The 113,294-nt window shown below is 64.9% G+C and carries 108 protein-coding genes and 1 pseudogene (2 of these 109 running past the window's edge); 47 read left to right on the top strand and 62 right to left on the bottom strand.

Annotated features, from left to right (window positions below; all coding sequences use genetic code 11):
* Positions 1–162, top strand: partial view of a flavin-dependent oxidoreductase gene (locus JQ635_RS09740; RefSeq protein ID WP_211409640.1) — the final stretch only. The gene continues 1,116 nt to the left of window position 1, outside the view; the window shows 162 of its 1,278 coding nt (coding positions 1,117–1,278); its start codon lies beyond the left edge, outside the window; the stop codon is at positions 160–162.
* 228 nt (positions 163–390) lie between these two features.
* Here the strand turns inward: JQ635_RS09740 and JQ635_RS09735 are convergent, their stop codons facing one another.
* Together JQ635_RS09735 and mutY are read right to left on the bottom strand one after the other, a co-directional pair.
* Positions 391–810, bottom strand: coding sequence for a PaaI family thioesterase (locus JQ635_RS09735; RefSeq protein ID WP_211409639.1), 420 nt, complete (start codon positions 808–810; stop codon positions 391–393).
* Between the two features lie 52 nt (positions 811–862).
* Positions 863–1,972 carry an A/G-specific adenine glycosylase gene (mutY, locus tag JQ635_RS09730; protein WP_211409638.1) on the bottom strand — a complete coding sequence of 370 codons (1,110 nt, stop codon included), beginning with the start codon at positions 1,970–1,972 and terminating at the stop codon, positions 863–865.
* Positions 1,973–2,081: 109 nt separating this feature from the next.
* Here mutY and JQ635_RS09725 point away from each other — a divergent pair, with 109 nt between their 5' ends.
* The 9 genes from JQ635_RS09725 to JQ635_RS09685 all read left to right on the top strand — a co-directional run bounded on the left by JQ635_RS09725 (position 2,082) and on the right by JQ635_RS09685 (position 12,336).
* Complete coding sequence (locus JQ635_RS09725) at positions 2,082–2,579, top strand: DUF721 domain-containing protein (protein WP_211409637.1); 498 nt, start codon at positions 2,082–2,084, stop codon at positions 2,577–2,579.
* Between the two features lie 140 nt (positions 2,580–2,719).
* Positions 2,720–3,376 (top strand): DsbA family protein, encoded by a 657-nt coding sequence (locus JQ635_RS09720; RefSeq protein ID WP_211409636.1) that lies wholly within the window; start codon positions 2,720–2,722, stop codon positions 3,374–3,376.
* 218 nt (positions 3,377–3,594) lie between these two features.
* The gene (gene smc, locus JQ635_RS09715) at positions 3,595–7,059 is read left to right on the top strand and encodes a chromosome segregation protein SMC (RefSeq protein WP_211409635.1); all 3,465 of its coding nucleotides are present in this window, start codon (positions 3,595–3,597) and stop codon (positions 7,057–7,059) included.
* Between the two features lie 134 nt (positions 7,060–7,193).
* Positions 7,194–8,171, top strand: a complete 978-nt coding sequence (locus JQ635_RS09710) for a small ribosomal subunit Rsm22 family protein (RefSeq protein ID WP_211409634.1) — start codon at positions 7,194–7,196, stop codon at positions 8,169–8,171.
* A 138-nt stretch (positions 8,172–8,309) separates the two neighbouring features.
* The gene (locus tag JQ635_RS09705; RefSeq protein WP_211409633.1) at positions 8,310–8,870 is read left to right on the top strand and encodes a LemA family protein; all 561 of its coding nucleotides are present in this window, start codon (positions 8,310–8,312) and stop codon (positions 8,868–8,870) included.
* 142 nt (positions 8,871–9,012) lie between these two features.
* A complete protein-coding gene (locus tag JQ635_RS09700; protein ID WP_211409632.1) occupies positions 9,013–10,221 on the top strand; it encodes a M48 family metallopeptidase in 1,209 nt (402 codons plus the stop codon).
* Positions 10,222–10,430: 209 nt separating this feature from the next.
* A complete protein-coding gene (locus JQ635_RS09695; protein WP_183244267.1) occupies positions 10,431–11,183 on the top strand; it encodes a hypothetical protein in 753 nt (250 codons plus the stop codon).
* A 60-nt stretch (positions 11,184–11,243) separates the two neighbouring features.
* Complete coding sequence (locus JQ635_RS09690; RefSeq protein ID WP_211409631.1) at positions 11,244–11,912, top strand: hypothetical protein; 669 nt, start codon at positions 11,244–11,246, stop codon at positions 11,910–11,912.
* 91 nt (positions 11,913–12,003) lie between these two features.
* Positions 12,004–12,336, top strand: coding sequence for a GIY-YIG nuclease family protein (locus tag JQ635_RS09685; RefSeq protein WP_211409630.1), 333 nt, complete (start codon positions 12,004–12,006; stop codon positions 12,334–12,336).
* A 6-nt stretch (positions 12,337–12,342) separates the two neighbouring features.
* Here JQ635_RS09685 and JQ635_RS09680 read toward each other — a convergent pair whose 3' ends face one another.
* The 6 genes from JQ635_RS09680 to petA form a co-directional block, all read right to left on the bottom strand.
* Entirely contained in the window at positions 12,343–13,146 is an 804-nt protein-coding gene (locus tag JQ635_RS09680; protein WP_211409629.1) for a hypothetical protein, read from the bottom strand.
* Positions 13,147–13,271: 125 nt separating this feature from the next.
* Positions 13,272–13,811 (bottom strand): adenine phosphoribosyltransferase, encoded by a 540-nt coding sequence (locus JQ635_RS09675; protein ID WP_018323310.1) that lies wholly within the window; start codon positions 13,809–13,811, stop codon positions 13,272–13,274.
* A 115-nt stretch (positions 13,812–13,926) separates the two neighbouring features.
* Positions 13,927–16,092, bottom strand: a complete 2,166-nt coding sequence (locus JQ635_RS09670; protein ID WP_211409628.1) for an anthranilate synthase component I — start codon at positions 16,090–16,092, stop codon at positions 13,927–13,929.
* A gap of 332 nt (positions 16,093–16,424) precedes the next feature.
* On the bottom strand, positions 16,425–17,099 hold the full coding sequence (locus JQ635_RS09665; protein WP_211409627.1) for a dienelactone hydrolase family protein: 675 nt from the start codon (positions 17,097–17,099) through the stop codon (positions 16,425–16,427).
* Between the two features lie 241 nt (positions 17,100–17,340).
* Positions 17,341–19,404, bottom strand: coding sequence for a cytochrome b/c1 (gene fbcH, locus JQ635_RS09660; RefSeq protein WP_211409626.1), 2,064 nt, complete (start codon positions 19,402–19,404; stop codon positions 17,341–17,343).
* A gap of 62 nt (positions 19,405–19,466) precedes the next feature.
* On the bottom strand, positions 19,467–19,997 hold the full coding sequence (gene petA, locus JQ635_RS09655; protein WP_011085272.1) for a ubiquinol-cytochrome c reductase iron-sulfur subunit: 531 nt from the start codon (positions 19,995–19,997) through the stop codon (positions 19,467–19,469).
* Positions 19,998–20,278: 281 nt separating this feature from the next.
* Here petA and JQ635_RS09650 point away from each other — a divergent pair, with 281 nt between their 5' ends.
* The 6 genes from JQ635_RS09650 to JQ635_RS09625 all read left to right on the top strand — a co-directional run bounded on the left by JQ635_RS09650 (position 20,279) and on the right by JQ635_RS09625 (position 23,929).
* Entirely contained in the window at positions 20,279–20,761 is a 483-nt protein-coding gene (locus tag JQ635_RS09650) for a tRNA (cytidine(34)-2'-O)-methyltransferase (protein ID WP_211409625.1), read from the top strand.
* 10 nt (positions 20,762–20,771) lie between these two features.
* Positions 20,772–21,404, top strand: coding sequence for a 7-carboxy-7-deazaguanine synthase (gene queE / locus JQ635_RS09645; protein ID WP_211409624.1), 633 nt, complete (start codon positions 20,772–20,774; stop codon positions 21,402–21,404).
* 17 nt (positions 21,405–21,421) lie between these two features.
* A complete protein-coding gene (locus JQ635_RS09640) occupies positions 21,422–21,787 on the top strand; it encodes a 6-pyruvoyl trahydropterin synthase family protein (RefSeq protein ID WP_211409864.1) in 366 nt (121 codons plus the stop codon).
* A 16-nt stretch (positions 21,788–21,803) separates the two neighbouring features.
* Positions 21,804–22,691 carry an oxygen-dependent coproporphyrinogen oxidase gene (hemF, locus tag JQ635_RS09635; RefSeq protein WP_246583409.1) on the top strand — a complete coding sequence of 296 codons (888 nt, stop codon included), beginning with the start codon at positions 21,804–21,806 and terminating at the stop codon, positions 22,689–22,691.
* Between the two features lie 8 nt (positions 22,692–22,699).
* Positions 22,700–23,431: an HAD family hydrolase gene (locus tag JQ635_RS09630; RefSeq protein ID WP_246583408.1), complete on the top strand. Its 732-nt coding sequence runs from the start codon at positions 22,700–22,702 to the stop codon at positions 23,429–23,431.
* 288 nt (positions 23,432–23,719) lie between these two features.
* Positions 23,720–23,929: a YodC family protein gene (locus JQ635_RS09625; RefSeq protein ID WP_211409621.1), complete on the top strand. Its 210-nt coding sequence runs from the start codon at positions 23,720–23,722 to the stop codon at positions 23,927–23,929.
* Between the two features lie 6 nt (positions 23,930–23,935).
* On the opposite strand, the gene JQ635_RS38940 is transcribed toward JQ635_RS09625, so the two are convergent.
* A complete protein-coding gene (locus JQ635_RS38940; protein WP_246583407.1) occupies positions 23,936–24,394 on the bottom strand; it encodes a hypothetical protein in 459 nt (152 codons plus the stop codon).
* A 97-nt stretch (positions 24,395–24,491) separates the two neighbouring features.
* On the opposite strand from JQ635_RS38940, the gene JQ635_RS38935 reads away from it, so the two are divergent.
* Positions 24,492–24,785, top strand: coding sequence for a hypothetical protein (locus JQ635_RS38935; RefSeq protein ID WP_246583406.1), 294 nt, complete (start codon positions 24,492–24,494; stop codon positions 24,783–24,785).
* Positions 24,786–24,859: 74 nt separating this feature from the next.
* The gene (locus JQ635_RS09615) at positions 24,860–25,831 is read left to right on the top strand and encodes an alpha/beta hydrolase family protein (RefSeq protein ID WP_211409619.1); all 972 of its coding nucleotides are present in this window, start codon (positions 24,860–24,862) and stop codon (positions 25,829–25,831) included.
* 117 nt (positions 25,832–25,948) lie between these two features.
* Here the strand turns inward: JQ635_RS09615 and JQ635_RS09610 are convergent, their stop codons facing one another.
* The 6 genes from JQ635_RS09610 to JQ635_RS09585 form a co-directional block, all read right to left on the bottom strand.
* Complete coding sequence (locus JQ635_RS09610) at positions 25,949–26,161, bottom strand: ClpX C4-type zinc finger protein (RefSeq protein ID WP_211409618.1); 213 nt, start codon at positions 26,159–26,161, stop codon at positions 25,949–25,951.
* A 185-nt stretch (positions 26,162–26,346) separates the two neighbouring features.
* Positions 26,347–27,267, bottom strand: a complete 921-nt coding sequence (locus tag JQ635_RS09605; protein WP_246583405.1) for a transglycosylase — start codon at positions 27,265–27,267, stop codon at positions 26,347–26,349.
* Between the two features lie 195 nt (positions 27,268–27,462).
* Entirely contained in the window at positions 27,463–29,172 is a 1,710-nt protein-coding gene (locus JQ635_RS09600; protein ID WP_349631855.1) for an adenylate/guanylate cyclase domain-containing protein, read from the bottom strand.
* 196 nt (positions 29,173–29,368) lie between these two features.
* The gene (locus JQ635_RS09595) at positions 29,369–29,635 is read right to left on the bottom strand and encodes a hypothetical protein (protein ID WP_211409617.1); all 267 of its coding nucleotides are present in this window, start codon (positions 29,633–29,635) and stop codon (positions 29,369–29,371) included.
* A gap of 162 nt (positions 29,636–29,797) precedes the next feature.
* On the bottom strand, positions 29,798–30,568 hold the full coding sequence (locus tag JQ635_RS09590) for a TSUP family transporter (RefSeq protein ID WP_211409616.1): 771 nt from the start codon (positions 30,566–30,568) through the stop codon (positions 29,798–29,800).
* A gap of 153 nt (positions 30,569–30,721) precedes the next feature.
* Positions 30,722–31,570: an outer membrane protein gene (locus JQ635_RS09585; RefSeq protein WP_211409615.1), complete on the bottom strand. Its 849-nt coding sequence runs from the start codon at positions 31,568–31,570 to the stop codon at positions 30,722–30,724.
* Between the two features lie 376 nt (positions 31,571–31,946).
* On the opposite strand from JQ635_RS09585, the gene JQ635_RS09580 reads away from it, so the two are divergent.
* Positions 31,947–32,846 carry an AraC family transcriptional regulator gene (locus JQ635_RS09580; protein WP_211409614.1) on the top strand — a complete coding sequence of 300 codons (900 nt, stop codon included), beginning with the start codon at positions 31,947–31,949 and terminating at the stop codon, positions 32,844–32,846.
* Between the two features lie 37 nt (positions 32,847–32,883).
* Here JQ635_RS09580 and JQ635_RS39385 read toward each other — a convergent pair.
* From JQ635_RS39385 to JQ635_RS09560, 5 genes and pseudogenes are all read right to left on the bottom strand, one after another.
* A pseudogene (locus JQ635_RS39385) lies at positions 32,884–32,964 on the bottom strand (sulfite exporter TauE/SafE family protein); the annotation flags it as partial.
* Complete coding sequence (locus tag JQ635_RS09575) at positions 32,961–34,217, bottom strand: CCA tRNA nucleotidyltransferase (protein ID WP_211409613.1); 1,257 nt, start codon at positions 34,215–34,217, stop codon at positions 32,961–32,963. The gene JQ635_RS09575 and the pseudogene JQ635_RS39385, both read right to left, overlap by 4 nt.
* Positions 34,218–34,227: 10 nt before the next feature.
* Entirely contained in the window at positions 34,228–34,491 is a 264-nt protein-coding gene (locus JQ635_RS09570) for a DUF6111 family protein (RefSeq protein ID WP_211409612.1), read from the bottom strand.
* Positions 34,488–35,171: a CoA pyrophosphatase gene (locus JQ635_RS09565; RefSeq protein ID WP_211409611.1), complete on the bottom strand. Its 684-nt coding sequence runs from the start codon at positions 35,169–35,171 to the stop codon at positions 34,488–34,490. Before JQ635_RS09565 ends, JQ635_RS09570 begins: the two co-directional genes overlap by 4 nt.
* Positions 35,168–35,779, bottom strand: a complete 612-nt coding sequence (locus tag JQ635_RS09560; protein ID WP_211409610.1) for a DUF1285 domain-containing protein — start codon at positions 35,777–35,779, stop codon at positions 35,168–35,170. Before JQ635_RS09560 ends, JQ635_RS09565 begins: the two co-directional genes overlap by 4 nt.
* Before the next feature lie 264 nt (positions 35,780–36,043).
* Here JQ635_RS09560 and JQ635_RS09555 point away from each other — a divergent pair, with 264 nt between their 5' ends.
* The 6 genes from JQ635_RS09555 (at position 36,044) to JQ635_RS09530 (ending at position 46,392) form a co-directional block, all read left to right on the top strand.
* Entirely contained in the window at positions 36,044–37,042 is a 999-nt protein-coding gene (locus JQ635_RS09555) for an AAA family ATPase (protein ID WP_211409609.1), read from the top strand.
* Positions 37,042–37,986, top strand: a complete 945-nt coding sequence (locus JQ635_RS09550; protein WP_211409608.1) for a DUF58 domain-containing protein — start codon at positions 37,042–37,044, stop codon at positions 37,984–37,986. The genes JQ635_RS09555 and JQ635_RS09550 overlap by 1 nt, the downstream gene beginning before the upstream one ends.
* Positions 37,983–40,796, top strand: coding sequence for a DUF4159 domain-containing protein (locus JQ635_RS09545; protein ID WP_211409607.1), 2,814 nt, complete (start codon positions 37,983–37,985; stop codon positions 40,794–40,796). Before JQ635_RS09550 ends, JQ635_RS09545 begins: the two co-directional genes overlap by 4 nt.
* Positions 40,797–40,944: 148 nt before the next feature.
* A complete protein-coding gene (locus JQ635_RS09540) occupies positions 40,945–43,008 on the top strand; it encodes a hypothetical protein (RefSeq protein WP_211409606.1) in 2,064 nt (687 codons plus the stop codon).
* 438 nt (positions 43,009–43,446) lie between these two features.
* Complete coding sequence (locus JQ635_RS09535; protein ID WP_211409605.1) at positions 43,447–43,851, top strand: DUF2946 domain-containing protein; 405 nt, start codon at positions 43,447–43,449, stop codon at positions 43,849–43,851.
* Positions 43,852–43,998: 147 nt separating this feature from the next.
* Positions 43,999–46,392 carry a TonB-dependent receptor gene (locus JQ635_RS09530; RefSeq protein WP_211409604.1) on the top strand — a complete coding sequence of 798 codons (2,394 nt, stop codon included), beginning with the start codon at positions 43,999–44,001 and terminating at the stop codon, positions 46,390–46,392.
* 266 nt (positions 46,393–46,658) lie between these two features.
* Here the strand turns inward: JQ635_RS09530 and JQ635_RS09525 are convergent, their stop codons facing one another.
* Together JQ635_RS09525 and JQ635_RS09520 are read right to left on the bottom strand one after the other, a co-directional pair.
* Complete coding sequence (locus JQ635_RS09525) at positions 46,659–47,174, bottom strand: GNAT family N-acetyltransferase (RefSeq protein ID WP_211409603.1); 516 nt, start codon at positions 47,172–47,174, stop codon at positions 46,659–46,661.
* Positions 47,175–47,227: 53 nt separating this feature from the next.
* Positions 47,228–48,397 carry a hypothetical protein gene (locus JQ635_RS09520; protein WP_246583404.1) on the bottom strand — a complete coding sequence of 390 codons (1,170 nt, stop codon included), beginning with the start codon at positions 48,395–48,397 and terminating at the stop codon, positions 47,228–47,230.
* 106 nt (positions 48,398–48,503) lie between these two features.
* On the opposite strand from JQ635_RS09520, the gene JQ635_RS09515 reads away from it, so the two are divergent.
* Together JQ635_RS09515 and JQ635_RS09510 are read left to right on the top strand one after the other, a co-directional pair.
* Positions 48,504–49,262: a glycosyltransferase family 2 protein gene (locus JQ635_RS09515; RefSeq protein WP_349631850.1), complete on the top strand. Its 759-nt coding sequence runs from the start codon at positions 48,504–48,506 to the stop codon at positions 49,260–49,262.
* Positions 49,263–49,324: 62 nt separating this feature from the next.
* Positions 49,325–49,702, top strand: a complete 378-nt coding sequence (locus JQ635_RS09510; RefSeq protein WP_211409602.1) for a DUF2304 domain-containing protein — start codon at positions 49,325–49,327, stop codon at positions 49,700–49,702.
* Between the two features lie 3 nt (positions 49,703–49,705).
* Here JQ635_RS09510 and JQ635_RS09505 read toward each other — a convergent pair whose 3' ends face one another.
* A complete protein-coding gene (locus JQ635_RS09505) occupies positions 49,706–50,197 on the bottom strand; it encodes an NUDIX domain-containing protein (protein ID WP_211409601.1) in 492 nt (163 codons plus the stop codon).
* Between the two features lie 128 nt (positions 50,198–50,325).
* On the opposite strand from JQ635_RS09505, the gene JQ635_RS09500 reads away from it, so the two are divergent.
* Positions 50,326–51,207, top strand: a complete 882-nt coding sequence (locus tag JQ635_RS09500) for a metallophosphoesterase family protein (protein ID WP_211409600.1) — start codon at positions 50,326–50,328, stop codon at positions 51,205–51,207.
* A gap of 122 nt (positions 51,208–51,329) precedes the next feature.
* Here JQ635_RS09500 and JQ635_RS09495 read toward each other — a convergent pair whose 3' ends face one another.
* The 3 genes from JQ635_RS09495 to JQ635_RS09485 all read right to left on the bottom strand — a co-directional run bounded on the left by JQ635_RS09495 (position 51,330) and on the right by JQ635_RS09485 (position 53,954).
* Positions 51,330–51,884 carry a hypothetical protein gene (locus JQ635_RS09495; protein WP_211409599.1) on the bottom strand — a complete coding sequence of 185 codons (555 nt, stop codon included), beginning with the start codon at positions 51,882–51,884 and terminating at the stop codon, positions 51,330–51,332.
* Between the two features lie 196 nt (positions 51,885–52,080).
* Positions 52,081–52,290, bottom strand: a complete 210-nt coding sequence (locus tag JQ635_RS09490) for a DUF4170 domain-containing protein (RefSeq protein WP_008560963.1) — start codon at positions 52,288–52,290, stop codon at positions 52,081–52,083.
* Between the two features lie 29 nt (positions 52,291–52,319).
* Positions 52,320–53,954 (bottom strand): isocitrate lyase, encoded by a 1,635-nt coding sequence (locus JQ635_RS09485; protein WP_211409598.1) that lies wholly within the window; start codon positions 53,952–53,954, stop codon positions 52,320–52,322.
* 241 nt (positions 53,955–54,195) lie between these two features.
* Between JQ635_RS09485 and JQ635_RS09480 the strand changes: the two genes are divergently transcribed.
* A complete protein-coding gene (locus JQ635_RS09480) occupies positions 54,196–55,641 on the top strand; it encodes a helix-turn-helix domain-containing protein (protein ID WP_211409597.1) in 1,446 nt (481 codons plus the stop codon).
* 181 nt (positions 55,642–55,822) lie between these two features.
* Here JQ635_RS09480 and JQ635_RS09475 read toward each other — a convergent pair whose 3' ends face one another.
* The gene (locus tag JQ635_RS09475; protein ID WP_018648871.1) at positions 55,823–56,116 is read right to left on the bottom strand and encodes an antibiotic biosynthesis monooxygenase; all 294 of its coding nucleotides are present in this window, start codon (positions 56,114–56,116) and stop codon (positions 55,823–55,825) included.
* Between the two features lie 231 nt (positions 56,117–56,347).
* On the opposite strand from JQ635_RS09475, the gene JQ635_RS09470 reads away from it, so the two are divergent.
* Positions 56,348–57,148, top strand: a complete 801-nt coding sequence (locus JQ635_RS09470; RefSeq protein ID WP_211409596.1) for a hypothetical protein — start codon at positions 56,348–56,350, stop codon at positions 57,146–57,148.
* A 163-nt stretch (positions 57,149–57,311) separates the two neighbouring features.
* Positions 57,312–57,668, top strand: coding sequence for a hypothetical protein (locus JQ635_RS09465; RefSeq protein ID WP_211409595.1), 357 nt, complete (start codon positions 57,312–57,314; stop codon positions 57,666–57,668).
* Between the two features lie 186 nt (positions 57,669–57,854).
* Here the strand turns inward: JQ635_RS09465 and JQ635_RS09460 are convergent, their stop codons facing one another.
* On the bottom strand, positions 57,855–58,490 hold the full coding sequence (locus JQ635_RS09460) for a tetratricopeptide repeat protein (protein WP_211409594.1): 636 nt from the start codon (positions 58,488–58,490) through the stop codon (positions 57,855–57,857).
* Positions 58,491–58,625: 135 nt separating this feature from the next.
* Positions 58,626–59,582 (bottom strand): zinc metalloprotease HtpX, encoded by a 957-nt coding sequence (gene htpX / locus JQ635_RS09455; RefSeq protein ID WP_211409593.1) that lies wholly within the window; start codon positions 59,580–59,582, stop codon positions 58,626–58,628.
* Positions 59,583–59,870: 288 nt separating this feature from the next.
* On the opposite strand from htpX, the gene JQ635_RS09450 reads away from it, so the two are divergent.
* The 5 genes from JQ635_RS09450 (at position 59,871) to JQ635_RS09430 (ending at position 66,593) form a co-directional block, all read left to right on the top strand.
* The gene (locus JQ635_RS09450; protein WP_211409592.1) at positions 59,871–61,226 is read left to right on the top strand and encodes an HlyD family secretion protein; all 1,356 of its coding nucleotides are present in this window, start codon (positions 59,871–59,873) and stop codon (positions 61,224–61,226) included.
* Complete coding sequence (locus tag JQ635_RS09445; protein ID WP_211409591.1) at positions 61,223–63,163, top strand: glycosyltransferase; 1,941 nt, start codon at positions 61,223–61,225, stop codon at positions 63,161–63,163. Before JQ635_RS09450 ends, JQ635_RS09445 begins: the two co-directional genes overlap by 4 nt.
* A 92-nt stretch (positions 63,164–63,255) precedes the next feature.
* Positions 63,256–64,560 carry a lytic murein transglycosylase gene (locus JQ635_RS09440; protein WP_211409590.1) on the top strand — a complete coding sequence of 435 codons (1,305 nt, stop codon included), beginning with the start codon at positions 63,256–63,258 and terminating at the stop codon, positions 64,558–64,560.
* A 250-nt stretch (positions 64,561–64,810) separates the two neighbouring features.
* The gene (locus tag JQ635_RS09435; protein WP_211409589.1) at positions 64,811–65,314 is read left to right on the top strand and encodes a DUF1993 domain-containing protein; all 504 of its coding nucleotides are present in this window, start codon (positions 64,811–64,813) and stop codon (positions 65,312–65,314) included.
* Positions 65,315–65,492: 178 nt separating this feature from the next.
* Positions 65,493–66,593: an alkene reductase gene (locus JQ635_RS09430; RefSeq protein ID WP_211409588.1), complete on the top strand. Its 1,101-nt coding sequence runs from the start codon at positions 65,493–65,495 to the stop codon at positions 66,591–66,593.
* 216 nt (positions 66,594–66,809) lie between these two features.
* On the opposite strand, the gene JQ635_RS09425 is transcribed toward JQ635_RS09430, so the two are convergent.
* From JQ635_RS09425 to glpD, 7 genes are all read right to left on the bottom strand, one after another.
* The gene (locus JQ635_RS09425) at positions 66,810–68,552 is read right to left on the bottom strand and encodes an ABC transporter substrate-binding protein (protein ID WP_211409859.1); all 1,743 of its coding nucleotides are present in this window, start codon (positions 68,550–68,552) and stop codon (positions 66,810–66,812) included.
* Positions 68,553–68,682: 130 nt separating this feature from the next.
* Positions 68,683–69,012 (bottom strand): DUF2160 domain-containing protein, encoded by a 330-nt coding sequence (locus JQ635_RS09420; protein ID WP_211409587.1) that lies wholly within the window; start codon positions 69,010–69,012, stop codon positions 68,683–68,685.
* Between the two features lie 9 nt (positions 69,013–69,021).
* Complete coding sequence (locus JQ635_RS09415) at positions 69,022–69,828, bottom strand: carbohydrate ABC transporter permease (protein WP_211409586.1); 807 nt, start codon at positions 69,826–69,828, stop codon at positions 69,022–69,024.
* Positions 69,828–70,802: a carbohydrate ABC transporter permease gene (locus tag JQ635_RS09410; protein WP_211409585.1), complete on the bottom strand. Its 975-nt coding sequence runs from the start codon at positions 70,800–70,802 to the stop codon at positions 69,828–69,830. The genes JQ635_RS09415 and JQ635_RS09410 overlap by 1 nt, the downstream gene beginning before the upstream one ends.
* Positions 70,802–71,887: an ABC transporter ATP-binding protein gene (locus JQ635_RS09405; protein ID WP_211409584.1), complete on the bottom strand. Its 1,086-nt coding sequence runs from the start codon at positions 71,885–71,887 to the stop codon at positions 70,802–70,804. Before JQ635_RS09405 ends, JQ635_RS09410 begins: the two co-directional genes overlap by 1 nt.
* A 14-nt stretch (positions 71,888–71,901) precedes the next feature.
* Complete coding sequence (locus JQ635_RS09400) at positions 71,902–72,978, bottom strand: ABC transporter ATP-binding protein (protein ID WP_211409583.1); 1,077 nt, start codon at positions 72,976–72,978, stop codon at positions 71,902–71,904.
* Positions 72,975–74,525, bottom strand: coding sequence for a glycerol-3-phosphate dehydrogenase (glpD, locus tag JQ635_RS09395; protein WP_211409582.1), 1,551 nt, complete (start codon positions 74,523–74,525; stop codon positions 72,975–72,977). Before glpD ends, JQ635_RS09400 begins: the two co-directional genes overlap by 4 nt.
* A gap of 290 nt (positions 74,526–74,815) precedes the next feature.
* Here glpD and JQ635_RS09390 point away from each other — a divergent pair, with 290 nt between their 5' ends.
* Together JQ635_RS09390 and JQ635_RS09385 are read left to right on the top strand one after the other, a co-directional pair.
* Positions 74,816–75,067, top strand: coding sequence for a type II toxin-antitoxin system prevent-host-death family antitoxin (locus JQ635_RS09390; RefSeq protein ID WP_211409581.1), 252 nt, complete (start codon positions 74,816–74,818; stop codon positions 75,065–75,067).
* A complete protein-coding gene (locus JQ635_RS09385; RefSeq protein WP_211409580.1) occupies positions 75,067–75,483 on the top strand; it encodes a type II toxin-antitoxin system VapC family toxin in 417 nt (138 codons plus the stop codon). Before JQ635_RS09390 ends, JQ635_RS09385 begins: the two co-directional genes overlap by 1 nt.
* Positions 75,484–75,486: 3 nt before the next feature.
* On the opposite strand, the gene JQ635_RS09380 is transcribed toward JQ635_RS09385, so the two are convergent.
* Both JQ635_RS09380 and JQ635_RS09375 read right to left on the bottom strand, forming a co-directional pair.
* Positions 75,487–76,332, bottom strand: coding sequence for a DeoR/GlpR family DNA-binding transcription regulator (locus JQ635_RS09380; RefSeq protein ID WP_211409579.1), 846 nt, complete (start codon positions 76,330–76,332; stop codon positions 75,487–75,489).
* A gap of 107 nt (positions 76,333–76,439) precedes the next feature.
* Positions 76,440–77,126 carry an HAD family hydrolase gene (locus JQ635_RS09375; protein WP_211409578.1) on the bottom strand — a complete coding sequence of 229 codons (687 nt, stop codon included), beginning with the start codon at positions 77,124–77,126 and terminating at the stop codon, positions 76,440–76,442.
* 154 nt (positions 77,127–77,280) lie between these two features.
* On the opposite strand from JQ635_RS09375, the gene JQ635_RS09370 reads away from it, so the two are divergent.
* The gene (locus JQ635_RS09370) at positions 77,281–77,733 is read left to right on the top strand and encodes a nuclear transport factor 2 family protein (RefSeq protein WP_211409858.1); all 453 of its coding nucleotides are present in this window, start codon (positions 77,281–77,283) and stop codon (positions 77,731–77,733) included.
* Between the two features lie 326 nt (positions 77,734–78,059).
* A complete protein-coding gene (locus JQ635_RS09365; protein ID WP_018645287.1) occupies positions 78,060–78,455 on the top strand; it encodes a DUF4440 domain-containing protein in 396 nt (131 codons plus the stop codon).
* 236 nt (positions 78,456–78,691) lie between these two features.
* On the opposite strand, the gene JQ635_RS09360 is transcribed toward JQ635_RS09365, so the two are convergent.
* The 10 genes from JQ635_RS09360 to JQ635_RS09315 form a co-directional block, all read right to left on the bottom strand.
* On the bottom strand, positions 78,692–78,883 hold the full coding sequence (locus tag JQ635_RS09360) for a hypothetical protein (RefSeq protein WP_211409577.1): 192 nt from the start codon (positions 78,881–78,883) through the stop codon (positions 78,692–78,694).
* 222 nt (positions 78,884–79,105) lie between these two features.
* A complete protein-coding gene (locus JQ635_RS09355) occupies positions 79,106–79,516 on the bottom strand; it encodes an acyl-CoA thioesterase (protein WP_211409576.1) in 411 nt (136 codons plus the stop codon).
* 21 nt (positions 79,517–79,537) lie between these two features.
* On the bottom strand, positions 79,538–81,634 hold the full coding sequence (locus JQ635_RS09350) for a 3-hydroxyacyl-CoA dehydrogenase NAD-binding domain-containing protein (protein WP_211409575.1): 2,097 nt from the start codon (positions 81,632–81,634) through the stop codon (positions 79,538–79,540).
* A 2-nt stretch (positions 81,635–81,636) separates the two neighbouring features.
* Positions 81,637–82,920: an acetyl-CoA C-acetyltransferase gene (locus JQ635_RS09345; RefSeq protein WP_211409574.1), complete on the bottom strand. Its 1,284-nt coding sequence runs from the start codon at positions 82,918–82,920 to the stop codon at positions 81,637–81,639.
* Positions 82,920–85,187 (bottom strand): acyl-CoA dehydrogenase, encoded by a 2,268-nt coding sequence (locus JQ635_RS09340; RefSeq protein ID WP_211409573.1) that lies wholly within the window; start codon positions 85,185–85,187, stop codon positions 82,920–82,922. Before JQ635_RS09340 ends, JQ635_RS09345 begins: the two co-directional genes overlap by 1 nt.
* Before the next feature lie 286 nt (positions 85,188–85,473).
* Entirely contained in the window at positions 85,474–86,097 is a 624-nt protein-coding gene (locus JQ635_RS09335; RefSeq protein WP_211409572.1) for a flavin reductase family protein, read from the bottom strand.
* A 153-nt stretch (positions 86,098–86,250) separates the two neighbouring features.
* Positions 86,251–86,850 (bottom strand): TetR/AcrR family transcriptional regulator, encoded by a 600-nt coding sequence (locus JQ635_RS09330; RefSeq protein WP_211409571.1) that lies wholly within the window; start codon positions 86,848–86,850, stop codon positions 86,251–86,253.
* Positions 86,851–86,883: 33 nt separating this feature from the next.
* Complete coding sequence (locus JQ635_RS09325; protein ID WP_211409570.1) at positions 86,884–90,021, bottom strand: efflux RND transporter permease subunit; 3,138 nt, start codon at positions 90,019–90,021, stop codon at positions 86,884–86,886.
* A gap of 262 nt (positions 90,022–90,283) precedes the next feature.
* Entirely contained in the window at positions 90,284–91,390 is a 1,107-nt protein-coding gene (locus tag JQ635_RS09320; protein ID WP_211409569.1) for an efflux RND transporter periplasmic adaptor subunit, read from the bottom strand.
* A 316-nt stretch (positions 91,391–91,706) separates the two neighbouring features.
* Entirely contained in the window at positions 91,707–93,038 is a 1,332-nt protein-coding gene (locus tag JQ635_RS09315; RefSeq protein WP_211409568.1) for an MFS transporter, read from the bottom strand.
* Positions 93,039–93,119: 81 nt separating this feature from the next.
* On the opposite strand from JQ635_RS09315, the gene JQ635_RS09310 reads away from it, so the two are divergent.
* On the top strand, positions 93,120–93,599 hold the full coding sequence (locus JQ635_RS09310) for a DUF2809 domain-containing protein (RefSeq protein WP_211409857.1): 480 nt from the start codon (positions 93,120–93,122) through the stop codon (positions 93,597–93,599).
* A gap of 37 nt (positions 93,600–93,636) precedes the next feature.
* Here the strand turns inward: JQ635_RS09310 and JQ635_RS09305 are convergent, their stop codons facing one another.
* The 3 genes from JQ635_RS09305 to JQ635_RS09295 form a co-directional block, all read right to left on the bottom strand.
* Entirely contained in the window at positions 93,637–94,803 is a 1,167-nt protein-coding gene (locus JQ635_RS09305; protein WP_211409567.1) for a winged helix-turn-helix domain-containing protein, read from the bottom strand.
* A 115-nt stretch (positions 94,804–94,918) separates the two neighbouring features.
* Positions 94,919–95,173 (bottom strand): hypothetical protein, encoded by a 255-nt coding sequence (locus JQ635_RS09300; RefSeq protein WP_211409566.1) that lies wholly within the window; start codon positions 95,171–95,173, stop codon positions 94,919–94,921.
* A gap of 120 nt (positions 95,174–95,293) precedes the next feature.
* The gene (locus JQ635_RS09295) at positions 95,294–95,539 is read right to left on the bottom strand and encodes a hypothetical protein (protein ID WP_211409856.1); all 246 of its coding nucleotides are present in this window, start codon (positions 95,537–95,539) and stop codon (positions 95,294–95,296) included.
* Between the two features lie 500 nt (positions 95,540–96,039).
* Here JQ635_RS09295 and JQ635_RS09290 point away from each other — a divergent pair, with 500 nt between their 5' ends.
* Complete coding sequence (locus JQ635_RS09290; protein ID WP_211409565.1) at positions 96,040–96,681, top strand: OmpA family protein; 642 nt, start codon at positions 96,040–96,042, stop codon at positions 96,679–96,681.
* A 127-nt stretch (positions 96,682–96,808) separates the two neighbouring features.
* Here the strand turns inward: JQ635_RS09290 and JQ635_RS09285 are convergent, their stop codons facing one another.
* Positions 96,809–98,758: a hybrid sensor histidine kinase/response regulator gene (locus JQ635_RS09285; protein ID WP_211409564.1), complete on the bottom strand. Its 1,950-nt coding sequence runs from the start codon at positions 98,756–98,758 to the stop codon at positions 96,809–96,811.
* A gap of 152 nt (positions 98,759–98,910) precedes the next feature.
* The gene (locus tag JQ635_RS09280; protein WP_211409563.1) at positions 98,911–100,191 is read right to left on the bottom strand and encodes a phospholipid carrier-dependent glycosyltransferase; all 1,281 of its coding nucleotides are present in this window, start codon (positions 100,189–100,191) and stop codon (positions 98,911–98,913) included.
* Positions 100,192–100,391: 200 nt separating this feature from the next.
* Here JQ635_RS09280 and JQ635_RS09275 point away from each other — a divergent pair, with 200 nt between their 5' ends.
* Both JQ635_RS09275 and JQ635_RS09270 read left to right on the top strand, forming a co-directional pair.
* Positions 100,392–101,093, top strand: a complete 702-nt coding sequence (locus JQ635_RS09275) for a FecR family protein (RefSeq protein WP_211409562.1) — start codon at positions 100,392–100,394, stop codon at positions 101,091–101,093.
* A 2-nt stretch (positions 101,094–101,095) separates the two neighbouring features.
* Entirely contained in the window at positions 101,096–102,208 is a 1,113-nt protein-coding gene (locus JQ635_RS09270; RefSeq protein ID WP_211409561.1) for a hypothetical protein, read from the top strand.
* 123 nt (positions 102,209–102,331) lie between these two features.
* Here JQ635_RS09270 and JQ635_RS09265 read toward each other — a convergent pair whose 3' ends face one another.
* The 5 genes from JQ635_RS09265 to ggt all read right to left on the bottom strand — a co-directional run bounded on the left by JQ635_RS09265 (position 102,332) and on the right by ggt (position 106,161).
* The gene (locus JQ635_RS09265) at positions 102,332–102,820 is read right to left on the bottom strand and encodes a VOC family protein (RefSeq protein ID WP_211409560.1); all 489 of its coding nucleotides are present in this window, start codon (positions 102,818–102,820) and stop codon (positions 102,332–102,334) included.
* Positions 102,821–102,856: 36 nt separating this feature from the next.
* Positions 102,857–103,285 carry a VOC family protein gene (locus JQ635_RS09260; protein WP_211409559.1) on the bottom strand — a complete coding sequence of 143 codons (429 nt, stop codon included), beginning with the start codon at positions 103,283–103,285 and terminating at the stop codon, positions 102,857–102,859.
* Between the two features lie 131 nt (positions 103,286–103,416).
* Positions 103,417–103,932 (bottom strand): cupin domain-containing protein, encoded by a 516-nt coding sequence (locus JQ635_RS09255; protein ID WP_211409558.1) that lies wholly within the window; start codon positions 103,930–103,932, stop codon positions 103,417–103,419.
* Positions 103,933–104,042: 110 nt separating this feature from the next.
* Positions 104,043–104,507, bottom strand: a complete 465-nt coding sequence (locus JQ635_RS09250) for an FKBP-type peptidyl-prolyl cis-trans isomerase (RefSeq protein ID WP_211409557.1) — start codon at positions 104,505–104,507, stop codon at positions 104,043–104,045.
* A gap of 67 nt (positions 104,508–104,574) precedes the next feature.
* Positions 104,575–106,161: a gamma-glutamyltransferase gene (gene ggt / locus JQ635_RS09245; RefSeq protein WP_211409556.1), complete on the bottom strand. Its 1,587-nt coding sequence runs from the start codon at positions 106,159–106,161 to the stop codon at positions 104,575–104,577.
* 205 nt (positions 106,162–106,366) lie between these two features.
* On the opposite strand from ggt, the gene JQ635_RS09240 reads away from it, so the two are divergent.
* On the top strand, positions 106,367–107,119 hold the full coding sequence (locus JQ635_RS09240; RefSeq protein WP_211409555.1) for a rhodanese-related sulfurtransferase: 753 nt from the start codon (positions 106,367–106,369) through the stop codon (positions 107,117–107,119).
* A complete protein-coding gene (locus JQ635_RS09235) occupies positions 107,109–107,327 on the top strand; it encodes a SlyX family protein (protein ID WP_211409554.1) in 219 nt (72 codons plus the stop codon). Before JQ635_RS09240 ends, JQ635_RS09235 begins: the two co-directional genes overlap by 11 nt.
* Positions 107,328–107,351: 24 nt before the next feature.
* On the opposite strand, the gene JQ635_RS09230 is transcribed toward JQ635_RS09235, so the two are convergent.
* Positions 107,352–109,256, bottom strand: coding sequence for a sensor domain-containing diguanylate cyclase (locus JQ635_RS09230; protein ID WP_211409553.1), 1,905 nt, complete (start codon positions 109,254–109,256; stop codon positions 107,352–107,354).
* Positions 109,257–109,430: 174 nt separating this feature from the next.
* Positions 109,431–109,646, bottom strand: a complete 216-nt coding sequence (locus tag JQ635_RS09225) for a hypothetical protein (protein ID WP_211409552.1) — start codon at positions 109,644–109,646, stop codon at positions 109,431–109,433.
* A 106-nt stretch (positions 109,647–109,752) separates the two neighbouring features.
* On the opposite strand from JQ635_RS09225, the gene hemE reads away from it, so the two are divergent.
* A complete protein-coding gene (hemE, locus tag JQ635_RS09220) occupies positions 109,753–110,787 on the top strand; it encodes a uroporphyrinogen decarboxylase (protein WP_211409551.1) in 1,035 nt (344 codons plus the stop codon).
* Between the two features lie 285 nt (positions 110,788–111,072).
* Here the strand turns inward: hemE and hemC are convergent, their stop codons facing one another.
* On the bottom strand, positions 111,073–112,053 hold the full coding sequence (gene hemC / locus JQ635_RS09215) for a hydroxymethylbilane synthase (protein ID WP_211409550.1): 981 nt from the start codon (positions 112,051–112,053) through the stop codon (positions 111,073–111,075).
* Positions 112,054–112,078: 25 nt separating this feature from the next.
* A protein-coding gene (locus JQ635_RS09210; protein WP_211409549.1) for a GMC family oxidoreductase crosses the window boundary here: on the bottom strand, positions 112,079–113,294 show its 3' portion. The gene runs 410 nt beyond the window's last position; 1,216 of the gene's 1,626 nt are visible here — the last part of the coding sequence; the start codon falls outside the window, past its right edge — the gene reads right to left on this strand; it ends in the stop codon at positions 112,079–112,081.

Here is a 113,294-nt window from a genome sequence, read left to right as displayed (position 1 = left end):
GAGGAGCGCGCGCCCGACGGCTACAAGGTCGTGACCGACGTGCTGTCGCAGCAGGAGCTGGAGGACATCGCCGCGAATTACAAGCGTGTTGCGGGATTCCAGGTGGAGGCGCTGAACGCGAAGCCGCCGATCGTGAGCAAGGACGCGCGCGCGGTCGGTTGAGTTCAGTGTCTCGAGTGCTCTCGCTCGGAGCGAGATGCGCGTTGATGTGCCCTCGCCCCTTGTGGGAGAGGGCAGCGACGCTGGCAGACCAAGACTCACTTGGGTGAGGGGTTCTCTCGGCGTGTCGAACTCGCAGTTTGAATCCGCGGAGAGATACCCCTCATCCGGCGCTTCGCGCCACCTTCTCCCGCAAGGGGAGAAGGAAGAAGGAGCGCGCGGCCAGACTATTTACCGCACCACCCTCGCCGCCTCCAGCAGCCGCTCGCTTGCGCTTGCCGTTGCCAAAACCGTTCCATCCTCCGCCATCAGCTTCGCCTCGACGAACGCGATCGTCTTGCCGAGTTGCGTCACCCTCGCCTCGCCGATGATCGGGCCAGGCTTTGCGGGGCTGAGGAAATTCACGGTCATGCTGATGGTGGTGGTGTAGAGCCGGCCCTCGCTCATCACCAGCACGGCGGGGCCCATGGTGTCGTCGAGCATGGCCGAAAGCATGCCGCCCTGGATGAAGCCCGCCGGATTGCAGAATTCGGGCTTGCCCTCGAAGCCCAGCCTGATCCATCCCTCCTCGGGGCGGGCGTCGAGCAGGCGCCATCCGAGCAACTCGGCGCAAGGCGGCCGTGGAAAATTGTCGAGCGCGGTTTTGACCATTGGCAGCCTCCGTGTCGCGCCCTGATAGCGTAACGCTGCTGCCAGCGTGCTGTCAGGAGGATGGGCCCGACGAAAGATCCAGCGCGTGCGCGATCACCTTGCGCATGACGTTGGGCAGCGCCTCGTCCGCAAGCGTCGCGATCGGCACCCAGCGCATGCCGGCGGGCGCGCGCGTGCGCGCTTCGGCCTTGGCGGTGTAGACCACCAGCTCCAGCGGGAAATGCGTGAAGACGTGGGTGACGACGCCCACCTTGCGCTGCCAGCGCGACAGCCCCTTCAGCTCCGGCGCCTGCTGCTTCGCCGTCGCATCCTCCTGGCCGGCGAGCCAATCCGAGCCCGGCACTTCCGTCATGCCGCCGAGCAAGCCCTTCTCGGGCCGCGAGCGAACCAACAGTTCGTCAACGCGCCTCACCACGAAAGCGGCGCCGCGCCGCAGCGTCCCGCTCTTCTTCGGCGCCTTGCGCGGGAACGTCTCCTGGGTGCCTTGCGCGCGCGCCGTGCAGTCCTCATTCAACGGGCACAGCGAGCAGGCTGGCTTCTTCGGCGTGCAGATCGAGGCGCCGAGATCCATCAAAGCCTGCGCGCTGTCGCCGGCACGCGAATTGGCGAGCAGCGTCGTAGCCAGTTGCCGGATCAAGGGCTTTGCCTGCGGGAGCTCGTCTTCAACGGCAAAGAGCCGCGACACCACCCGCTCGATATTGCCGTCAACAGGCATGGTGCGGCGATCGAACGCGATCGCCGCAATCGCCGCCGCCGTGTAGGGCCCGATCCCCGGCAGCGCGCGCAGCCCTTCCTCCGTATCGGGAAAGACGCCGCCATGCTCGCGCGTCACCGCGACGGCGCAGGCGTAGAGATTGCGTGCGCGCGAGTAATAGCCGAGCCCCGCCCACATCCGCAGCACGTCATCCTGCGAGGCGCTGCCGAGCGCCGTGACGTCAGGCCAGCGCGCGACGAATTTTTCGAAATAGGGCCCGACCGCCTTCACGGTGGTCTGCTGCAGCATGATCTCGGAGAGCCAGACGCGGTAGGGGTCCGACACTTCGCCCGGCGCCGCACGCCAGGGCAGCCGGCGGCGATGGCGGTCGTACCACTGGAGAAGCAGCGTCGGACGCGCCGGTAAAACTGGTTCCGATTTCACGTTCAGGGCGGATCTGCGGCTCATGCGTTCACTGTAACGGCCCCAAGCCAATCTCTCCACGTCATGCCCGCGCTGGCCGCGGGCATCCACGTCTTTCTTCATGGCGGCGCGCCGGCGGTGCTATAAGGCCCCCATGTCCAAATCCGGTCCCATCTTCAAGCCCGGTCCCATCAGCGCAAAACCGCTCGGGATCCTGCTCAACGACGTCTTTGCCGAGGCCTATGCCAAGCAGGGCTTTGCCGCGCGCGAGCTGGTGACGCGGTGGGCGCAGATCGCAGGGCCCGAGATCGCGGCCCATGCCGAGCCGCTCAAGATGCAATGGCCGCGGCCGGTCGAGGGCCAGCCGCAGGAGCCGGCGACGCTGGTGCTGCGGGTCGAGGGGCCGATGGCGCTGGAGATCCAGCACTCGGCAGACGTGATCCTGGAGCGGGTCAACCGCTTCTTCGGCTGGAGCGCGGTCGGCAAGCTCGCCTTCCGCCAGGCTCCCCTGTCACGCCCCCGGACCCGAAAGCGGCCCGGCCCGCCGGACCCCAAGGCGGTCGCCAAGGTGGCGGAGAGCCTGACCGACATCGAAGATGAACAATTGAAGACGGCGCTGGCGCGGCTCGGGGCCGCCATCAAGCGAAATTGAGCCTCATTTCGCGGTCAATCTGGACCTGTCCTTGCGGCCCGCCATTGCCTCAAGCGACGTTTCAAGCTAGCGACAGGCCGCCCGGGCGGGAACCTTGACCCGATCCCTTGGGCGACATCTTGCCAATTCGGGAGCCGACCTTGATCATCACCCGCCGCGCCTTCACCACGATGCTGTCGCTGACCGGGCTTGCCGCGGTCGCCGGGCTCTCGCCGCTGCGGTTCATCTCCGAGGCGATGGCACAGTCGGCCGCCGATGTGGCGAAGCCCGTATCGCTGCCCGACATGGCCCTCGGCCCGAAGGACGCCGCCGTCACCATCACCGAATACGCCTCGATGACCTGCCCGCACTGCGCCGCCTTCAACGAGCAGGTGTTCCCCAAGATCAAGTCGGAGTACATCGACACCGGCAAGGTGCGTTACATCTTCCGCGAGTTCCCGCTCGACATCAAAGCGGCCGCCGGCTCGATGCTCTCGCGCTGCATCGCCAAGGACGACGCGCCGAAATACTTCGCCGTCACCGACATGCTGTTCCGCCAGCAGAGCGACTGGGTGATGAAGAACACCACCGAGACCCTGACGCGGATCGGCAAGCAGGCCGGCCTCACCCAGCAGCAGGTCGAAGCCTGCCTGAAGGACCAGGCACTGCTCGACAAGATCGCCGCCGACCAGAAATATGCCAGCGACGTGTTGAAGGTGGATTCGACGCCGACCTTCTTCATCAACGGCGAAAAGATCAAGGGCGAGGCCTCGTTCGAGGAGTTCGCCAAGAAGATCAATCCGCTGCTGAAGAGCTGATTCGCTCGTCAAGATCCTGATTCGCATCTCGAAAGCCGTATCTTTCCCGGCATAAATCCCTTGGGAAAAGCGGCTTTCGCCGGTTGCCCTCGCGGCGCGCCGCGGCCATTGTCCAGCCGCATGAGGCGCCTCGCGCGACTCGCCCCGGATAGCGACACTGCCTTCCATGGTATTGTCCCGGCAGGGGGATTCGCGCCTGCCAACAGAGATGCGTGCTTATGAAAATCACCCGCCTGCGACTTCACGGCTTCAAGTCCTTCGTTGAGCCCACGGACTTCGTCATCGAGCCCGGCCTGACCGGCGTGGTCGGACCCAACGGCTGCGGCAAGTCGAATCTCGTCGAAGCGCTGCGCTGGGCGATGGGCGAAACGTCGTACAAGTCGCTGCGCGCCGCCGACATGGACGCGGTGATCTTCGCCGGCTCCGGCAACCGTCCCGCGCGCAACCACGCCGAAGTGACGATGACGATCGACAATGCCGATCGCACCGCGCCGGCGGCGATGAACGACAGCCAGTTGCTGGAAATCTCCCGCCGTATCGAGCGCGAGGCCGGCTCGGTCTATCGCATCAACGGCCGCGACGTGCGCGCCCGCGACGTGCAGATCCTGTTCGCCGATGCTGCCACCGGCGCGCGCTCGCCCGCCCTCGTCCACCAGGGCAAGATCGGCGAGATCATCCAGGCCAAGCCCGAGCAGCGCCGCCGCGTGCTGGAAGACGCCGCCGGCGTCGCCGGCCTGCATGCCCGCCGCCACGAGGCCGAGCTGCGGCTGAAGGCGGCCGAAACCAACCTCACCCGCGTCGAGGACGTGATCGGCCAGCTCTCCGGCCAGATGGAAGGCTTGAAGAAGCAGGCCCGCCAGGCCGTGCGCTACCGCGAGGTCGCGGCCAAGGTCCGCAAGGCCGAAGCCACCCTGTTCCATCTGCGCTGGATCGGCGCCCATGCCGACGTCAACGAATCCGGCCAGACCCACGATCTCGCCGTCCGCGAGATGGCCGAGCGCACCCAGCACCAGGCCGAGGCCGCGCGCATCCAGGCGATCCGCGCCGCCGAAATGCCGGCGCTGCGCGATGCCGAAGCGCGCGCCGCCGCCGGCCTCCAGCGCCTGACCAATGCCCGCGAGCTGCTCGACCGCGAGGAAGAGCGCGCCAAGGAGCGCGTCGCCGAGCTCGAGCGCCGCCTCGCCCAGTTCGAAGGCGACATTTCCCGTGCTCAGCAACAAACCATGGACGCCGACGTCGCGCTGCAGCGGCTCGACAGCGAAGACGCCGAGCTGAAGGAAGAGATCAAGTCGCGCGTCGAGAAGCGCTCCGGCGTCGACGAGCGCGTCGGCGAGGCCGAGGCGGTGCTGACCGAGACCGAGCAGCAATTCGCCGAGCTCACCACCGCGCTCGCCGACCTCACCGCCAAGCGCAACCAGCTCGAAGCCAATGTCCGCACCCATCGCGACAAGCTCGCCCGGCTCGACCAGGAGATCGCGAACGTCACCGCCGAGGAGCAGAAGCTCACTGAAGCGACCGGCGGCTTCGGCGATCTCGACGAGCTGACCGCGCTGGTCGAGACCGCGGAGCAGACGCTGGCGGCCTCGGAAGCCGCAGCTCAAGCGAGCGAAGCCGCGCATGTCGCGGCACGCCAGACGCTGGAATCCTCGCGCTCGCCGCTGAACGAGGCCGACAAGCGCGTGCAGCGCCTGGAGACCGAGGCGCGCACGATCTCCAAGATCGTCAACGGCGAGACCAAGAATCTGTGGCCGCCGATCATCGACGGCATCACCGTCGACAAGGGTTTTGAAAAAGCGATCGGCGCTGCGCTGGGCGACGACCTCGACGCGCCGATCGACCCGTCGGCGCCGATGCGCTGGACCAATGTCGGACATACCGAGGGCGATCCGGAGCTGCCCGAAGGCGCCGCTCCGCTCTCCAACCATGTGCAGGCGCCGGCCGAGCTGACCCGCCGCCTTGCGCAGATCGGCGTGGTGCCGCGCGAGCGCGGCGCCGAGCTGGTCTCTCAGCTCAAGACCGGCCAGCGGCTGGTCTCGCCCGAGGGCGACGTCTGGCGCTGGGACGGTTTTGTGGCCGCGGCGCACGCGCCAACCGGTGCGGCGCGCCGCCTCGCCGAGCGCGCCCGCCTCGTCGATATCGAGAACGAGCTGGAGCAGGCCCGCATCGACGCGCAGATCAAGCGCCAGGCGCTGGAGAATGCCGAGTCCGAGCTGCAGATGGCCGCGAGCACCGAAGGCGCGAGCCGCGAAGCCTGGCGTGCCGCGCAGCGCGAGCTGAACGTCGCGCGTGAGCGCCATGCCACTGCCGAGCGCGAGATCAGCCGCCACGCCGCCCGCAAGGCGACGCTGTCGGAAGCGCACAGCCGCCTCGCCGCCGACCGCGCCGAGGCTGAAGCCGCCTACGAATATGCCGAGGCCGGCATCAGCGAGCTGCCGTCGAGCGAGGACACAGAGACCCGCCTCGCCGCCGTCCGCAGCGACATCGAGGCTCATCGCCGCATGGCCGCCCAGGTCCGCGCCGAGGCACAGGCGCTGGCGCGCGAGGCCGAGCTCGCCGACCGCCGCGTGCAGGCGATCCTCGCCGAGCGCACCGAGTGGCAGAACCGCAAGGAGAGCGCGGCCTCTCACATCGACACCATCCAGGCCCGTATCGCCGAACTCACGATCGAGCGCAGCGATCTTGAAAACGCGCCGCAAGTGTTCGCCGAGAAGCGCAGCGCGCTGATCACCGAGATCGAATACGCGGAGAACGACCGCCGCATGGCCGCCGACGCACTCGCCACCGCGGAAAGCGCAATGGCCGAGACCGATCGCGTCGCCAAGCTGACGCTCGAAGCCCTCTCCAGCTCACGCGAGGCCACCGCCCGCGCCGAGGAGCGCATGGAAGGCGCCCGCCGCCGGCTCGAGGACATCGAGCGCGAGATCCGCGACATGCTCGAGGTCGAGCCGCAGGCGGTTGCCGGCCTCGCCGAGATCGAGCCCGGCACGGAGCTGCCGCCGCTGCATGACATCGAGGAAGATCTCGAAAAGATGCGCCGCGACCGCGAGCGCCTCGGCGCAGTCAATTTGCGCGCCGAGGAAGAGCTGCGCGAGGTCGAGACCCAGCACACCGGCCTCGTCACCGAGCGCGATGACCTGGTCGAGGCCATCAAGCGGCTGCGCCAGGGCATCCAGAGCCTCAACAAGGAAGCGCGCGAGCGGCTCTTGACCTCGTTCGAGGTCGTCAACAACCACTTCAAGCGCCTGTTCGTCGAGCTGTTCGGCGGCGGCGAGGCCGCGCTGCATTTGATCGAGAGCGACGACCCGCTCGAAGCCGGCCTCGAGATCATCGCAAAGCCCCCGGGCAAGAAGCCGCAGACGCTGTCGCTGCTCTCGGGCGGTGAGCAGGCGCTGACCGCGATGGCCCTGATCTTCGCGGTGTTCTTGACCAACCCCTCGCCGATCTGCGTGCTGGACGAAGTCGACGCACCGCTCGACGACCACAACGTCGAACGGTACTGCAACCTCTTGCACGAGATGACCGGCTCGACCGACACGCGCTTCATCATCATCACACACAACCCGATCACCATGGCGCGGATGAACCGTCTGTTCGGCGTCACCATGGCCGAGCGCGGCGTGTCGCAGCTGGTGTCGGTAAGCCTGGCCGAGGCGGTGGACATTCTCGACCAGAACGTGGCGTGAGAAGATTGACCGTCATTCCGGGGCGATGCGCAGCATCGAACCCGGAATCTCGCGCTACAATCTCCAGATTCTCTGATGCGCAATTGCGCATCAGAGTTCGCGCTACGCGCGCCGCGGAATGACGGTGGGCAAGCATGATCTCCCCCACCCTCCCCGCCGAATTGAAAGCAGCCCTCGACGGCAAGCTGCAAGGCTTCTCCCGTACCGACGCCGCACAGCGATCTCAGAAAATCTCGACCACCTATCGCTCAGGCGGCGGCTCCGGCACGATCAAGTCGGAAGCCGATGCCCTCGCCTATGCGCTGGCACGGATGCCTGCGACCTACGCGGCGGTGGCCGCAAGCCTGAATGCGCTGACCGAAAGCGCGCCGGACCTCGCGCCTGAAACGCTGCTCGACGTCGGCGCAGGCCCGGGCACTGCAAGCTGGGCCGCCGCAGAGGCCTTTCCATCGCTGCAGGATTTTACGCTGCTCGACGCCAACGCCACGCTCAGCAGACTAGCGCTCGAACTGGCGCGCGACAGCACGCGTCTGGCCGAGTGTCGCTATCTGCCGGGCGATGCCGGCGGCAACCTCGCCGAGGTCTCAGAGGCCGATCTCGTCGTTGCCAGCTACATCATCGGCGAGCTCAACGAAGGCGATCAGCGCAAGCTTGCGGAGGCCATGTGGGCGAAAGCGCGCCACGCGCTGGTCGTGATCGAGCCCGGCACGCCCGCCGGCTACGCCCGCATCCTCGCGCTGCGCCAGCAGCTGATCGCAGCTGGCGCGTTCGTCGCCGCCCCCTGCCCGCACGAAAGGCCCTGCCCGCTCGCCGCGCCCGACTGGTGCCATTTCTCCCAGCGCCTGCCCCGCTCGCAGGCGCATCGCCAGATCAAGGGCGCCGAGGTGCCGTTCGAGGACGAACGTTTCATCTACGTCGCCCTCACCCGCACGCCACCGGCGGCGCGCGCCGCGCGCGTGCTGGCGCCGCCGGATGTCGGCAAGGCCGAGATCACGGCCAAGCTTTGCACCGAGAGTGGCCTTGAGCTCACGAAGGTGCCCCGCCGCGACAAGGCAGCCTATGCAAACGCCCGGCGCTGGCGCTGGGGCGATGCCGTCATGTCCGAAAGTTAACCTCGTTCGGGGCTTTTGCCTTGAACTCGGACGGTTCCTCATCCGACCAAGTCTTGCCTCCCCTCTGCGCCGGGGCTCTCGCCCTGCGCCAATTTGGTCTACCCTAGCGCCCGCCTTCTTCCCCTTCAGGAGTTCTCCATGTCGACCGGCTGGATCGTTCTCGGCGTCATCGTCGTCCTCGTGTTCCTGGCGTTCACCGCCTACAACCGTCTGGTGGCGCTGAGCCAGCGCGTCGGCCAGGCCTTTGCCGATATCGACGTGCAGCTCAAGCAGCGCCACGACCTGGTCCCGAACCTGGTCGAGACGGTGAAGGGCTATGCCTCGCATGAGCGCGGCACGCTCGACGACGTCATCAAGGCGCGCAATTCGGCGATGTCGGCGCAGGGTCCGGCGCAGGTGTCCGCCGCCGAGAACCAGCTCTCCGGCGCGCTCGGCCGGCTGATCGCGCTGTCGGAGGCCTATCCGGACCTCAAGGCCAACGCCAATTTCCAGCAGCTCGCGAGCGAGCTGTCGGACCTCGAGAACAAGATCGCGGCCAGCCGCCGCTTCTTCAACAACGCAGTTCAGGAATACAACACCGGCATCCAGCAGATGCCCGCCGCTTTGTTCGCCGGCATGTTTGGCTTCACCAAGAAGGACTTCTTCGATCTCGGCGCCAGCCGCACCGAGGTCGAGGCGGCGCCTCAGGTGAAGTTCTGATTTGAGCGTGCGCAACAGATGCTGTCATTCCGGGGCGATGCGCAGCATCGAACCCGGAATCTCATTGAGATCACCAATCTCTGGATTCCGGGTTCAGGCCTCCGGCCTACCCCGGAATGACGGTGATTAAACGGAAGCAGCCATGGCCGCGTATGGTCTCTACACGCACATCGCCTCGAACAAGTTTCGTTCGATGCTGCTGCTCGCCGGCCTGTTCGCGCTGGTCTATGTGCTGGTCTATGCCGGCGCGCTAGTCGCCGAAGTCCTCATCGACAGCAACCGGACCGTCGCCTTCTACCTGAGCCACGCCTTCTATGACCTGAAAGTCGCCGCACCGGTGGCGACGATCGTGACGGCGCTCTGGGTCGTGATCGCCTATTTCTTCCACCAGTCGATGATCGACGCGGTGACCGGCGGCCATGACGTCACCCGGCAGGAGGAGCCGCGGCTCTACAACCTGCTGGAAAACCTCTGCATCTCGCGCGGCATCACCATGCCGAAGCTGAAGATCATGGAGAGCCCGGCGCTGAATGCGTTCGCGACCGGCCTCAACCCGCGGCAATATTCGGTCACCGTTACCACCGGTCTCCTCAATGCGCTGAACGACAAGGAGATCGAAGCGGTGCTGGGTCACGAGCTGACCCACATCAGGAACGGCGACGTGCAGCTGATGGTGGTCGCCGTCATCATCGCCGGCGTGGTCGGCTTCTTCGGCGAATTGTTCTTCCGCCTGTTCACGAATTTGAGCTGGAACTCCGGCGGCTCGTGGTCCTCGGGCTCCTCCTCGTCGTCGCGCTCGTCCTCCTCAAGCAGCGACAGCAAGAATTCCGGCGGCGGCGCGGTGATCGTCATCATCATCGCGGTCGTGCTGATTGTGGTGGCCTGGCTGATGTCGCAGGTGGTGAAGCTCGCATTGTCGCGCTCGCGCGAATATCTCGCCGACGCCGGCTCAGTCGAGCTGACCAAAGACCCTGATGCGATGATCTCGGCGCTGCGCAAGATCGAGAACCGCGGCGAGCTGCCGGGCGCGACCTCGGCGGTGATGGAGCTCTGCGTCGACAATCCGCGCGAGGGCTTTGCCGACCTGTTCGCGACCCACCCTTCCGTGCAGTCCCGGGTCGATGCCCTCGTCAAGTTCGCCGGCGGCCATGACCCGGGTCCGCTGCCGGACCCCGCTGAGGAGACGGATCAGGGCGAGACGGAACAACCTGGGGCAGAGGATACCCCGCCACCGCTGTCGCAGGGACCATGGGGCGATGCAGCCGGTCCGGCCAATCCGGCGCCCGTTCCCGCACCAAGCCCGTCAGGAGCCCCGGCAGCCAATCCGATGGGACCGTGGGGCCGCCACTGAGCGGCGCGATCGGCCGCGGTTCGTGGCGGGTTTCGCACCGATTGGGAAAAACCTCGGGAATTGCCGCAACCGGGGCCCGAGGATTTGAATTCTCCCTTGTTTCTGCCATGTTCGCGCCCAACAGCAGACTTGGGACGTCTTTTGGGACATCGATTTGGGGCCCGGCCGATTGCGACCTCGCGATCGGGGGCGCGCGTTAGGGGACAGCAATGGCAAAGCCGGCAGTGGTTGTGGTGGGCGCGGACAAGGGCGGGGTCGGCAAGACCACGGTATCGCGCACCCTGCTCGATTATTTCTCAGCCAACAACGTGCCGACGCGCGCCTTCGACACGGAGTCGCCGCGTGGAACCCTGAAGCGCTTCCATCCTGATATCACCGAGATCGTCGACATGACGACCACGGCTGACCAGATGAAGATCTTTGACACGCTCAACGCTGTCAGCCCTTCGGTCACCGTCATCGACGTCCGCGCCGGCCTGCTCTCGCCGGCGCTGGCTTCGCTCCGCGACATCGGCTTCCTCGATGCGGCCAAGGCCGGCCAGATCACCTTTGCCGTGTTCCATATCCTCGGACCCTCGATCGCCTCGCTGGAGGAGATCGCCGAGACCGCGGGCTTCATGACCGGCGCGAAATATTTCCTGGTCAAGAACTTCATCAACGACACCCAGTTCTTCCAGTGGGACCAGGCGACCTATAATTCCTACTTCCATCGCATCAAGGACGCGACCGAGCTGACCATCCCCAAGCTCAACGAAATGGCCTATGAGCAGGTCGAGGTGTCCTCCGTTCCGTTCCTGAAGTTCGTCGCCAACAAGGGCATCAGCGACGAGGCCGCGAACTATTCGTTCGTGCTGCGCGGCTATGTCCGGCACTGGCTGGCCAATGTCTGGAGCGAGTTCGACCGCATCCGGCTGACCGACATCGTCGGTTCGAAGCCCGCCACCCGCAACAGCGAAAAATAGTTGCGCAAGCAGGGCTGATACGGCTGGATTGGGCGGTGAGTTGGCCTGATATAGCTGTTGATGCCCGCGACGCCCGTCTACATCATCTGCTCGCCCCGCCCGCAGGTCGGCAAGACCCTGCTGGCGCGACTCTTGAGCGAATTCCTGCTGCTCAAGAACGGCAATGTCGCGGCCTTCGACGTCAACCTGAAGGAGCCGTCGCTGCTGGACTATTTGCCGAAGATCACGGAGACCGCCGACGTGATCGACACCTACGGCAAGATGCAGCTGATGGACCGCGTCATCCTCGATGACGGCCTTGCCAAGGTGATCGACCTCGGCTTCCACGCCTTCGACGAGTTCTTCAAGATGACCGAGGAGATCGGCCTGCTCAAGGAGGCGGCGCGCCGGCACGTCGCGCCCCAGATCCTGTTTGTCGCCGATACCGACCGCGTCTCGGCACGCGCCCATGAGATGCTGCGCGGGCAGATCCCGCGGATGAACCTGATCACGGTGGACAACGAATATGTCGTGCGCGGCGAGCTGCCGCCTGCGATGGCCGGCGGCCGGCTGTTCCGCCTGCCCGCGCTGCCCGGCTTCCTCAAGACCTATATCGACCGGCTGAGCTTCTCCTTCACCGGCTATCTGCGCCAGGAGAAGGACCACTCCACCGAGCTGCACCAGTGGATCCGGAGGAATTATCTCGCGTTCCGGGAGCTGGAGCTCAGCCTGATCCTGCAACGTTCCTGAGGCGATAATTATACCCGGATAATATTGACTGCGGGCCGGACCCCGATTATTGAGGGCGCCCATCGGCGTCCCCTCAGCATAGGTCCCACCCGTGAGCATCGACCGGAAAGCAGCCATCGCCGCCTACAAGGAGCGGAAGACCATTGCGGGCATCTATGTCATCCGCTGCCTGGCCTCAGGCGAGGCCTGGGTGGGTCAGGCGCCGAACCTCGCGACCATCCAGAACCGCATCTGGTTCTCGCTCCGCCAGGGCAACCACACCTGCAGCAGCCTCCAGGCCGCCTGGAACGCGCATGGCGAGGCAGGCGTGATGTTCGGCGAATGCGAGCGGCTGGAGGACGAGGAGAGCAGCTACGTCAGAAACGCGCTCCTGAAGGAACGCATGCTGCATTGGCGGTTGGAGCTGAAGGCGGAGGCGATCTGACGCGCTCTAAGCTTGCTGAGAAGCCGCAAGTGACATGGCGATTACGTCAAACAGCTCAATATTGGCCCGAATTCCCAGCACAAACTGGCTGGCATCCCCGCCTCCCCCGTATAATCGACTTCCGTAAACAAGCTGGTCAAACGGCTCGTTCCCTCCCAGTTCGAACGCAAATCCGGCATCGTCCGCGTGGAAAATCCGAAACATCAATGGCATCTGGGTACAATAAGCACTCCCTCCGAGGTCAGTGCCGATCTCGAAGACGAGGCCACCGCCTGGACTCTTGTGCCAGCGATTGCGGCGGCGCTTGAATGCGTGCACCGAGCTAAATTCATCGATGAAGGGAAGAACGTCTCGTTTCTTTCCTGTCCAACCTGCCGTTGGGATTGCCAGACGCTCGACCTCCTGCCTCTTCTGCATCCTGATGAAGGCTGACTCGCTATTTGCGAACTCCCTGTCAAACCAGGATTTCTTCATATGTTCATACAAGCCTCTGACGAGAGGAGGGGTTTGAAATGGAGGCTCGACAAAATCCCTGACGGCAAAGAGCTCATCCAAAAATGCAGAACGGTATTTCTGTTCAATGCCGAAATACCGCGTCTCGGAAAGCACCTTTCCCGCGCACCGCATTGTCTCCAACGCGACCTCATCCCAGTATCGATTGAGCAATTCCGCCTGGCTCTCGCCGCAGAACTCGATCATTCGATTCTGCCACGCCCTGTGGACCACAAAGCCGCGCGCCTCGAAGGCAAGCTGTGTCGAAACACGACCTGGCCAGTTTGCCAGCGCGGTCAGGAGAGGATGATCTTCCATGATGAGATCTCACCGCAACCGAGCTTCATCAGCGGATCCGACGGGATCACACGACATGCCGCGATCTTCGAGATCAGCGTGAAGCTGCAGAGGTCTTGACCGTCGTCCCCGCAAAGCGACGAAGGTCAGTGCCCCTCGAACGTCATGAGCGTGCGCACCGGCACGTCCATGGCGCGCAGCTTGGCTGCGCCGCCGAGCTCGGGCAGGTCGATGATGAAGCAGGCGGCGACGACGTTGGCGCCGATCTGGCGCAGCAGCTTCACCGCGCCCTCGGCGGTGCCGCCGGTGGCGATGAGGTCGTCGACCAGGATCACGCGCTCGCCGGGCTGGATGGCGTCGACATGCATCTCCATCTCGTCGATGCCGTATTCGAGCGAGTAGGCGATGCGCACGGTGGTGTGCGGCAGCTTGCCTTTCTTGCGGATCGGCACGAAGCCGGCCGAGAGCTGATGCGCCACCGCGCCGCCGATGATGAAGCCGCGCGCCTCCATGCCGGCGACCTTGTCGATCTTGTTGCCGGCCCAGGGATTGACGAGTTCGTCCACCGCGCGGCGGAAGGCGCGCGCGTCCGCGAGCAGGGTCGTGATGTCGCGGAACATGATCCCCGGCTTGGGATAGTCGGGGATGGTGCGGACGCTCGCCTTGATGTCGTGGTCAAAGGTCATTTGTATCCCATGTTAGCTGTCATTCCGGAGCGGCTCGAAGAGCCGAATCCGGAATCTCGAGATTCCGGGTTCGATGCTGCGCATCGCCCCGGAATGACGAGTATGAAACATGCACTCAATTCGCACCAGCATCCAGCCGGAACGCGTTTTCGACAATACGTAGTCCCACCTCGCCGCCGAGCGACATCAGCGATTCCGGATGGAATTGCACGCCGGCGACCGGCAGGGTCTTGTGCTCCAGCGCCATGGCGACGCCGTCCTCGGTGCTGGCGGTGACGTTCAGCACCTCCGGCATGCTGTCGCGCTCGACAAAGAGCGAGTGATAGCGGCCGATGACGATCTCGTTCGGCAGGTTGCGCATCAGCCGCCCGCCCCGCACCTGGACCCGCGAGGGCCGGCCGTGGGCGGGATGGGTGAGCTGGCTGAGCTCGCCGCCGAAATATTCGCCGATCGCCTGCACGCCGAGGCAGACGCCGAACACCGGCAGTTTCTTCTCCAGCGCCGCATCGATCGTTGTCTTGATCCCGAAATCCTCAGGTCTGCCTGGTCCGGGCGACAGCACGAGCAAATCCCATTTCTTCCGCTTGAGCATGTCGAGCGCATGCACATAGCGGACCACGGTGACGTCAGCGCCAACCTGGCGGAAATAATCGGCGAGCATGTGCACGAAACTGTCGTCGTGGTCGATCAGCAGCACCTGCTTGCCCGAACCGGTGGCATCGGGCGCAAAAGTCGAGAGCGGCTTTGGCGGATCGCCGCGCAGCGCCTGGAACAAGGCAGCCGCCTTGACCTGGCACTCGCGGTCTTCCGCGGCGGGATCGGAATCGAACAGGCAGGTGGCGCCGACGCGCACTTCGGCAAGGCCATCCTTCATGCGGATGGTGCGGATGGTGAGGCCGGTGTTGATGCTGCCGTCGAAATTCACCGCACCGATCGCACCCGCATACCAGCGCCGCGGCGAGCGCTCGTGATCCTCGACGAACTGCATCGCCCAGAGCTTTGGCGCACCGGTGACGGTCACGGCCCAGGCATGGGTGAGGAAGGCGTCGAGCGCATCGAAGCCGGGGCGCAGCATGCCCTCGACATGGTCGACAGTGTGGAACAGCTTTGAGTAGGTCTCGATCTGCCGCCGCGCCAGCACCTTGATGGTGCCGGGGACGCAGACGCGCGCCTTGTCGTTGCGGTCGACGTCGGTGCACATGTTGAGCTCGAACTCGTCCTTCTCCGAGTTCAGGAGCTGGCGGATCTGCTCGGCATCGCCGATCGCGTCGGTGCCGCGCGCGATCGTGCCCGAGATCGGGCAGGTCTCGACGCGGCGCCCGTCCGAGCGCACGAACATTTCCGGCGAGGCCGAGACCAGAAACTCGCCCTCGCCGAGATTCATCAGCGCGCCATAGGGCGACGGGTTGATGACGCAGAGACGCTGGAAAACTTCGGCCGGCGAGCGGTCGCAGGGCTCGGCGAACAGCTGGCCCGGCACCGCCTCGAACAGATCGCCACGGGCGAAGGCCGCGCGCGCGGTCTCGACGGTGGCCTGATATTCGCCGGGGGCGTGATCGGCAAAGCCCTGGCGCGGCGTCTTCAGATACGGACTGTCGGCGGTCTCGCGCGGCAGGCCTTCCGTCGATTTGCCCTTCCAGGCGAAGTCGTAGGAGAGCACGACGCCGCGGCCGGTGGCGCGGTCATAGGCCAGCAGGCGATCGGGCACGTACAGCACGATGTCGCGCTGGTCTTGCTCGCGCGGACGCTTCTGCACGAGGTCCTCGATCTGGAACACGAGGTCGTAGGCGAAGGCGCCGAACAGGCCGAGCAGGCCGTCGTCACTGGCGGAGAAGGCGGCAATGATGTCGCGCACCAGCGACATCACGCTGGCGCGGCGGGTGCGCTGGTCCTCCTCGACCGGCGCATCGCCGCGGATGATGTGGCCGGCAAGGCGCGTCGCGCTCTTCTCGGAGATGACGACACAGGGCTCGCGCAAGACGTCGGCGAGGAAGGCGATCAGCACCTGCCCACGCGCGTTCAGCGCTTCCAGCTTGAAGTTGACGCCTGATGTCTCGAGCTTGAGAGGCGGATCGGAGAAGCCAAGGTCAAAACTCTCGTAGCGGCCGGGCACGGTCGTGCCCGAGGACAGCACCACGCCGCGGCGGCGGTCGAGCAGGTTGACGAGATCGTCGAGCCTGTTGGCGCCGCCGGTAAACTGCTCCGCCACGCGCGTGATCGCGAGACCCGCGCGGGTCGCGTACTCACTTCTGGCCGGGAGGGCAAAGACTGTCCTGTTCATGTGATCCTCTTGGGGTCCTCTTACGAGACTTGCCGAGGGAACGCCACACAGGACAAACGATCAGGCCGCCGCGCTGTGCTGGCGACCTTCGACGATTTTGGGAAAAGAAATCGCACCGGCCACCTCGTCAGGAGGTGCGCCACCAAAGACGGACTGGGCGGACGGCGGTGCTCATGGGGCGATACTCACCATGGCCCGGGGGCGGCGTCAAGGGTGGGCCCCGTGCCGTAGCCCGGATGGAGCGACGTCAATCTCCGCCGTCGTCCCGGCCTAGCGCGCAATTGCGCGCTAGGCCGGGACGACACTGAGATTGTGGCGCTACCATGCGCCGGTTACCCCAGATGCTTCCGGAAAAACTCCGTCGCCCGGCCCCAGGCGAGCTCGGCGGCTTCGCGGTCGTGCACGGCCTGGCGCTGCTCGTTGACGAAGGCGTGCTCGGCGTCATAGCGGAACAGCTCCAGCGACTTGCCGGCAGCCTTCATGGCCTTTTCGAAGCCGCCCACCAGCTCCGGCGTGCACCAATCGTCCTTGTTGGCGAAATGGGCCTGGAGCGGGATCTTGACGTCGGCGGGCTTGGCGGCCTGCTCCGGCGGAATGCCGTAGAACACGACGCCGGCGGCGAGCTCCGGGATCTTGGTCGCGCCGATGATGGTCACGGCACCACCGAGGCAGAAGCCGGTCAGCCCGACCTTGGCGCCGTTGCGCGACAGGTACTGCGTGGCGCCGCGCACGGTCTGCGTGGTGGCGTCCATGAAGTCGAGCGAGTTCATCTCCTTGTTGGCGGAATCCGTGTCGTGATACGGCACCACCTTGCCCTTGTAGAGATCGGGCGCCAGCGCATCGAAGCCGGCGAGCGCAAAGCGGTCGCACAGGCCCTTGATCTGGTCCGACAGGCCCCACCATTCCTGGATCACGACCACCCCCGGCGCATTGCCGCGCGCGGCATTGGCGAGATAGCCCGAGGCGTCCTTGCCGTCCGGGCGCTTGAAGGTGATGGTGGTTCCCATGGTGTCCTCCGGTGAGTTTCTGGGGGAGCGGTTGAGGGTATTTTGGCGGGTACGAGCGAATGACGCAATCCACACTCCCGTCATTCCGGGGCGCGCGATAGCGCGAGCCCGGAATCCATTGGGCCGCGGAGTTGATGGATGCATGGATTCCGGGCTCGATGCTGACGCATCGCCCCGGAATGACAACCAACAAAAAAGCCCCCTTGCGGGGGCTTTTTCATTTCGTCCCGTCTCGCGCCGCTCAGTGCGAGTCGGCCCAGACCTTCTTCTTGGTGAAGTACATCATGAACGCGAAGATGATCAGGAACACGAACACCTGGAAGCCGAGCTGCTTGCGGGCCTCCATGTGCGGCTCGGCGGTCCACATCAGGAACGTGGTGACGTCCTTGGAGTACTGCGCAACCGTGGTCGGCGAGCCGTCGTCATAGGTCACTTGGCCGTCGCTGAGCGGCTTCGGCATCTTGATGGCGTGGCCCGGGAAGTACTTGTTGAAGTACGAGCCCTCCGGGATGGTCACACCCTCCGGCACGTGGTCGTCAAACCCCTGGAGCACCGCCGCGACGTAGTCCGGGCCCTGCTCCTGGTACTGGGTGAAGAAGTCGAAGATGAACCAGGGGAAGCCGCGGCCGTAGGAGCGCGCCTTGGTGATCAACGACAGGTCGGGCGGCGCCGCGCCGCCGTTCGCCACGCGGGCGGCCTGCTCGTTCGGGAACGGCGAGGGGAAATAGTCCGCCGGCCGGCCGGGACGCTCGAACATGTCGCCGGCATCGTTCGGACCGTCCTTGACCTTGTACTCGGAGGCGAAGGCCGCCGCCTGCGCCACGGAATAGCCGGGTCCGCCGGGCTCCGCGAGGTTGCGGAAGGCGACGTAGGACAGGCCGTGGCAGCTGGCGCAGACTTCCTTGTAGACCTTCAGGCCGCGCTGGAGCGCGCCGCGGTCGAACTTGCCGAAGGGGCCGGCGAACGACCATTTGTTGCCCGGCGGCTTGTCGCTGCCTTCGGAGGCACGGGCATCCTGCAAGCTGCCGAGGAACAGCGCGCCGGCGGCGACCAGCACGATCGCCACGGAGGCCGCGGCCTTGCCGCCCTTGGCGAGAATCGCCTCCGAGATCGAGTTCGGCACCGGCCGCGGCGTCTCGATGCGCGAGAGCAGCGGCAGCACGATCAGGAAGTAGGCGAAGTAGCACACCGTCAGCACCCGGCCGGCGATCACATAGATGCCTTCCGGCGGCTGCGCGCCGAGATAGCCGAGCAGGATGCAGACCACGACGAAGATCCAGAAGAACTGCTTGGCCAGCGGACGGTACTTCGACGACCTGGTCTTGGCGGCATCGAGCCAGGGCAGGAAGCACAGGATGATGATCGCCGAGAACATCGCGATGACGCCCGCGAGCTTGTTCGGGATCGAGCGCAGGATCGCGTAGAACGGCAGGTAGTACCATTCCGGCACGATGTGCGGCGGCGTCACGCCCGGGTTCGCCGGAATGTAGTTGTCGGCATCGCCCAGATAGTTCGGCATGTAGAAGATGAACCAGGCGTAGAGCAACAGGAAGCAGGCGACGCCGAACATGTCCTTGATGGTCGCGTGCGGCGTGAACGGCACCGTGTCCTTTTCCGTCTTCGGCTCGACGCCGTCAGGATTGTTCTGGCCGGCGACGTGCAGCGCCCAGACGTGGAGCACGACCACGCCCGCGATCAGGAACGGCAGCAAATAGTGCAGCGAGAAGAAGCGGTTCAGCGTCGGGTTGCCGACCGAATAGCCGCCCCACAGCAGCGTCACGATGCTCTCGCCGACATAGGGAATGGCGGAGAACAGGTTGGTGATGACGGTGGCGCCCCAGAAGCTCATCTGGCCCCAGGGAAGCACGTAGCCCATGAAGCCGGTCGCCATCATCAAGAGGTAGATGATGACGCCGAGGATCCACAGCACCTCGCGCGGCTCCTTGTACGACCCGTAGTAAAGGCCGCGGAACATGTGGACGTAGACCGCGACGAAGAACATCGAGGCACCGACCGCGTGCATGTTGCGCAGCAGCCAGCCGTAGTTCACGTCACGGACGATCAGCTCGACCGACTTGAAGGCGAGATCGGCATTTGGCGTGTAGTGCATCGCCAGGATCACGCCGGTCAGGATCTGCATCCCCAGCATGAAGGAGAGGATGGCGCCGAAGGTCCACCAATAGTTCAGGTTGCGCGGGGTGGGATAGGCGACAAAGGAAGAGTGCATGAGACCGAGGATCGGCAGGCGCCGCTCGATCCATTGCAGGGCCGGATTGCTCGGCTGGTAGTCGGATGGTCCGCTCATGATGCGATCCTGAGGAAATATAACGACGAGACGGCGCGAAGCTTCGGACGTGGCTCCGAAGCTCAGCCGATCTGGATTTTGGTGTCGGAAACGAACTGGTACGGCGGCACCGGCAGGTTCGCGGGCGCGGGCCCCTGGCGGATGCGGCCGGACGAATCGTACTGCGAACCATGGCAGGGGCAGAAGAACCCGTCGTAATTGCCTTCATGGGCGATCGGGATGCAACCGAGATGGGTGCAGATGCCGATCACGACCAGCCACTGCTCGTGGCCGGACTTGACCCGGGCCTCGTCGGACTGCGGATCGGGCAGGCTCGCCACGTTGACGGCGCGCGCCTCGTCGATCTGCTTCTTGGTGCGGTGGCTGATGTAGATCGGCTTGCCGCGCCAGAACACCTTGATGTCCTGGCCCTCGGCGATCGGGCTGAGATCGACCTCGATCGGCGCACCGGCGGCGATCGTGGACGCATCAGGATTCATTTGCGAGATGAAGGGCCAGAGCGCGGCCGCGCCCCCTACTGCTGCAGCTGCCCCCGTTGCAACGAATAAGAAATCACGGCGTGTCGGATGGTCCGCCGAAGACGCTGTCGTCACGATTCCAACCCTTTCTTCTTATGCTGCCGGTGGAACCGCTCCAGGAGCCCCCCAAAGGTCCCCAGAACAGTGCTGCCGGCGCCCGCGGCCCCCCGCGGCGGCAGAACTTGACTTGTCCCCGCCAAAACAGCGCGAAAACAGCAGTCCAGAATCGTTCTATTGGCACCCTTGCCGGGCGAGCGCAAGCCCGCTAACGGCGGGGAAGCGTGCAATGCACGAATTCCCGGGCAGGCGATGTTTTATTGAGACATTTCCGGCCCGCAACCAGCCCGCTAGCGCCCATGCAGATCGCACTTTTCCAGCCCGACATCCCCCAGAACACCGGCACGATTCTCAGGCTGTGCGCCTGTCTGGGCATCGCCGCCCATATCATCGAACCGGCTGGGTTCCCGGTCTCCGACCGGCATTTCCGCCGGGCGGGAATGGATTACCTCGACCATGTCAGCATTACCCGCCACGACTCCTGGGCGAGGTTCGAGGAGTGGCGCGCGGCACAAGGCTACCGCCTGCTGCTGTTCACCACCAAGGCCGCCACCGATTACCGCGATTTTCATTACCAGAGCTCGGACATCCTGCTATTCGGACGCGAGAGCGCCGGCGTCACCGACGCGGTAATCGAGGCCGCCGATGCGCGGCTGGTGATCCCGATCGCGGCAGGGCTGCGATCGCTCAATGTCGCCATGAGCGCGGCGATGGCCGCAGGCGAGGCGCTGCGGCAGGTCCGGAACCCGAGCGGTCTACAGGATTGCGGTCCACAGGATTGAGGAGAGACGAGTGAGTTACGCGGTCAAGGAGATCTTCCTGACCCTGCAAGGCGAAGGCGCCCATGCCGGGCGCGCGTCGGTGTTCTGCCGCTTTGCCGGCTGCAACCTCTGGAGCGGCCGCGAGGCCGACCGCTTGGATGCGACCTGCAAGTTCTGCGACACGGATTTCGTCGGCACCGACGGCACGCTGGGCGGCCGCTATGCCTCGGCCGCGGACCTCGCCGACACCATCGCCGCACAATGGACCGCGAGCGCCGAGAACCGCTACGTGGTGCTGACCGGCGGCGAGCCGCTGCTCCAGGTCGATACCGCCCTGATCGCGGCGCTCCATGCGCGCGGCTTCGAGATCGGCGTCGAGACCAACGGCACGATCGAGGCGCCCGAAGGACTCGACTGGATCTGCGTCAGCCCGAAGGGCGGCAGCGAGCTCGTGCTGCGCCGCGGCCACGAGTTGAAGCTGGTCTACCCCCAGGCCCTCGCCGCGCCCGAGACTTTCGAAGGCCTCGCCTTCGAGCGCTTCTCGCTGCAGCCGATGGACGGGCCTGACGTCGCTGAAAACACCGCACGGGCGATCGACTACTGCCTGCATCATCCGCAATGGCGGCTCAGCGTGCAGACGCATAAATCGCTCGGCATCAGGTAGGATTGGTTTTCGAACAGATGTGGGAATTGACGAAATCGTTCCGCTTCGAGGCGGCGCATTCGCTGTCGGGAACGACCTTTGGCGCGGCGAGCGAAGAGATCCACGGCCACTCCTTCCGCGCCGAGGTGACCGTGCGCGGCACGCCCGCCCCCGACACCGGCATGGTGATCGATCTCGGCCTGCTCCAGCGCGCCATCGAGGACGTGCGGCTCGCGCTCGACCACAAGTTCCTCAACAAGATCGAGGCGCTGGGCAAGCCGACGCTGGAGAACCTGTCACGCTTCGTCTGGGAGCGGCTGGCGCATATCGGCAAGCTCACCCGCGTCAGCATCCACCGTGACAGTTGCAACGAGAGCTGCACCTATTACGGTCCGCAAGGCTGACACGATGGCATCGACAATGGACCCGACTCTGATCGAAGACCGCAAGACGCGCGCCCGCGCCTGGTTCGAGACCTTGCGCGACGACATCTGCGCGAGCTTCGAGCGCCTCGAGGATGATGCGCCCCAAGCCCTTTATCCGGGCGAAGCCGGCCGCTTCACACGCACGCCCTGGCAGCGCACCGACCACACCGGTGCGGCCGGCGGTGGCGGCGTGATGTCGATGATGCATGGCCGGCTGTTCGAGAAGGTCGGCGTGCACTGCTCGACCGTGCACGGCGAATTCGCGCCCGAGTTTCGTGCACAGATCCCCGGCGCCGCCGAGGACCCGAAGTTCTGGGCGTCCGGCATCTCGCTGATCGCGCACATGCGTAATCCGAATGTCCCTGCCGTGCACATGAACACGCGCTTCGTCGTCACCACGAAAGCCTGGTTCGGCGGCGGCGCCGATCTCACGCCGGTGCTGGACCGCCGGCGCACGCAGGAGGATGCAGACAGCATCGCCTTCCACGCGGCGATGGAGGAGGCCTGCGCGCAGCCGAACGGCGTTGCCGATTACGACAAATACAAAAAGTGGTGCGACGAGTATTTCTACCTGCCGCACCGGAAAGAGGCGCGCGGCATCGGCGGCATCTTCTACGACTGGCACGACAGCGGCGACTGGGATGCCGACCTCGCCTTCACCCAGGACGTCGGCCGCGCCTTCCTGAAGATCTATCCTGACATCGTCCGGCGCAATTTCGCGAGCGCCTGGACGGCTGCGGACCGCGAGGAGCAACTGATCCGGCGCGGCCGCTATGTCGAGTTCAACCTGCTCTATGACCGCGGCACCATCTTCGGGCTGAAGACCGGCGGCAATGTGGATTCGATCCTGTCGTCGCTGCCGCCGGAGGTGAAGTGGCCATGAGCCCCCCGATGCCGCCGCTCCCCCGCGCCATGCTGATCGACATGGACGACACCATCCTGTCCGCCTATGGCCGGCCCGAGATCGCCTGGAATACGATCGCGAACGAGTTTGCCGAGGAGCTTGCGCCGCTGCCGCCGGAGCAGGTCGCGACCGCCGTGCTGGCCTTCGCGCGAAACTTCTGGGCCAACGCTGAAGCCGCCTGGCGGATGAAGCTCGCCGAGGCGCGGCACATCACGGTCAAGGGCGGCTTTGCCGCGCTCGCGGCGGCCGGCCATCGGGCGCTACCCGACGATCTCGCCATCCGCCTCGCCGACCGCTTCACCGCCTATCGCGAGGAGGAGATGTTCGTCTTCCCCGGCGCGCATGAGGCGATCGACAAGCTCAAGGCGCTCGGTATCAAGCTGGCGCTGGTCACCAATGGCGCCGCCGACATGCAGCGCGCCAAGGTCGAGCGCTTCGAGCTCGCGCACCGCTTCCACCACATCCAGATCGAGGGCGAGCACGGTTTCGGCAAGCCCGAGGAGCGCGCCTATCTGCACGCGATGGAGGCCCTCGGCGTCACCGCCAAAGACACCTGGATGATCGGCGACAATCTGGAATGGGAAGTCGTGACGCCGCAGCGTCTCGGCATCTATGCGATCTGGATGGACGTGCATGGCGACGGCCTGCCCGAAGGCTCGACCGTCAAGCCCGACCGCATCATCCGCTCGCTGACCGAACTGGTGCCGGACCAGCCGTAACCGGGGCGCAAAAACAAAACAGCGAAAACAACCCCATGCACAGTAGCCGGATGCTGCAAAATCAAAGGCTTACGGATTTTACGAAACGCCTTTGACCCGTCGGGCAAAACAGGGGCATAATGCCATCGTCGGGTACGTGCGATGAAGACACTTCCCGTGTGAGCCGCCTCCCCGCATTCGAGCAGCCCGCGCATGGATCGCGCGAGCCATCGTCCCGCCCGTCCGTTTTCCCCGTGTCATGACCGCCTGCTAGCCTCCTCCGGGTCGATCAACCCGAAAGGACAATCCATGGACTTGAAAGCCGGCGATGTCGTGATGCTGAAATCCGGCGGCCAGCCGCTGACAGTTGCGGAGGTGAAGGAGGACGAGGTGCTCTGCCTCTGGATGGGCATGGAAGGCGATCTCTTCCGCGAGACGCTGCCGCTGGCCGCGCTCGCCCGCGTCGAGGAAGAGGACGACGAGGACGAAGAAGAGGATGACGACGAAGACGAGGAGTAGGCGCGTCTAAGACCGCCTCCTCGTCGGGTCGGGGCGTTTCGCTCCCGCGCTTCTGATGTCCGCTTCTCCGCCGACGACGGCGCGATGGCGGACATCACTGAATGTCACGGAAGAGCCGGACGCCGACATCGCAACCGCTTTGGGCGCGCAGCCTGCATTCTCCTCCGTCATCATTTGCATGGCAGTCATCCGCAGAAACCTCTTCAACCACCGGTAGTCGCACTCGGGAGTTTCGGCTAGCATTTTGTGGCGTGCAAACATTGGGACGGAATTTCCGTCCTTGAAAGGACATGTCATGAGATTGTCGTCAGGATTTGTCGCGCCTTCAGCCTTCGCTTTCTTGTCAACGGTCTTGCTGTGCAGCCCGGCGGTGTCGCAACCCGCAACAAGCTCCCCCACCCAGGTTCCCTCCGTCACGGTCGATGCGCCAAGGCAGGCGGCAAGGCCGAAGCAGGTGGTCAACACCGGTGCATCTCGCCCGACATCGTCAACCCGCCACATACGATCGGCAACCGCTCAACCGTCATCCGGTCGAACGCCATCGCCAGCACCGGGTTCACCATTGGCGAGGATTGCCGCGCTGGAGAAGCGCGCCAGCAGTTGCAACGGTGGCTGTCAAACAAGCTTCAGACACGGCAAGGATCCCTGGGTCGGGTGCAGCGAGTCGGGCGGCGGACAAACCGATGCACCTTTCTCGCCGACCTGCACAGATACCATCACTCACAAAAACTACGTGGATTGCGTCGAGACCAAGGTGTTCCTGGGCGACTACCGGAACAGAGCCTACTGGATCTGCAGCAGCCTCTCCGCCGGCAACAAGTTTCAAGTTGCCGATCTCAAGCGAGCAAAGCGCTAGCGCTAAAGCGTTTCGAGCGAGCCGGATATTGGTTCGCTCGAAAGCGATCAGAGCGCTCCGCTCCGGCGCTCCTGATGTCCGCTTCTCCGGAGGACGATCTGCGCAATTCGGTTCATCTCTTTCTGCTGGCTGCGGCCTGGCTGCTGAGTTCGTTCGCATCTGCCGAGCCATTCCGAGCGGCGATTTCGCGACTAAGCGTACCGGGCGAGACCTCGTTCGACGTCCTGATTGCTTATCCGACGGCGGCATCCGAGACCGAGTTGGTAGAGGGCCCGTTCAAATTCCGGGCGAGCAAAGATGGTCCGATCGCGCCGGATAGCGTTTTTCCCATTGTTCTGTTCGCGAAGGGAAATGGAAGCGCTGCGGGGTCCCCGTTGGTGCATCATGATCTGATACTGCGTTTGGCGCGCGAAGGATTTGTCGTCGTCGCGCCGTACTACCCAAATACGCCTCGACCTTTCATCACTCGGCCGAGACAAACACGTAGCGCGCTCGAGGCCGCCGCCGCAGACGAGCGTCTTTCCGGACATGTCGATCCCAACCGGATCGGAATGACGGGCTATTCTTTCGGTGGTGCCGTGACACTCATCATGGCAGGAGCGAAACCAAATTTGGCGCTGTTGTCGGCATATTGTCGCGAACATGGAGACGATCTGAAAGCCTGCGAGGGCGTATCGACCGATGGTTCTTGGGCCAACATTCCAAGTCGGAGATCGGATTATGTCATTCCATTGAAAGCGCTCGTTCTCCTCGAACCGCTCGGAGCGCCTTTTGGAAGCGACGATCTGATTGCATTGAACATGCCGATCTTGATCTATCGCGCATTGCAATCGGATCTCAGGGCAGACGGTAATGCCTTGTCATTGGTCCGAAACTTACCTGGATCGCCGCGCCAAGCCTCAGTCCCCGGTGGTCACGGTATTTTTCTCGCTCCATGTCCACCGACACTTAACGTACTCTGCAGCGACCCTCCGGATGTCGATCGGATAGCAATTCACGACAGGGTCGGGGATGAGGTCGTCGATTTCTTTCGCTCAAATTTGTGACTCCCCAATTACGGTGATGGCACTGTCACTGCAATGCCAGTCCGCTCCGCCATGCCAAGCGGACCTCAATGACTTGTGCGGCGACGTCGCAGACGGGTCAAAAGGTGACGTCGCGCGTCACTTTCCTAGCGTGGCGACAAACTGGCGGTGTCGTTCAAGCCACTCCGGCTTTTGCAAACCGATGACCTGAACACAAAGTTCGACGCATTCATTGCAGATCGCGCCAGCGGTTTGCTGGCCTTTTGGGTTCACGGATACCGCGTTGACGACGGAAGCAACTTCTCTCGGCTCCTTTCCGCAAAAGGAGCAAATTAAGTCGGAGTTCGTCATCCTCTGATCCTTCCGCCAGCCGAATTCAGTCACCCGGTGGTTCGCAGATTGAGATGATCTTATACAACCTTGCCGATGTCGGCGATGGGCCGAAAGAGGACTCACGCGCCGCAACGAAGCGGTCTAGCCGATCACCTCGTCGGCGAGTGCGAGCAGCTTGTCTGCAGCCGACCTCTCAACGAAAGCTACTGCTTTGGCCCTTCGGCGGCGGCCGTGGCCATATATTTCGAATAGAGTTCAGCAATCCGCGCGCGCCACATTCCGACGAACGCTCCGGATGTCAGCTTGTCGACCGATTTCCACGCCTGCTTGACGGCCGGAAGAGTGTTCCGCCAGATCGCACGTTTGCACCATTTCTCGCCTTTTTCCTTACCCTCGCCGGTGGCACACATTGATTTCCAGGCGATGCGATCGGGTTGGCTGATGTGCTCGGCGGCGCCTTCCCAGCCCTGTTGATGGATCAAGTAAAGATCGCTCAAGGTCGGCTTCTGGTGCGTCACCCACTCGAACAGCACGCCTTCGGTAATGACCTTGTAGGCTGCCGCTACGGCGTTGTCGCGGGGACTGCGAATCTGCCCCGAGCCGAACTTGTTGAACTCATATTCACTCAGTTGGAACAGGCCGATATACGACCCGGTGCGTTGCTTGGGGTCGAACCCGGACTCGACCTTCGCGACCGCTTTCATGAAATTGAAATCGAGACCGAACGCATCGGACGCGCGCTTGATCTCCTCGATCGGCGTTCCGACCACGGTGTCCTTGAGCGACCTCAGCACGATATCCGCCGGCTTCTCGGCGGGCGGATATTCGGACCATATGTAATAGATCAGATACCGGAAATCCTGGCTCGCCGGCGCGGGGCTGGAAGCATCATCCAATGCATCGCGCATTGCCGGCACCGGCTGCGCAGCATCACGGTGGTCCAATGCGTTCGATTTCGTCGCGTTGGAATCGTCATCGATTTTGGCTTGGGCAACCAGTGACCGACCAGAAGCCGTCCCGGAGACCGACCCGAGCGTTGCTCCAGGCGTCTCCGCTACGGCCCGATGAATCATCCCCGTGGATGCAATGACACCCACGATGCAGGCGGCCTGCAAGGCTTTCATTGCCCCCCAACTCCGCGGCAGGGTTCCCAAGCGAAAGCTACACCCGTATTCCCCGCTGTCCAAGGCGCGGTGGCCACGCCGATGCTTAAGCGAAGCTGACTGTCACCAAAATGCGACATCCTTATCGCCGCTCGCGCCTGTTGGGCGAGGAACGCGTCGCCCGCCGCGATCGCACACGGTGATGATTGGATCGGATCAGTCGGGAAGACCTGAAGCGCGCATTGCTTCGATGAGAGGTGTTGCAAGCACCGGGACGCAACCGATGGCGGAGCACTGACCATTGCTGCTGAAGTTGGGTTGAAGCTGCAGGACGCGTTCGGCGGCCGCGTTCGCATCTTGCATTCGTCCGAGTTTGGCAAGCGACGCGGCCAGAAACATGTGCGAGACGCTGAAACCCGGCTTGCTTCGAATGGCCCGTTGCGCCGCCGCAGCAGCGTCCTCGTAGCGCCCGCGAAGAAAATGGCCCATGCAAATGCCGTGCAGCGCCGCCGTGATCCACGGATCGAGCGGACTGAGCCGGATACCCCGCTCGCCCCATTCGATGGCACGCTCGGCTTCGCCTCCCCAGCCCAAGATCAGCGCGCCCCAGGAATACGCCCACGCTGCCGACGGGGAGATTGCAAGCGCAGCCTCGAACGTTTCGAGAGCCAACGCACGGTCATGCTCGACGAGACCGATAGCGATCGCGGCGTAGACAAGTGCCGGGGCATCGTCGGGGCCAAGCGCCACTGCGGTGTGCGCGTGCCGTATCGCAGCTGCGCGATTTTCTTCACGCCTTCCCGCTCGCAGATACAGGATTTCATTGCAGAACGCCGTCTGCCCGTGGGCGAGCGCGTAGTCCGGCTCGAGCACAAGTGCGCGCTCGAGGAGTGGCACAGCCTGCGAGGCGCCCTCCGGCATCCCGGTATCCACCAGAGGCGTCGCACGGAGCACAAGGTCGTAGGCGTCGAGACTATCAGGGCGTTTGCGCTTCGCCCGTTCAATTTCGGCTTGACGCAGACTGGGCTCGATCGCGGCGACCGTGCTCAAGGTAATTTCATCCTGCAAGGCAAAGATGTCGTCGACGGCGCGGTCGTAACGATCCGCCCAGATATGGGCCCTGGTCTCGGCGTCAATGAGCTGCGCCGTGATCCGTACTCGATCGCTCGCCCGTCGGACGCTGCCTTCCAGCACGTAACGAACACCCAGTTCACGTCCAACCTGCCGGATGTCGACGGACCGCCCCTTGTAGGTGAAGGTCGAGTTGCGGGCGATCACGAACAGCCATTTGAAACGGGACAGCGCAGTGATGATGTCTTCCACCATGCCGTCAGCGAAGTACTCCTGCTCGGGGTCACCGGACATGTTCTGGAACGGCAGAACTGCGATCGAGGCTTTCTCCGGCAGCGGCAGCGGTCGATTGCTGTCCGCAATCGTTGCCTTCGCCGCGTTACCAAGTTTGACGCCATACAGCCGGACCGTCCGGTCGATGTTCTTCAGCGATCGTTCGCCGAGATCGTCGAACTCGAATTTCGTTTTTCCCCTGACTTGCTCGAACGCACTTCCGGACAAGCACACGCCGCCCGGCGAGCACTCGTTCTCGACGCGCGCGGCGACATTCACGCCATCGCCAAAAATATCGTTTTCGTCGCTGATGATGTCGCCGATGTTGATGCCGATGCGAAAGGCGATCTGTGCTTCGCGGGCAGCCATCCTCTCTTGAACAGCCACGGCGCAGGTCACGGCGTCGACAGCGCTGGCGAATTCGACCAGGAGGCCGTCGCCAGTCGTCTTGACGATCCTGCCCTTGTGCTCCGCAATGGCTGGATCGACGATTTCGCGGCGGATGGCCTTGAGAGCTTCGAGCGTGCCGACTTCGTCAGCGCCCATCAACAGCGAATAACCGGCAACGTCCGCTGCCAACACCGCCGCCAATCGCCTCTCAACGCGCGCCGTGACCACCGCTGCCCCTGCTGGTTTGGACTGCCTACGGCAGCGTAACCCTCAGGCGGGAGACTTGGAAGCCCAACAAAGGCATCGAGACCGTTCGGCTTAGGCCAACAGATGCCATTCAGACAAAAGAAGCCGCCAACGGGCCGGCCCGGCAATTCTTCATGCGAGGTCAGTTCTTCAAGCCGATACTTGAGCAATACCACCAAATATCATTGCCTCGCCAACCCATCTTTATCGCGTCCGTATGGCAGTCGCCATACGTCTTGTAATTGTACACGTTTTTACAAGCCGCAAAAGCTGGCCAAACTCCGACGGTGCAGCCGAGACCGGTGGTCGGACTTTCGGCGGGACCGGTGCGGGACGTTCGCCGATCGTCAGCATTGGCGGGCGCAATCGCAGCCGCAGCTAAGCTCACAACCAAGACCAAGACTTTCATGGCCATCTCCTTCTCGGTCATTGCAACCATCAGGAGCACTTTATCACAGCTTCTATCCGCAGAACCACAGCATTTCGAAATTTGAGGTGGGGCGTGCCGACGTCTATGCGTACAAGGTCGTTCCGGCGGTCCAGGCACGAATGCCAATTGCGTCGGGATCACCTACGCGACGAGCTGCCTCGCCGCGGCCGAGATCATCACCAGCCCGCCGGTGATCACCGCAACATCGAGGATCGCGGTATGGATATGCACCGGCATCCGTTCGACAAAGGCTTTGGCGAGAAACGCACCGGGGATCGCGATGCCGCCGATAAGAAGCGCGAAGGCGAGCACCTGCGCGTTCACCGCGCCGGCGAGGCCGAACACCGAGATCTTGATGAGGCCGGTGCCGAGCGAGATCATCGCGTCGGTCGCGATCACGGCGGCGCCCTCGAGGCCTGCGGCCATCAGCAGCGAGAGCAGGATCACGCCGGAGCCCGAGGTGCCGCCGACCAGCACGCCGTAGCCGACTGAGCCGGCGGCAAGGCCGGTGTCGCCGATCCTGACCTCGCGGCGGCGGAGCACGCGGCGCAGCGGCACGCTCAGCATCAGCATGGTGCCGATCACGAGCGCTGCGCCGGCATTGGTGAGGCGCGTATAGCCGTAGGCGCCGAGCGCTGTGGTCAGCGCCGCGCAGACGAGCACGATCAGGGCGCGGCGGCGGTCGGCATAGCGCAGATAAGCGACCGCGCGGCTGCAATTGGTGAAGATCGCGGAGATTGCGATGATCGGCACCACGGGCTCGGCGCCGACCAGCGGCACCAGCACCAAGGGCATCAAGACGCCGGTGCCGTAGCCGGCGAGACCACCGATGATCGAAGCAAACAACGCCATCAACGCGACCAGCAGGAGCTGAAGGATCGAGATGTCGGCGAAGCCTGAGACGATGGTCACGATGTCCCGTCGCGGCTGACGCGTGCCGCAGCTTGATCGGCGATGGAAGCGAGCGGCTTCCTCTAGGGGAAAATCCGCCGCAAGCCAAGCGTCTTCGGCCAGTGTCAACACATGTTGAGCGGTAGATGATCGCAGGCGGGTCTGCGCCCTGCTCTAGAAGCGATAGTTAAGACCGATGCGCGCGGTGTTGAAGGTGGCGCGACCGACATTGGCGCTAATCGAGGCCGGCGTATCGCCGGGAACGAAGACCGCCAGAGCCGTTTCGGTGATTTTCTTCCCAGCAAGGCTTACATATAGATATTCGGCCTTGAGGGTCGTGCGCTCTCCGAGAGCGTATTCAAATCCACCGCCCACTGTCCATCCCGCAGTTACGTCGCGCGAGACGCCGGAAAAGCAGGTGGTGCCGCTTGCGCATGTGAAGTCGCTGTTGTCGGGCCCTCCATTGGCTGTGAAAGCAAAGGTACTATTGTTGATGTACCTTCCGCTGCGCGTGACCTGACCAGACGCCAGACCACCGGTGACATAGGTCAACAGCGTGCTGGTCGGCAGGTAGCCGAGGCGGGCCCGCACCGTGCCGAACCAGTCGATCCGCTCGTCAAAGGGTGCCGAGTATGGACCTGGAATGGGCACTGGGGGCATGACACCGGAACTAATGCCTGAGCCTTTGATGCCGGACCAGTTGAAATCGGTCTCGAGGCCGACAAGCCAGCCCGTGCCGAGCTGTCGGTTGTAGCCGAACTGCAATCCGCCGAGCGCACCCGACGTCTTGAACGACGCTGGTGGCGGGATGCCGTCAAAAACAATCAAGTCACGGGTAGCGTCATCGTTCGGGGCATAACTCAGGTCGCGATCGCCCCAGCCATAGCCAACGTTCACACCGGCGTAAAATCCGGTCCAGTCATAGACCGGGACGGGCTTGGCCTTCACCGGCAGGTCGGCAGCCGATGCCGACGACAGCATCATGCCTGAAGCGACAATAGCGGCCGCGATCAATCTTCTCATGTTTGAAACACCCAATAAGTCCGTCGTTCGGAATGACTACCGAGTCGCGCTCAGGTCGTCTTGTCCGCGAAGGTGCTGGGCTTGATCGAAACGGTACGGCAATGGGATCGCTGATGAATGTGGTTTCGGCGCAACGGTCGGCAGCCGAAGACTTGACCTAACCGGCGCTGAACTTGACCTAGTAGGCACAGGGGCCTGCTTTTGCATCACCTCAGTGGAAAGGTGGGTGGATGCCTTTCGCGCGGCGGTCATGATACGAATGGGAACCGGCGCGCGAGGATCATGGACGGATATGCCAAAGGTAGAATTTTCATCGGACCAGCTTCCATCCCACTTGAATGATAGAGCCCGATTCCGCCTGTGGCACGACATATGGATGGAACAGCTCGGCAATGCGGAGATGAAGCACGCCGAGGACAAGCCATTCTATACCGCGTCGAAGAATGTCCCGCTTGGTGAGTTGAGCGTCAGCCGATTTGCCACGACGACGGGGCATTACGTGCGCACGCGCAAGCACGTGGCCAATGATCCCGACGATATTCTTGTCGGCTTTTATCGCAGCCCCCAGCCGCAGCTATGGACGGTGGGAAACCAGGAGGTTGAGCTGAAACCGGGAAGTGTCATCGCCTTCAACATCGCCCAACCGGTTGCGAGCTTTACGAATGGCCTCACGGCATGGAATTTGGCATCCATACCTCGTGCGCAAATTCTGAAACTTGTTCCGCATGCCGATGATCGTTCGGCAATGTTGCTCGACCCAGCCAATCCGGCGGTACGGCATCTCGAGCGCACCATCAATTTTCTCCTTGAAGCCGATGAAGTCCACGAAGACCCGGCGTTGACGCGGCACGCCAAGACCATGCTCCGAGATTTGATCGTGCTCGCGCTCGGCGCGCGCGGCGAAGTCGCGGAGATCGCGGCGGAACGCGGCTTGCGCGCCGCGCGACAGCGCGAGCTGATCGCGATCATCGAGAAGCGCTTCGCCGAGCCGTCTCTGTCGATCACGACCATCGCGGATGGTCTTAATCTGTCGCGCCGCTATGTGAGCGATTTGCTGCTCGAAAGCGGCGCCACATTCTCCGAGCGCGTACTTGAATTGCGCTTGCAGAAGGCGCGGGCAATGCTGTCGGACGTTCGCTACGACGGCACCAAGGTGAGTGACATCGCCTTTGCCTGCGGCTTCAATGAAGTGACCTACTTCAATCGCCGCTTCCGCGATCACTTCGGCTGCTCACCGACGCAATATCGAATGGGAACGAACCACAGCGATACATGATTGGCTTTACAGTCGGGCACCACTGCGCCGGTTTCGCCAAGCCGACAAACAACGCCATCAACGCGACCAGCAGAAGCTGAAGGATCGAGATGTCGGCGAAGCCTGTGACGATGGTCACGATGTCCCGTCGCGGCTGACGCGTGCCGCAGCTTGATCGGCGATGGAAGCGAGCGCGGCTTGCTCCAGGGGAAAATCCGCCGCAAGCCAAGCGTCCTCGGCGAGTGTCAACACATGTCCGAGCGCGGGCCCTTCGGCCAGCCCGCGCGCGATGAAGTCGGCGGCGCGCAGCGGGAATTTCGGCGCCGTCCAGCGCTGCGGCAGCTCGGCGAGCGCGCGCCAGCGCGGCGAATGCACCTCACCGGCAGCGCGCGCCCAGCCGAGCAACACACGATCGTGATAGCGCTCAGGGCCGAGCCGGTAGAGCAGCCGCCGCGCATGGGCCTCGTCCATGGCGGCGAAGCGCCACCAGCGATGGCCCATCGAATCCAGCGCCTTGGCCTCAGCATTGGAGAGCCGCAGGCGCGCGGCTACGCGCTTGGCGTCCTCGGTCACGGCGACCGTCAGCGCGGCGAGGCGTCGCGTGCTGCTGGCGGCAAGGCCGAGCTCGCGCTCGATCGCGATCATCGTTTCCAGCGCCCCGGTGTAGGCGACGCCGCCGATCAGCGCCTGCAGCAATCCGCTGTCGGCCATGGCCAGCACGGCCGCGGAGGCACCGCCGGCGACCAGCAGCTTCAGCATCTCCATGCGCACGCGCTCGGCCGACAGGCTGGCGAGGCCTGCGCGTCCCCGGATGCAGGCGAGATAGCCGTCGCGATCGGGCTCGCCGGCCCCGAAGGCGGCGTGGATGCGGAAGAAGCGCAGGATGCGCAAATAATCCTCGGCGATGCGCTGGTCGGGGTTGCCGATGAAGCGCACGCGGCGCGCCTTGGCATCCGCGATCCCGCCGACATGGTCGTAGACGACGCCCCTTGCGTCGACCGACAGGCCGTTCATGGTGAAGTCGCGCCGCTCGGCGTCCTTCACCCAGTCGCGGCCGAACGCGACCCTGGCCTTGCGGCCGAAGGTCTCGGTGTCCTCGCGCAGCGTCGTCACTTCGTAAGGATGGCCGTCGATGACGAGCGTGATGGTGCCGTGATCGATGCCGGTCGGCACGCTCTTGATGCCGGCGGCCTTGGCGCGGCGGATCACCTCCTCCGGCAACGCCGTGGTCGCGATGTCGATGTCACCGGGCACGAGGCCGAGCAGCGCGTTGCGCACGGCGCCGCCGACCACGCGCGCCTCCTCGCCATCAACGCCAAGCAATTGCAGGACGCGCGCGGTGCCACCGGCGGTCAGCCAGGGCGCATCGGCAAGGATCGGCTCCGCGCTCATCGTTCCGCCCCTATCTTTCCGTGCCCGGCACGAACTTGCCGTTCTCGATATGGGCGGGAACGTAGGTCGAATCCGGTCCGCCGCCGGAGAATTGTGCGAGGCCAACCAGGCCCGCGATCACCAGCGCGAGCGCGACCAGGGCGAGGCGGGAGACGATCGTGACCGGCCAGGACGTTTGCACGAACAGGCCGGAACGGGTAGCGGCCAGGAACAACGCATAGACGACAAAGGGGATGAGGAAGATTCCGATCTCGGTCAGAACCGTCCGGATCATGATGAATAGATCCGCTCATACAGCACACGCAGCATTCCGGCCGTCGCCCCCCAGATGTAGCGCTCCGCGAACGGCATCGCGTAGTAGAAGCGCTCCATGCCGCGGAATTCCTTGCTGTGCATCTGGTGGTTCGCCGGATTCATCAGGAAGGATAGCGGCACCTCGAACGCATCATCAACCTCGGAATGGTTGATGGTGAGCGCAAAGCCGGGGCGCACCTTGGCGACCGTCGGCAGGATGCGGAAGCCGAAGCCGGTGCCGTAGAGGTCAAGATAGCCGATCGGCTCGACGAAGTCTCTGGACAGGCCGACCTCCTCCTCGGCCTCGCGCAGGGCGGCATCGAGTGGGGACGCATCCATCGCGTCGATCTTGCCGCCGGGAAAGGCGATCTGTCCGGCGTGATCGTTGAGATGCGCCGAGCGCTGCGTCAAGAGGATGGTCGGCTCGGGATGGTCGACCACGGCGATCAGCACCGCTGCGGGGCGCACCGGCTGCTCGCGCGCGATGATCTCCAGCATCTTGTCGGTGCCGGGATCGCCCGAGGCCGGAATGATGTTGGGATCGTAGAGGCCGGGCGGCACGTCGAAGCCGAGCCGCGCCCGCGAACGGGCGAAGAAATCGGCAGCGCCAAGCGCGACGGGTTCGCGCTCAGGCTCACTATTGGGGATAGGCTTGTTCAAAGCGCGGCCCTCACCTGCTCCGCGTCGGCCATGGCGAAGAATTCGCCGGCCGACTCGACACCGAACATCGGCTCGCCATCGACCATCCGCTCCTCGCCCATGTCAACCAGATCGTAGTAGAGCGCACGGGTCACCTTGGCCCAGAGATCGGCACGGACGTGCAGATAGGGCGTCAGCCCGCCGTCCGCCGCCTGCTCGAAGCGCAGCCGGTGCGCGGCATCACATGTCACCCAGTCGTCGACATTGGTGCGGAAGCTCAGCACGCGATGGTTGTCCTCGCCGGCCTTAAGCATCTCGACCGCCATGAACGGCGCGTCGTCGACGCGGATGCCGACCTTCTCCACCGGCGTCACCAGGAAATGCTTGTCGCCCTCACGCTTCAAAATGGTCGAGAACAGGCGGACGAGGGCGTGACGGCCGATTGGCGTCCCCATGTAGAACCAAGTACCATCGGCAGCGATTCGGATGTCGAGATCGCCGCAGAACGGCGGATTCCACAGATGCACCGGAGGTAGTCCTTTTTTGGCGCCTTCGGCACCGGCAGCACTTTTGGCAGCGGCAGTCAGCCCCTCAAGACCGCGCTCGGCGCTCTGCCCTTGGTTCGCCATGGTTTGCCCTGACTTTGTCATCTGGCACGATTGGTGCAGGTCTACGTCGTAGATTGGTGCTCGGTTCCACCCCGGATTAGTCCGGTGTGCAGGTCGCCACTTCGTGATGCCCTACATACCCTTAAGCCGATAAGGTGGGGATAGGTTAATTCAACGAATACATGGCCTTCCTGCAAGTCTAGCATAGGGCCCATGTGATGGCGTGACGCCCCAGGAAAGTGACGGCGCAAGCAAGCCGCGTGGCAGGCTGAAGGAGCGAGCGAAATGGCGGAGAGTGTCGAGAAACTCGAGGACGGAATCGTCCGTTCGGCCGAGCAGGTGTCGGCCCAGGTTCGCGCGGCCAAGGACGCGATCGCATCCGTCATCTTCGGCCAGGACCGCGTCATCGAGAACACGCTGGTCACGATCCTCTCGGGCGGCCATGCGCTGCTGATCGGCGTGCCGGGCCTTGCCAAGACCAAGCTGGTCGAGACGCTTGGCGTCACGCTCGGCCTCGATGCCAAGCGCATCCAGTTCACGCCGGACCTGATGCCGTCCGACATCCTCGGCGCCGAGGTGCTGGACGAGAGCACTGCGGGCAGGCGCGCCTTCCGCTTCATTGCGGGCCCGGTGTTCGCGCAGCTCCTGATGGCCGACGAGATCAACCGCGCCAGCCCGCGCACGCAGTCGGCGCTGCTGCAGGCGATGCAGGAGCAGCACATCACCGTGGCCGGCGCGCGTCACGATCTGCCAAAACCCTTCCACGTGCTCGCGACGCAAAACCCGCTGGAGCAGGAAGGCACCTATCCGCTGCCTGAAGCGCAGCTCGACCGCTTCCTGATGGAGATCGACGTCGACTATCCCGACCGCGAGGCCGAGCGCCGCATCCTGTTCGAAACCACCGGCGCCGAGGAGACGCTGGCGAAGGGCTCGATGAGCGCGGATGCGCTGATCACCGCACAGCGGCTGGTCCGCCGCCTGCCGGTCGGCGATTCCGTGGTGGAGGCGATCCTGTCGCTGGTGCGCTCGGCCCGTCCGGGCGAGGAGAGCGGCGAAGCCGGCAAGTTCATCGCCTGGGGCCCCGGCCCGCGCGCCAGCCAATCCCTGATGCTCGCCGTGCGCGCCCGCGCGCTGATCGACGGACGCCTCGCGCCCTCGATCGACGACGTGCTCGACCTCGCCGAGCCCATCCTGAAGCACCGTATGGCGCTGACGTTCCAGGCGCGCGCCGAAGGACGCACGATTCCGGACGTGATCCGGCAATTGAAGACACGGATCGGTTGATGGCCGCAGAGACCGGGCACACAGCAAAGGAGATCATCGCGATCCGACGTGCCGATGGCGAAAGCCGTACGCTCGCCGCTTCGCTGCCGCGCCTTGTCCTCGAAGCCCGCCGCGTTGCCGCCAACGTCATCCACGGCCTGCACGGCCGTCGCCGCGCCGGCTCCGGCGAAAATTTCTGGCAATACCGCCGCTTCGTCTCCGGCGAGCCGGCGCAGAACGTCGACTGGCGCCGCTCGGCGCGCGACGACCATCTCTATGTCCGCGAGCTCGAATGGGAAGCCTCGCACACGGTCTGGATCTGGCCCGACCGCTCGCCCTCGATGGCGTTCGCCTCGAAGACCGCGCGCGAATCCAAGCTCGAGCGCACGCTGATCGTCGCCTTCGCGCTGGCCGAGCTGCTAGTGTCGGGCGGCGAACGCGTCGGCATTCCCGGGCTGATGGCGCCGACCGCGAGCCGCAGCGTCATCGACAAGATGGCGCAGGCGATGCTGCATGATGACGCCGACCGCCTCAGCCTGCCGCCCTCCTTCGTTCCGTCCGCGCTCGCCGAGATCATCGTGCTGTCGGATTTCTGGTCGCCGATCTCCGAGATCAGTGCGACGCTCGCCGGGCTCTCCGGCTCCGGCGCGCATGGCACGATGGTGCAGGTCGTCGATCCCGCCGAGGAGTCGTTCCCCTATTCCGGCCGCATCGAGTTCGTCGAGCCCGAAGGTTTCGGCGTGATCACCGCCGGCCGCGCCGAGAGCTGGGCGCAGGACTACACCGCGCGCCTTGCGCTGCACCGCGACCAGATCCGCGCCGAGACCTCGAGGCTGGACTGGCTGTTCACGACCCATGCGACCGACCGCTCCGCCGCCGAGCTGCTGCTGTATCTGCACGCCGGCATGCAGGTGAGCAAATCGGGCGCGCGCACGTCGACCATCAAGGCGGGGCCGGCGGCATGATGGGATTACCCCTCGCCTTCACCGAACCGCTGCTGCTGATCGGCCTCGTCAGCCTGCCGGTGTTGTGGTGGCTCCTGCGCGTGATGCCGCCGCGGCCGCGCCGCATCGAGTTTCCGCCGACCCGCCTGCTGTTCGACATCGCACCGCGCGAAGAGACGCCGTCGCGGACGCCGTGGTGGCTGACTGCGCTGCGCCTTTTGGCTGCGGCCCTCGTCATTTTCGCCGCCGCCGGCCCGATCTGGAATCCGCAGGTCGGCGCCGCCGGCAGCAAGGCGCCGCTGATGATCATGCTCGACGACGGCTGGAGCGCGGCCTCGAACTGGGACGTCAGGATCAGGGCCGCCGACGAGCTGATCGCGAATGCCGACAATGACCGCCGCGCCATCGCGCTGGTGCCGCTGTCGGAGCCGAACCGCGACATCACCCTGATGCCGGCGGGCGCGGCGCGTGTCGCGCTGCGCCAGCTCGCGCCAAAACCCTATTCGATCGATCGCGTCGAGACGCTCGCCGCGGTCGACCGTTTCCTCAAGGCGACCGGCGATTGCGAGATCGCCTGGCTGTCCGACGGCGTCGACACCGGCCGCGGCGAGGAATTCGTGGCTGGCCTCGGCAAGACCTTAGGGGATCGCAGCCTGACCATCTTCGAAGGCGGCACCTCCTCGCCGCTGGCGCTGGTGGCGGCCGAGAACGCTGCGGCGAAGATGACGGTGAAGGTGCTGCGCACCGACAGCGGCATTGCGGTCGGCACCGTTCGCGCGCTAGACCAGAAGGCCTCGCCGATCGGCGAAGCGCGCTTCTCGTTTGGCCCGCAGGACAAGGAGACCGACGCCGCGTTCGACCTGCCGGTCGAGCTGCGCAACGACATCACCCGGCTCGAGATCTCGGGCGAGCGCTCCGCCGGTGCGGTGCAGCTGCTCGACAAGCGCTGGCGCCGCCGCGCCATCGGCATCGTCTCGGGCTCGACCAGCGAGACCGCGCAGCCGCTGTTGGCGCCGACCTTCTACCTCACCCGCGCACTGGCGCCGTTCGCCGACGTGCGCCTCGCCGACAAGGGCTCGCCGCAGCAGGGCATCACACAGTTTTTGGACCAGAAGCTGCCGATGATCATCCTCGCCGATGTCGGCACCATCGCGCCTGAGATCCGCGAGCGCCTCAATGCCTGGATCGACGGGGGCGGCGTGCTGGTGCGGTTCGCCGGGCCGCGTCTCGCGCAGGCCGAAGACGACCTCGTGCCGGTCAAGCTGCGCAAGGGCGGTCGCACGCTCGGCGGCAGCCTGACCTGGGAGAAGCCGCAGCACCTCGCCTCCTTCACCGCCGACGGTCCGTTTGCCGGCGTCGTGGTGCCCAAGGATGTCACCGTGACCCGCCAGGTGCTGGCCGAGCCCGATGCCGTGCTCGCCACCAAGAGCTGGGCCTCGCTGGAAGACGGCACGCCGCTGGTCACCGGCGAGCATCGCGGCAAGGGCATCGTCAGCCTGTTCCATGTCAGCGCCGACATGCGCTGGTCGGATCTGCCGATGTCGGGCACCTTCGTCGAAATGCTGCGGCGGGTCGTCGACATGTCCGGCTACACCAGCAAGCCCGGCCCTGGCGTTGCCAGCGAGGCGACCACCGAGACGGTGGCGCCGCTGCACATCCTCGACGGCTTCGGTGCCTTCGGCCCGCCTCCGGCGACCGCAAAGCCGCTGCCCGCGGACTATCGCGACCGCGCCACCTCCGATCATCCGCCCGGCTTCTACGGTCCGGCAGAAGGACCGCTCGCCGTGAACACGCTTGCCAGCGCCGACCGCATCGCAGCCCTGAACACCGCGAGCCTGCGCGCCCGGCACGCCACCTACACCAATGCTGAGCCGCGCGACCTGCGCGGCTGGCTGCTGTCGACCGCGCTCGGGCTGTTCCTGATCGACGCCATCATCGTCGCGCTGCTCGGCGGCGGCCTTGCCGCGCTGCTGCGCCGCCGCGCCGCGCCCGCGGTGATCCTGCTCGGCCTCGTGCTTGCCGGCGTCTCGGTGCTGTCGCCGGCGCCGTCGCGCGCCGACAGCGCGTCCGACGAATTCGCGATGAAGGCGGTGTCGCAGACCCGCCTCGCCTATGTCGTCACCGGCAATGCCGACGTCGATTCCATCGTCAAGGCCGGCCTCACCGGCCTGACGCTGTTCCTGGCGCAACGCACCGCGCTGGAGGCCGGCGATCCCGTCGGCATCGATCCGGCGCGCGACGAGCTCGCCTTCTTCCCGCTGATCTACTGGCCGATCGTGCCGGGCGCGCCCAAGCCGCCGCAGGACGCCATCAACAAGATCGACGCCTATATGAAGCAGGGCGGCACCGTGCTGTTCGACACCCGCGACGCCTATGAGGCGCCGCCCGGCGAGAACGGCGCCTCGCAGACGCCGGGCATGCGGGCGTTGCGCGACATCCTGTCCTCGCTCGACGTGCCCGAGCTCGAGCCGGTGCCGCGCGAGCACGTGCTGACCAAGACCTTCTATTTGCTGCGCGACTTCCCCGGCCGCTTCAACACCGGCCAGACCTGGGTCGAGACCCTGCCGCGCGACGAGGACGAGGACAGCGCGCAGCGCCCGGCGCGCGGCGGCGACGGCGTCTCGCCGATCATCATCACCTCGAACGATCTTGCCGGCGCCTGGGCCGTGCGCCCCGACGGCCAGTATATGCTGCCGGTGACCAGCGGCGACACTCGCCAGCGCGAATTCGCCTACCGCGCCGGCGCCAACATCGTGATGTACACGCTGACCGGCAACTACAAGGCCGACCAGGTGCACGCACCGGCCCTGATCGAACGGCTGGGGCAATGATGCGGGTGACGAGCGTGAACCATACGCCTCGTCATTCCGGGATGGTCCGAAGGACCAGACCACAGGTGCGCATCGCGCACCGGGGAATCTCGAGATTCCGGGCTCGATGCTACGCATCGCCCCGGAATGACGTTGATAGGTCTATCTGATGAATTACGGCATCGCGTTCACGCCGCTTGTTCCTGCGATCGTCCTGTGGCTTGCGCTGGCCGCGATCGTCGTCATCGCCATCCTGCTGCTGGTGGCGCGTGCGCGCGGTGCGGCCGTGCGCGTGGCCGCGCTGGCACTGTTCCTGCTGGCGCTCGCCAATCCCTCCTTCACGCGCGAGGACCGCGATCCGCTCACCTCGGTGGCCGCGGTCGTCGTCGACAAGAGCCCGAGCCAGAATTTCGGCAACCGCAATCGCGAGGCTGCCCAGGCGCAAGAAGCGCTGGTCGACGGGCTGAAGAAGATCAAGGGCCTGGAAGTCCGCGTCGTCGAGGCAGGACAGGCCGACGGCGAGACCGATGGCACGAGGCTGTTCGGCGCCCTCGCCTCGGCGCTGTCGGACGTGCCGGTCGATCGCGTCGCCGGCGCGTTCCTGATCACCGACGGCCGCGTCCACGACATTCCCGCCAATGCCGCCGCGCTCGGCTTCCAGGCGCCGGTGCACGCGCTGATCACCGGACAGAAGGACGAGCGCGACCGCCGCATCGCGATCACGGCCGCGCCGCGCTTCGGCATCGTCGGCCAGACCCAGACCATTAGCTACCGCCTCGACGACCAGGGCGTTTCCGGCGAGCGCGCCAGGGTCACGGTGCGCCGCGACGGCGAGGTCATCAACGAGCGCACGCTCTCGAGCGGCCAGAGCGCAAGCGTCGACGTCGACATCAAGCATGCCGGCCCGAACATCGTCGAGATCGAGGCCTCGCCGCTCGAGCGAGAGCTGACGCCGGTGAACAACCGCGCCGTCGTCGCCATCGACGGCGTGCGCGACAAGCTGCGCGTGCTGCTGGTCTCGGGCGAGCCGCATTCCGGCGAGCGCACCTGGCGCAACCTCCTGAAGTCCGACGCCAGCGTCGACCTCGTGCACTTCACGATTCTAAGGCCGCCGGAGAAGCAGGACGGTACGCCGATCAACGAATTGTCGTTGATCGCGTTTCCGACCCGCGAGCTTTTCCAGCAGAAGATCAACGAATTCCAGCTGATCATCTTCGACCGCTACGCCCGCCAGGGCGTGCTGCCGATCGCCTATTTCGACAACATCGCGCGCTATGTGCGCGCGGGCGGCGCGGTGCTGGTCTCGGCCGGGCCCGACTATGCCTCCAACACCAGCATCTGGCGCACGCCGCTGGATTCGGTGCTGCCGGCCGAGCCGGTCGGCGTGACCGAGAAACCTTTCTATGCGCATCTGTCCGACATCGGCAAACGCCATCCGGTCACGCGCGGGCTGGAGGGATCGGGATCCGAGCCGCCGCGCTGGAGCCGCTTCTTCCGCACCGTCGAGACCCGCAATTCCGTCAACCCGCCGGTGATGACGGGCCTCGACGGCAAGCCGCTGCTGTTCCTGTCGCGCTTCGGCGAGGGACGCGTCGCGCTGCTGCTCTCCGACCACATCTGGCTGTGGGCGCGCGGCTATGAGGGCGGCGGGCCGCATCTCGATCTGCTCAGGCGGATGTCGCACTGGCTGATGAAGCAGCCCGACCTCGACGAGGAAGCGCTACGCCTCCAGGTGCAGGGCAAGAATCTCGTCGTGGTGCGCCAGACCATGGCGGACAGCGTCCAGCCTGTCAGCGTGACCTCGCCGTCGGGCGTGTCGCAGGACCTGACGCTGAGCGCCGGCGATCCCGGCGAGTGGCGCGCCAGCCTGCCGGCGAACGAGCTCGGCCTGTGGCAGGCGACCGACGGCACGCTGAAGGCGCTCATCAATGTCGGACCGACCAATCCGAAGGAATTTTCGGAGGTCACCTCGACAACCGAAACGTTGAAGCCGCTGACGCAGGCGACCGGCGGCAATGCCGTGCGCGTCGTCGATGGCTCCAGCGTCGAGCTGCCGCGCATCGTGCCGGTGCGCTCCGTGAGCGTCTTCGCCGGCGACGGCTGGATGGGCGTCAGGATGCGCGACGCCAGCGTGGTGAAGGGCGTCGGCGTGCTGCCGATCTTCGCCGGCCTGATCGGCCTCTTGCTGCTGCTCGGCGCATTCGCGGCGACCTGGGTCCGCGAGGGGCGGTGAACTCACGAAGCTTGGTGGGATGCGACAGCGGTGCGTTCTCCCCTTGTGGGGCAGGGCAATCGCATATGGATTTCACGAGGATTGTCCGCGGGCTTGCTCCGCCTCTCCCGCTTGCGGGAGAGGCCGACGCGCTCGCAGAGCGCGGCGGGTGAGGGCTGTCGCCACACAGGGACATCCTCCGCAATCCTCGACAATCCCGACGCGGAGACACCCCCACCCCAGCCCTCCCCCGCAAGCGGGAGAGGGAGCGCACCTCCATCTTTGCTCCATCAAACCTAATCGCATCGTTGCTTCAGTTGCCCGAACGACACATTGGACGGCCGCCTGCGTGCGCCGGTCCGCATACAGTTGACATCCACGGACCGATCGGGCGATGTTACATTATAACATCGCGACGCCCAGGGATTGGCGCCCTCGCGATGTGGGGTGGCTTTTCCGATGAAGTGGTTCCGGTCGAACGTCAGGCACGGTGCCCGGCTCGCGTTGTTCGCGATGCTGGTGCAATTCGCGCTGACCTTCGGCCATAGCCACTGGTTCGCGCAGGCCGCCCCCCTCGCCCAGTCCTCGCTCCAGCAGACGGACGACGCCAAGGCGACCGCTTCGATCGACCGTGCGGCGATCCAGAAGCAATCGCCCTCTGCCCCCGACCGCGAGCAGCCCGGCGACGACAATTGCGCGATCTGCGCATTGGTCGCGATGGCGGGCACGGTCCTGTTCGCGACGCCGCCGCTTCTGCAGCTGCCGCAGGCCATCGAGCTGCTCTACCGCACCACTGATGCCGAGTTCATCCATCTGAAATCGGCCGGCACAGCGTTCCAGCCGCGCGCCCCTCCCGCGTCCTGACTTCCAACATCGCATAATCACGCCCGCTTTCGCCGCATGTCGGCGATGGCCGGGAGACGTTGAAGTCGAATTCCGTCGCGCTGCGACGGCAGGCCGCCTCCGATCAACACACCAACATGCGGACGGCGCCTGAGTGGAATCAGGACCATGTCATTTGAATTGCGACGCGCGCAGCGCCTTAGCGGAGCGAGCCTGCTCCTGCTCGGCGCCGCCGCCACATCTGCGTTTGCCCAAGAGCTCGCACAGGCACCCGCACAAGCGCCTGCGCAAGACAAGTCGTCGACGGAGATCCCCGCCGTCACCGTGACGGCGCCGAGTCCCATCGTGCGCCGGGTGGTGCCGACCCGCAGCCCGGTCCGCGTCGCGCGCACCGGACGCTCGCGCAGCCAGCAGCGCACGGCGGAAGCAACGCCGGCAGCGCCGGCGACGGCCGCGCCTCAGCAGGGCGTGCTGCCGATCGTGACCAACCAATTCGCCACCGTCACCGTGGTGCCGAACGACGAGATCCGCCGCGAGGGCGGCGGCCAGCTCGGCGATTTGCTGTTCTCCAAGCCAGGCATCACCGGCTCGAGCTTCGCACCCGGCGCCTCCAGCCGGCCGATCATCAGGGGTCTCGACGTCAACCGCGTCGGCATCGTCGAGAACGGCACCAATGGCGGCGGCGCCTCCGACCTCGGCGAGGACCATTTCGTCCCGATCGATCCGCTCGCGACCAACCAGGTCGAGGTGGTGCGCGGGCCGGCTGCGCTGCGCTACGGCTCGACCTCGATCGGCGGCGTCGTCAGCGCCACCAACAACCGAATTCCGGATGCGCTGCCGTCCTGCGCGCCGTCGTTCCAGACCTATGGAATGCCGACCAAGGCGCCGCTGGCATCGGCTGCGACATCGCCTTGCGTCACCGCGGAGACGCGCACCGCGTTCAGCTCGGTCGATCGCGGCGTCGAGAGCGGCGTGCTGCTCGACACCGGCGGCGGCAATTTCGCCTTCCATGCCGATGCCTATGGCCGCACCACCACGGACTACGGCATTCCGAGCTATCCCTACCTGACCGACCAGACGCGCACCATTACCAACGGTCGCCAGCCCAACTCGGCGACGCGGTCGGACGGCGCCTCGGTCGGCGGCTCCTACTTCTTCCAGGGCGGCTATATCGGCGCGGCGATCACGCAGAACGACTCGCTCTACTACATCCCCGGCATTGACGGCGCCGACCACAACACGCGGATCGACGGTCACCAGACCAAGATCAACGTCAAGGGCGAGTACCGGCCCGATGCCGCCGCGATCGACACCATCCGCTTCTGGGCTGGCGCCACAGATTATCGACACAACGAGATCGGCCTTGCCGATCCCGCCGATCCCAACACCGACGGCGTGCGGCAGACCTTCACCAACAAGGAGCAGGAGATCCGCACCGAGGTGCAGTTGATGCCGTTCAACGCGCGCTTCGCCGAGGTAACGACGGCGCTTGGCTTCCAGGTCGGTCACCAGGAACTGACGGCACCGAGCCCCGACAATCCCGGCACGCTTTTCAACGGCCTGTGGGACCCCAACAACAACACCCGTGTCGCCGCTTACGCCTTCAACGAGTTCAAGTTCACCGAACAGACGCGGGCGCAGATCGCGGGGCGCATCGAGCATGTCGAGCTGCACGGCACGACGCCGAACTTCCCGGCGGATTATCTGCCCGACGGCACGCCGCAGGCGGCGATCTCGCGCAATCCCGCCTACACGCCAAAGAGCGGCAGCATCGGCCTGTTGCAGGACCTGCCGGGCGGCATGGTGGGCAGCATCACCGCGCAATATGTCGAGCGCGCGCCGAAGGCGGCCGAGCTGTTTTCCCGCGGCGCCCATGACGCGACGGCGACCTTCGACATCGGCAATCCCAACCTCACCATCGAGACCGCGAAGTCGGTCGAAGCAGGCGTGCGCAAGGCGACGGGACTGTTCCGCTTCGAGGCGACCGTCTACTACACGCATTTCGACAATTTCATCTATCGCCGTCTCACCGGCGTGATGTGCGACGACGACTTTGCCTCGTGCGGCACGCCGGGCGCCGAGCTGAACCAGGCGGTGTATTCGCAACGCAATGCCAATTTCCGCGGCGGCGAATTCCAGTCGCAGCTCGATATCGGCGCGTTCCAGGGCGGCATCTGGGGCATCGAGAACCAGCTCGATTTCGTCCGCGCCACATTCTCCGACGGCACCAACGTGCCGCGGATTCCGCCGGTGCGACTGGGCGGCGGCGTGTTCTGGCGCGACGACAACTGGCTGATGCGCGTCAACTTGTTGCACGCCTTCGCGCAGAACAACGTCGCCGTGATCGCGGAGACGCCGACGCCGGGCTACAATCTGCTGAAGGCCGAGGTCAGCTACAAGACCAAGCTCGACCGCAACTGGTTCGGCGCGCGCGAGATGATTGCCGGCATCGTCGGCAACAATCTCCTCAACGAAAGCATCCGTAACTCGGTGTCCTACACCAAGGACGAGGTGCTGATGCCCGGCATCGGCGTCAGGGCGTTCGCAAACTTCAAGTTCTAGGCTTGCTCGGGGTCGGGGCCCTGAAGGGGCCCCGACCAACGCCGTCATTGCGAGCGCAGCGAAGCAATCCAGACTGTGTCTGCGGAAAGATTCTGGATTGCTTCGCTGCGCTCGCAATGACGGGGTGTGAGGCAACGCTGTGCATCCAACTCACGGCGTCGTAGCCCGGATGAGCGAAGCGACATCCGGGACAGTGCATCTGCGCGACGGTTTCCCGGATATCGCTTCGCTCATCCGGGCTACGGACTACGAGCTACATGTTGCGGTTAGCTGCGCGCCTTGCTCCAGTCGGGCACGACCGCTCCCGACACGCCCTCGAACGCACCTTCGACCAGTTCGAACACCAGGACGCGGGCGGCATCGACCGGGCCGGGCATGGTGACGCGGCCCTTGGGCACCTGCTTGAAGCCGACGCGGCTGTAGTAGGGCTCGTCGCCGACCAGCAGCACGAGGCGGTGACCTCTCTCCTTGGCGTCCTTCAGCGCGCGCTCCATCAAAAGGCGGCCGATGCCGCGGTCGCGGAACGGCGGCTCGACGGTGAGAGGTCCGAGCAGCAGCGCGGGCGTGTCGCCGACCAGTACCGGCAATTGCCTGACCGAGCCGACCAGCAGTGTGCCGATGCGCGCGGTGAAGGAGACGTCGAGCAGATGGTCGACGTGCTCGCGGATGCGATAGGCGCTGAGCACGAAGCGGCCGGGGCCGAAGGTGCGCTCGTGCAGCCGTTCGATCGCCTGGGCGTCGCCGGCGGCTTCGGGAAGGATGGTGAGCGAGAGATCGTTCATGTCGGCATGCGTCTTCGAGCGAAATGGACCCGGGTTCGCGTCACGAAAACGCGTCAACGAGGGGAGCGGGATAACATCTCGGCGGGCTGCGGTCCATCGGGCTCATACCGGGCCGAACTGGCGGCCGGGCTGCGGCTGAGGATGGTCGCGAACAGCAGCGTCCAGAGCGAGAGCATCGCAATCGGGATGACGTAATACTGCGTGAAGACCGGGTGCGTGGCAAAGAACGCCAGATTCAGCGCCAGATTGCCGGCCACCAGCAGCGTGAGTTGCCTGACGCCGGCCTGGGTCGCGAAACGCCACAGCAGCGCGGTCCATGCACAGGCGATTACGACCAGCGGGAACTGCGTGTCGCTGAGATAGGCGCGCAGAACGGCGGGATCGAGGTGTGGTGCGGCCGTGTCCTGACCGCCATAGGCCGAGACCAACGGATTGCCCGAATTGACCAGGTTCGCCGCAAGCACCGGCAACAGTCCAACGAGGAATGCGAGGCCGAGCGCAAGGCCCGACACGAAGCTCTCGCGGTTGCGCCGGATCAGGAACGACAATCCGAAGAACAGGAAGTAGCCGGCCGTAAGCACGACGTTGGCGATCCTGAAGCTCGCGGACAGGCCGAGCAGAACGCCAATGACCGCGATCACCAGCAGGCGCCGGCTTTCGCCGACGAACAGCCTGGCAGTGAACAGAGCGATCAACGCACAGACGACCATGGTCGGCGCCATCGAGTAGCTCGCCTTGGTCGGGTTGATCATGAAATAGATCGAGAGCGCGCCGAACACTGCGGCGAGCGCCAGCGATGCGGACTCCCGCGCCCGCCACACGCCGTACAGTGCAAAGGCGGCGATGATCACGTTCGCCAGCGCATAGAGCGGAACGACCTGGAACCCTTCCGGGAACAGCGCTAGCACGAAACCCGTCCCTGGCGGCGGCGTCATCACCGATTTGCGGCCGTCTGCCGTCTCGGTGTGGCAGGGCGCGCGCGTTGTATCGCTCCAGTTCGGATAGCTGATACTGCGCAGCTTGCCCACGAGATAGCCGTCGGTTTCACGGGCGAGACTGGTGTCGAACCCCTGCCATCCGAAGCGCTGAAACAGATGGGCCTGGCGGAGATAGCAGATGTCGTCATAGACGCCACGGCTCTCGGTCCAGTGCGAGATCGAGCGAACATTGCTGGCCAGAATCGCCAGAAACAATATCGAAAAAAATACTTTAACAGCTCTCATGCGGGTCTGCCGGGCGAGCCGGGTGGCTTGAAAAGGGCTCCGCCGCCTGTACAGGAAAAGCATCGGCAAGTATAGCAAGGCTGGGATTTTGGGGGGCGAGGCGGCCGTGACCAATAGGGAATTGGGTTGGACCGACATGTGCGGTGCCGCAACACCGCCGGCTTCCGCGCCGCGGATCCTGCTCGTCATTCCCTGTTTCAACGAAGAGGCCTCGATCGGCAATCTGCTGAACGAGATCGCGGCGACCGGTTGTCACTACCACACGCTGGTCGTGGACGACGGCTCGTCGGACGCGACCTCCGCGGTGGCCAGCTGCCGCTCGCCGGTCGCCCGCCTCACGCAGAATCTCGGCATCGGCGGCGCGGTGCAGACCGGCATCAAATACGCGGCGCGCCAGGACTTCGATTTCTGCATCCAGATCGACGGCGACGGGCAGCACGATCCGCGCGCCATCGAGACGCTTCTCAACGCCCATCGCAAGGACCCGGCGAACATCACCATCGGAAGCCGTTTCATCGACAATGCCGGTTTCTGCTCGACGCGGATGCGTCGCGCCGGCATCAGGCTGATCGTGCTCGCGCTTAACGGCCTGTTCTCCGGCGGCCGCATCACCGATCCGACCAGCGGCATGCGGCTGCTCGACCGCTCCGCGATCGCCTTCTTCGCCAAGGCGTATCCGACGGATTTTCCGGAGCCGATCTCGCTGGCCTGGGCCATGCGCGCAGGGCTGACGGTGAACGAAGTCCCGGTCGAGATGCGCCCGCGCGAGTCCGGCGTCAGCTCGATCGACGGACTGAAATCGGCGAGCTACATGATCCGCGTCCTCGGCTACATCCTGCTCGCGCGCCTGGTGCGATCGCCATGACGCCGCGAACCCAGTTCCAATTTTCGTTTCCATCAACCATTCGAACAGCCTGAGGAGGCGCCATGACGAACATCCTTCCGAGCCTGGAGACCGTCGCCGCCATCTCCGCTTTCGCGTTGATCTATATGCTGGTGGTGCTGAGGAAGACTCTGCAGGGGAAGTTCGATCTCTACGACTTCCTGATGCTGTCCATGGTGGCGATCATCCCCGCGGGCTTCGCCCTGTTCCCGAGTCTCGCCTATTTCGTCAGCCATCTGACCGGCGTCGTGTTCCCGTTCGTCGTGATGTTCGGCGCGCTGTTCCTGGTGGTGTTCGCCTTCATGCACAAGATGACGGCGCGGCTGCACAAGCTGGAGCGGCAGAACTGCGCGCTGATCCAGGAGCAGAGCCTGCTGGCGCTGGAGCTGCAGGCGAAGGAACGCAACCAACGCGGCCGTTGAGCCTCACCGCCACGTCGCGATCAGCGGCCGGCCATCCAGCACCTCCGCGATTCTTTGCCGGGTGCCGAGCGTGGTCCCCTCGGGCAATGCGGAAATCGCGAAGAAGCCGCATTCGACGATCTCATGGTTGGGCTCGGGCAGCCGGTCCTGCCTGAACTGCCTGACGACATAGACCGCGACGTGGTCGCGGCGGGAGACGTGGCTGTTGAGGAAGATGCCGTGCAGCACGGGCTCGCCGGTAAGATCGATGTCGCCCTCCTCCTTGAGCTCGCGCCGCATCGCCTGCTCCATGGTCTCGCCGAGATCGACGCCGCCGCCGGGCAGATACCAGCCGCTGATGTAGCTGTGCCTGACCAGGAACACCCGGTTCTCGGCGTCCAGCACCACGGCGCGGACGCCGAGGGTCATGCCGCGCACCAGCAGGAAATAGGCGTGGAAGATCCGCCGCAGCAGCGGCTCGAATTTGCGTCGAACGCGGTTCAGACGATCCCCCATCAGGCTTCCAAGAAAACTCCCAAGAAAACTCCCAAGAAAACTCGCAAGAGGCCCCTGTCCGGGCCACGCTTGCACAGTCCTCGCGACCTTGCCATTACAGCGGACGAATAGCGAGGCAATCGCGCGCCATGGCCCCCTTCACGCTCGCCCATCTGTCCGACCCGCATCTGGCGCCGCTGCCGAAGCCGCGGCTGGTCGAGCTCGCCGGCAAGCGCGCGCTCGGCTACGTCAACTGGACGCGCAACCGCCACAAATACCAGCGCCGCGAGGTGCTCGACGCGCTCGTCGCCGACATGAAGGCGCAGGCGCCCGACCACATCGCAGTGACGGGCGATCTCGTCAACCTGGCGCTGGAGGCCGAGTTCGCCCCCGCACGCGCATGGCTCGACGAGGTCGGGCCGCCAGACCGCGTCACCACGATTCCCGGCAATCACGACGCCTATGTCCGCGCCACCTTCCATCGCTTCGGCGAGACCTTTGCGCCCTATCTCGCGGGCGACGACGGCCGCATCGGCTTTCCGAGCGTGCGCCGGCGCGGGCCGCTGGCGCTGATCAGCCTGTCGACGGCAGTACCGACCCTGCCGCTGATGGCGACGGGCACGCTTGGGCGCGATCAGCTCGCCGCGCTCGCCGAGGTCCTCGAACAGCTCGCCGCCGAGGACGTCTTCCGCGTGCTGCTGGTGCATCATCCCCTCAAGTCCGCTGCGCGCCAGAAGCGGATGACGGACTCGTCCGATCTGCTCGCGCTGTTGAAGCGCCATGGCGTCGAGCTGATCCTGCACGGACACGACCACATTCATTCGACGATGTGGTTCGAGGGTCCCAATGGCAACATTCCCGCGCTGGGCGTGCCCTCGGCCTCCGCGCTCGCGCACGGACGCTATCCGGCGGCGGCGTACAATCTTTTCACGATCGAGAAGGACAATGCCGGCTGGCGCTGCGAGCAGACGGTGCGGGCGCTGGGGGCGGGATTCCAGATCCAGCAGATCAAGCAGGCGAGGTTGATTTGAGGTGCTTGTCATTCCGGGGCATGCGAAGCATGAGCCCGGAATCCATCGGGCCGCAATACGCGCTGATGAATGGATTCCGGGCTCGCGCTTCGCGCGCCCCGGAATGACGACGACGGAGAAATTCACCAGCTACGGAGGACCGCGAGCACGGCAAGGCCAAACAGCGCGGCCGCACCGAGCACAAAGCCGAATAGAAACGGCCAGACCCGCGAGCGGCGCGGCGGCTCGGTGGCCGGGGCTTGCGGTTCGGGCGGGACCACCATCGCATGCTCGCGCTCGATCATGCGGCGGGCGACATAGTCGGTGACGGCCTCGACGATAACGGCGGTGTCGTGCGATTCGGCGAGCACGATGCGGCCGAAGCGGGTGTCCTGGACGAAGCGATACATCCGCTTGTCGCGCCCCATCATGATGTGGGCGACGACGTCGATCCAGAGTCTGGGCGTATCGCCCTGGCTGATCCCGCGATCGAACAGGTCGATCTTGTCAGGCACCTGGGCGAACAGCGGGTCGAGCGCGTCGTTGAGGATCTCCAGCCGCGCCACCTCGGCGTCCCTGAGGTCGACGACGACGCCAGTCCGGTCGGCGGCCTCGATCCGTGCGCGCAGCAGCGCGTCGCGCAGCCGCACCGGGCGCGGCTGGCTGGGATGGGTCCCGCTGGTCTCGGGCTCTGACATTGTCGGCCTCGTCCTCGACTTATCCCCGTTAACCTATCAGCAACCAAACCCTGCGCAAAGGGCCCATAATTCCAGACACTTACGGCGCCCACAGGCGCGTGACCTGTGCCAAAAACAGACGATCCCACCCAGGCAGAGCCTGGATGGGACCATCCGTCCTTGGACGTCTTCTTAATTCAGGTCGGCTAGTCGGCCCTCAGGCCGAGACGCGCGAGGGCTCTTCCACGATCGAGAAGCGGACGCCGGCCTTGTGGCGGCTCTCTTCCGAAACCTCGCGCCAGCAGTCCTCGGCTTCCTTGCGGGTCTTGAACGGACCTTTGACCTGGGCCGAGCCTTCCACGAGCTTGTGGAAGTTCATCGAACCGAACTCGCCGCCGATCACCCAGAAATTGCTGCCTTTGGTCATTGTCAGTCTCCTGTCGAAGTCGAGATTCGTTAGCCGAACTGGTTCATGGTGTTGTGGGCGCCGCCCGCCTTCAGGGCAGCCTCGCCGGCGAAGTACTCCTTGTGGTCGTCGCCGATGTCGGAGCCGGCCATGTTCTGGTGCTTCACGCAGGCGATGCCCTGACGGATCTCGGCGCGCTGGACGTTCTTGACGTAGCCCAGCATGCCCTGCTCGCCGAAATACTCCCTGGCGAGGTTGTCGGTGGACAGCGCGGCCGTGTGATAGGTCGGCAACGTGATCAGGTGGTGGAAGATGCCGGCACGCTTGGCCGAATCCGCCTGGAAGGTGCGGATGCGCTCGTCGGCTTCCTTCGCCAGCGGCGTATCGTCGTACTCCGCCTTCATCAGCTCAGCACGGTTGTACTTGCTGACGTCCTGGCCCGCTTCCTTCATCGCGTCGTAGACCTGCCAACGGAAGTTGAGGGTCCAGTTGAACGACGGCGAGTTGTTGTAGGCGAGCTTGGCGTTCGGCACGACCTTGCGGATGCGGTCGACCATGCTGGCGATCTGCTCGATATGCGGCTTCTCGGTCTCGATCCAGAGCAGGTCGGCGCCGTTCTGCAGCGAGGTGATGCAGTCGAGCACGCAGCGGTCTGCACCGGTGCCGGGACGGAACTGGTAGAGATTGGAGGGCAGCCGTTTCGGACGCATCATCTTGCCGTTGCGGTTGATGATGACGTCGCCGTTGCGGGCGTTCTCCGCAGTGATTTCCTCGCAGTCGAGGAAGCTGTTGTACTGGTCGCCGATGTCGCCGGGCTTGTGGCTGACGGCGATCTGCTGCGTGAGGCCAGCGCCGAGCGAGTCGGTGCGGGTCACGACGATGCCGTCTTCGATCCCGAGCTCGAGGAAGGCATGACGGCAGGCGCGGATCTTCGCAAGGAAGACGTCATGCGGCACGGTGACCTTGCCGTCCTGGTGGCCGCACTGCTTCTCGTCCGAGACCTGGTTCTCGATCTGGAGCGCACAGGCGCCCGCCTCGATCATCTTCTTGGCGAGCAGATAGGTGGCCTCGGCGTTGCCGAAGCCGGCGTCGATGTCGGCGATGACGGGGACGACGTGAGTCTGGAAGTTGTCGATCTTCTCGATCAGCTCCTTCTCGCGGGTCTTGTCGCCTTCCTTGCGCGCCTTGTCGAGGCTGCGGAAGATGTCGTTGAGCTCACGCGTGTCCGCCTGACGCAGGAAGGTGTAGAGCTCCTCGATCAGCGCCGGCACCGAGGTCTTCTCGTGCATCGACTGGTCGGGCAGCGGGCCGAACTCGGAGCGCAGCGCCGCGATCATCCAGCCCGAGAGATACAGGTAGGTGCGATCGGTCTTGCCACCGAAGTGCTTCTTGACGGAGATCAGCTTCTGCTGGGCGATGAAGCCGTGCCAGCAGCCCAGCGACTGGGTGTACTTGGTCGGGTCCTTGTCATAGGCCGCCATGTCGGCGCGCATCAGCGCCGCGGTGTAGCGGGCGACGTCGAGGCCGGTCTTGAAGCGGTTCTGCAGGCGCATGCGTGCGACGGCTTCGGCCGACACGCCGTTCCAGGTCGGCTGGGTCTTGAGGAGCGCCTGGGCTGCCTCGATCTCGCTCTGATACGAGGCCGGGCGCTGAAGCGCGTTGATGCCGCGGGGCTGGTAATTCATGTGCCTATCCTTTCGCTGACGATGGCCGATGGCTGGCCATCGACATTCTTGACAATGCATTGCGAGATGCGTGTCAGGAGCTAAACGCGAAAACAGAAACTTCGTATAGATGGCTTGTTTTTTATTGGTGATGTCATGTAACATCAGAACATGTAATAGATGTTATTTTGTAAATCTTGTAAAATATAGGTCAGCAAGACTGTCCTTGATGTGCCAGGATATCTGAGAGGAGATCTGAGACATGGCCGCCGAGTCCGGCAAGAAACTGTTCGTCGGCCCGCGCTTCCGGCGGATCCGGCAGCAATTGGGGCTGTCGCAGACCCAGATCGCCGAGGGGCTCGGGATCTCCCCCAGTTACGTCAACCTGATCGAGCGCAACCAACGCCCGGTGACGGCGCAGATCCTGCTGCGGCTGGCCGAGACCTACGATCTCGACCTGCGCGACCTCGCCACCGCTGACGAGGACCGTTTCTTCGCCGAGCTGAACGAGATCTTCTCCGATCCCCTGTTCCGCCAGATCGACGTTCCCAAGCAGGAACTGCGTGACCTCGCCGAGCTCTGTCCCGGCGTCACCCATGCGCTGCAGCGGCTCTACGCGGCCTATACCGAGGCGCGCCAGGGCGAGACGCTGGCGGCAGCCCAGATGGCCGACCGCGACGTCGGCACGCGCTACGAGGCCAATCCGGTCGAGCGCGTGCGCGAGCTGATCGAGGCCAACCGCAACTATTTTCCGGAGCTCGAGCAAGCCGCGGAGAACCTGCGCGACGAGCTGGACGTGCCCGCCGAAGGGCTTTACGCGGCGCTGGTCGCGCGCCTGCGCGAGAAGCACTCGATCCAGACCCGCATCATGCCGGTCGACGTGATGCGCGAGACATTGCGGCGCTTCGACCGCCACCGCCGGCAGCTGCTGATCTCGGAGCTGGTCGATCCACCCGGCCGCGCCTTCCAGCTCGCCTTCCAGCTCGGGCTTGGCGAATGCGCGCAAGCCCTGGAGACGATCATCGGCCGCGCCGGTCCGCTCGACGACGCACCGCGGCGGCTGTTCCGCATCACGCTCGGCAATTACTTCGCGGCCGCCGTGATGATGCCCTACCCCGCCTTCCTCGCCGCTGCCGAAGCGCTCAACTACGACATCCACGTGCTGGCGCAGCGCTTCAATTCCGGCTTCGAGCAGGTCTGCCATCGCCTCACCACCTTGCAACGGCCGAACGCGCGCGGCATTCCGTTCTTCCTCTTGCGCGTCGACAATGCCGGTAACGTCTCCAAGCGTTTCTCGTCCGGCACGTTCCCGTTCTCGAAGTTCGGCGGCACCTGTCCTTTGTGGAACGTGCACTCGACCTTCGACACGCCGGATCGCCTGCTGAAGCAGGTGATCGAGCTGTCCGACGGCACGCGCTATTTCTCGATCGCGCAGATGGTGCGCCGCCCGGTCGCGCCGCATCCGCTGCCGCAGCCGCGCTTCGCCATCGGCCTCGGCTGCGAGATCCGCCACGCCGCGCGCCTGACCTACGCAGCCGGCATGGACCTGGAGAAGACCGAAGGCACGCCGATCGGCGTCAACTGTCGCCTCTGCGAACGCGAAAACTGCGCCCAGCGCGCCGAGCCGCCGATCACCCGCACGCTGATTTTGGATGAGACGACGCGGCGGGTGTCGAGCTTCGCGTTCTCGAATGCACGGGAGTTGTGAGGGGCGCCTTTGAAGGAAGGCGCAAGACACAATCTCGATGTCGTCCCGGCGCAGGCCGGGACCCATAACCACAGGCCGCGATTTGGCGAAGACAGGTAACTCCGATCTCGCGCCATAACTCCTCCCTGGGGGTATGGGTCCCGGCCTTCGCCGGGACGACACGAGGAAAGAGCTAGCGCCCCTACGCCAGCGTATGCACGATCACCGGCCCCGCCACGGCGCGGGCGTCGCCGGCGAGCAGCGGGCCGAGATCCTTCTCGATCCAGGCGATGGCGCGCTTGTTCGCCTCCTCGGCCTGCTCGAACTTGTCGAAGATCGAGATCGCGGTGACCGTGTCGTCGCCGGCATAGACGACGTAATAGGCGCGGAAACCTTCGACATCGCTGATGATCGGAACGGCACCGTCCTTGATGCGGCGCGTCAGTTCTTCCGCACTCCCGCTTTTCGCCTTGGCCTGACGGATGGCGGCATACATGGCATCCTCCCCTTCCGGCTGTCTGGACTTTCGGGCCTGGTGCCCGGAGCAGATGTTACGCCGAAGTGCGCTGCCGATCCACGCTTGGTTAACCCGGCACTAATCCGACTCCGCGATCTGCAACCAACGGTTAAGCACGCCTCAACATCGCTGCCTTAGTCTCGCCCCACTCACTTTTCGCAAACAACGGCGGCCTATCCTGCCGGGCGAAGTGACATCAGGGGGTTCATCATGCGCATTGCGTTGCTGCTGGCCGCGACCGTCGTCGGCGCGCTCTTTGCCAATCCATCCAAGGCCGGCTCGCTCGATGCCGACGCGGCGCAGACGCTGCCGCCGGGCTTCCAGAGCTATCGCGGCTACATGTTCGACATCTCCGAGAACCGCGACCGCAAGGACGTCGACAAGCTCACCGAGAACCTGAAGAGCCAGATCGACGTCGTCGAAGGCGCCGGCCTCTCCCCGCGCGTGCTGCGCTTCTTCCACACTGTTCCGATCGTCGCGAGCGAGCTCGCCTGCCTCGACGAAGGCGCCGCCACCGCCTGCTACGGCCGGGTCACGCCGGACATGCAGCGCACCGCGCCCCGGACCCTGACGGTCTGGGACCCCGGCAAGCAGCGCTGGACCAATCCCAACGCCATCGACCTCGCGGTCGATTCGGGGCTCGGCGTGATCATGCTGCGGCCGGACATGATGCGCTACGAGAAGGAGGCCGTGCTGCTGCACGAGATGCTGCACGCCTTCCACGCGCGGCTGCTGCCGGACGGCTACGCCAACAAGGGCGTGATCGGCTATTATGCCCTGGCCAAGTCCAAGGACATGCTGCCCAAGGAATCCTACGCGCTGAAGAACCCGACGGAGTTCTTCGCGGTGACCGCCAGCATCTTCCTCTCCGGAAAGAGCGAATTCCACGACCCCAAGTCGCGTGAGGTGCTCAAGGAGAAGATGCCGGACTATTACAAATACCTGGTCGGCGTGTTCGGCTTCGACCCCGACCCGGCAGCGTCGAGCGGCCCGGTTGCCTCGCTGAAGTGAGGCGGAAACACCGCCGGACACACAAGAGCCGCGCAAAATGCGCGGCTTTCTTGTTTTGGGACCCGGAAGCTGCGGATGACGGGCGGCCACCAATTGCCAAGGTGGGGCCCGATCTGCATAGTCCCGCCCGCATCGATACCTGTTTTCAAGAGGATGAAAGAACATGGCGGACGCCGACCTGGATGTCGTGATCCGGCAACTGGCCAGACAGCTGCATACGGGCCTGATGACCCGCGCCAAGGAGCGGCGGGATCGCTTCACCGGCCTCGCGGCCAAGGCCAAGGGCAAGGAGACCGGCGACCGCTTCAAGATGATGGCCAAGGCCACCATGGAGCAGGCCACCGCCGCCGCCAAGCGCCTGCAGATGTCCGCCGACAACGTCGCCGACAGCTACGCCCGCGCGATGCGCCTTGCCGCCAGCACGCCGATCGCAGTGAAGGTGGAGAAGAAGGCGAAGGAAGAGAAGCCGGCGAAGAAGGCTGCGAAAGCGAAGAAGGCGAAAGCGAAGAAGGCGAAGTAACGGAAGCTTCTTCCTTCTCCCCTTGTGGGAGAAGGTGGCGCGAAGCGCCGGATGAGGGGTTGCTTCAGCGAACTCGAATAGAAGAGTTTTCGCGCGGATAGAGACCCCTCACCCGTCTCGCCGCTACGCGGCGAGCCACCCTCTCCCACAAGGGGAGAGGGGAAGAGCACGCAGCTCTGGATATTTCTACCGCCTTGGCACGGCGAGCGGCTCGGCGCTGGCGAGTTCGGCGAGCTTGGCGCGCGCGGCTTCGCGCGTGCGGACGTCTTTGCCGGCCGGCAGCGCCAGGGCGGCCTCGAAATCGGCGCGCGCGTCGTCGATCTGGCCGCGGGCAAGAAATGCCAGGCCCCGATCGAGGCGGGCCTGTGCATCGGAGGGATCGAGGCGGACAGCCGTGTTGTAGCTCAGGATGGCGCGATCGAGATCGCCGGTGGCCGCGAGCGCGAGGCCGCGCTGGTGATAGGGTGCGGCGCGCTTGGGATCATGCGCGATCGCCTCGTCATAGTCCTCGATGGCCAGCTCCAGATCACCGTTCTGCCGGCGTGCGAGCGCGCGGTCGCGATAGAGCGAGGCGCGGTTGGGATTGAGGTGGATGGCCTCGTCGAAATCGGCGATCGCCCGGCGGAAGTCGCCATGGCGCAGCGCGATCCGCCCGCGGCCCTCATAGGCAAAGGCGATCAGCGAGCCGCGCAGCGGCGAGAAGCCGATCACGGCCGCGCAGATATCGGGATCGTCCTCGTCCCCGCAATTGACCACCATATGCGTGGACAGGCCGATGAGCACAGCCAGGACGATCAGCAATGGTACGGCAATTCTGGTCATCTTCGACGCTGGCCGGCTGAGGGCCGGCCACGCATCCCCTTTCGAAGCAAATCTCACGGCGAGGTGTTAACACCCGCCGCGACGATCCTGTGTGCGCCAGGTCACAAAGCCCCGTGCAAATCCTGGCTGGTCTCGTCAGCCCCAAGGACCACGAGACGGACCGCGTGAAGGACCGCGCGAGGACGAGCGGCCCCACGGGCCCGACGGCGGATAGTTCTCGTTGGCGCCGACTGACGGCGCCGCATGCGCGCCGAGCTCGGCCGCGAGCCGCTGGAGAGCGGCGATGCGGTTCTGCGTCGAGGGATGGGTGGCGAACAGATTGTCCACCCCGTGGCCCGACAGCGGATTGATGATGAACATGTGCGCGGTCGCGGGATTGCGCTCGGCATCATAGTTCGGCACCTGGTGCGCGGCGCCTTCGATCTTCACCAGCGCCGAGGCCAGCCACATCGGCTGTCCGACGATGCGCGCGCCGAGATCGTCAGCGGCATATTCGCGGGTACGGCTGATCGCCATCTGCACCAGCATGGCACCGAGCGGCGCAAGGATCATCATCAGGATCGAGCCGACGATGCCCGGGCCGTTGTTATCGCGGTGGCCGCCGAAGAACATGCCGAACTGGGCGAGCATGGAGATGGCGCCCGCAATGGTCGCGGTGATCGTCATCAAGAGCGTGTCGTGATGCTTGATGTGCGCGAGCTCGTGCGCGATTACGCCGGCGAGCTCCTCGCGGCTGAGCTGGCGCATCAGGCCTGTGGTGACGGCGACGGCGGCATTCTCGGGATTGCGGCCAGTTGCAAAGGCATTGGGCTGGGCCTCGTCCATCAGGAACACGCGCGGCATCGGCAGCGAGGCGCGGCCGGCAAGCTCGGCGACAAGGCCGACCAGCTCCGGCGCGCTCGCACGGTCGACCTCATGCGCTCCGTACATTGAGAGCACCATGCGGTCGGAGTTCCAATAGGTGAAGAGATTGGTCGCAGCAGCGACGACGAGCGCGATCATGGCACCGGAGGCGCCGCCGATCAGATAGCCCACGCCCATGAACAGGGCGGTGAGGCCTGCAAGCAGCATTGCGGTACGAAGATAGTTCATGGCCGTCTCCTGGAGCGGCCGCGGGCACGCCTCCGGCCGGCCCCTTCGAAGTATGAATGCGGGCAGCCGCTGCAAGGTTCGTGCGTCGCCGGGCCGCAGATCCATGGATGCGCGGCCTAGCCTTTCCCGCCTTGCTAAAGCTTGACCGGGATTTGCACAAAAACACACGCACAGGCTTAGCAACCTGGAAAGTGCAGCTTGGGCTAAATTGGCGGTAACCGGGCACAGCGCACGGTTGTTGTGCATTGACCCGGTTCCCGTTGGCATTGCGTCAGCACGGTGACCGTCATGATCGATCGTTCTCGCGCCGCTTCCACCGATCCAGCATCCGCTGCCCCGCCTCACGACGCCAAGGACGCCAGAGGCGACGCCAAGGGATTGCAGGACGCGCTGCAGGAGCAGCTGTTCGCCAACGACGACCACGGTCATTCGCCGGAGGCGCAGACCGCGGCGGAACCGCAGCGGCGCTGGCCGCATCTGCGACGTGGCGCCAAGATCGCCATCGGCCTTGCCATCCTCGCCGTCTTCGGCTGGTTGCCGCTGCGCGCGATATGGGAATATTCGAGCGTCGAGGCGGTGTTGAATTCCCGCCTCGTCACCCTGCGCACGCCGATCGGCGGGCGCGTGGCGGCGGCCCAGCGCCTGACCGATCAGGCGAGGTTAGACGCCGGAACCGTGGTCCTGCGCGTGGTCAACTCGCGCGGCGATCGCACCCGGCTCGACGATCTCCGGCGGCAGAAATCGCGCCTGGAGAATGAGCGGCCGAGCCTTGCCGCCAAGCTCGCCTCGGCGCAGGCGGCACAGAAGGATTTGGCGCGGCAGGCCGCGCAATTCCGCGACGGGCGGGTGCTGCAGCTCGAAGCCCGCATCGCCGAGATCCAGACCTCGATCGAGGCAGCTGCGGCGCGGCGGGACGAGGCCAGCGCCGCCGTCGAGCGCGCCTCCTCGCTGGCGAAATCCGGCAATGTCTCGACCGTCGAGCTGGCGCGGCTGACGCGCGAGCTTTCGGTGTCGCAGCAGACCGAGCTCGGTGCGCGCAAGCGGCTGGATGCAGCCAAGGTCGAGCTCACCGCGGCACGGAGCGGCTCCTTCCTCGGCGACAGCTACAACGACCGTCCGAGCTCGGTGCAGCGCGAGGAGGAGATGCGCCAGCGCGCTGGCGACCTCGAGGCCGACCTCGCACGCATCGACACCGAGATCGCCTGGCTCGGCAACGAGATCATCATCGAGGAGGCCCGCTTCGCCGATCTCTCCGAAGCCGACATCACGACGCCTGTCTCGGGCCGCGTCTGGGAGATGATGACCTCGCCGGGCGAGGACGTGCAGGCCGGCCAGCCGCTGCTCAAGGTGCTCGATTGCAGCAGCGCCGTCATCACCGCGAACGTCACCGAGAATGTCTACAACCGTCTGCAGCTCGGCGACCACGCGACCTTCGAGCCGAATGACGGCGGGACGCCGATCTCCGGCACCGTGGTCAATCTGACCGGCGCCGCTGGCGCGCCCGCCAATCTCGCCATCAATCCCGACGCGCTGAGCAAGGAGCCGTATCGCGTGACCGTTGCGCTTGCCGATGCCGCCGCCCACGGCTGCACGGTGGGACGCACCGGCCGCGTCGTGTTTGCAAGGCAAGAGACCGCGCCGTGACGACGGCGCTGACGCCCGGCCTGATCGCGCTCGGCGCCTTCATGGCGATGGTGCCGCTGCTCCGGCGCGACAGCACGATGGCACGCTCGTTTCTGGCCGTGGTGTCGCTGGTTCTCCTGCTGCGTTATCTCCACTGGCGTGTGACCGCAACGCTTCCGCCGCCGCATCTGACCGCGGATGCCGTGATCGGCTATCCCTTCATGCTGCTGGAGGCGGCTTCGCTCGTTGCGGTCGCGCTGTCGCTGCTGTTCCTCAGTCGCACGCGCGACCGCACCAAGACGGCCAGGATCGATGGCCGCGCGAGCGATCCGCGCGCACCGCTGATCGACGTCTTCATCTGCACCTACAACGAGGAGCGATCGATCCTCGAGCGCACCATCATCGGTGCGACCGGCATGGAATACGGCAATTACCGAGTCTGGGTGCTCGACGACGGCCGTCGGCCCAGGCTGCGGCACCTTTCGGGTGAACTCGGCTGCCATTACCTGACGCGGCCCGACAACCGCCACGCCAAGGCCGGCAACATCAACCATGCGCTCCGGCATGTTGGCGCGCTGCCGGAGCCGCCGCACTTCGTGGCCATCCTCGACGCGGATTTCGTCCCCCGGCCCGATTTCCTTGCGCGAACCATATCGCTCATGGACGATCCCTCGATCGGGGTGGTGCAGACGCCGCAACACTTCATCAATCCCGACCCGATCCAGACCAACCTTGCGGCAACCGACGTCTGGCCGGACGAGCAACGCTTCTTCTTCGACATCCTGCTGCCGGCGAAAGACGCCTGGGGTGTCGCCTTCTGCTGCGGCACCTCGTCGCTCATTCGCTACGACGGGCTGGTGCGGATCGGCGGGTTTCCGACCGACTCGGTGACTGAAGATTATCTCGTCACGCTGCGCCTGAAGGAATGCGGCCTCAGCACGATCTATCTCAACGAGCGATTGACGATCGGGCTCGCGCCGGAAGGGTTGAAGGAGTACATCACCCAGCGCGCCCGCTGGTGCCTCGGCCTGATGCAGATCGTGCGCGGCCGTAGCGGTCCGCTGTCGCGGACATCGAAGCTCTCCTTCATCGACCGCCTCTCGCTGGCCGATGCCTTCATGAGCTGGGCCGCGGTCTACGTGTCGAAGGTGGCGGGCCTCGTGGTGCCCTGGCTGTTCCTGCTGTTCGGTATCAAGGCGGTTCGGGCCGACCTGACCGAGCTGCTGCGCTATTTTCTGCCGTTCTATGTCTGGCACGGTCTCACCATGGCCTGGCTGTCGCACGGCCGCTCGCTCGCCATGATGACGGACGTATCGCAACTCATCGCGGCGCCTGCGGTGCTCAAGGCGGTGGCAACCGGGCTGCTGAAGCCGAAGGGACACAAGTTCAAGGTCACAGCGAAAGGCGGCGACCGTGACCGGCGCTTCGTCGAATGGCCGCTGCTGCGGCTCTATGGCAGCGCGCTTGTCATCACGCTCGTGGCCATCGCCTATGCCTTCATCCTGCATTTGCGCGGCGAGAACATCGCCTATGGCGGGCTGGCGCTGGCCTGGAGCCTCTACAACGCGTTCATCCTCGCCGTGGTCTGCTTCGTCTGCATCGAGCAGCCGCGCAAGCGCAAGGCGGAGCGCTTCAACCGCAACGAGCCGGTGCTGCTGCGCCAGGACGGCAGATCGCATCTGGCGCGGCTCGCCGACATCTCCATCACGGGCGCCCGGCTGATCGACCCCGATCCGCCGGCGCCCGGCAGCACGATCGAATGCCGGATCTATGGCCGCGCGATCGCCGCGATCGTGGTGCGGCGGACGACGGACGGATTCGCGGTGCGGTTCGAGGAGGGCATGGACACGCGCGTGCATGCGATCAGGGCGTTCTATGCCGGCGAGTATGTGCGCGCCTACCAGGGCGTCAAGGCGCTCCCGGTCGGCAAGGCGCTGCTGATGCGGCTGTTCGGATAGGCATGATCTTTTCGGAAAACCGCTTCGCACTTTTCCGGATCATGCTTTAGACTTCGGCCGAATCCACGCCTGCCCTCCCCGCCGGAACCCCCATGCTCCAGACCCGATTTGCGATCGCGGCCGTCGCGCTCCTCGCATGCTCCGCCACCGCCTCCGCCCAGTTCGTACCGCCGCCCGCAAGACCTGCGGCGCCCAAGGCCACCGCGCCGTCGCCGCGCGCAGCCTCGTGCCATAACGGCGCGAGCTTCGATCGCTTCCTCGCCGACGTGAAGCAACAGGCTGTTGCCGCCGGCGTATCGCAGCGAACGATCGCGGAGACCTCGCCCTACCTCGTCTACGACCAGGGCATCGTCAACCGCGACCGCGGCCAGCGCGTGTTCGGCCAGCTGTTCACCGAGTTCGCCGGACGCATGGCCGCGCCCTATCGCATGCAGAACGGCCAGCAGCACATCAAGCAACATGCGGCCGCGTTCGCGCGCGCCGAAAAGGAATACGGCGTGCCGTCGGCGGTGATCGCCGCATTCTGGGGCCTGGAGAGCGATTTCGGCGCCAACATGGGCAATCTGCCGACGCTGAAATCGCTGGTGTCGCTCGCCTATGACTGCCGGCGCTCGGAGATGTTCGTGAACGAGACCATCGCCGCGCTGAAGGTCATCGACCGCGGCGATCTCACGCCCGACGAGATGATCGGCTCCTGGGCCGGCGAGCTCGGACAGACGCAGTTCCTGCCGACGCACTACGTCAACTACGCCGTCGATTACGACGGCGACGGCCGGCGCGATCTCCTGCGCTCGGAGCCCGACGTGATCGGCTCGACCGCGAACTACATCGCCAACGGACTGAAATGGCGGCGCGGCGAGCCGTGGCTGGAGGAGATCAAGGTGCCGCAAAACCTGCCATGGGAGCAGACCGATCTCACCGTGCAACAGCCGCGCTCGAAATGGGCGCAGCTCGGCGTCACCTATCCCGACGGACGGCCGCTGCCGAACGACAGTCTGCCGGCCTCCGTGCTGCTGCCGATGGGACGGACCGGTCCTGCCTTCATGGCATATGCGAATTTCGCGGCCTACACCGAGTGGAATAACTCGCTGATCTATTCGACCACCGCGGGCTATCTCGCCACCCGCATCGCCGGCGCAGCCCCGATGCGCAAGCCGGCCACGCCGGTCGCGCAGCTGCCGTTCAACGAGCTCAAGCAGTTGCAGCAGCTTCTGGTCCAGGCCGGCTTCAATGTCGGCAAGGTCGACGGCGTGCTCGGCCAGCAGAGTCGCGCGGCCGTGAAGGCGATGCAGATCAAGTTCGGCCTGCCGGCGGATTCCTGGCCGACCACCGAGCTGCTCGCGCGGATGCGCGGCGGCACGGCGCAAGCGCAGCCCCCCCAGGCGACGATCCGCTAAACCCTCCTCTGTCATGCCCCGCCTAGTGCGCAATTGCGCACGGGGGGCGGGGCATCCAGTACTCCGAGACAGCGCGGCTGAAATCGAGCCGCCGCGGCGTACTGGATCGCCCGCCTTCGCGGGCGATGACAGCAATTGAGAATTTTCGCACCGCACAAGGCGCTTTCGCGATTGTATTTTTCCATGAGGCTCCCATGTGAGTGGCTCAGGTTTTCTCCTGAGGATTCCCCCTCCTTGAAGCGAGCATCACATGTCCTTCTACGACGCCGTCGTCCCTGCTTACCTGCAAATGCTGAACAGCCTCACCGGCCTGCTGACCAAGGCCGAGGCGCATTGCGCGGCGAAAAAGATCGATCCCAGTGTCCTGCTCGGCTCCCGCCTGTTCCCGGACATGCTGCCGCTGTCAAAGCAGATCCAGCTCGTCAGCGATTTCGCCAGCAAGGGCTGCGCGCGCCTTACACACAGCGAAGTGCCTTCGAATCCCGACACGGAAAAGACGTTTGAGGAGCTGAAGCAGCGGCTGGCGAAGACGATCGACTATGTGAAGTCGTTCAAGCCCGAGCAGTTCGAGGGCGCCGAGACCAAGGACGTCACCTTCCCGGCCGGCCCCGACAAATCCATCACCATGAAGGGGCAGCAATTCTTCAGCGCGTTCTCGCTGCCGAACTTCTATTTCCACGCCGCGACCGCTCACGGCATTTTGCGCCACAACGGCGTCGAGATCGGCAAGCGCGATTTCATGGGCGCAAACTGATTTGCAAAATCGCACGACCGCGTAGCGGAATTCCGCTGCCGCGACCGGAATTGCACATGAATTATGCTACGCGGGCTTTGCCGCGTAGCTCGCCTGCACTTTCCGTATGGCTCGTCTCTTGCGCCTGATGTCGCGATGCACAAGTGTTCGGGACCTCTCACCGCCTGGAAGCATTCCCATGAGCCGCTCGACCAAATTGTTTGAGACCTACAAGCTCGGCCCGATCACGCTGGCCAACCGCCTCGTCATGGCGCCGCTGACGCGCAACCGCGCCGTTCCCGGCACGTTCGTACCCGGCGCGCTCGCCGCCGACTATTACGGCCAGCGCGCCTCCGCAGGCCTGCTGATCACCGAAGCGAGCCAGGTCTCGCAACAGGGCCAAGGCTACCAGGACACCCCCGGCATCTACAGCAAGGAGCAGGTCGCCGGCTGGCGCAAGGTCACCGACCAGGTGCATGCGCGCGGCGGCAAGATCTTCATCCAGCTCTGGCATGTCGGCCGCATCTCGCATGTCGACCTCCAGGCCAATGGCGCAGCCCCGGTGGCGCCGAGCGCGATCCGCGCCAAGGGCAAGACCTTCGTGAACGGCAGCTTCGCCGATGTCTCCGAGCCCCGCGCGCTCGAGCTTTCCGAAATCCCCGGGATCATCGACGACTTCAAGCGCGCGACGAAGAATGCGCTGGAAGCCGGCTTTGACGGCGTCGAGATCCACGGCGCCAACGGCTATCTGCTCGAGCAGTTCGCCAAGGATGGCGCCAACAAGCGCACCGACGCCTATGGCGGCTCGATCGAGAACCGCGCGAAGCTGATGCTGGAAGTCTCCAGAGCCGTCGTGGCCGAGGCCGGCGCCGATCGTACCGGCATCCGCATCTCGCCGGTGACACCGGCCAACGACATCTCGGATTCCAACCCGCAGGCGCTGTACGACCACATCGTCGACGGCCTCAGCGCGCTGAAGCTGGTCTATCTCCACGTCGTCGAGGGCGCCACCGGCGGACCGCGCGACATCGCGCCGTTCGACTATGGGTCCTTGCGCAAGCGCTTTGCCGGCGCTTACGTCGCCAACAACGGCTACGACTTCGATCTCGCCAGCAAGGTGCTCGAGGCGAACGCCGCCGACCTGATAGCCTTCGGCAAGCCGTTCATCTCCAACCCCGATCTCGTCGAGCGGCTGAAGCGGGGCGCTGCGCTGAACGACTGGGACAAGAACACGTTCTACGGCGGCGGCGCCAAGGGTTACACGGACTACCCGGCGCTGGCGGCCGAGCCGGCGGAGTAATTTTCTTCTCCCTCTCCCCGCTTGCGGGGAGAGGGTTGGGGTGAGGGGGAGTCTCCCCGGGGACGGAGGCAGTTGGACTCGCGGAGAGTCCCCCTCACCCGGAATCCGCGCTTTCAGCGCGCATTCCGGCCTCTCCCCGCAAGCGGGGAGAGGCGAAGAAAGAAAAAAGGCCGGGATCGCTCCCGGCCTTTCGCATTTGGTGACGCTACGTGCTGCTTACTTCGCTTCCGCGCGCTTCGGGGGAGTGGCGGGCCACGACTTGATCAGGGTGTCGTAGTCGACCGTCTCGCCCTTCGGCTTCTCGTTGGCGAGCTTGCGCTGCGGGGCGATGGTGCCGTCCTTCTGGGCCTTGGCGAACCAGTACTCGGCCGTCTCCTTCTTGTGCAGCTTCGGACCGCACTCCTTCTGCACGCCGGACTTCTCCAGGCGCTCCATCACGGAGTCCTGGGCCGCTGCGAGAGCGTCCATCGCCTGCTGCGGCGTCTTCGCACCGGACGACGCATCGCCGATGTTCTGCCACCACAGCTGCGCGAGCTTCGGATAGTCGGGCACGTTGTTGCCGGTCGGGGTCCACTGCACGCGCGCGGGCGAGCGGTAGAACTCGATCAGGCCGCCGAGCTTCGGCGCACGCTCGGTGAACGACTTGTCCCAGATGTCGGATTCACGGATGAAGGTGAGACCGACATGGCTCTTCTTCAGGCTCACCGACTTGGAGATGATGAACTGGAGATAGAGCCAGGCCGCCTTGCGGCGATCCGCCGGGGTCGACTTCAGAAGCGTCACGGAGCCGGCGTCCTGGTAGCCGAGTTTCATGCCTTCCTTCCAGTACGAACCGTGCGGCGAGGGAGCCATACGCCATTTCGGCGTACCGTCCGCGTTCATCACGGCGATGCCGGGCTTCACCATGTCGGCGGTGAAGGCGGTGTACCAGAACATCTGCTGGGCGATGTTGCCCTGCGCCGGCACGGGGCCGGCTTCAGAGAAGGTCATGCCCTGCGCCTGCGGCGGCGCATACTTCTTCAGCCACTCGAGATATTTGGTGATCGAGTAGACCGCGGCCGGACCGTTGGTGTCGCCACCACGCTCGACCGAGGAACCGACCGGGCGGCAGCCTTCCATGCGGATGCCCCACTCGTCGACCGGCAGACCGTTCGGAATGCCCTTGTCGCCGTTGCCGGCCATCGACAGCCAGGCGTCGGTGAAGCGCCATCCGAGCGAGGGGTCCTTCTTGCCATAGTCCATATGGCCGTAGACCTTGACTCCGTTGATCTCCTTGATGTCGTTGGTGAAGAACTCGGCGATGTCCTCATAGGCGGACCAGTTCACGGGCACGCCGAGCTCGTAGCCATACTTGGCCTTGAACTTGGCCTTGTAGTCGGGATTGGTGAACCAGTCGTAGCGGAACCAGTAGAGGTTGGCGAACTGCTGGTCGGGCAGCTGATAGAGCTTGCCGTCCGGCCCCGTGGTGAACGACTTGCCGATGAAGTCGTTGACGTCGAGCATGGGATCGGTGACGTCCTTGCCCTCGCCGGTCATGTAGTCCGAGAGAATGACGGTCTGGCCGTAACGGAAGTGCGTTCCGATCAGGTCGCTATCGTTGATCCAGCCGTCGTAGACGTTCTTGCCCGACTGCATCTGGGTCTGGAGCTTCTCGACGACGTCACCTTCCTGGATGAGGTCGTGCTTGAGCTTGATGCCGGTGAGCTCGGAGAACGCCTTGGCCAGCGTCTGCGATTCATACTCGTGGGTCGCGATGGTCTCGGAGACGACGTTGATCTCCATGCCCTTGAAGGGCTCGGCCACCTTGGCGAACCACTCCAGCTCCTTCTTCTGCTCTTCCTTCGACAGCGTCGAGGGCTGGAATTCCGTGATCCACTTCTGGATCACGGCCTCGTCGGCGGCGCGAACCGGCGCCGAGACGGCGAACGACACCGCCAGAAGCGCGGCGGTGCTGGACATGGTCAGAAAACTATTCTTGGTCAATGGACCTTTCCTTCTCCTAAACTGTCGCATGTTGTTCCTCCGTTGCAGCGACAAACTTTTATACAGGCCCGGGTTGGTCCCGGATCTGGCCGTCCCTTCGCGAGCTTCAGACCGTGCGGAAAATGAGCGCGGCCGTGACCAGCGAAATTCCTGATGCGAGCCACAGGCTCGAGATCTCAAAGCCTTCCTCGCCGATCGGCAGCGTGGCGATCGCGTCGGTGCCGACGAGGCCGATCCATGCGAGATGGATGACGGCCGCGGCAATCAGCGAGATGAAAAGGCGGTCGCCGCGCGTGGTCGGAATACTGAGCACACCGACGCGCTCGGCCTCGGGGTAGACCGCGGCGAGCCACGTCATCACCGCCAGCGTGCAGGCCAGCGCGGCGAAGAAGATCGCCGTCGGCAGCGTCCAGGCCATCCATGCAATGGATTCCATGCGAGCCTCCTAGACCCGGCCGAGCGCGAAACCGCGCGCGATGTAGTTGCGGACGAACCAGATCACCAGCGCGCCCGGGATGATGGTGAGCACGCCGGCGGCCGCGAGCAGGCCCCAGTCCATGCCCGAGGCCGACACCGTGCGCGTCATGATCGCCGCGATCGGCTTGGCATGCACCGAAGTAAGCGTGCGCGCCAGCAGCAGCTCGACCCAGGAGAACATAAAGCAGAAGAAGGCGGCGACGCCGATGCCGCTCGCGATCAGCGGCACCAGGATCTTGATGAAGAAGCGCGGGAAGGAATAGCCGTCCAGGAAGGCGGTCTCGTCGATCTCGCGCGGCACGCCGGACACGAAACCTTCGAGGATCCACACCGCCAGCGGAACGTTGAAGATGCAGTGCGCCAGCGCGACGGCCCAGGGCGTATCGAACAGGCCGATCGCCGAATAGAGGTTGAAGAACGGCAGCGCATAGACCGCCGCCGGCGCCATGCGGTTCGACAGCAGCCAGAAGAACAAATGCTTGTCGCCGAGGAAGCGGTAGCGTGAGAACGCGTAGGCCGCCGGCAGCGCCACCGAGATCGAGATGACGGTGTTGAGGACGACGTATTCCAGCGAATTGATGTAGCCGGAATACCAGCTCTCGTCGGTGAAGATGCGCTTGTAGTGCTGCAGCGTCGGGGTGTGCGGCCACAGCGTCATCGTCGAGACGATCTCGCTGTTGGTCTTGAAGCTCATGTTGACCAGCCAGTAGATCGGTAGCAGCAGGAAGACCAGGAACAGCCCCATGATGAGGCGGCGGCCGGGGATCGAATGCATCAGGCCACTCCTTCCTTTGGCTTGAGCGCTGGCACGGGCTTGAGCGCGGCCGAAGGCTTCGGCTCCACCGCCGGCTCGCTCTCCGCCTGGACTTTGCGCTCGACACCGGCATTGGTCATGACGGTGTAGAAGATCCAGCAGACGATCAGGATGATGAGGTTGTAGACCAGCGACAGCGCCGCGGCCTTGCCGAGGTCGAACTGGCCGAGTGCGATCTTGACGAGCTCGATCGACACGAAGGTGGTGGAGTTGCCGGGCCCGCCGCCGGTGACGACGAACGGCTCGGTGTAGATCATGAAGCTGTCCATGAAACGCAGCAGCACCGCGATCAGCAGCACGCGGTTCATCTTCGGCAACTGGATCGCCTTGAACACCGCCCAGCGCGAGGCACCGTCGATCTGCGCCGCCTGGTAATAGGCGTCCGGGATCGACTTCAGGCCGGCATAGCAGAGCAGCGCAACGAGGCTGGTCCAGTGCCAGACGTCCATCACGATGACGGTGAGCCAGGCGTCGACCTCGTTGGAGACGTAATTGTAGTCGATGCCGATCGCGTTCAGCACATAGCCGAGCAGGCCGATGTCGGGCCGACCGAAGATCTGCCAGATCGTGCCGACCACGTTCCACGGAATCAGCAGCGGCAGCGCAAGGATGATCAGGCAGGCGGCCACGGTCCAGCCCTCGCGCGGCATCGACAGCGCAACGACGATGCCGAGCGGCACCTCGATTGCGAGGATGACCATCGAGAAGAACAGGTTGCGGCCGAGCGAGGCGAGGAAGCGGCCGCCGAGATCGGTCGAGGGATCGAGCAATTCCTTGAACCAGCCGACGCCGTTCCAGAAGAACTGGTTGTTGCCGAAGGTGTCCTGCATCGAATAGTTCACCACCGTCATCAGCGGCAGCACCGCGGAGAAGGCGACGACCAGGAACACCGGCAGCACCAGGAACCAGGCTTTTTGGTTGACGGTCTTGTCCATCAGGCGGCTCCCTCCACCAGAAGGCTGTCGGCATAGACGTGCACATGCGACGGATCGAATTTCAGCCCGGCGTTGCCGTCCGGGCTGGTGAAGCCCGCCGGCGCACGCGCTGCGAGCTTGGCGTCGCCAAGGCGCGTTCGCGCGAAGCGGATGCGACCGAGGTCGTCGATACGCTCGATTTTTGCGGTGAGCAGGCCCGGTCCGGGTGCGACGGCCTCGACGAATTCCGGCCGCACGCCGATCTCGATCCTGGCACCGGCCGGAAGGTTGTCGTAGCTGCGATTCAGCGCGATGACGTGGCCGTCGATCTTGGCCTCGCGTCCCCTCACCTCCGCCGGCAGGATGTTCATGCCGGGCGAGCCGATGAAATAGCCGACGAAAGTATGCGCCGGCTTGTCGAACAGCTCGGCTGGCGTACCGCTCTGCACCACGCGGCCGTCATGCATGACAACCACGGTGTCGGCGAAGGTCAGCGCCTCGGTCTGGTCGTGGGTGACGTAGATCATCGTGAGGTCGAGCTCGCGATGCAGCGCCTTCAGCTTGGACCGGAGCTGCCATTTCAGCTCGGGATCGATCACAGTCAGCGGCTCGTCGAACAGCACGGCGGCAACGTCGTTGCGCACGAGACCGCGGCCGAGCGAGATCTTCTGCTTGGCATCGGCCGTGAGCCGCGTCGCCTTGCGGTTCAGATAAGGCTCGAGGTCGAGCAGGCGGCCGATCTCGGCGACGCGCCGGTCGATATCGGCCTTCGGCACGCCGCGGTTCTTCAACGGAAACGCCAGGTTCTGCCCCACCGTCATGGTGTCGTAGATCACCGGAAACTGGAACACCTGGGCGATGTTGCGCTTCTGGGTTGACAGCGGTGTGATGTCCTTGCCGTCGAACAGGATTTTCCCGCGCGACGGCGTGATGATGCCGGAGATGACGTTGAGCAGCGTGGTCTTGCCGCAGCCGGAGGGCCCGAGCAGCGCATAGGCGCCGCCCTGCCGCCAGGTCATGGTGACAGGCTTCAGCGCAAAGCTTTCCTGCGGCGCATCATTGCCGCCGTAGGAATGGGCGAGATCGACGAGGTCAATGCGGGCCATGGCGCATCTCCCCCTTACGAGCCTGGAGCGGCGACCAAGCGGTCAGCCGCATCGAAGACGAAGACATCATTGGGATCGAGCACCGCGTCGATGGTCTGGCCGGGCTCGAACTCGTGCACGCCGTGCAGCACCGCAACCCAGTTCAATCCGTCGCGGGTCAAATGCACAAAGCTCTCCGAACCGGTGATTTCGGTCACCGTGACCGTGGCATGGAAGGCATGGCGATCGGCCTCGCCATTGGCAAGGGCGAGCTGATGCGCGCGGAAGCCGACGCGATAGGCGCCGTCGGCCAGCGACGAATAGAGGCCCGAGGCCGGCGACGCCGTGCCGCCAGCATATTGCACAGAGCCGCTCTTCTTCTCGATGCCGACGAGATTGAGCGGCGGATCGGAAAACACCTGCGCGACGCGGAGCGTCTGCGGCCGGCGGTAGACGTTGGCGGTCTCGCCCATCTGCAGCGCCTGGCCCTCCCACATGCAAACCGTGTTGCCGCCGAGCAAAAGCGCCTCGGTGGGCTCGGTGGTGGCATAGACGAAGATCGCGCCGGAGGCCTCGAAGATGCGCGGCAGCTCGGCGCGCAGCTCCTCGCGGAGCTTGTAGTCGAGATTGGCGAGCGGCTCGTCGAGCAGCACGAGATCGGCGTCCTTGACCAGGGCGCGCGCAATCGCCGTGCGCTGCTGCTGGCCGCCGGAGAGCTGGAGCGGGGTACGCTTCAGGAACGGCTCGAGCCGCAGCAGCTTTGCCGCTTGCGCCACGCGCGCCTCGATCTCCTCGCGCGGCTTGCCCTGCACGCGCAAGGGCGAGGCGATGTTCTCATAGACCGTGAGCGAGGGGTAGTTGATGAACTGCTGATAGACCATCGCGACCGAACGCTGGCGCACGTCGGCGCCGGTGACGTCCTTGCCGTTGACCAGCACCCTACCCGTGGTCGGCTTGTCGAGGCCGGCGAGCAACCGCATGATCGAAGTCTTGCCCGACAGCGTCGGCCCGAGCAGCACGTTGAGCGTGCCGCTCTCGAGCGTCAGCGAGACGTCGCGGATGTGCTCGAAGCCATCGACGGTCCGGGTCACGTGATCGAGGGTCACGCTCATGAGCGTCCTCCCGCTTCCAGCAGGCGACTTTGCGACACGGCGTGGACCCTGATCCAGTCGTCAAGCGCCGCGATCTCATCGGCAGATAGTCGCAGGCCGAGCTTGGAACGGCGCCAGACGATGTCCTCGGCGGTGACGGCCCATTCGTTGGCCATGAGGTAGCGGACCTCGCGCTCGGTCAGCGTGGCGCCGAAAGCCTGGCCGAGATCGGCGGCCGACTTGGCATCGCCGAGCAGCTTGATGGCGCGGGTGCCATAAGCGCGCGCCAGGCGCCGCGCATGCTCATGGCCGAGGAAGGGATAGCCGCGCTGCAGCTCGGCGATCAGGCCGTCGATATCGGACACGTTCATGTCGCCGCCGGGCAGCGGCCATTTGCCGGTCCAGCCCTCGCGCGCCTTCGCGCTGCGCAGATAAGGCGCAAGACGCTCAAGCGCCTCCTCGGCGAGGCGGCGATAGGTCGTGATCTTGCCGCCGTAGATCGACAGCAGCGGAGAACCGCCGGGCGTGTCGAGCTCGAACACGTAGTCGCGCGTCGCCGCCTTGGCTTCGCTGGCGCCATCGTCATAGAGCGGCCGCACGCCGGAATAGGTCCAGACCACGTCTTCCGGCTTCACGGGCTTCGCCAGATATTCGCTCGCCGCGGTGCAGAGATATTGGATCTCCTCAGCCGTCGCCTTCACCTTGGCGGGATCGCCGTCATAGTCGCGATCGGTGGTGCCGATCAGCGTGAAATCGTCCTGGTACGGGATCACGAAGATGATGCGGCCGTCTGCATTCTGGAACATGTAGGCGCGGTCGTGGTCGTAGAGCTTCTTGACCACGATGTGCGAGCCCTGCACCAGCCGCACCTTGGCCTTGGCGTTGACGCCGGCGCCGCGGCCGAGCACGTCCTCGACCCAGGGACCGCCGGCATTGACCAGCGCTTTCGCCCGGATCTGCGAGCGCTCGCCGGTCAGCGTGTTGACCAGGCTCACGGTCCAGACACCGTCGGCCTGCTTGATATCAGTTGCGCGGGTGCGGGTACGGATCTCGGCGCCCTTGTCGGCGGCATCGCGCGCGTTGAGCACGACGAGGCGGGCGTCATCGACGAAGCAGTCGGAATATTCGAAGGCGCGGCTGTAGCGATTCGGGATCAGCGGCTTGCCGACCTCGTCGCGCCTGAGGTCGACCGAACGGGTCGCCGGCAAGAGATGGCGGCCGCCGATATGGTCATAGAGGAAGAGGCCGAGACGCAGCAGCCAGGCCGGGCGCAGGCCGGCGTGATGCGGCAGGACGAAACGCAAGGGGCGGATGATGTGGGGCGCGATGCCCCAGAGGATTTCGCGCTCGATCAGCGCCTCGCGGACCAGCCGAAACTCGTAATATTCGAGATAGCGCAGGCCGCCATGCACCAGCTTGGTCGACCAGGATGACGTCCCGCTCGCCAAATCGTTCATTTCGCACAGGAAAACCGTGTTGCCGCGGCCCACCGCGTCGCGCGCGATGCCGCAGCCGTTAACACCGCCTCCGATGATGGCGAGATCGAAAATACGCTCCAACAGACGCATCCCCCGGCGACCGCCCGTTCCTTCGAGCGGCTACTTTCGTTTTTGATTAGATCACACCGAAAAACGAAAGCAAGATGAAAGAGAGGCGAAAGGAAGTGAAAGCGGAACTTTTTCAACGGCAATGAGGCGGAGAAATCAGCAGCCGAGCGGACAGATTTAGGGGCACGCAGCTCGATGGAACGGCAGGCTGGCGCGGCGCCGTCGACCAACACACTTATGGACTTGAATGTAGCAACATCTCTACATATATCTCGCAAGCAGAGCATAGTCGCGGCTTGGAGGCGCAGACGATGGTGACCACCCTGACCAGCCGAGAATTCAATCAAGACACCAGCGGCGCCAAGAAAGCAGCTTCGCAGGGACCCGTCTTTATTACGGACCGCGGCCGCCCGGCCCATGTCCTGCTGACCATCGAGGATTATTTGCGCCTGAGCGGCGGACACATGAGCCTTGCGGAAGCTCTGGCGCAGACGAATGCGGATTTTGATTTCGATCCGCCTCGCGTGGGCGATGGGATCTTCAGAGCCGCTGATCTCGACTGATGTTTCTGCTGGACACCAATGTCATTTCCGAATTGAGACGACCGGATAAGGCTGATCGGCACGTCGTCGCTTGGGCGAATGCAACTCCAGCGGCAAATTTTTTCATTTCCGTCATTTCGATTCTCGAGATCGAACTTGGCGCACGCCTGATCGAACGCAAGGACGCGGCGCAAGGTGCCGTCTTGCGCAACTGGATCAACAGCCAAATTCTGGCTCGCTTCGACGGTCGGATCCTAGCTATCGATACGGCCGTCGCGCAGCGTTGTGCACAGCTTCACGTTCCCAACCCGCGCGCTGAACGCGACGCGCTCATTGCGGCGACCGCGCTTGTCCACGGTTTGACGGTTGTTACGCCCAATGTAGAGGATTTCAAACCCACGGGCGTCCCGCTGCTCAATCCGTGGGACGACGTATAAGCCTCAGCGCAACCGCACGACCGGTGCGGCTTCCGGTGCCGCATCCTGGGCATCGGCCTGCGGATCATCGATGTCCGCGCCCTTCGGCATCGCCTCGACCACCTCGATGCCCTTGCTGTGACAGATGGTGGCGAGGCGCTCGGGCAGCTCCTGGTCGGTGACGAAGGTCTGGATCTGGGTGATGTGGGCGATGCGCACCGGCGCGCTGCGGCGGAGCTTTGTGGAATCGGCGACCAGCATGACGCTGCGGGCATTGGCGATGATGGCCTGCGCCACCTGCACCTCGCGATAGTCGAAGTCGAGCAGCGCGCCCTCCTCGTCGATCGCAGATGCGCCGATGATCGCGTAGTCGACCTTGAACTGGCCGATCAGCTGCGTCGCGGTCGAGCCGACCACGGCGCCGTCGGCGCGCCGCACCGTGCCGCCGGCGACCACCACCTCGATGCGCGGATGGCGGTAGAGCAGCATCGCGACGTTGAGATTGTTGGTGATGACGAGCAGATCCTCATGCGAGGTCAGCGCGCTCGCGACCTCCTCCGTCGTGGTGCCGATGTTGATGAAGAGCGAGCAGCCGTTCGGGATCAGCGAGGCGGCCGCGGCGCCGATCGCCTTCTTCTCGTCGGCGGCGACGAAGCGGCGCGCCTCATAGGCGAGGTTTTCCACGCCCGAGGCGATGATGGCGCCGCCATGGATGCGGGTCAGCGACCTCCGCTCGCAGAGATCGTTGAGATCCTTGCGGATGGTCTGCGCCGAGACCTCGAACCGGCGCGCGAGCTCCTCGACCATGACACGGCCGGACGCGCGCGCGATGTTGAGGATTTCGGCTTGGCGATGGGTCAATCCGGTCACGGCAACAGCCTCAAATCAGAATGATGCATGGTGCGGCGGTTCGCGCCTTTGGTCAATGCGGGCGCCGATCACGGTTAACGGATGAAGGGCCCTCGCCACGCCATTTCTCACCAAGTCATGGCGCTCGCAAGACGTGCGAGCAGCGCCGGATCGTCGAAGGCGCTGGCGGACGTGACCGCGCCTGATGCAACCAGGTCGGCATGGCTGAGGCTGGTGCGAATTCCGATGGTCGGAATTCCGGCCGCCGCAGCGGATTGCACGCCGGTGCGGGAGTCCTCGAATGCAATCGAGGTCTCCGGCCGCGCGCCGACGAAACGCAGCCCTTCCTGATAGGGCAGCGGATGCGGCTTGCCGTGCGCAAGTTCGGCACCGATCATGAGCGCCTTGAAGCGATGCGTGATGCCGAGGCCGGACAGCAGCAGCTCGGCGTTGAGACGCGGCGCATTGGTCACGGCGACCATGGGAATGCCGGCGCCGTCGGCCCGGTCGAGCAGCGCCATCAGCCCCGGCAGCGGTGCGATCTGCCCGGCCACGAGCGTACGGAAGACTTCCTCCTTCTCATCGAGGATCGAGGCGCGCCGCTCCGGCGCCTCGTGGGGCAGAAAGCGCTCACCGATCGCGACATTGGCGAAGCCTTGCAGCTCCCGGGAGAAGCGTGCGTGATCGAAGACATGGCCGTGAGGGCCGAGCACCTGGTTGAAAGCCTTCAAGTGCAACGGATCTGTGTCGGCGAGCGTGCCGTCGATGTCGAACAACAACGCCCTGCCCATCGCATCGTGTTTGGCCTCGATCATTTCCGTACTTTCCCAAATGCGCGACACATCGATGCGCGAGACGTATCAATACGGCATCGATCCTGCAATGACGCATCCACATGACCACGACGTGACACTCGACAAAGCCGCGCGCGGCTGCAACACTCTGGCCAAGACCAAAAAGGAGGAAACGATGACGATCAACCGACGCGATCTGGCTCTCTCGACTCTGGCGGTTTCCGCGCTCGCTCTTACCACGTCGGCGCTGGCCGCTTCAGCGGACGAGGACGCCGTGGCGAAGAAGGTCGAGGCCTTCCGCCTCGCGCAGATCGCGGCCGACCCGAAGGCGCTTGGCACGCTGTGCTGGGACGACCTGAGCTACAGCCATTCCAGCGGCAAGGTCGAAGACAAGGCGACCTTCATCACGAATGCCACCGACGGCAAATCAAAATTCCTGACGATCGAATACAAGGACCCGACCATCAAGGTCGTCGGCCCCGCGGCGATCGTCCGCTTCCACTGGCTGGGGGAACAGGAAATGGCAGCCGATGGGAAGAAAGTATCGACCAATCTTCACATCCTGATGAACTGGCAGAAGCAGGGCGACGAGTGGAAGCTGCTCTCGCGCGCCGCGACGAAGTTGTGATGGTGACCTTACCCTCTCCCCTTGCGGGAGAGGGTGGCTCGCCGCATAGCGGCGAGACGGGTGAGGGGTCTCTCTCCGCGAATGATCTTTCACAGTTGAATTTGCGGGGGCAAACCCCTCATCCGGCGCTTCGCGCCACCTTCTCCCACAAGGGGAGAAGGAAAAGACAGCAGCATCAAGGGCGGCAAAAAATTCCGACCACGCTTGGCGTGCCAGAAATTGCGCTGCCTGGCGCAATGCAGCGTATTGCGACGACGCTTGCGGCCTGACGCTCGACAAAATCAAGTGCGGCTGCAACGGTGGGCGCAAGATCAAGGACGGAGGATATGATGACACTGAATCGCGATCATGCTGCCACGACGGACTACGAGGCGGTGGCAAAGAACGTCGAGGCATTTCGCCTCGCCCAGATCGCGGCCGATCCGAAGGCGCTCGGCGCGCTGTGCGCGGACGATTTGAGCTACAGCCATTCCAGCGGCTTCCTCGAGGACAAGGCGGCTTTCATCGCCAACGCCACCGACGGCAAGACCGAATTCCTGTCGATTACGTACAAGGATCCAACCATCAAGATCGTCGGTCCCGCCGCGATCGTACGCTTCCACTGGCTGGCCGAGATGATGACCGGCGGACAGAAAGTGGCAAACAGCCTTCACATCCTGATGAACTGGCTGAAGCAGGGCGACGATTGGAAGCTGTTGTCGCGCTCCGCGACGAAGTTGTGATGGTGACCTTACCCTCTCCCTTTGTGGGAGAGGGTGGCTCGCCGCGACAGCGGCGAGACGGGTGAGGGGTATGCTACAGCAAGCACACCTCTCGCAGCGGAATTCGAGGAAGCAGACCCCTCATCCGGCGCTTCGCGCCACCTTCTCCCACAAGGGGAGAAGGAAAGTGCAGCGGCATCAAGGCGGCAAAATTTTCCGACCACGCTTCGCGCGTCGAAATCACCAGCGACAGGCGCTTACGCCGCCTCCTTCACATCGCCATTCAACAGCCTGCGCGCGGCGCGCTCGGCTTCGCGGGCGTTGCGGAAGAACTGGCCTTCGAGACGGTTGAAGCGATGCGACGAGGCGAAGAAGCAGTAACCTCCTTGGGAACGAACGACGATACCTGCGGTCTGCGAATCGACTTCGATGATGTAGCTGTCCGGCATGGTCCGTGGCTTCCTCAGTGCGGGCAAATAACGGCACTCCGACCCAAAGGTTCCTAGGCATTTTCGGCCGTTTTCCATCCCGAATCGACACGCAATTGAGTACGCTGGGACCTCATCCGTTTTATGACTTGTTCTTGGCGAAGCCGCGACGCGATGACTCATGCGCGCCGCGTTCGGCGACATCGCACGTCTTCGTGAGACGGGGCAGAGCGTCGCGCGCGGTTACGTCGCGATCGGCGTCACGGTCGAACGAACCTCCTGCGGGCGACCATGTTCGTCGATCGAGACGTAGGTGAAATTGCCGTCAGTGACGAGGAACGGATGCTGCTCGCCGCGACGCAGGGCCCACGCTTCCAGATGCACGGTGATGGACGTGCGCCCTACACGCACGAGGTTGGCGTAGACGGAGACGAGATCGCCGACATAGACCGCTTTGCGAAAGTTCATCGCCTCGATCGCGACCGTCACCGTGCGCGACTTCGCGACTTTCGATGCAAACACGCCGCCGCCGACGTCCATCTGGCTGAGCAGCCAGCCGCCGAAGATGTCGCCGTTCGCGTTGGTATCGGCCGGCATCGCCAGCGTACGGATGCAGAGATCCCCGCTCGGCCCGGTATTGGCTTGCTCGTTCATGCCTCTCTCACTCGAGATTGCTCACTTGAAATTGTCCCAGCCCGGATCGGGCGCGAAGCGCTCGCCGAATCGCTCCGCCAGCGCACGCAGGGTGGATACAATGTTTTCCACCCCGCGCGTGCGCGCATAGTTCAGCGGACCGCCGCGGAATGGCGCATAACCCGTCCCGAAGATCATGGCGCCGTCGACCGCATCCGCATCGTCGACGATGCCCTCACGCAGCGCCGCGACGCAGACATTGGACATCGGCAGCACCAGGCGGTCGATCATCTGGTCGGTGACGCGCGGGCCGGTCTCGGCGAGCTGTGCCTTCTCCGCCTTGCCGTCCTTCCAGGTGTAGAAGCCCCTGCCGGTCTTGCGGCCGAGCTCGCCCTTGGCGACCTTCTCGCGCAGCCAGGCCGGCGTCGGCGGCAGCAGGTCACCGAACTTGGTGCGCAGCATGTCGCCGACGTCGAGGCAGATGTCGAGGCCGACCTGGTCGGCAAGTTCGATCGGCCCCATCGGCATGCCGAACTGCTCGGCCGCGGCGTCGATCAGGCGCTGGTCGGTCTTCTCGTCCAGCATCACCATGGCTTCGAGCATGTAAGGCGTCAGCGCGCGGTTGACGAGAAAGCCGGGCGAGCTCTTTACCGATAGCGGCAGGCGATCGATGGCGCCGACGAAGGCGAGCGCTTCTTTCAACACTTGCACATCATTGCCGTCGTGGCTGACGACCTCGACCAGTTGCAGCCGCGAGACCGGGTTGAAGAAATGTAGGCCGACCAGCCGCTCCGGCCGCGCCAGCGTGGTGCGCAGATCCTGAAGCGGAATGCTCGATGTATTGGTCGCGAGGATCGCGCCCGGCTTCATCCGCGGCTCGAGGCCGGCATAGACCTTCTGCTTGAGCTCGAGCTTTTCCGGCACCGCCTCGATGATGAGATCGGCGTTGCGGACGCCCTCGCCGTCCATGTCGGGGATCAGGCGATCGAGCGCGTCGCGCACGTCGGCGGGCTTGCGGATGATCTTGCCGTAGAGCTCGGCCGCGCGCTTGACCGCGCCTGCGATCGGCTCCGCCTTCATGTCGGCGAGCGAGACGCGCAGCCCCTGCCCCGCACACCAGCCTGCGATGTCGCCGCCCATGGCGCCGGCGCCGATGACGTGGACATGCTTCACCGTGTTGCCGGAGCCTGCCGCCTTCTTCATCTGCTCCCGCAGGAAGAAGACGCGGATCAGATTCTGCGCGGTCGGCGTCACCATCAGCTTGGCGAATGAGGCCTGCTCGGCCTTCAGCATCGCGGCCTTGCTGCCGCCATGGGTCTCCCACAGATCGATCAAAGCGTAAGGCGCGGGATAATGCTCGCGGGGGGCCGCCTTTGCCGCCTCCGAGCGCATGCGCTTGGCCAGCAATCCGCGCACTGGGCCGAGATTGGCGGCGCGAGCGAGCAGGCCGGGCTTGGCCCGCTTCAGCCGGCCGAACAACACGTCCTTCACCGCGCCACGGACGTGGCGCTCCTGCGTCACGGTGTCGACGAGGCCGAGCGATTTGGCGCGGCGCGCGTCGATGGTGCGGCCGGTCAGCATCAAGGCCATCGACTGCGTCGGATTCACCAGCGCGGTGAAGCGCGCAGTGCCGCCGAGGCCGGGATGCAGGCCCAGCATCACCTCAGGGAAACCGAAGCGCGCACCGTCGATCGCGATACGCGCCTGGCAGGCCAGCGCGACCTCGAGGCCGCCGCCGAGACAGAAGCCGTGGATGACCGCGACTGTCGGCAGTTTCAGCGCTTCCAGATGATCGACCACCGCATGCGCGGCGCGAATACGCGTCTCGACCACTTCGGGGTCCGAGGCGCCGCGGAATTCGTTGACGTCGGCGCCGGCAATGAAGCCGGACGGTTTTGCGGAGCGGATCACGAGGCCCGCGGGACGCTCGGTCTCGATCGCAGCGAGCGCGGCGTCGAATTCCTCCATCACGTCCGAGGACAGCGTGTTGGCGCTGGCCTCGGCGCGGTCGAACAGCAGCCAGGCGACGCCATCGGCATCGCGCGTCAGCTTGAAGTGCTTGTAGGGGCCATCGGCGGTGGGCTGAGGCCCGAGCGTCAGCACGCGATCGCCGAGCGCGGTCATGATCTTGGAATCCATGGTCACACCACCTCGATCAGCATAGCGCCGCCGAGCCCGCCGCCGATGCATTCGGTGGCAACCCCGCGCCGCGTGCCGAGCCGCTTCATCGCGTTGACGAGATGCAGCACGATACGGTTGCCGGAAGTGCCCACGGGATGGCCGAGCGAGATGGCGCCGCCGTCGACGTTGAGCTTCTCACGATCGATCTCGCCGGCGGCGCCGTCGAGCCCAAGAATCTCGCGGCAGAATTTGTCGTCGTTCCAGGCGGCGAGGCAGCCGAGCACCTGCGTCGCGAATGCCTCGTTCAGCTCCCAGGTCTCGACGTCCTTGATGGTGAGGTCATTGCGCTTCAGCAGCGGCGTCGCCGACATCACCGGGCCGAGCCCCATGATGCTGGGATCGAGCGCGGCCCAATGGCTGTCGACGATGACAGCCTTTGGCTCCAGCTTGTGCTTGGCTACAGCCGCATCGGAAGCGAGGATCACCCAGGATGCACCGTCGGTGATCTGCGAGGAATTGCCGGCGGTGACCTGCCCCCAGGGGCGTTCGAACACCGGCCTCAGCTTTGCGAGAGACTCGGCCGTCGAGTCCGCCCGCACACCGTCGTCATGATCGAAGAACTTGCCGTCGCGGGAGAACGCGGTCTCGACCTCGCCTTTCAGAAAACCCGCACCTTGCGCATGCGCGAGCCGGCGGTGGCTCTCGGCGGCATAGGCGTCCGACTGTGCGCGGGTGATGCCGAAGAGATGGCCGACGACCTCGGCAGTCTGGCCCATGTTCAGGTCGGTGACGGGATCGGTCAGCCCGCGCTCGAGGCCGATGATCGGCTTGAGATAGCGCGGACGTAGCTTGAACGCGGCGGCGAGCTTAGCGGCCACGCCCTTGGCGGTGGCGAGCCCGGCGAACCAGCGCACGCCGGAATTCGGCCAGACCAGCGGCGCGTGGCTCAGCGCCTCGGTGCCGCCGGCTAGGATCATGTCGGCATGGCCTTCGCGGATGTAGCGGTAGGCGGTGTCGATCGACTGCATGCCGGAGCCGCAATTGATCTGCACGGTAAAGGCGACCATGTCCTCGCCCATGCCGAGCCGGAGCGCGGCGACACGGGCCGGGTTCATCTCGTCGGCGATGACGTTGACGCAGCCGAGGATGACCTGGTCGAAATCGGCTGGCGAAAACGGCTGCCGCGCCAGCAGCGGCCGTCCGCATTGCACGGCGAGATCGACCGGCGTGAATGGGCCCGGCCCCGAGCGTGCTTTGAGAAACGGCGTCCGGCTGCCGTCGACGATGAAAACCGGTCGTGCCATCAGCTTGCCGCCCTCTGCTCACCGAGTTCCTGGAAGAACTGATGCACGTCGCCGGCTTTCCTGTAAATCGGCGACAGCGCCTCCGGCGCAAAATCGTCGACTTCGATGACTTTTGTGACGGCTTCGTGAGCCGCGGCAAGCTGCTCGCCTTCGGCCTGTGTGATCACGCCCTTCGCGACGGCATCTTTCCAGTCTCGGATATGAGCCGCGCGCATGCGCTTGGCGATGGCATCGGCCGCCGCGACCAGCTTGAACGCGCGCTCCAGCCGGGCAAAGCCGCCGTCGTCGTCGACATGGGCCAGATCCGGCGTCAGGCGCTCGCGCGCGGCCGAGGGCTCGAGCACCAGGCTTGCGCATTGGTGCACGACGCGGTCGGACGGGCCGAGCACGCGCGCCCCAAAAGGCTGGACCACGAGCTTGAGGAAGCTGGCGACAAAGCGGTTGGGCAGGTTGGCGAGGATTTCGGCAAGCCGGTTCTCGATGGTCTTGAAGCCGGTCGCCATGCACCATTCCAACGCGGCAAAGTCCTCCTTCTGCCGGCCCTCGTCCTGCCAGCGCTTCAGCACGGCCGAGAGCAGATGCAGTTCGGAGAGAATGTCGCCGAAGCGCGCCGACAGCATCTCCTTGCGCTTGAGCGCGCCGCCGAGCGTCAGCAGCGCCATGTCGGCGCAGAGCGCGAAGGCCGCCGAATAGCGCGATAGCTGGCGGTAGAATGGCGTGGCATCGCCAGCATCGGGCGCCATTGCGAAAGCGCCAAACGTCCAGCTCCGGCCGAAGGCGCGGAACAGCGTCTGAAAACTGTGGCCGACATGCTTCCAGAATGCCGCGTCGAAGGCGGTGAGCCCACGCTCGCGATCGGTGTCCGCCAGCGCATTCATCTCGTCGAGCAGATAGGGATGGGCGCGGATGGCGCCCTGCCCGAACACGATGAGGTTGCGGGTCAGGATATTGGCGCCCTCGACCGTGATGCCGACGGGGACGGCCCGATGCAGATTGCCGAGATAGTTTTGCGGACCGTCGATCACGGTCTTGCCGCCGTGAATATCCATGGCGTCGTCGACGGCGGTGCGCATCCGCTCGGTTGCGTGCAGCTTCATGATGCCGGAGATGACGGCGGGATGAATGCCGGCATTCAGCGCGGCGCAGGTCAGCCGGCGCGCCGCATCGAGCTGGTAGGCGGTGGCGACGATGCGGGCGAGCGGCTCCTCGACGCCCTCGAACTTGGAGATCGAGATGCCGAACTGCTCGCGGATACGGGCATAGGCGCCGGTGGTGCGCGCGGCATAGGCGGCGCCGGCCGCGGACAGCGACGGCAGCGAGATGCCGCGGCCGGCGGCGAGCGCCGTCATCAGCATCTTCCAGCCCTGGCCGAGGCGCTCCTTGCCGCCGATGACGTAATCCAGCGGAATGAAGACGTCGCGGCCCCAATTCGGGCCGTTCTGGAACACCTGCATCGAGGGCAGATGGCGCTGGCCGATCTCGACGCCAGGCAGATTGGTCGGGATCAGCGCGACAGTGATGCCGAGCTCTTCCTGATCGCCGACGAGATGATCGGGATCGTAGGCCTTGAAGGCGAGGCCGAGCAGCGTCGCCACCGGGCCTAGCGTGATGTAGCGCTTGTGCCAGTTGAGCCTGAGGCCGATGACCTCACGGCCTTCGAAAATGCCCTTACAGATGATGCCGGTGTCGACCATCGAGGCGGCATCCGAGCCGGCCTCGGGACTGGTGAGACCGAAGCAGGGAATGTCGCGGCCATCGGCGAGCCGCGGCAGCCAGCGCTCCTGCTGCTCCCTGGTGCCGAAACGCATCAGGAGCTCGCCGGGGCCGAGCGAATTCGGCACCATCACCGTGACGGCGGCGGCGATCGAGCGGGTCGAGATCTTGCGCACGACTTCCGAATGCGCGTAGGGCGAGAAGCCGAGGCCGCCAAATTCCTTCGGGATAATCATACCGAAGAATCTCTCGCGCTTGACGAAATGCCAGACGTCCGGCGGCAGATCGCGCCATTCCCAGAAGATCTTCCACTCGTCGAGCATGGCGCAGAGCTCGTCGACGGGGCCGCTCAGGAAAGCCTGCTCCTCGTCGGTCAATTTGGCCGGCGCGATTTTCAGCAGTTTCGACCAGTCGGGATCGCCGGTGAAGAGATCGGCATCCCACCAGACATCGCCGGCCTCCAGCGCCTCGCGCTCGGTATCGGACATCGCCGGCAGCACGCCGCGCGCCCAGGAGAAGATCGGCTTTGTGATTTTGTCGCGGCGGAAGCTCATGGCGGACCTCATGGATCGGCGCGGTGACAGGGCATTTTAGCGGAAACAGGCCGGGGTGCGTGAACACTTCGCGGGCAAAAAGAAGCGAATTGACGCGGCCGGGCGACCGCCCGGGCCTAACGGCCGGGGCGTGGGGGCAGTTCCGGGAGGGGGGATGGGGCTGAATGCCCCGCCGTCATTCCGGGGCGCGCGAAGCGTGAGCCCGGAATCCATCGAGCAGCAGCGTTGGTCGAGAATGGATTCCGGGCTCGCGCGTGACGGCGCGCCCCGGAATGACTGTGGCGACCTAATCCGGCCGGACCATCTCGAACATGTTTTCCGGCTTGATCTCGAAATAATCGCCGCGGCGGCCGGCGCGGACGATCGGGTGGGCGGCGGCGGTCTGATAGACGCCGTCCTTGATCATGGCCTTGTCGATGTGGACGGCAACCACCTCACCCAGCGTCAGCCAGGCATCGGCCTCCTTGCCGTTGGCGCCCTTGAGGCGAACGATGTCGGAGACCTTGCATTCAAAGGCGACGGGGCTCTCGCCGACGCGCGGCACGTTGACGAGCTTGCCGGGCACGGCGGCCAGGCCCGCGATCTTGAACTCGTCGACCTCGGGGGCGACATGCGCGGCGGTCGCGTTCATCTGCTTGGCGAGATCCATCGTGGTGAGATTCCAGACGAACTCCCGGGTCTGCTCCATGTTCGCCACCGTGTCCTTCCAGTTGGTGGAGGAGAAGCCGATGATCGGCGGCACGTAGCAGAACGCGTTGAAGAAGCTGTAGGGCGCGAGGTTGACGTGGCCCCTGGTGTCGCGGGAGGAGATCCAGCCGATCGGGCGCGGCGCAACGATGGCGTTGAAGGGATCGTGCTTGAGGCCGTGGCCCTTGGAGGGCTCGTAGAAGTAAAGGTCTTTGTCGGTCACGCTGGCTCTCCACTCACCGTCATTCCGGGGCGCGCGCAGCGCGAACCCGGAATCTCGAGATTCTCAGGTGCGCAATTGCGCACCATAGTTCGATGCTTCGCATCGCCCCGGAATGACGGCAAGTGGGCTTATAGGAGCAAACGCCGCCGCCCGTCAGTGGCGCGGCGACAGACCGGCGATGACGAAATCGATCATCTGGTCGATGGTCGGGCCCGGCTTGGTGGCGCACTGGGCGATCATCTGGGGGTGGAAGAAGCGGATCATCGCGGTGCAGGCGCAGAGCGAGGCCAGTTGCAGGTCCGGCGCCTCGAACTCGCCGGAGGCGACACCTTGCGCGATCATCTGGCCGATGACGCCGGCGATGCACTCCATATGGGCGACGCAGACGTCCCAGTCCTCCTCCATCGCGATCGCGACCATCTCGTGCAGCTTGTTATCGCCGACATAGCGCTCGGTATTCATGCGGTGGATGGTGGTGAGCAGCTCGCGGAAGCGCGGGAGCACCGGACCGGGCCGGGTCACGATCCGCTGCGCCTCCAGCTCGACCTCGCCCATCAGGCCCCGCGCCACCGCCTGGTGGATCGCCTTCTTCGATTCGAAGAAGCGATACACGTTGGCGGGGCTCATCCTGAGCTCCTTGGCGATGTCCCCGACCGTGGTCTTCTGGTAGCCGATCTGACGGAACAGCCGCTCAGCCACCTCGAGGATGCGATCCCGGGTGTCGACTTCGATATGTTCCGAAACAAGGGCCATCAGTCAGGACTCGTTGGTCTGCACTCTTCTCATCTATTCAGCCGCTTCGGCAAGCGGAATTGCGTGCTGGTCATCGCTCCCATGCTGCGGCGCGGCAGGCTGCTCGGGGGTACCCGCCTCGTCCAGGCTCTTGCGGAACCACAGGGCATAGAGGCCCGGCAGGTACAGGAGCGTCAGGAATGTCGCGACAAACAGGCCGCCCATGATCGTGATCGCCATCGGGCCCCAGAAGGCCGAGCGCGACAGCGGGATCATCGCCAGGATGGCGGCGAGCGCCGTCAGCACCACCGGGCGGGCCCGGCGGACGGTGGCCTCCACGATCGCCTCGCGGCGGGTCAGGCCGTGGCTGACGTCGGTCTCGATCTGGTCGACCAGGATGACCGTGTTGCGCATGATCATGCCGGCGAGCGCGATCAAGCCGAGCAGCGCCACGAAGCCGAACGGGGCATTGGCGACGTTGAGGCCGAGGGAGGCACCGACGATGCCGAGCGGCGCGGTCAGGAACACCAGGATCAGGCGCGAGAAGCTCTGCAGCTGGATCATCAGCAGCGTCAGCATCACCATGACCATCACCGGGAAGAGGATGAAGATCGAGGCGTTGCCCTTGGCGGACTCTTCGAACGCGCCGCCCGGCTCGATGCGGTAGGCCGGCTCGAGGTGATCCTTGATCGCCTTCAGCTTCGGCGTGATCTGGTTGGTGACATCAGGGGCCTGCACGCCGTCGACGACGTCGGAGCGCACGGTGATCGCCATGTCGCGGTTACGCCGCCACATGATCGGCTCCTCATGGGCATATTCGATCTTGGCGATCTGCTGCAGCGGCACGGCAACGCCATTGCGCGAGGTGATGGTGAGATCGCCGACGCCGCCGAGGTCGAGGCGCTCGGACGGGATCGCGCGGGCGACCACGCCGACCTTCTCGATGCCGTCGCGCACGGTGGTGACCTGCGAGCCCGAGATCAGCATCGCGAGCGCCTGCGAGACCTCCTGCGGGGTCAGGCCCATGGCGCGGGCACGATCCTGGTCGACGACGAGCTTCAGGTAGGGCGACTGCTCGTTCCAGTCGAGCTGGACGTCCTTGACGCTCTTGTTCTGGCGCATGACGTCGCGGACCTGGTAGGCGATCTCGCGCACCTTGTTGGCATCGGGGCCGATCACGCGGAACTGCACGGGGAAACCGACCGGCGGGCCGAAATTGAAGCGGTCGACACGGACTCGCGCCTCGGACAGGAAGCCGTCGCCAGCCGCGTTCTCGATCTTGGCCTTGATGCGCTCGCGCGCCTCGACGCCCTTGGCGACAATGACGATCTCGGCGAAGGCCTCGTTCGGCAGCTGCGGGTTGAGGCCGAGCCAGAAGCGCGGCGAGCCCTGGCCGACATAGGACGTATAGGTCTCGATGTCCTTGTCGTCCTTGAGCAGCGTCTCGGCCTTCTTCACCGCCTTCTCGGTGACGTTGAAGGCGGTGCCCTCGGGCAGGCGCAGCTGCAGGAACAGCTCGGGCCGCTCCGACAGCGGGAAGAACTGCTGCTGGACATGGCCGAAGCCAACGATCGAGGCAATGAAGACGCCAACGGTCGCGGCCACCACGGTGATGCGGTGGTTGACGCACCATTGCACGATGGCGCGCAGGCCCCGGTACATGCGGGTCTCGTAGACCGCGTGCGGATCGTGGTTGTGGTGCGCCTTCATGTCGGGCAGCAGTTTGACGCCGATATAGGGCGTGAAGATCACCGCCACGAACCAGGAGGCGACCAGCGCGATCGCCACGATCCAGAAGATGCTGCCGGCATATTCGCCGACCGCCGAATTGGCAAAGCCGATGGGGAGGAAGCCAGCGGCCGTGACCAGCGTTCCCGTGAGCATCGGAAACGCAGTTGATTCCCAGGCAAAGGACGCCGCGCGCATGCGGTCCCAGCCCTGCTCCATCTTCACCACCATCATCTCGACCGCGATGATGGCGTCGTCGACGAGCAGGCCGAGCGCGATGATCAGCGCGCCGAGCGTGATGCGGTGCAGGTCGAGCGACATCGTGTTCATGACGATGAAGACGATGCCGAGCACCAGCGGCACCGACAGCGCGACCACGATGCCGGTGCGCCAGCCGAGCGCCAGGAACGAGACGAACAGCACGATGACGAGCGCTTCCATGAAGGAGTGCACGAACTCGCCGACGGCGTGCTCGACCACCTTGGGCTGGTCGGCGATCAGCTTGACGTCGATGCCCTGCGGCACGGCCTTCATGAACTCGCTAGTCGCCTTCTCGACCTCCTTGCCGAGCTCGAGGATGTTGGCGCCCTTGGCGGTGACGACGCCGATGCCGATGGCGGCCTTGCCTTCCTGGCGGACGACGAAGCTCGGCGGATCGACATAGCCGTGGGTGACGGTGGCGATATCGCCGAGGCGGAAGACGCGGCCGTTGCTCTCGACCGGCGTCTCGGCGACGGCCTTGGCGCCGTCGAGCGCGCCGGTGACGCGCAGCGGCACGCGCTGCGAGGAGGTCTCGACCGTGCCGGCCGGGGTCACATTGTTCTGCTTGGCGAGCGAATCGAACAGCGCCTGCGGCGTGATGCCGAGGGTGGCGAGCTTGGCGTGGCTGAACTCGACGAAGATGCGTTCGTCCTGATTGCCGTAGACGTCGACCTTGGTGACGCCGGGCACCTTCAGCAGGCGCTGGCGAAATCCTTCGGAGACCTTCTTGAGCTGGGCATAGTCGGCGCCGTCGCCGGTCATCATGTAGAGGATGGAATCGACGTCGGAGAACTCGTCGTTGACGACGGGCCCGAGAATGCCTGAAGGCAGCTGGCCCTGTACGTCGACCAACTTCTTGCGCAGCAGATAGAAGAGATAGGGCACATCCTTCGGCGGCGTGGAGTCGCGGAAGGTCACCTGGAGCGCGGTGAAGCCGGGCTTGGAATAGGTCTGCACCTTCTCGAAATAGGGCAGCTCCTGGATCTTCTTCTCGATGGGATCGGCGACCTGCGCCTGCATCTCCTGCGCGGTCGCACCCGGCCAGAGCACGGAGACGTTGACCACCTTCACCGTGAAGAACGGGTCCTCGGCGCGGCCGAGCTTCTCATAGGAGAAGAAGCCGGCGACGCCGAGGATGATCATCAGGAAGAGAACCAGCGTCGGATGGCTGACGGCCCAGGCCGAAAGATTGAAGCGCTTCATCGCACTCTCCGAAGGTCGATCCAGTTAAAAACGACAGCCGCTTTGTTCAAACCGTCGTCGCGAGGCAGCGAAGCAATCCAGGGGGCTGGGCAGATTCTGGATCGCTTCGCCGCTTCAGCCTTTGCTTAGGGACAAAGGCCGAAACTCACCTCACACGACGTAACTCGACTTCTCTTGTCATTCCGGGATGGTCCGAAGGACCAGACCCGGAATGACGAGATTCCGGGTTCGGTGCTCCGCACCGCCCCGGAATGACAAGGAACTAAAAAGACAATGACGACACGACCCGCACCCGCTGGCCCGGATCAAGCTTCTGCACGCCGAGGGCAACGATCTTGGCGCCCTCTTCGACACCGCTGGTGATGACGACGTCGTTGCTCTCGTAGGACTTCACCGTCACCGGCTTGAGCGTGACCGCACCGTTGTCATCGACGACGTAGAAGGACGGCTTGCCGCCTTCGTTGAACAGCGCCGACAGCGGCAGCCGCGCGACACGCTCGGCGGCGGCGTCCGACAGCGTCAGCGTCGCGGTCATGCCGAGCGCGACCTTGTCGTCGGCCTCGGGCAGCGAGAACTTTGCGAGATAGGTGCGGGTGGCGGGATCCGCCGCCGGCGCGATCTCGCGCAGCTTCGCTGCGTACTTCTTGTCCGGCTCCGACCAAAGAGTGACGCTGGCGACGCCCGACTTGGCGCGTCCAACCAGCGTCTCAGGGATCGCGACGACCGCTTCCTTCTCGGCAAAGCGGGCGACACGGATCGAAGCCTGGCCCGCGGCGACCACCTGGCCGGGCTCGATCAGCGTTGCGGTGACGACGCCACGGGCGTCGGCAACAAGCGTCGCGTAGGAAAGGGAATTCTTGCTCAGCTCGAGCGCGCGCTCGGCGCGGTTCAGGCGGGCACGGGCCTCGTCGGCGGAAGCGCGGCTCGAGTCCATCTGCGCGTCGGTGGTCCAGCCCTTGGCCTTCAAATCCTTGGCGCGCTGCTCGGCGGCGGCGGCCTGGGCCAGCACGCCAGTGGCGGCGGTCTGCTCGGCCAGCGCCTGCTCGGCCTGGAGCTTCAAATCGACCTCGTCGAGGGTGGCCAGCGGCTGGCCGATTTCGACGGTCTGGCCGACTTCCACCAAGCGCTTGGCGACCTTGCCGGCGACGCGGAAGCCGAGATCGCTCTCGATGCGGGGCCGGACGGTACCAACGAAGCTGCGCTCCGGGGTTTCGGCATCATAATGCGCGGTCGCCACCAGAACCGGCCGCGGCGGCTCGGCTTTCTCGGCGACGGTGTCATTGCACCCGGCCAGCGCGGCGGCCATCAGGGCCAGCGACACACCCGCCAAGAGCTTGGAATAGCTGGACAAAACGGACCGAACAAACATCGGAGGACACTCCTGCGGCTGCAATGAGAGGAATGTCGACTAATCACTGATAAAAGTCAATAATCGTCAGTCATCAGGAAAGCGTGATCGTTAAGGGGTGGTAAGGATTGGAGGATGATTACATGGCGGTATGATTGTAGGGCGGGCTGAGGCCCGCAACCCGGATGGAGCGCAGCGCAATCCGGCCTCAAGCGAGATGCCGTAGGGTGGGCAAAGGCGCGTAGCGCCGTGCCCACCCTCTCTCATTTGAGGATCACAATAACGGTCTGGTGGGCACGCTGCGCTTTGCCCACCATACGGGACCGTTCACTCGGCTTTACCGCCCCTGTTCGGCGAACTCGTGCTTGGTGTCGTGGCCACCCACAAACACCAGAATGCCGGCGAGCAGCGGCAGCACCGCAAGGACGAGCAGACCGGTCGAGGTCTGCCCCGTCGCTTCCTTGACCCAGCCGATCAAATACGGACCGCCGAAGCCGGCGAGATTGCCGATCGAGTTGATCAGCGCGATGGCGCCGGCTGCAGCCGTGCCGGAGAGCCAGGCGGTCGGCAGGGTCCAGAACACGCCGAAGCAGCAGAACACGCCGATTGCGGCGACCGTCAGCGCCACCATCGTCGCCGTGGGATCGGTGAGATAGGAGGAGGCGCCGAGCGCGACCGCCGTGAGCAGCAGCGGCGCACCGACATGCATCACGCGCTCGCGCGTCGCATCCGAGTGCCGCGCCCACAGGATCATGGCGATGGTGCCGAACAGATACGGGATCGCGGTGACGAAGCCGGTCTGCGCGTTGGTGAGGCCGAACGCCTTGACGATCTGCGGCAGCCAGAACTGCATGCCGTAGAGCGCGCCGACGAAGCCGAAATAGATCAGGCTGAGCGCGATCACCTTGGGCGAGGACAGCGCCTCGCCGAGCGAGAAATGCTTCACCGCCTGCTTGGCCGCGATTTCGGAATCGAGCTTTGCCTTGAGCCAGGCCTTCTGCTCGGCCGAGAGCCAGTCCGCCTTCTCCGGCTTGTCGGTGAGATAAAACCAGGTGACGATGCCGAGCAGCACGGACGGAATGCCCTCGATGATGAACAGCCACTGCCAGCCCTTCAGCCCCATCACGCCGTCGAGCCCGAGCAGCAGGCCGGAGATCGGCGCGCCGATCACGGTCGAGACCGGCACCGCGATGGCGAAGGCGGCGAGGAAGCGGGCGCGATATTCGGCCGGATACCAATAGGTGAGATAGAGGATGATGCCGGGAAAGAAGCCGGCCTCCGCAACGCCGAGCAGGAAGCGCAGGACGTAGAAGCTGGTCACGCCGCTGACCATGGCCATCAAGGCCGAGATGATGCCCCAGGTCACCATGATGCGGGCGATCCAGCGGCTGGCGCCGAACTTCTCCAGCGCCAGATTGCTCGGCACCTCGAAGATGAAATAGCCGATGAAGAAGATACCGGCGCCCCAGGAGAAGATCAGCGGGGTGAACTTCAACTCGGCATTCATGGTCAGCGCGGCGAAGCCGAGATTGACGCGGTCGAGATAGGAGAAGAAGTAGGCCAGCACCAGGAACGGGATCAGGCGCCAGGAGATGGCGCGGATCGTCGAGGTCTCGATTTCGCTCTTGGCGGCGCCGGCGGAACCGGCATAGGTCGTGGTCTGGCTCATGGCTTTCCCCCCGGGGTTGTTGCTTTTATGGGCTGATCCGGGGTTTTGAGCATCGCGGGCGAAGAGTCAATGGAACAAGCAATGCACGGGACGCAGCCGGATAAACCTGCTGCGCCGCTGCGGACATCGCTGACCCGCGCCGCGCTCGCGCTGCTCGTGATCGCCTGCGGCCTGTCCCTGCGCTGGTACGGCTTTCCGCTCGGGCTCCCCGCTTTCGTGGTGAAGTACGGCGGCTCGCTGCTATGGGCGACGATGGTGTTCCTGCTGGTCGGGGTTTTGCTGCCGGGACTGACGCGGACGCAGTTCGCAGCCATCGCGATGGCGATTGCGGTCGTCGTCGAGTTCTCACGGCTGATTCATACACCGTGGCTCGATGCGTTCCGGCTGACGACGGCCGGCGCGCTGCTGCTCGGGCGGATCTTCTCGCTGTGGAATTTGGTGGCTTATGCGATCGGGATTGCGTTCGGCGTTTGGATCGATCAGCTCGCCACGACACGCGGTCTCGTAGGGTGGGCAAAGCGAAGCGTGCCCACCACAAGCAGATGGTGGGCACGGCGCTAACGCGCCTTTGACCACCCTACGAGACCGATGCCTGGTCTCACTCCGCCAATTGAAACCGCTCAAACCGCCCGAGCTCCTCCTCGATCACGCGCTTGAGCTCCTTGCGCCCCGCCGTCTTCCTGCCCTGCCCGACCCAGGTCCATTTCTGCATCAGGAGCTTCTTCGCCTGCCGGTCGGCCTTGAGGTCGAGTGCGGCGACGATCTCGTCGCCGACCAGCACCGGCAGCGCGAAATAGCCGAGCTTGCGCTTGGCCTTCGGCACATAGGCTTCGAACAGATGGTTGTAGCCGAAGATGAGGTTGGTGCGCTTGCGCTGGATGATCAGGGGGTCGAAGGGCGAGAGGATGTGCACGAGATCGGGCGGCGGCCTCTCGGCGCCAGCCTCCAGCACCGCGGGCGGCGCCCAATGCTCCTGCTTGCCGGCGCCGTCGATCGCGACCGGGACGAGCTCGCCGCGGCGGACGCGCGAGGCGATCATGCCCGCCACCGCCTTCTTGCGCGGCGCGTCGAGATGACAAATCGAATCGAGGCTGACCACGCCTTGCGAGCGCAGCGCGCGATCGAGCAGATAGGCCGTGATGTCTTTGTTCGATGCCGGTTTCGGCAGCTTGTCCCAGCCGAAATGGCGCGTCATCAGCTCGTAGGTCTTGAGCATGCCCTGGCGCTCGCTGACGGTCGCAACGCCGGTGTAGAAGGCGAGCTGCAAGGCCCGCTTCGAGGGTTTGCGGCTCTGCCAAAGGTGCTCCTTCTCGGTGAGCACGTCGTCCTCGATGTCGCGGATCGTCAGCGGGCCGGCGCGCAGCAGCCGCATCACCTTGCGCGTGTCGGCCGGCTTGACCGAGGCGTACCATTTGTGCCCCTCGCGGCGGTGCTCGCGCATCGCAGGAAGGAAGAAGCGGAAGTCGCCGGCCGGCACGTAAGAGAGCGCATGGGTCCAGTATTCGAACACGCTTCTGTCGACGCTCTGGGCCTGGCGCAGATCGGCGCGGCGATAGGACGGGATGCGGCTGAACAGGATGTGGTGGTGGCAGCGCTCGATGACGTTGATGGTGTCGATCTGGACATAGCCGAGATGAGCGACCGCGTCGGCGACGGCCTGTGCTCCCTCGCCGAACGGCGTGCGTTCATCCAGCCGCTGGGCGTGCAGCCAGATCTGCCGGGCCTGTGTGGTGGTGAGGGGAAGCGGTTTGGGCGCGCGTGACATTGCAGGACGCAATGTAGCGGGATTCGCGCCAAGAAAAACAACGGGGCAAAGCGCAGTCAAAGAAAAAGCCGCGCTGCCATCTGCTGACAGCGCGGCCGGACGGCGCGCGGCGCGCCTACTTCATCGACATCGCCTTCTGCGACTTCATGTAGTGCATGCAGGCGCTCTTCATCTTGCCGTTGCTCATGTCGGTGTTGGCCATGGCCATTTCCTTGTTGGCCGCCATCTTGGCCGGCGTGTCGGGCGTGCCGCCCATCATGGCGGCGGACTTCATCATGTTGTCCTTGGTGCACGCCATCATGGCGGCGGATGCCGGGGACAGCGAAAGAGTGAACGCGACAAAGGCTGCGGCCGTGAGCAAGATCTTCATCGAAAAGTCTCCTCCGTAAAACGAAACCGGCGTCATGCCGGCCTTCGCAATTACGTATTCTCTCGCGCGGACGTTTCGCAGAGAAGACAATTTCCTTGCTGCAGTGCGAAGGCAGAGGGGTCAGCGACTGTCCTTCGGCGCCCCGGACCGGCCACCGAGACTGCCTGTGGCGACGTCCGGCTCGCACGACGCCCTGCCGCGCCCCTCGGCCTGGCAGCGATAGACGCTGCCGGTAAGACGGTCGACCAGCCACATGTTCTCGTCGGTCGGGGCTTCGAGGCCGACATAGCGCGAGGTCAGGCTCGTGATCAGCGTCGACAGCAGGATCGCCAGCGCGATCATCGCCGCGCCGATATAGATGGGCATGGAGCTCAGGGACACAGTCCGATCCGGCGGGCCGCTGCGATAGAATTGATAATCACTCGGCCTCGGCACTGGACGGAACTCGGCTCCCCTCGTCTGCGGTTGGTGGCGAGGGATTCTGCTAGGCATGCATCTGGCCGAAAAATTGTTCGCAGACAGGCCATCGCGCGACGGCTTTGCGACGATCGATGAGCACAGGTTTCGTCATGTGAACCGGCCTTGCGGGCCGCGGCGGCTATCCATGGTGATCTGGGTCACGCCAGGACAACCGCAGCTCGAACCCGCGCCGGGAAATATGCGACCACTCCTCTTCCCCCGCTCGCGCCCGTCCCCGGCTCGGACCGCACCGCTGGGCCGACATGCGGCAGAAACTCGCAAATTGCGCCAGGAGGCCCTCGGAAGCCCACATTTCTACCGTGACCAGGATCACACTTGGGCTTTTGAACCTCCCCTATGCTCGCAGCATCCAATCGCCATCAGGCGTTACAGCGAGGAATACGACAATGACCCGTTTTGATAGGTTTTTTGGACTGAAGGCGATCACTCTTACCGCAGCGCTGTCGATGACGGCGAGCTTTGCGCTGGCCGGCGACAACAATTTCTCCGCCAGCCAGATCGTGGACGCGCTGAAGCCGAAGCCGGTGACCCGCGGCCTGTCCGTCGGACCGCAGGCCGATCCGACCGCGCAAGCCAAGGAAGCGACGTTCCTGAACACGGTGCGCAACCGCTCGACCCGGTCGCTCTCGACCGGCGAGCGCGAGCAGATCGCCGAGTTGGCTGCGACCAAGCCGAAGATCGATCTGGAGATCCAGTTCGACTACAACTCGGCCGACATCGCCAAGACCTCGGTGCCGTCGGTGCAGGCGCTCGGCAAGGCGCTGTCCGACCCGGCGCTGAAGGGCTCGACCTTCGTGGTCGCCGGCCACACCGATGCGATCGGCGGCGAAGAGTACAACCAGGGCCTCTCCGAGCGGCGCGCCGACACCATCAAGAAGTATCTGGTGCAGAACTACGGCCTCAACGGCACCGATCTCGTCACCGTCGGCTACGGCAAGACCAAGCTGAAGGATACCGCCAACGGCGCCGACCCGATCAACCGCCGCGTCCAGGTCGTGAACATGGACACCAAGACCGCGTCGAAATGATCCAGAGCATGATCAGGACCCGGAGGGCCGCGTTAGCGCAAAGTGCGCAGCGGTTTTCCGAAAGGATCATGCTCCAACAATGATCTAGACACACCGCCTGCCGCCGGTGCGGCAGGCGGATCAAAGCTCAGACCGGCACGGCTGCGGTGAGGGCCTCCCGCACCAGCCGCGCCAGCTCCGCCTTGCGGTAAGGCTTTTCCAGGATCAGCGCGCCCTGCCGGACGTGGCCGTTCGCCGCCAGCGTTTCCAGCGCATAACCCGACGTCAACAGCACGCGCAGCTCGGGCCACTCCTTGCGCGCGAGACCCGCGAGCTCCCAGCCATTCACGCCGCCGGGCATCACGACGTCGGTGAACAGCAGGTCGATATGCGGCGCGGCTGCAAGCGTCTGCAAGGCCTGCTTGCCGTCGACGGCGGAGATCACCTTGTAGCCCAGGCTTTCCAGGCTCATGACCGCGTAGGACCGGACGAACGGGTCGTCCTCGACGACCAGCACGATCTCGGAGCCGCTCTGCGCCACCTCTTTCTCGACCGCCAGCGGCACGTCTTGCGTCTTCGCCAGCACGGCCGGGAGATAGATCCGCACGGTCGTGCCGAGGCCCGGCTCGCTGTAGATCGTGACATGGCCGTTGGATTGCTTGGCAAAGCCGTAGACCATGCTGAGCCCGAGCCCACTGCCCTTGCCGACCTCCTTGGTGGTGAAGAAGGGCTCGAACGCGCGCTCCAGCACCCGCTTCGGCATGCCGGAGCCGGTGTCGGTCACCGCGATCACGACATACTCGCCCGGCCCGACGTCGGGATGGACGTTGTGATCGCCTGCATCGAGCGAGGCGTTCGCCGCCGAAATGGTCAGGCGTCCGCCTGACGCCATCGCGTCCTGGGCATTGAGCGCGAGGTTGAGGATCGCCGATTCGAGCTGCGCGGGGTCTGCGAAAGCGTGCCGGAGCGCGGGATCGCAATGCGTGGAGATCTCGATGTCCTCCCGCAGCGTCCGCCGCAGCAGCTTTTGCATGGTGCCGACGAGCTTATCGCACTCGGTCTCCACCGGCCGCAACAGCTGCTTGCGGCTGAAGGCGAGCAGGCGCTGCGTCAGCTCCGCACCGCGCTCGCCGGCGCTGCAGATGTCGTCGGCGAGCCGCTTCAAGTCCCCGCGCGACACCAGCTGCTCGGCCAGGTGCTCCGCGTTGCCGACGATCACCGTGAGGAGGTTGTTGAAATCGTGGGCAATGCCGCCGGAGAGCTGGCCGACCGCTTCCATCTTCTGCGCCTGGATCAGCTGGGCCTCGGTGCGCTTGCGGTCGGACAGATCGTGGATCATGCCGACGAAGATGGACGAGCCGTCCTGCTTGGCCTCGCCGACCGAAAGATCCATCGGGAAGGTCGTTCCGTCCTTGCGCTGGCCCAGCACCTCACGACCGATGCCGATGATCTTCTTGTCGCCGGTGGTGATGAAATTGCGGATGTAGCCGTCGTGCCCGGACCGGTACGGCTCCGGCATCAGCATCCGGACATTCCGTCCGAGCACCTCGTCGGCCTCGTACTTGAACAGTCGCTCGCAGGCCGGATTGAACTTCAGAATCATGCCGTCGGAATCGATCAGGATCACGCCATCGACGGCGGTGTCGACGACCGCGCGCAACCGCGCCGCGCTCTCGCGCAGCTCGCGTTCGACCCGCTCGCGCTCGGTGAGATCGTGGACGATACCGACGAAGATCGAGTCCCCCGCGACCTGCTTGCTCTCGCCGACCGACAGATGCATCAGGAAGGTCGAACCATCCTTGCGCTGGCCCACCACCTCGCGGCCGATCCCGATGATCTTGCGATCGCCGCTGATGTGGTAGTTCTGGAGATAACCGTCATGGGCTTCGCGGTAGGATTTCGGCATCAGGGTCTTGACGTTCTGTCCGACGACCTCGCTGGCGGAATAGCCGAACAGCTTCTCGCAGGCCGGGTTGAACATCAGGATGCCGCCCTGGGCGTCGATCAGGATCACGCCGTCGACCGCGGTGTCGACGACGGCCCGCAGCCAGTCGGCGTTGGAATGGTCCAGTCGGGAGATGCGATCCTCCGTGCCCACGTTCTGCCTCACAGCCAGTCCACACGCGATGATTGATTCAGGCAAGACAATTCTACCGATCCTATGCACGCAAGCGGGCACTGGAGTCCCCGCGACGCTGAGAGGTCCTCTCCAACGATCGGAACGGGGCTTCAGTTTTGCCTGCGAACGCTCTAGATCCAGCTCTGGAACAGCATCAGCCGATTGAAAGTCTGCATCGACGTGCCAATGAAGGCCGCCGAGACCGGCAGCATGACCGCAAAGCCGATCGCGGCAACGCCGACATAGGCCCATAGCAGCCAGCGCGGCATACCGTCCCGACGCAAGACGTAGACCAGTGCAAGGGAAGCCGCGGTCGCGGCCGGCAGGTAGTAGTAGATGAACCCCAGCGTGCGCGGCAGCAACGCCCAGGCAAGCCAGGGCCCGAAGTAGAACGCCGCGATCAGGAACGCATCCCACCGGCGCATGACGATGAAATCGCGCAGCACGACGGCGAGCGCGGCCAGCGCCGGCCACGCCACCAGCGGATTGCCGAGGAAGACGATCGCGGAGATGTTGTTCTCCGCCGTCTTGTCGAACAGGAACCACACCGGACGCGCGAGCAACGGCCAGGACGGCCAGGAGCTCATATAGGTGTGCCCGGCGATCGCTGTCGTGGTGTTGTCGGCAAAGATCCGGCGTTGCGCCTCGACCAGATCGGGCAGCGACAATCCATAGAGCGGGACGAACGTGGCGAGATAGGTCATCGCCGGAAGCACGGCGAAGCAAAGCGCGACATGGAGCGCGCTGAAGTCCGGCCAGAGGTCGGGCCGATACCAATCGTCCGGCTTCGCATCGGCGAACAGCGTGCGCCAGCTCTGCATCAGGCGGATCACCGCGACGATGGCGATGCAGACGCCGAGTGGAAACAGGCCGCTCCATTTGCAGGCTGCGGCAAGGCCGAACAGGCCGCCCGCGAATGCGAACAGCGCATGCGGCCGCTCTTTGCGAAAGCCATGCATGAAGGCGGCGGTCGCGAGCAGACCGAAGCCGAGCGCAAAGATGTCGAGCATCGCGATGCGCGCCTGCACGTAGAGCATCTGGTTGAAGGCCGCGATCAGCGCGGCGGCGATCGCCGGCCCCTGCGCGGCGAACAGCGCGAGGCCGCACAGATAGATCGCGACGACGGCGAGCGCGCCGAACAACGTCCCGGGATAGCGCCAGCCCAGCGCGTTGTCGCCGAAGGTCGCTACCGATGTCGCGATCAGCTCCTTGGCCAGCGGTGGGTGCATCGGATTGAGCATCGGCTGTGATATCGCAGGCGCCAGCATCTGACGCGCCGCCGGCACGTAATGCACCTCGTCGAAGACGAACTTTTCCGGCGTGGTGAGTCCGATCAGCAGGGCCAGATGCGCAATCAGGAAAATCGCGACAGCAATCACTGCGCTCCGCGACACCTTCGGAACCACGGGCAATTCGAGCGTCTCTTGTGGGGCTGTTTTGCGTGGCAAATTGGCTTCACCGCGGAGAAAAATAGTTTGGTTCTCGCCATTGAACGCATTCCGCCGCAACTGTCACTAAGCATGACGCACGTCCCGCGCCGCTTGTGATAATTTCGCCACATCAGAAGCGCGCGCGATCCGGTACGATCAGGGACACATCGATCGGTTGCGAAATGAATTTGCGTTTTTGGCCTTTCCTCACGCTGCTATCGGCCGCTCTGTGCGCGGCGCCTTGCGCGCAGGCGCAGACGCGCGTCGGTGAAGCCGTCGTGATCCAGAACGAGGTGGTGCGGGTGGCCGCGACCACGACGCCGATCAGCGTCGGCGACAGCATGCTGCGCGACGAGACCGTGCGCACCGGCGCCGACAGCGCCGCACGCTTCGTGATGGCCGACAGCACCAATCTGTCGCTCGGTCCCAGCGCCACGCTGAAGCTCGACCGCACCGTCTTCAACGACGAGCACAGCTATCGCGACGTCGCGATCCGCATGACGACGGGCGCCTTCCGCTTCGTCACTGGACATTCCGAGAAGACCGCCTACAAGATCACGACGCCCCTCGCGACCATCGGCGTGCGCGGCACCACGCTCGACATCCTCTCCCAGCGCGGCCGCTCCGTGGTCGTGCTTCAGGACGGCGCCGCGAGCGTCTGCACGCTGAGCTTCCAATGCGTGCAGCTCACCCAGCCCGGCGACACCGCAATCATCACCTCGACCGGCGGCAAGGTCTCCATCACCAAGACCAACACGCCGCCCTGGACCTTCGCCGCCAACTGCGCGGCGAGCGCGGGGCTGTGCGCGGTCAACCAATATGCCGACGCTTCGCCGACCATCACGCCCGCCGTCCATGACGATGGCATGCTGTGCGGGCGGTGACGATGGCAACGTTCCGCATCCGCGACCTGCTTCTTGCCGCCGCGCTGATGGCCATGGCCACCGCGACGCTGACATGGGGTGTGCAGCCGGCCTCGGCCGCAATCATAACCCTGACCAATTGCGAGACAAATTGCTCGCCGACGCCCACACCGGCCTCCAGCCCGTCGCCGTCCCCGTCACCCTCGCCGATCCCGTCTCCATCGCCGAGCCCGACACCAACCGGCGCGGATTCCAGCGGCAATTCGATCGGCGGTCTCGCCAATCAACGCTTCAACCAGATGATCACCAACCGGGTGCTCGGCACAGTGCTGCTCGGCGTCAACGAGCAGGTCAATTGCAGCGACTGCATCAGCGCGTTCGGCTCGGCCGGCTCGTTCTCGGCAGGCATCCACGGCCGCAAGGAGCTGACCAACAATTTGTCGCTGCTCGCCGGCATCGCCTACACCCAGTACAACGAGGGCGGCTACAAGATCACCAGCGCGCCGATCGGCGCTTTCGCGCTGCGCTATGACTTCACCGATTGGGGCTCCTCGCGCCCGTTCTTCGACGTCGGCACCATCCTGACGCCGTGGGAGAAGGCGCGCTATACCCGCAGCTACAACACCAGCCTCGGCCCGGTGAGCGTCACGAGCTCGACCAATGCATCGAACTACGCGGTCTATGGCCGTGCCGGCTGGATGAGCCGGGTGTCACCGCGCGACGAGGTCGCAGCCTCGATCGAAATCTGGCAGCTCTGGCAACGCGTCTCCGGCTATAGCGACAGTGCGGTGGCGTTCAATCCGTTCGACGCTAGCATCGCGACCGGCACCGACCGCACCAGCCTCGTCAAGATCGGCGGCCAGTGGACGCATCTCTACGGCAGCAACATCGAGGCCAACGTCAACGGCGGCTGGGTGCAGTCCTTCGCCGGCCATAGCGGCATCGTCGCCACGGTCACCGGCAACGGCACGGTGGTCCCGACCATAGGCAACCAGGGCTGGTTCGAATATGGCGGCCGCCTCGGCTTCCGCGTGCAAAAGGGCTGGATCGTGGACCTGTTCGCCAACGGCACGCTGGGCCCGCAGCCGGTCGGCAACACCATCCACGGCGGCGTGGGGTTGAGGATCAATTATTAGCCGGCGGGCATGGTCTCGTAGGGTGGGCAAAGCGACAGCGTGCCCACCAACTCTCTCGGTTGAGGCAAGATGGTGGGCACGGCGCTTTGCGCCTTTGCCCACCCTGCGGCACCTGTGCCGACATCACGCCGCCGACTTGCCCTCGAACGCGCGTCGCAACACCTCCACATCCAGCTTCACCATCTTCATCATGGCCTGCATCGCACGCGCGGCCGCGGCCTTGTCGGGACTGGTGAGAAACTCGAACATGACCTTCGGCACTACCTGCCACGCCACGCCCCAGCGATCTCTGAGCCAGCCGCACTGCTCCTCCTTGCCGCCATGGGCCAGGAAAGCGTTCCAGACGCTGTCGACCTGGGCCTGGTCGTCGCAATGGATCATCAACGAGATCGCGTGGGTGTACTCCATCTTCATGCCACCGTTGAGCGCGACAAGGGGCTGCCCGGCCACCGTGAACTCGACGACGAGCACGGAGCCCGTCTTGCCGGACGGGCCGTCCGAAACATTGCGCTGAACGTGCGAGATCTCGGAATTCGGCACCAGCGAGGTGTAGAATTTCGCAGCTTCCTCGGCATCGCCGTTGAACCACATGCAGGGCACGAGCTTCGACATCGTGAATGCTCCTTCTTCAGCTGGCTTGGGTTTCGATCAGGCGTCCGCCATGTCGGACTGCGCGGCGAAGGCTGCGAGGTCCATCCAGTTCACGCCCCACATATGGCCGTCCGGATCCTCGAAGCTGCGGCCGTACATGAAGCTGTATTCGTCCTTGGGGCCGGGATCGGCCACCCCGCCCGCCGCCTCCGCCTTATCAACGATCTCGTCGACCTCGTTGCGGCTGTCCGCGGAGAGGCAGAACAGCACCTGGTTCGAGCTCCTGGCATCCGAGATCGGCTTCGGCGTGAACTGGCGGAACTTGTCGTGGGTCAGGAGCATGGCGAAAATGGTCTCGGAGAAGACCATGCAGGACGCCGTGTCGTCGGAAAATTGCGGGTTCCTGACCGCGCCGACCGCCTCATAGAAAGCGGTCGCGCGCTTGAGGTCGGTCACCGGCAAATTGACGAAAATCATCTTGGGCATCGGAAGCTCCTTGGGCGGGTTCTGCCCGAGGACGGACGGCCAGACGGCCGCCCGACATCGCTTCCGGATATTTTTTCAGGCTCCGCCCGCGTGGTTCTGTCGCACAGGGGCTGCAGGCTTTCGGCCAGGCCTTACTTCTTCTCGTTCGGGTCCCGGTGCACGGGGTCGATCCACAGCACGGTCTCGGGCTTCTCGACCGGCTCGATGTCGAGATTGATCGCAACCGCCTCGCCGTCGCTGCGCACCAGCACGCATTCCAGCACCTCGTCCGGGCTGGCGTTGATCTCCTGGTGCGGCACGTAGGGCGGAACGAAAATGAAATCGCCGGGGCCGGCCTCGGCGGTGAACTGCAGGCTCTCGCCCCAGCGCATCCGCGCCTTGCCCTTCACCACGTAGATGACGCTCTCGAGATGACCATGGTGATGCGCGCCGGTCTTCGCGTCGGGCTTGATGCTGACGGTGCCCGCCCACAATTTCTGCGCGCCGACGCGTGCGAAATTGATTGCGGCCGCGCGGTCCATGCCCTTCGTCGACGGTACGTTGGTATCGAGCTGATTGCCGGGAATGACGCGCACGCCGTCATGTTTCCAGCGATCGTCGTGATGATCGTGGTCATGGTGGGAATGCGAATGGTCATGGCCGGTCATGGGACGTGCTTCCTGTTGGTTCCGTGCGGGGCAAAGTAACCCAAAGCCGCATCCGCAAGCCATACCAAAAGCGAAAGACCGGCCTTTCGGCCGGTCCTTTTGTTTGTGCGTTATTTCACCGCGAGCAATTCCACGTCGAACATCAATGTCGCGTTCGGCGGGATCACACCGCCGGCGCCGCGCGCGCCGTAACCGAGCTGCGGCGGAATGATCAGCGTGCGCTTGCCGCCGACCTTCATCGAGGCGACACCCTCGTCCCAGCCGGCGATGACGCGGCCCTTGCCGATCGGGAATTCGAACGGCTCGTTGCGATCGACGGAGGAGTCGAACTTCTTGCCCTTCTGGCCGTTCTCGTAGAGCCAGCCGGTGTAGTGCATCACGCAGATCTGGCCGGGTTTCGGCGAGGCGCCGGTGCCGACGACGCTATCGATGGTCTGCAAGCCTGAAGCTGTGGTCATGGGTTTTCCTGCGGTCTGGGCCGAGGCCGTGGTGGAGACGAATGTCGACACACTGCCGATCACGGTGATCGCGAGTGCCGACATGATGGCGAGGAGTGCGCGCTGGAAACGCTGCATTAGACACCTTCCGTTTGAGGCGGGAGGTGTCTAGCGCAATGAGGGTGACGTTTCCAGCCCCAGCGGCTCAGTAGCCCAGCGCGCAGCCGTCCTTGCGCGGATCGGAACCGCCGGTGAGCGTACCCTTGTCCCAGTCGATCCAGATCGCCTGGGCGCCGCCGAGCGGGCCGACCACGCTGGTGGTCTTGTGGCCGAGCTTCTTCAGGCCCTCGACGATGTCGGCAGGAACGCTGTCCTCGAGCTGGTACTGGCCTTCGTAGTGCAGGCCGCGCGGCATATCGATCGCCTCCTGCACGTCGCAGCCGTAATCGAGGATGTTGGTGAGGAGACGAGTCTGGCCGGTCGGCTGGTACTGGCCGCCCATCACCGCGAACGACATCGTGGAACGGCCACCCTTGGTGAGCAGGCCCGGCATGATCGTGTGCAGCGGGCGCTTGCCGCCTTCGATGCAATTGGGATGGCCAGGCTGGATGCGGAAGCCGCCGGCGCGGTTCTGGAACAGGACGCCGGTCTTGTTTGAGACGATCGCCGAGCCGAAGGAATGCGCGACCGAGTTGATGAACGAGCAGACGTTGCGGTCCTTGTCCACCACCGTGATGTAGATGGTCGAGGGATTCATCGGCGGCGCGACGTTCGGCAGGTCGAGCATGCCGTCCATGCGGATCTTGCTGATGTACTCGTCGGCAAAGCCCTTCTCGAGCATCTCGGCGACGTTGATCTTCATGTGGTCGGGAGAGGCGACATGCATCTCGCGATTCATGTAGGCGATGCGCGCGGCTTCCGCCTCGAGATGGAAGCGCTCGACGCTCACGGGCGCGTACTTGGTCAGGTCGAAGCGCGACAGGATGTTGAGCATCAACAGCGCGGTCACGCCCGGGCCGTTCGGCGGGCACTGCCAGACGTCGTAGCCCTTGTACATGGTGCCGATCGGCGTCGTCGTTTCGGTCGTGTGCGCGGCGAAATCGTCGAGCGTGTGCAGGCCGCCGATGCCGCGCAGGGTCTCGACCATGTCCTCCGCGATCTCGCCCTTGTAGAAGGCGTCGCGGCCGTCCTTGGCGATCGCGCGCAGCGTCTTGCCGAGTTCGGCCTGGCGGATGACGTCGCCGGCCACCGGCGGCTTGCCGCCCGGCAGCAGGTAGCGCACGGTGTTGGTGCCGTTCTTCAGCTTCTCGAACTGGTTCTTCCAGTCGAAGGCGATGCGCGGGGCGACGACATAGCCTTCCTCGGCCGCCTTGATCGCAGGCTGGAGCAGGCGGTCGAAGCCGAACTTGCCGTGATCGCGCAGCACGGTCGCGAAGGCGTCGATCACGCCGGGGATCGAGACCGCATGCGCCGAGGTCAGCGGCACGGAATTGATCTTGCGCTCGAGATACCAGTCGGCATTGGCCGCCTTCGGCGCGCGGCCGGAGCCGTTATAGGCGATGATCTTGCCTTCGCCGCGCGGCTGGATCAGCGCGAAGCAGTCGCCGCCGATACCGGTCGATTGCGGTTCGATCACGCCGAGCAGGGCCGAGCCCGCGACCGCCGCGTCCACCGCCGTGCCGCCCTCGCGCAGCACCTCGATCGCGGCCAGCGAGGCCTGCGGATGCGAGGTCGCAACCATCGCGTTGGTGGCGTGGACCGTGGACCTGCCGGGGAAATGGAAGTTTCTCATCGAATTCTTGCTCTCTTGGCGCTAGGCGAAGTCTCGGCGCGTGTCGCACCACCTTGGAAAAACCGGGCCTTCATGACACATTCCGGCCCGCCCGGGCAATGCTGGCATGCCAGGGAAATGGCTGCCATCCGCTGGGCGTATAGACGGGAGTTAACCTTCGGCCATGCGGGTTTTCTGGGCGGCTGGCGCCTGCTAAACGGGCGCCATGGTTTACAAGGTCTGCGCCTTCTACCAATTCGCCGCCCTGCCCGATTACCGCGAGCTGCGCGAGCCGCTGCGCGCGCTCTGCGCTGGCCTTTCCCTGAAGGGCAGCGTGCTGCTGGCCGAGGAGGGCATCAACGGCACCATCGCGGGCACGGCCGAGGCGATCGACACGTTCGCCCACGAGCTCGCACACGGCGCCCCGTTCGGTGGCCGGCTCGACAATCTCGAACTAAAATTCTCGACGGCGGAGGCGATGCCGTTCGGCCGGCTCAAGGTGCGGCTGAAGAAGGAGATCGTCACGCTGGGCGATGCGGCCGCCGATCCGACGCGCCAGGTCGGCACCTATGTCGATGCGCGCGAATGGAACGCGCTGATCGCAGCCCCCGACACGCTGGTGCTCGACACCCGCAATGCCTTCGAGGTCGCGATGGGCACGTTCGAAGGCGCGGTCGATCCCGAGATCAAGAGCTTTGGCCAGTTCAAGGAGTTTGCTGCCCAGAAGCTCGATCCGGCAAAACACCGCCGGATTGCGATGTTCTGCACCGGCGGCATCCGCTGCGAGAAGGCGAGCGCGCACCTGCTCGCGCGCGGCTTTGCCGAGGTCTATCACCTCAAGGGCGGCATCCTGAAATATCTGGAAGTGGTGCCGGAGGCGCAGAGCCGCTGGCGAGGCGAATGCTTTGTGTTCGACGAGCGCGTTGCGCTGGGCCACGGTTTGCGCGAACGGGACAAGGACGCGGCACGTGACGAATGAGATCAAGACGCTGAACGAGCGCATCGACACGCTGGAGATGCGCATCGCCTATCAGGACGACACGATCGAGACGCTGAACCAGACCATCACCGCGCAGTGGAAGCAGATCGACGTGCTGACGCGGAAGATCGCAGAACTCGGCGAGCGACTGCAGGAGGCCGAGTCCCGTGCGCCGGGACCCTCCAACGAGCGCCCGCCGCATTATTGAGCGATATTGGCGACCGGCCGGCTCTTACTGTCCAGACGCCCTGGGCAGCAGGGTCATGACCTCGCCGGACATCATCAGGCGGTCGCGGCCAGCATCCTTGGCGGCGTAGAGCGCGCGATCGGCGGCCTCCACCAGCGAAGCGACTCCTGCGGTTCGCTCGAACGCCGGCCGGCAGGCCGCGCCGCCGAGCGAAGCACTCACGCGTCTCGAAATCGGGCTCGAGGCGTGGACGAGGTTCGCCCGGTGAATGGCCTCGCGGATCCGCTTGCCGATCCGGGCGCAGCCGGCGGCATCGGTATTCGGCAGCAGCATCGCGAACTCCTCGCCGCCGTAGCGCACCGCCAGATCGCCGGCGCGCTGCATCTCGGCCGCGAGAATCCCCGCGATCACACGCAGGCAGGCGTCGCCCGCGGGATGGCCGTATTCGTCGTTGTAGGCCTTGAAATGGTCGACGTCGATCATCAGCAAAGCGAGGCTGGAACGGTCGCGATAGGCCCGCGCCCATTCCTCCTCCAGCCGCTCGTCGAAATGGCGGCGGTTGGCAAGCCCGGTGAGGCTGTCCTCGATCGCAAGCGTCTCGAGCCGGGTTTCGAGCTGCTTGTGCTCGGTGATGTCGCGCGAGATCGCGACCACGCCGTCGACACGGCCGTTGTCCTTGCGCGTCACCCGCATCGTCGATTCGAGCCAGACCTCGCCTTTCTGCCGATGCGAGTTGCGGTAGGTGACGCGCGCCTCCTCCTTCTCGCCGCGCTTCATGGCATCGACGAGGGCCTGGACCTGCGGCAGGTCGTCGGCATGAATGCCGGCCAGCGCGGGCGTTCCCATCAATTGATTGGCCCGCCAGCCGACGACGCGGACCGACGACGGCGAGACATAGCGCAGCCGCTCGTCGAGCCCGATCCGGGTCACCATGTCGCTGGAGCCTTCGGCGAGCAGGCGGAAATGCGCTTCCTTCTCGACCAGGGCGGCCGCCATGCGCTGCCCGCGCTGCAACTGCCGCACCAGCACCGCGCCGATGATCGCGATCAGCATGACCAGCGCAAGCACGTAGAGCATGCGGGAGATCGCAGCGGCGCGCCACGGGGCCAGCAGTTCGTCCTTGTCGACGGTGGCGAGCAGAAAGAGCGGATAGCGGCCAGAGCGCTTGAAGAAGCTGAGCCGTTCGACGCCATCGAGCGGCGACTTGAAATGGTAGGCTCCGGCCGGCCGTTGCAGGCTCGGGTCGCGAAACAGCGGCTTGTCGGCGACGTTGCGGCCGACGAATTTTTCATTGCTCGGATTCCGCGCGACGATCAGGCCGTCGCCATGCGTCAGCGCTACGGAGCTGTTGCGGCCGATCTCGAACTGCTCGTAGAAGTGCGCGAGATATCGGGAGCTGATGGTCGCGAGCACCACGCCGCCGAAGCTGCCGTCCAGCTTGTTGAAGCGGCGCGACAGGGTGACGACCCATTCGCCGTCGATCAGACTCTTCACGGGGCGCCCGAAATGGGGCTCGCGCTTCGGCGAGAGCTGGTGCTGGCGGAAGAACGCGTCGTCGCTGAGCGTCGAGCCGATCGTGCCGGGCGAAGTCAGGCAGTTGCCCAGGTCGTCGATGATGGCGAAGCTGTGCACGCGCTCCATCGCCTTCTTGCGTACCTCCAGGAGGTTCTTGAGCTTGGCGATCGTAGCGGGTTCGGTGCCGTCCATCTCCAGCCGGCTGACGACGCCGACGACGCCTGAATCGAGCAGATCGAGGCTATCCTCGGCATGCTGCGTCACCGAGCGCGCAACGTTCGCCATCTCGGTCTCGGCGCCCCTGAGCACCGCATCGCGCGCGGCCCATTCACGCCAGGCGCTGACGCCGAGGATGGTCGCGCAGGTCAGCACGACGAACGCCGCCGCACGCAGCGGCAGGCGGCTCCATCCGGCTCTCTGAGTAGCAGCGCTCATGCGGCAGAATTCTCCGATCGTTTCGGAAACTCTGCCGCTTCTCTTAGTGAACTCTGAAATCACTACCGGAATACGCGGCTATCTCCCCGCTTTCCAGTAGTCTTACGGACGCCCGGATCGGCGCATCGCTAACAAGACATTAGCAGGCCTGTCGGAATCCGGCGCCCCTCGCCGCTAGCTGAAGATCGCCTTAACCTTGTCCCAGAGCGAGGGGGCATCTGCTTCCGCATCGGCCTTCGACGGTGTCGGCTGGGCGGCGCTGACGGGATCGGACGCCGGGAAGCTGTCTTCCAGACCCGTATCGAGCCTGGCGTGACGATCGGCGGCAAGCGCCTCGCGCAGATCGTCGGCGTGCTTGTCATGCGGGGCGGGATTGAATCTCTCAGCCATGATCTCCTCCTTTGGCTGGTCAACGCGACCCGATTGCGCAGGTTCCCCTGTTCCGCTGAGCGCCGGGGCGGTGTATCAGGAGCCATAACCTCGTTCAGGACCATTCGTGCCCCAGCCTGCAAAAAAGCCTTTCATCGACGTGCTCTCCGGCCAGCGCCAGCCCATCCCGCCCATGTGGATGATGCGCCAGGCCGGCCGCTACCTGCCGGAATATCGCGAGGTGCGCGCCAAGGCCGGCGGCTTCCTCGATCTCTGCTTCGACCCGGAGCTCGCCGCCGAGGTGACGCTGCAACCGATCCGCCGGTTCGGCTTCGACGCGGCGATCATCTTCTCCGACATCCTCGTGATCCCCTACGCGCTCGGCCGCTCAGTGCGCTTCGAGGTCGGCGAAGGCCCGCGGCTCGAACCGCTCGACGATCCCGCCAAGGTCGCAACGCTGGCGCCGCACGCCGATTTCGGCAAGCTCCAACCGGTGTTCGACGCCCTGAAGATCGTGCGCAGCGCGCTCGATTCCCGAACCGCGCTGATCGGCTTCTGCGGCGCGCCGTGGACGGTGGCGACCTACATGGTCGCAGGCCACGGTACGCCCGACCAGGCGCCCGCACGGATGATGGCCTATCGGCATCCCGAGGCGTTTTCCAAAATCATCGACGTGCTGGTCGACAGCTCGATCGAATATCTGCTGGCGCAGCTCGCCGCCGGCGCCGATGCCTTGCAGATCTTCGACACCTGGGCCGGCGTGCTGCCGCCGACCGAGTTTGCGCGCTGGTCAACCGAGCCGACCCGCCGCATCGTCGACGGCGTGCGCGCAAAAGTGCCGGATGCGAAGATCATCGGCTTTCCACGCGGCGCTGCCGCGCAACTGCCTGGCTATGTCGAGGCGACCGGCGTCAACGCCGTCAGCATCGACTGGACCGCTGAGCCGGCCTTCATCCGCGAGCGCGTGCAGTCGCGCGTCGCCGTGCAGGGCAATCTCGATCCGCTGGTGCTGATCACCGGTGGCGCCGCGCTCGACCGCGCGGTCGACAACGTGCTGGCCAATTTCGCTGAGGGGCGGCTGATCTTCAATCTCGGCCACGGCATCCAGCCGGAGACGCCGATCGCCCATGTCGAGCAGATGATCAAGCGGGTGCGGGGCTGATTTTTCCGTTCCTCAGAGGACGGAAACAAAAAAGTGCGAAAACAACCCCATGCACAGTAGAGAGATCACGGCCGATCAATCACTTAGCGCGCGCTGAAATCGGATGGGCCGTCATCGCACCAGATCGCGCCGAGGTTTGACCCGTCGGGCAAAACAGGGGCATAATGCCATCATCGCCCCCATGGGAAATTTGGTGAGACTCTAAAGCGCGATGAGATGCGCTTTAGGTTGTTGTTTGCGCATGATCATTCCGGAAAACCGCTTCGCACTTTTCCGGATCATGCTTTAGCGCGGCCGGCTGCGCTCGATGATCTCCGCCGCTCCCTTCGCCAGCAGATCGAGACCCACCGCACGGCCGAGCTCGCGCGGGCGGTTGGCCGGGCCCGTGCGCGAGGCTTCGATGATGGTGTTGCCGGAGAGGTCGAGCACGGATGCGGTGAGCGACATCTGATCGCCGGCGATGGTCGAAAAACCCGCCACCGGCGAATTGCAGTGGCCGTTGAGCACCCACAGCACTTCGCGCTCGGCATCGGCTGAGGCGTGCGCCGAGGGATCGTCGATCGATGACAGGATTTGCCGCGTTTGCCAGTCCTGCGCGGCGCATTCGACGGCGACGATGCCCTGCCCCGCCGCCGGCAGCATCTCCGCCGCGGTGAATTCGTAGGCGATCCGGTGCGCCAGGCCGACACGATCAAGGCCCGAGCGCGCCATGATCAACGCATCCGCCGGCCCCACCGCGCCGCCATCCGGCAGGCGCTGCTTCTCGCCATTGTCGAGTTTTCGCACGCGGGTGTCGGCTGCGCCGCGGAAGTGGATCACTTCCACATCCGGGAACAACCGCCGCGCATAGGCGGCCCGGCGCACCGCGTTGGTGCCGATTTTAAAACCCTTGCCGCGCGACTGGCGCAGCGCCTCCAGCGTCACGCCGTCGCGCAGCACCAAGGCATCGCTCGGCGGATCGCGCGACAGCGTGGCGCCGATGACGAGGCCGGGCGTGTCCTCGTTGCCCGGCATGTCCTTCAGCGAATGCATCGCCGCCTGCAATTCGCCCGACAGCACGGCGGCGCGGATCTGCGCCACGAAGGCGCCGCCCTTGCCGCCATGCGGCAGCAGCTTGCTGGTCTGGTCGAGATCGCCCGTGGTGTCGAACTTGACGATCTCGACGTCGAGACCGGGCACGGCGGCGGTCAGGCGGCGCGCGATCTCTTCCGTCTGGGCCAGCGCCATGGCGCTCTTGCGTGTGCCGATCTTGAATCGCGTAGCCAAGTCCAAACCCTCTCAAGCCGCGGAGTTACCGCGCATCCTCCAATATCATGTCGGAGGCCTTTTCGGCGATCATGATGATCGGCGCGTTGGTGTTCCCCGACACGAGGTCCGGCATGACCGAGCCGTCGACGATTCGAAGGCCTTCGAGCCCCCTCACCTTCAACCGCTGGTCCACCACCGCGAGCGCGTCGTTGCCCATACGACAGGTCGAGGTCGGATGGTAGATGGTGCTGCCGCGCTCGCGGCAATAATCCAGGAGCTCGGCATCCGTGGATACCTTCGCCCCGGGATCATACTCGTTGACCACGAACGGCTTCAGCGCCGGCGCGTTCAGGATCTGGCGCAGGATCTTCAGACCCTCGACGTTGGTGGTGCGGTCGGTCTCTGTCGACATGTAGTTGATGCGGATCTCCGGCGGCACGCTCGGGTCGGCGCTCCTGATGCGCAGGGAGCCGCGGCTCTCGGGACGGAGCTGGCAGATCGAGGCGGTGAACCCGGAGAAATCATGCAGCTTCTCGCCCATCTTGTCGGTCGAGAACGGCAGGAAGTGGATCTGGATGTCGGGTGAGGCGAGTCGCGGGCTGGTCTTGAAGAATGCGCCCGCGGTGCCCGCCGCAATCGTCAGCCAGCCCTTGCGGAACAGCGCATAGCGCGCGCCGGCGAGTGTGCGGCGGAGCGGATTGTTGACGGTGTCGTTCAGCGTGATCTTCTGCGAGCAGCGCATCACGATGCGGACCTGCATGTGGTCCTGGAGGTCGTGGCCGACGCCCGGCGCGTCCAGCACCACATCGATGCCGTGCCTGCGCAGGAGATCGCCAGGGCCGACGCCGGAGAGCTGGAGCAGCTGCGGCGAGTTGTAGGCACCGCTCGACAGCACGACCTCCTTCCGCGCCCGCGCGCGGCGCAGTGCAGCGCCTTGACGATATTCGACCCCGACGGCGCGGCGGCCCTCGAACAGCACGCGCTGGCCGAGCGCCTCGGTCTCGATCTTGAGATTGCCGCGTGTCCTCGCGGGGCCGAGATAGGCGACCGACGTTGAGGCGCGCCGGCCGTTGCGCGTCGTGATCTGGAACAGGCCGACGCCTTCCTGCGTGGCGCCGTTGAAGTCGGGATTGTAGGGCAGACCGGTCTCGACGGCGGCGTCGATGAACGCCTTCGACAGCGGGTCGGCCACGATCATGTTGGAGACCGGCAGCGGCCCGCCGCTGCCGTGATACTGATCCGCACCGCGCGCCTGGTTC

The sequence above is a fragment of the Bradyrhizobium iriomotense genome, assembly GCF_018130765.1.
GTDB lineage: Bacteria > Pseudomonadota > Alphaproteobacteria > Rhizobiales > Xanthobacteraceae > Bradyrhizobium > Bradyrhizobium iriomotense_A.
The sequence above is the reverse complement of the archived record's forward strand: the minus strand, read 5'-3'. Positions and strand labels throughout refer to the sequence as shown.

What these genes read in the sequence shown, in the direction of transcription:
- JQ635_RS09505 (WP_211409601.1), bottom strand. Translation starts at nt 50,197, where the DNA reads ATGGGGGATCGTCTGAACCGCGTTCGACGCAAATTCGAGCCGCTGCTG.
- JQ635_RS09520 (WP_246583404.1), bottom strand. Translation starts at nt 48,397, where the DNA reads ATGAGAGCTGTTAAAGTATTTTTTTCGATATTGTTTCTGGCGATTCTG.
- JQ635_RS09450 (WP_211409592.1), top strand. Translation starts at nt 59,871, where the DNA reads ATGATCGATCGTTCTCGCGCCGCTTCCACCGATCCAGCATCCGCTGCC.
- JQ635_RS09470 (WP_211409596.1), top strand. Translation starts at nt 56,348, where the DNA reads ATGCGCATTGCGTTGCTGCTGGCCGCGACCGTCGTCGGCGCGCTCTTT.
- JQ635_RS09430 (WP_211409588.1), top strand. Translation starts at nt 65,493, where the DNA reads ATGAGCCGCTCGACCAAATTGTTTGAGACCTACAAGCTCGGCCCGATC.
- JQ635_RS09390 (WP_211409581.1), top strand. Translation starts at nt 74,816, where the DNA reads ATGGTGACCACCCTGACCAGCCGAGAATTCAATCAAGACACCAGCGGC.
- htpX (WP_211409593.1), bottom strand. Translation starts at nt 59,582, where the DNA reads ATGAACTATCTTCGTACCGCAATGCTGCTTGCAGGCCTCACCGCCCTG.
- JQ635_RS09420 (WP_211409587.1), bottom strand. Translation starts at nt 69,012, where the DNA reads ATGGAATCCATTGCATGGATGGCCTGGACGCTGCCGACGGCGATCTTC.
- JQ635_RS09365 (WP_018645287.1), top strand. Translation starts at nt 78,060, where the DNA reads ATGATGACACTGAATCGCGATCATGCTGCCACGACGGACTACGAGGCG.
- JQ635_RS09630 (WP_246583408.1), top strand. Translation starts at nt 22,700, where the DNA reads ATGCCGCCGCTCCCCCGCGCCATGCTGATCGACATGGACGACACCATC.
- JQ635_RS09295 (WP_211409856.1), bottom strand. Translation starts at nt 95,539, where the DNA reads ATGCCCATCTATATCGGCGCGGCGATGATCGCGCTGGCGATCCTGCTG.
- JQ635_RS09725 (WP_211409637.1), top strand. Translation starts at nt 2,082, where the DNA reads ATGTCCAAATCCGGTCCCATCTTCAAGCCCGGTCCCATCAGCGCAAAA.
- JQ635_RS09310 (WP_211409857.1), top strand. Translation starts at nt 93,120, where the DNA reads ATGCACGGGACGCAGCCGGATAAACCTGCTGCGCCGCTGCGGACATCG.
- JQ635_RS09670 (WP_211409628.1), bottom strand. Translation starts at nt 16,092, where the DNA reads ATGAACAGGACAGTCTTTGCCCTCCCGGCCAGAAGTGAGTACGCGACC.
- JQ635_RS09495 (WP_211409599.1), bottom strand. Translation starts at nt 51,884, where the DNA reads ATGTCAGAGCCCGAGACCAGCGGGACCCATCCCAGCCAGCCGCGCCCG.
- JQ635_RS09345 (WP_211409574.1), bottom strand. Translation starts at nt 82,920, where the DNA reads ATGGCACGACCGGTTTTCATCGTCGACGGCAGCCGGACGCCGTTTCTC.
- JQ635_RS09695 (WP_183244267.1), top strand. Translation starts at nt 10,431, where the DNA reads ATGGCAAAGCCGGCAGTGGTTGTGGTGGGCGCGGACAAGGGCGGGGTC.
- JQ635_RS09230 (WP_211409553.1), bottom strand. Translation starts at nt 109,256, where the DNA reads ATGAGCGCTGCTACTCAGAGAGCCGGATGGAGCCGCCTGCCGCTGCGT.
- JQ635_RS09355 (WP_211409576.1), bottom strand. Translation starts at nt 79,516, where the DNA reads ATGAACGAGCAAGCCAATACCGGGCCGAGCGGGGATCTCTGCATCCGT.
- JQ635_RS09240 (WP_211409555.1), top strand. Translation starts at nt 106,367, where the DNA reads ATGGTTTACAAGGTCTGCGCCTTCTACCAATTCGCCGCCCTGCCCGAT.
- JQ635_RS09700 (WP_211409632.1), top strand. Translation starts at nt 9,013, where the DNA reads ATGGCCGCGTATGGTCTCTACACGCACATCGCCTCGAACAAGTTTCGT.
- JQ635_RS09425 (WP_211409859.1), bottom strand. Translation starts at nt 68,552, where the DNA reads ATGTCCAGCACCGCCGCGCTTCTGGCGGTGTCGTTCGCCGTCTCGGCG.
- JQ635_RS09615 (WP_211409619.1), top strand. Translation starts at nt 24,860, where the DNA reads ATGTCCGCTTCTCCGGAGGACGATCTGCGCAATTCGGTTCATCTCTTT.
- JQ635_RS09640 (WP_211409864.1), top strand. Translation starts at nt 21,422, where the DNA reads ATGTGGGAATTGACGAAATCGTTCCGCTTCGAGGCGGCGCATTCGCTG.
- JQ635_RS09490 (WP_008560963.1), bottom strand. Translation starts at nt 52,290, where the DNA reads ATGACCAAAGGCAGCAATTTCTGGGTGATCGGCGGCGAGTTCGGTTCG.
- JQ635_RS09710 (WP_211409634.1), top strand. Translation starts at nt 7,194, where the DNA reads ATGATCTCCCCCACCCTCCCCGCCGAATTGAAAGCAGCCCTCGACGGC.
- JQ635_RS09555 (WP_211409609.1), top strand. Translation starts at nt 36,044, where the DNA reads ATGGCGGAGAGTGTCGAGAAACTCGAGGACGGAATCGTCCGTTCGGCC.
- JQ635_RS09360 (WP_211409577.1), bottom strand. Translation starts at nt 78,883, where the DNA reads ATGCCGGACAGCTACATCATCGAAGTCGATTCGCAGACCGCAGGTATC.
- JQ635_RS09485 (WP_211409598.1), bottom strand. Translation starts at nt 53,954, where the DNA reads ATGAATTACCAGCCCCGCGGCATCAACGCGCTTCAGCGCCCGGCCTCG.
- JQ635_RS09530 (WP_211409604.1), top strand. Translation starts at nt 43,999, where the DNA reads ATGTCATTTGAATTGCGACGCGCGCAGCGCCTTAGCGGAGCGAGCCTG.
- JQ635_RS09480 (WP_211409597.1), top strand. Translation starts at nt 54,196, where the DNA reads ATGGCCGCCGAGTCCGGCAAGAAACTGTTCGTCGGCCCGCGCTTCCGG.
- JQ635_RS09305 (WP_211409567.1), bottom strand. Translation starts at nt 94,803, where the DNA reads ATGTCACGCGCGCCCAAACCGCTTCCCCTCACCACCACACAGGCCCGG.
- JQ635_RS09605 (WP_246583405.1), bottom strand. Translation starts at nt 27,267, where the DNA reads ATGAAAGCCTTGCAGGCCGCCTGCATCGTGGGTGTCATTGCATCCACG.
- JQ635_RS09510 (WP_211409602.1), top strand. Translation starts at nt 49,325, where the DNA reads ATGACGAACATCCTTCCGAGCCTGGAGACCGTCGCCGCCATCTCCGCT.
- JQ635_RS09385 (WP_211409580.1), top strand. Translation starts at nt 75,067, where the DNA reads ATGTTTCTGCTGGACACCAATGTCATTTCCGAATTGAGACGACCGGAT.
- JQ635_RS09300 (WP_211409566.1), bottom strand. Translation starts at nt 95,173, where the DNA reads ATGAAGATCTTGCTCACGGCCGCAGCCTTTGTCGCGTTCACTCTTTCG.
- JQ635_RS09610 (WP_211409618.1), bottom strand. Translation starts at nt 26,161, where the DNA reads ATGACGAACTCCGACTTAATTTGCTCCTTTTGCGGAAAGGAGCCGAGA.
- JQ635_RS09320 (WP_211409569.1), bottom strand. Translation starts at nt 91,390, where the DNA reads ATGTTTGTTCGGTCCGTTTTGTCCAGCTATTCCAAGCTCTTGGCGGGT.
- JQ635_RS09665 (WP_211409627.1), bottom strand. Translation starts at nt 17,099, where the DNA reads ATGGGAACCACCATCACCTTCAAGCGCCCGGACGGCAAGGACGCCTCG.
- JQ635_RS09290 (WP_211409565.1), top strand. Translation starts at nt 96,040, where the DNA reads ATGACCCGTTTTGATAGGTTTTTTGGACTGAAGGCGATCACTCTTACC.
- JQ635_RS09680 (WP_211409629.1), bottom strand. Translation starts at nt 13,146, where the DNA reads ATGGAAGATCATCCTCTCCTGACCGCGCTGGCAAACTGGCCAGGTCGT.
- JQ635_RS09580 (WP_211409614.1), top strand. Translation starts at nt 31,947, where the DNA reads ATGGAACAGCTCGGCAATGCGGAGATGAAGCACGCCGAGGACAAGCCA.
- JQ635_RS09535 (WP_211409605.1), top strand. Translation starts at nt 43,447, where the DNA reads ATGAAGTGGTTCCGGTCGAACGTCAGGCACGGTGCCCGGCTCGCGTTG.
- JQ635_RS09575 (WP_211409613.1), bottom strand. Translation starts at nt 34,217, where the DNA reads ATGAGCGCGGAGCCGATCCTTGCCGATGCGCCCTGGCTGACCGCCGGT.
- JQ635_RS09400 (WP_211409583.1), bottom strand. Translation starts at nt 72,978, where the DNA reads ATGAGCGTGACCCTCGATCACGTGACCCGGACCGTCGATGGCTTCGAG.
- JQ635_RS09375 (WP_211409578.1), bottom strand. Translation starts at nt 77,126, where the DNA reads ATGATCGAGGCCAAACACGATGCGATGGGCAGGGCGTTGTTGTTCGAC.
- JQ635_RS09260 (WP_211409559.1), bottom strand. Translation starts at nt 103,285, where the DNA reads ATGCCCAAGATGATTTTCGTCAATTTGCCGGTGACCGACCTCAAGCGC.
- mutY (WP_211409638.1), bottom strand. Translation starts at nt 1,972, where the DNA reads ATGAGCCGCAGATCCGCCCTGAACGTGAAATCGGAACCAGTTTTACCG.
- JQ635_RS09405 (WP_211409584.1), bottom strand. Translation starts at nt 71,887, where the DNA reads ATGGCCCGCATTGACCTCGTCGATCTCGCCCATTCCTACGGCGGCAAT.
- JQ635_RS09325 (WP_211409570.1), bottom strand. Translation starts at nt 90,021, where the DNA reads ATGAAGCGCTTCAATCTTTCGGCCTGGGCCGTCAGCCATCCGACGCTG.
- JQ635_RS09500 (WP_211409600.1), top strand. Translation starts at nt 50,326, where the DNA reads ATGGCCCCCTTCACGCTCGCCCATCTGTCCGACCCGCATCTGGCGCCG.
- JQ635_RS09225 (WP_211409552.1), bottom strand. Translation starts at nt 109,646, where the DNA reads ATGGCTGAGAGATTCAATCCCGCCCCGCATGACAAGCACGCCGACGAT.
- JQ635_RS09460 (WP_211409594.1), bottom strand. Translation starts at nt 58,490, where the DNA reads ATGACCAGAATTGCCGTACCATTGCTGATCGTCCTGGCTGTGCTCATC.
- JQ635_RS09275 (WP_211409562.1), top strand. Translation starts at nt 100,392, where the DNA reads ATGAATTTGCGTTTTTGGCCTTTCCTCACGCTGCTATCGGCCGCTCTG.
- JQ635_RS09370 (WP_211409858.1), top strand. Translation starts at nt 77,281, where the DNA reads ATGACGATCAACCGACGCGATCTGGCTCTCTCGACTCTGGCGGTTTCC.
- hemF (WP_246583409.1), top strand. Translation starts at nt 21,804, where the DNA reads ATGGACCCGACTCTGATCGAAGACCGCAAGACGCGCGCCCGCGCCTGG.
- JQ635_RS09410 (WP_211409585.1), bottom strand. Translation starts at nt 70,802, where the DNA reads ATGGACAAGACCGTCAACCAAAAAGCCTGGTTCCTGGTGCTGCCGGTG.
- JQ635_RS09540 (WP_211409606.1), top strand. Translation starts at nt 40,945, where the DNA reads ATGAATTACGGCATCGCGTTCACGCCGCTTGTTCCTGCGATCGTCCTG.
- JQ635_RS09675 (WP_018323310.1), bottom strand. Translation starts at nt 13,811, where the DNA reads ATGACCTTTGACCACGACATCAAGGCGAGCGTCCGCACCATCCCCGAC.
- smc (WP_211409635.1), top strand. Translation starts at nt 3,595, where the DNA reads ATGAAAATCACCCGCCTGCGACTTCACGGCTTCAAGTCCTTCGTTGAG.
- ggt (WP_211409556.1), bottom strand. Translation starts at nt 106,161, where the DNA reads ATGAGAAACTTCCATTTCCCCGGCAGGTCCACGGTCCACGCCACCAAC.
- JQ635_RS09330 (WP_211409571.1), bottom strand. Translation starts at nt 86,850, where the DNA reads ATGGCCCTTGTTTCGGAACATATCGAAGTCGACACCCGGGATCGCATC.
- JQ635_RS09705 (WP_211409633.1), top strand. Translation starts at nt 8,310, where the DNA reads ATGTCGACCGGCTGGATCGTTCTCGGCGTCATCGTCGTCCTCGTGTTC.
- JQ635_RS09315 (WP_211409568.1), bottom strand. Translation starts at nt 93,038, where the DNA reads ATGAGCCAGACCACGACCTATGCCGGTTCCGCCGGCGCCGCCAAGAGC.
- JQ635_RS09570 (WP_211409612.1), bottom strand. Translation starts at nt 34,491, where the DNA reads ATGATCCGGACGGTTCTGACCGAGATCGGAATCTTCCTCATCCCCTTT.
- JQ635_RS09465 (WP_211409595.1), top strand. Translation starts at nt 57,312, where the DNA reads ATGGCGGACGCCGACCTGGATGTCGTGATCCGGCAACTGGCCAGACAG.
- JQ635_RS09350 (WP_211409575.1), bottom strand. Translation starts at nt 81,634, where the DNA reads ATGGATTCCAAGATCATGACCGCGCTCGGCGATCGCGTGCTGACGCTC.
- JQ635_RS09735 (WP_211409639.1), bottom strand. Translation starts at nt 810, where the DNA reads ATGGTCAAAACCGCGCTCGACAATTTTCCACGGCCGCCTTGCGCCGAG.
- JQ635_RS09265 (WP_211409560.1), bottom strand. Translation starts at nt 102,820, where the DNA reads ATGTCGAAGCTCGTGCCCTGCATGTGGTTCAACGGCGATGCCGAGGAA.
- fbcH (WP_211409626.1), bottom strand. Translation starts at nt 19,404, where the DNA reads ATGAGCGGACCATCCGACTACCAGCCGAGCAATCCGGCCCTGCAATGG.
- JQ635_RS09560 (WP_211409610.1), bottom strand. Translation starts at nt 35,779, where the DNA reads ATGGCGAACCAAGGGCAGAGCGCCGAGCGCGGTCTTGAGGGGCTGACT.
- JQ635_RS09270 (WP_211409561.1), top strand. Translation starts at nt 101,096, where the DNA reads ATGGCAACGTTCCGCATCCGCGACCTGCTTCTTGCCGCCGCGCTGATG.
- JQ635_RS09440 (WP_211409590.1), top strand. Translation starts at nt 63,256, where the DNA reads ATGCTCCAGACCCGATTTGCGATCGCGGCCGTCGCGCTCCTCGCATGC.
- JQ635_RS09250 (WP_211409557.1), bottom strand. Translation starts at nt 104,507, where the DNA reads ATGCAGCGTTTCCAGCGCGCACTCCTCGCCATCATGTCGGCACTCGCG.
- JQ635_RS09340 (WP_211409573.1), bottom strand. Translation starts at nt 85,187, where the DNA reads ATGAGCTTCCGCCGCGACAAAATCACAAAGCCGATCTTCTCCTGGGCG.
- JQ635_RS09550 (WP_211409608.1), top strand. Translation starts at nt 37,042, where the DNA reads ATGGCCGCAGAGACCGGGCACACAGCAAAGGAGATCATCGCGATCCGA.
- JQ635_RS09585 (WP_211409615.1), bottom strand. Translation starts at nt 31,570, where the DNA reads ATGAGAAGATTGATCGCGGCCGCTATTGTCGCTTCAGGCATGATGCTG.
- JQ635_RS09255 (WP_211409558.1), bottom strand. Translation starts at nt 103,932, where the DNA reads ATGACCGGCCATGACCATTCGCATTCCCACCATGACCACGATCATCAC.
- glpD (WP_211409582.1), bottom strand. Translation starts at nt 74,525, where the DNA reads ATGCGTCTGTTGGAGCGTATTTTCGATCTCGCCATCATCGGAGGCGGT.
- JQ635_RS09475 (WP_018648871.1), bottom strand. Translation starts at nt 56,116, where the DNA reads ATGTATGCCGCCATCCGTCAGGCCAAGGCGAAAAGCGGGAGTGCGGAA.
- JQ635_RS09625 (WP_211409621.1), top strand. Translation starts at nt 23,720, where the DNA reads ATGGACTTGAAAGCCGGCGATGTCGTGATGCTGAAATCCGGCGGCCAG.
- JQ635_RS09415 (WP_211409586.1), bottom strand. Translation starts at nt 69,828, where the DNA reads ATGCATTCGATCCCCGGCCGCCGCCTCATCATGGGGCTGTTCCTGGTC.
- JQ635_RS09545 (WP_211409607.1), top strand. Translation starts at nt 37,983, where the DNA reads ATGATGGGATTACCCCTCGCCTTCACCGAACCGCTGCTGCTGATCGGC.
- JQ635_RS09690 (WP_211409631.1), top strand. Translation starts at nt 11,244, where the DNA reads ATGCCCGCGACGCCCGTCTACATCATCTGCTCGCCCCGCCCGCAGGTC.
- JQ635_RS09650 (WP_211409625.1), top strand. Translation starts at nt 20,279, where the DNA reads ATGCAGATCGCACTTTTCCAGCCCGACATCCCCCAGAACACCGGCACG.
- JQ635_RS09525 (WP_211409603.1), bottom strand. Translation starts at nt 47,174, where the DNA reads ATGAACGATCTCTCGCTCACCATCCTTCCCGAAGCCGCCGGCGACGCC.
- JQ635_RS09435 (WP_211409589.1), top strand. Translation starts at nt 64,811, where the DNA reads ATGTCCTTCTACGACGCCGTCGTCCCTGCTTACCTGCAAATGCTGAAC.
- JQ635_RS09595 (WP_211409617.1), bottom strand. Translation starts at nt 29,635, where the DNA reads ATGAAAGTCTTGGTCTTGGTTGTGAGCTTAGCTGCGGCTGCGATTGCG.